At 66.6% G+C, this 83,320-nt stretch carries 71 protein-coding genes and 2 pseudogenes (1 of these 73 only partly in view); 51 read left to right on the top strand and 22 right to left on the bottom strand.

All coding sequences use genetic code 11. The features are described 5' to 3' along the window. The 3 genes from ggt to AUL28_RS15305 all read right to left on the bottom strand — a co-directional run. A protein-coding gene (gene ggt, locus AUL28_RS15295; protein WP_062234185.1) for a gamma-glutamyltransferase crosses the window boundary here: on the bottom strand, window positions 1–1,198 show its 5' portion. Its footprint begins 533 nt before the window's first position; the window shows 1,198 of its 1,731 coding nt (coding positions 1–1,198); the start codon lies at window positions 1,196–1,198; its stop codon lies off the left edge, out of view. Between the two features lie 97 nt (window positions 1,199–1,295). Further along, window positions 1,296–2,300: a M23 family metallopeptidase gene (locus tag AUL28_RS15300; protein ID WP_062234189.1), complete on the bottom strand. Its 1,005-nt coding sequence runs from the start codon at window positions 2,298–2,300 to the stop codon at window positions 1,296–1,298. A gap of 97 nt (window positions 2,301–2,397) precedes the next feature. Further along, the gene (locus AUL28_RS15305) at window positions 2,398–3,813 is read right to left on the bottom strand and encodes a nucleobase:cation symporter-2 family protein (protein WP_062234334.1); all 1,416 of its coding nucleotides are present in this window, start codon (window positions 3,811–3,813) and stop codon (window positions 2,398–2,400) included. A 190-nt stretch (window positions 3,814–4,003) separates the two neighbouring features. On the opposite strand from AUL28_RS15305, the gene pncB reads away from it, so the two are divergent. From pncB to AUL28_RS15350, 9 genes are all read left to right on the top strand, one after another. Then, entirely contained in the window at window positions 4,004–5,308 is a 1,305-nt protein-coding gene (gene pncB / locus AUL28_RS15310; RefSeq protein WP_058601352.1) for a nicotinate phosphoribosyltransferase, read from the top strand. 137 nt (window positions 5,309–5,445) lie between these two features. Next, complete coding sequence (locus AUL28_RS15315; RefSeq protein ID WP_058601351.1) at window positions 5,446–6,270, top strand: ferredoxin--NADP reductase; 825 nt, start codon at window positions 5,446–5,448, stop codon at window positions 6,268–6,270. 68 nt (window positions 6,271–6,338) lie between these two features. Continuing rightward, window positions 6,339–7,181: an alpha/beta hydrolase gene (locus AUL28_RS15320; RefSeq protein WP_062234191.1), complete on the top strand. Its 843-nt coding sequence runs from the start codon at window positions 6,339–6,341 to the stop codon at window positions 7,179–7,181. Between the two features lie 27 nt (window positions 7,182–7,208). After that, a complete protein-coding gene (locus tag AUL28_RS15325) occupies window positions 7,209–7,457 on the top strand; it encodes an Lrp/AsnC ligand binding domain-containing protein (RefSeq protein ID WP_058601349.1) in 249 nt (82 codons plus the stop codon). Continuing rightward, on the top strand, window positions 7,450–8,715 hold the full coding sequence (gene kynU, locus AUL28_RS15330) for a kynureninase (RefSeq protein ID WP_374701429.1): 1,266 nt from the start codon (window positions 7,450–7,452) through the stop codon (window positions 8,713–8,715). Before AUL28_RS15325 ends, kynU begins: the two co-directional genes overlap by 8 nt. Continuing rightward, window positions 8,712–9,614 (top strand): dihydroneopterin aldolase, encoded by a 903-nt coding sequence (locus tag AUL28_RS15335; protein WP_062234194.1) that lies wholly within the window; start codon window positions 8,712–8,714, stop codon window positions 9,612–9,614. The genes kynU and AUL28_RS15335 overlap by 4 nt, the downstream gene beginning before the upstream one ends. A 236-nt stretch (window positions 9,615–9,850) precedes the next feature. Beyond that, window positions 9,851–10,501, top strand: a complete 651-nt coding sequence (locus AUL28_RS15340) for an amino acid kinase family protein (RefSeq protein WP_062234197.1) — start codon at window positions 9,851–9,853, stop codon at window positions 10,499–10,501. A gap of 18 nt (window positions 10,502–10,519) precedes the next feature. Next, window positions 10,520–11,356, top strand: a complete 837-nt coding sequence (locus AUL28_RS15345; RefSeq protein WP_082640496.1) for an urease accessory protein UreD — start codon at window positions 10,520–10,522, stop codon at window positions 11,354–11,356. A 65-nt stretch (window positions 11,357–11,421) separates the two neighbouring features. After that, window positions 11,422–11,724 (top strand): urease subunit gamma, encoded by a 303-nt coding sequence (locus AUL28_RS15350; RefSeq protein WP_019998062.1) that lies wholly within the window; start codon window positions 11,422–11,424, stop codon window positions 11,722–11,724. Window positions 11,725–11,802: 78 nt separating this feature from the next. Here the strand turns inward: AUL28_RS15350 and AUL28_RS15355 are convergent, their stop codons facing one another. Further along, the gene (locus AUL28_RS15355; protein ID WP_062234198.1) at window positions 11,803–12,015 is read right to left on the bottom strand and encodes a hypothetical protein; all 213 of its coding nucleotides are present in this window, start codon (window positions 12,013–12,015) and stop codon (window positions 11,803–11,805) included. A 300-nt stretch (window positions 12,016–12,315) separates the two neighbouring features. Between AUL28_RS15355 and AUL28_RS15360 the strand changes: the two genes are divergently transcribed. After that, on the top strand, window positions 12,316–12,885 hold the full coding sequence (locus tag AUL28_RS15360; RefSeq protein WP_062234200.1) for a HupE/UreJ family protein: 570 nt from the start codon (window positions 12,316–12,318) through the stop codon (window positions 12,883–12,885). Between the two features lies 1 nt (window position 12,886). Further along, the gene (locus AUL28_RS15365; protein WP_062218497.1) at window positions 12,887–13,192 is read left to right on the top strand and encodes an urease subunit beta; all 306 of its coding nucleotides are present in this window, start codon (window positions 12,887–12,889) and stop codon (window positions 13,190–13,192) included. Between the two features lie 94 nt (window positions 13,193–13,286). On the opposite strand, the gene AUL28_RS15370 is transcribed toward AUL28_RS15365, so the two are convergent. The 3 genes from AUL28_RS15370 to AUL28_RS15380 all read right to left on the bottom strand — a co-directional run bounded on the left by AUL28_RS15370 (window position 13,287) and on the right by AUL28_RS15380 (window position 15,592). Beyond that, window positions 13,287–14,279 (bottom strand): GGDEF domain-containing protein, encoded by a 993-nt coding sequence (locus AUL28_RS15370; RefSeq protein ID WP_062234203.1) that lies wholly within the window; start codon window positions 14,277–14,279, stop codon window positions 13,287–13,289. Between the two features lie 220 nt (window positions 14,280–14,499). Next, window positions 14,500–14,967 (bottom strand): hypothetical protein, encoded by a 468-nt coding sequence (locus tag AUL28_RS22735; RefSeq protein WP_153003813.1) that lies wholly within the window; start codon window positions 14,965–14,967, stop codon window positions 14,500–14,502. A gap of 172 nt (window positions 14,968–15,139) precedes the next feature. Beyond that, window positions 15,140–15,592 (bottom strand): hypothetical protein, encoded by a 453-nt coding sequence (locus tag AUL28_RS15380; RefSeq protein ID WP_062234207.1) that lies wholly within the window; start codon window positions 15,590–15,592, stop codon window positions 15,140–15,142. 117 nt (window positions 15,593–15,709) lie between these two features. Between AUL28_RS15380 and ureC the strand changes: the two genes are divergently transcribed. The 8 genes from ureC to AUL28_RS15420 all read left to right on the top strand — a co-directional run bounded on the left by ureC (window position 15,710) and on the right by AUL28_RS15420 (window position 22,376). After that, window positions 15,710–17,422, top strand: coding sequence for an urease subunit alpha (gene ureC / locus AUL28_RS15385; protein WP_062234209.1), 1,713 nt, complete (start codon window positions 15,710–15,712; stop codon window positions 17,420–17,422). A 17-nt stretch (window positions 17,423–17,439) separates the two neighbouring features. Further along, complete coding sequence (locus AUL28_RS15390) at window positions 17,440–17,958, top strand: DUF29 domain-containing protein (RefSeq protein WP_244493536.1); 519 nt, start codon at window positions 17,440–17,442, stop codon at window positions 17,956–17,958. A 33-nt stretch (window positions 17,959–17,991) separates the two neighbouring features. Then, window positions 17,992–18,486, top strand: a complete 495-nt coding sequence (locus AUL28_RS15395) for an urease accessory protein UreE (protein ID WP_062218488.1) — start codon at window positions 17,992–17,994, stop codon at window positions 18,484–18,486. Beyond that, on the top strand, window positions 18,461–19,177 hold the full coding sequence (locus AUL28_RS15400) for an urease accessory protein UreF (RefSeq protein ID WP_244493537.1): 717 nt from the start codon (window positions 18,461–18,463) through the stop codon (window positions 19,175–19,177). The genes AUL28_RS15395 and AUL28_RS15400 overlap by 26 nt, the downstream gene beginning before the upstream one ends. Beyond that, window positions 19,174–19,839, top strand: coding sequence for an urease accessory protein UreG (ureG, locus tag AUL28_RS15405; RefSeq protein ID WP_062234216.1), 666 nt, complete (start codon window positions 19,174–19,176; stop codon window positions 19,837–19,839). Before AUL28_RS15400 ends, ureG begins: the two co-directional genes overlap by 4 nt. Then, a complete protein-coding gene (locus AUL28_RS15410) occupies window positions 19,836–21,173 on the top strand; it encodes an 8-oxoguanine deaminase (protein ID WP_062234217.1) in 1,338 nt (445 codons plus the stop codon). The genes ureG and AUL28_RS15410 overlap by 4 nt, the downstream gene beginning before the upstream one ends. Before the next feature lie 123 nt (window positions 21,174–21,296). Then, window positions 21,297–21,596 carry an alkylphosphonate utilization protein gene (locus tag AUL28_RS15415; protein ID WP_062234220.1) on the top strand — a complete coding sequence of 100 codons (300 nt, stop codon included), beginning with the start codon at window positions 21,297–21,299 and terminating at the stop codon, window positions 21,594–21,596. Window positions 21,597–21,695: 99 nt separating this feature from the next. Continuing rightward, on the top strand, window positions 21,696–22,376 hold the full coding sequence (locus AUL28_RS15420) for an HAD family hydrolase (RefSeq protein ID WP_082640499.1): 681 nt from the start codon (window positions 21,696–21,698) through the stop codon (window positions 22,374–22,376). 92 nt (window positions 22,377–22,468) lie between these two features. Here the strand turns inward: AUL28_RS15420 and AUL28_RS15425 are convergent, their stop codons facing one another. The 4 genes from AUL28_RS15425 to puuE form a co-directional block, all read right to left on the bottom strand. Beyond that, window positions 22,469–25,078: a membrane-bound PQQ-dependent dehydrogenase, glucose/quinate/shikimate family gene (locus AUL28_RS15425; protein ID WP_082640500.1), complete on the bottom strand. Its 2,610-nt coding sequence runs from the start codon at window positions 25,076–25,078 to the stop codon at window positions 22,469–22,471. 130 nt (window positions 25,079–25,208) lie between these two features. Then, window positions 25,209–26,138 (bottom strand): phosphatase PAP2 family protein, encoded by a 930-nt coding sequence (locus AUL28_RS15430; RefSeq protein ID WP_082640501.1) that lies wholly within the window; start codon window positions 26,136–26,138, stop codon window positions 25,209–25,211. Window positions 26,139–26,423: 285 nt separating this feature from the next. Next, on the bottom strand, window positions 26,424–26,918 hold the full coding sequence (locus AUL28_RS15435; RefSeq protein ID WP_058601331.1) for an ureidoglycolate lyase: 495 nt from the start codon (window positions 26,916–26,918) through the stop codon (window positions 26,424–26,426). A gap of 8 nt (window positions 26,919–26,926) precedes the next feature. Next, window positions 26,927–28,360 carry an allantoinase PuuE gene (gene puuE, locus AUL28_RS15440; protein WP_062234224.1) on the bottom strand — a complete coding sequence of 478 codons (1,434 nt, stop codon included), beginning with the start codon at window positions 28,358–28,360 and terminating at the stop codon, window positions 26,927–26,929. Between the two features lie 175 nt (window positions 28,361–28,535). Between puuE and uraH the strand changes: the two genes are divergently transcribed. The 14 genes from uraH (at window position 28,536) to glgB (ending at window position 48,383) form a co-directional block, all read left to right on the top strand. Beyond that, the gene (gene uraH, locus AUL28_RS15445) at window positions 28,536–28,907 is read left to right on the top strand and encodes a hydroxyisourate hydrolase (protein WP_058635148.1); all 372 of its coding nucleotides are present in this window, start codon (window positions 28,536–28,538) and stop codon (window positions 28,905–28,907) included. A 5-nt stretch (window positions 28,908–28,912) separates the two neighbouring features. Then, window positions 28,913–30,355: a xanthine dehydrogenase small subunit gene (gene xdhA / locus AUL28_RS15450; protein WP_062234227.1), complete on the top strand. Its 1,443-nt coding sequence runs from the start codon at window positions 28,913–28,915 to the stop codon at window positions 30,353–30,355. Next, window positions 30,355–32,757, top strand: a complete 2,403-nt coding sequence (xdhB, locus tag AUL28_RS15455; RefSeq protein ID WP_156420030.1) for a xanthine dehydrogenase molybdopterin binding subunit — start codon at window positions 30,355–30,357, stop codon at window positions 32,755–32,757. Before xdhA ends, xdhB begins: the two co-directional genes overlap by 1 nt. Next, entirely contained in the window at window positions 32,754–33,623 is an 870-nt protein-coding gene (xdhC, locus tag AUL28_RS15460; RefSeq protein WP_062234229.1) for a xanthine dehydrogenase accessory protein XdhC, read from the top strand. The genes xdhB and xdhC overlap by 4 nt, the downstream gene beginning before the upstream one ends. Before the next feature lie 13 nt (window positions 33,624–33,636). Continuing rightward, a complete protein-coding gene (locus AUL28_RS15465) occupies window positions 33,637–35,163 on the top strand; it encodes an ABC transporter ATP-binding protein (RefSeq protein WP_062234231.1) in 1,527 nt (508 codons plus the stop codon). Beyond that, window positions 35,163–36,314 carry an ABC transporter permease gene (locus tag AUL28_RS15470; protein WP_062234234.1) on the top strand — a complete coding sequence of 384 codons (1,152 nt, stop codon included), beginning with the start codon at window positions 35,163–35,165 and terminating at the stop codon, window positions 36,312–36,314. Before AUL28_RS15465 ends, AUL28_RS15470 begins: the two co-directional genes overlap by 1 nt. Further along, complete coding sequence (locus AUL28_RS15475) at window positions 36,311–37,234, top strand: ABC transporter permease (RefSeq protein WP_062234235.1); 924 nt, start codon at window positions 36,311–36,313, stop codon at window positions 37,232–37,234. Before AUL28_RS15470 ends, AUL28_RS15475 begins: the two co-directional genes overlap by 4 nt. A 26-nt stretch (window positions 37,235–37,260) precedes the next feature. Continuing rightward, window positions 37,261–38,346 carry a BMP family ABC transporter substrate-binding protein gene (locus AUL28_RS15480; protein WP_058601323.1) on the top strand — a complete coding sequence of 362 codons (1,086 nt, stop codon included), beginning with the start codon at window positions 37,261–37,263 and terminating at the stop codon, window positions 38,344–38,346. Window positions 38,347–38,650: 304 nt separating this feature from the next. Then, entirely contained in the window at window positions 38,651–39,913 is a 1,263-nt protein-coding gene (locus AUL28_RS15485; RefSeq protein WP_062234238.1) for a urate hydroxylase PuuD, read from the top strand. A gap of 39 nt (window positions 39,914–39,952) precedes the next feature. Continuing rightward, window positions 39,953–41,320: a guanine deaminase gene (gene guaD, locus AUL28_RS15490; protein WP_062234240.1), complete on the top strand. Its 1,368-nt coding sequence runs from the start codon at window positions 39,953–39,955 to the stop codon at window positions 41,318–41,320. Between the two features lie 107 nt (window positions 41,321–41,427). Beyond that, complete coding sequence (locus AUL28_RS15495; protein WP_062234243.1) at window positions 41,428–42,276, top strand: fumarylacetoacetate hydrolase family protein; 849 nt, start codon at window positions 41,428–41,430, stop codon at window positions 42,274–42,276. A 131-nt stretch (window positions 42,277–42,407) separates the two neighbouring features. Further along, complete coding sequence (locus tag AUL28_RS15500) at window positions 42,408–44,456, top strand: alpha-1,4-glucan--maltose-1-phosphate maltosyltransferase (RefSeq protein ID WP_082640502.1); 2,049 nt, start codon at window positions 42,408–42,410, stop codon at window positions 44,454–44,456. A 94-nt stretch (window positions 44,457–44,550) separates the two neighbouring features. After that, window positions 44,551–46,104: a maltokinase N-terminal cap-like domain-containing protein gene (locus tag AUL28_RS15505; RefSeq protein ID WP_062234245.1), complete on the top strand. Its 1,554-nt coding sequence runs from the start codon at window positions 44,551–44,553 to the stop codon at window positions 46,102–46,104. Beyond that, entirely contained in the window at window positions 46,104–48,383 is a 2,280-nt protein-coding gene (gene glgB / locus AUL28_RS15510; RefSeq protein WP_062234248.1) for a 1,4-alpha-glucan branching protein GlgB, read from the top strand. The genes AUL28_RS15505 and glgB overlap by 1 nt, the downstream gene beginning before the upstream one ends. Before the next feature lie 50 nt (window positions 48,384–48,433). Here the strand turns inward: glgB and AUL28_RS15515 are convergent, their stop codons facing one another. From AUL28_RS15515 to AUL28_RS15530, 4 genes are all read right to left on the bottom strand, one after another. Beyond that, window positions 48,434–49,615: a GGDEF domain-containing protein gene (locus tag AUL28_RS15515; protein WP_062234250.1), complete on the bottom strand. Its 1,182-nt coding sequence runs from the start codon at window positions 49,613–49,615 to the stop codon at window positions 48,434–48,436. A gap of 119 nt (window positions 49,616–49,734) precedes the next feature. Then, window positions 49,735–50,628 (bottom strand): transglutaminase family protein, encoded by an 894-nt coding sequence (locus tag AUL28_RS15520; RefSeq protein ID WP_058598896.1) that lies wholly within the window; start codon window positions 50,626–50,628, stop codon window positions 49,735–49,737. A 7-nt stretch (window positions 50,629–50,635) separates the two neighbouring features. Further along, entirely contained in the window at window positions 50,636–53,008 is a 2,373-nt protein-coding gene (locus tag AUL28_RS15525) for a circularly permuted type 2 ATP-grasp protein (RefSeq protein ID WP_244493538.1), read from the bottom strand. Continuing rightward, complete coding sequence (locus AUL28_RS15530; protein ID WP_062234253.1) at window positions 52,998–56,315, bottom strand: transglutaminase family protein; 3,318 nt, start codon at window positions 56,313–56,315, stop codon at window positions 52,998–53,000. The genes AUL28_RS15525 and AUL28_RS15530 overlap by 11 nt, the downstream gene beginning before the upstream one ends. A gap of 194 nt (window positions 56,316–56,509) precedes the next feature. On the opposite strand from AUL28_RS15530, the gene AUL28_RS15535 reads away from it, so the two are divergent. The 7 genes from AUL28_RS15535 (at window position 56,510) to AUL28_RS15565 (ending at window position 67,633) form a co-directional block, all read left to right on the top strand. Continuing rightward, window positions 56,510–57,697: a zinc-binding metallopeptidase family protein gene (locus tag AUL28_RS15535; RefSeq protein WP_062234255.1), complete on the top strand. Its 1,188-nt coding sequence runs from the start codon at window positions 56,510–56,512 to the stop codon at window positions 57,695–57,697. Between the two features lie 161 nt (window positions 57,698–57,858). Then, a complete protein-coding gene (treZ, locus tag AUL28_RS15540) occupies window positions 57,859–59,742 on the top strand; it encodes a malto-oligosyltrehalose trehalohydrolase (protein WP_058598893.1) in 1,884 nt (627 codons plus the stop codon). Then, window positions 59,735–61,591, top strand: coding sequence for a 4-alpha-glucanotransferase (gene malQ, locus AUL28_RS15545; RefSeq protein ID WP_062234258.1), 1,857 nt, complete (start codon window positions 59,735–59,737; stop codon window positions 61,589–61,591). Before treZ ends, malQ begins: the two co-directional genes overlap by 8 nt. Further along, on the top strand, window positions 61,588–64,311 hold the full coding sequence (treY, locus tag AUL28_RS15550; RefSeq protein ID WP_062234262.1) for a malto-oligosyltrehalose synthase: 2,724 nt from the start codon (window positions 61,588–61,590) through the stop codon (window positions 64,309–64,311). Before malQ ends, treY begins: the two co-directional genes overlap by 4 nt. 178 nt (window positions 64,312–64,489) lie before the next feature. Beyond that, window positions 64,490–65,275: a ThuA domain-containing protein gene (locus AUL28_RS15555; RefSeq protein ID WP_062234265.1), complete on the top strand. Its 786-nt coding sequence runs from the start codon at window positions 64,490–64,492 to the stop codon at window positions 65,273–65,275. Beyond that, window positions 65,272–66,330 (top strand): Gfo/Idh/MocA family protein, encoded by a 1,059-nt coding sequence (locus AUL28_RS15560; protein WP_062234269.1) that lies wholly within the window; start codon window positions 65,272–65,274, stop codon window positions 66,328–66,330. Before AUL28_RS15555 ends, AUL28_RS15560 begins: the two co-directional genes overlap by 4 nt. A 412-nt stretch (window positions 66,331–66,742) precedes the next feature. Beyond that, window positions 66,743–67,633, top strand: coding sequence for a DMT family transporter (locus AUL28_RS15565; protein WP_062234357.1), 891 nt, complete (start codon window positions 66,743–66,745; stop codon window positions 67,631–67,633). A 150-nt stretch (window positions 67,634–67,783) separates the two neighbouring features. Here the strand turns inward: AUL28_RS15565 and AUL28_RS15570 are convergent, their stop codons facing one another. Further along, window positions 67,784–68,695, bottom strand: coding sequence for a glycosyltransferase family 2 protein (locus tag AUL28_RS15570; protein ID WP_062218438.1), 912 nt, complete (start codon window positions 68,693–68,695; stop codon window positions 67,784–67,786). 311 nt (window positions 68,696–69,006) lie between these two features. On the opposite strand from AUL28_RS15570, the gene AUL28_RS15575 reads away from it, so the two are divergent. Both AUL28_RS15575 and AUL28_RS15580 read left to right on the top strand, forming a co-directional pair. After that, window positions 69,007–69,834, top strand: a complete 828-nt coding sequence (locus AUL28_RS15575; RefSeq protein WP_062234272.1) for a DeoR/GlpR family DNA-binding transcription regulator — start codon at window positions 69,007–69,009, stop codon at window positions 69,832–69,834. A gap of 129 nt (window positions 69,835–69,963) precedes the next feature. Next, window positions 69,964–71,184: an MFS transporter gene (locus AUL28_RS15580; RefSeq protein WP_244493539.1), complete on the top strand. Its 1,221-nt coding sequence runs from the start codon at window positions 69,964–69,966 to the stop codon at window positions 71,182–71,184. Between the two features lie 38 nt (window positions 71,185–71,222). Here the strand turns inward: AUL28_RS15580 and AUL28_RS22200 are convergent, their stop codons facing one another. Together AUL28_RS22200 and AUL28_RS22205 are read right to left on the bottom strand one after the other, a co-directional pair. Continuing rightward, on the bottom strand, window positions 71,223–71,381 hold the full coding sequence (locus AUL28_RS22200) for a DUF3309 family protein (RefSeq protein WP_082640506.1): 159 nt from the start codon (window positions 71,379–71,381) through the stop codon (window positions 71,223–71,225). A gap of 98 nt (window positions 71,382–71,479) precedes the next feature. Next, window positions 71,480–71,638, bottom strand: coding sequence for a DUF3309 family protein (locus AUL28_RS22205; RefSeq protein ID WP_192843472.1), 159 nt, complete (start codon window positions 71,636–71,638; stop codon window positions 71,480–71,482). A gap of 250 nt (window positions 71,639–71,888) precedes the next feature. Between AUL28_RS22205 and ispG the strand changes: the two genes are divergently transcribed. Genes ispG through AUL28_RS15595 form a run of 3 tightly spaced genes read left to right on the top strand, consistent with a single transcriptional unit; the run spans window position 71,889 to window position 74,599 of the window. After that, a complete protein-coding gene (gene ispG, locus AUL28_RS15585; protein ID WP_062234274.1) occupies window positions 71,889–73,157 on the top strand; it encodes a flavodoxin-dependent (E)-4-hydroxy-3-methylbut-2-enyl-diphosphate synthase in 1,269 nt (422 codons plus the stop codon). Next, window positions 73,154–74,017 carry a lytic transglycosylase domain-containing protein gene (locus AUL28_RS15590; RefSeq protein ID WP_062234278.1) on the top strand — a complete coding sequence of 288 codons (864 nt, stop codon included), beginning with the start codon at window positions 73,154–73,156 and terminating at the stop codon, window positions 74,015–74,017. Before ispG ends, AUL28_RS15590 begins: the two co-directional genes overlap by 4 nt. A gap of 3 nt (window positions 74,018–74,020) precedes the next feature. Next, on the top strand, window positions 74,021–74,599 hold the full coding sequence (locus AUL28_RS15595) for a histidine phosphatase family protein (RefSeq protein ID WP_062234281.1): 579 nt from the start codon (window positions 74,021–74,023) through the stop codon (window positions 74,597–74,599). 5 nt (window positions 74,600–74,604) lie between these two features. Here AUL28_RS15595 and AUL28_RS15600 read toward each other — a convergent pair whose 3' ends face one another. The 3 genes and pseudogenes from AUL28_RS15600 to AUL28_RS15610 all read right to left on the bottom strand — a co-directional run bounded on the left by AUL28_RS15600 (window position 74,605) and on the right by AUL28_RS15610 (window position 77,400). After that, complete coding sequence (locus AUL28_RS15600) at window positions 74,605–75,750, bottom strand: amidohydrolase (protein WP_062234284.1); 1,146 nt, start codon at window positions 75,748–75,750, stop codon at window positions 74,605–74,607. 11 nt (window positions 75,751–75,761) lie between these two features. Continuing rightward, window positions 75,762–76,466: pseudogene (locus AUL28_RS15605) on the bottom strand (helix-turn-helix transcriptional regulator). Between the two features lie 19 nt (window positions 76,467–76,485). Beyond that, complete coding sequence (locus AUL28_RS15610) at window positions 76,486–77,400, bottom strand: polyprenyl synthetase family protein (protein WP_062234287.1); 915 nt, start codon at window positions 77,398–77,400, stop codon at window positions 76,486–76,488. Window positions 77,401–77,726: 326 nt separating this feature from the next. Here AUL28_RS15610 and mtgA point away from each other — a divergent pair, with 326 nt between their 5' ends. Then, on the top strand, window positions 77,727–78,413 hold the full coding sequence (gene mtgA / locus AUL28_RS15615) for a monofunctional biosynthetic peptidoglycan transglycosylase (protein ID WP_062234363.1): 687 nt from the start codon (window positions 77,727–77,729) through the stop codon (window positions 78,411–78,413). Window positions 78,414–78,678: 265 nt separating this feature from the next. Next, window positions 78,679–78,864 carry a 50S ribosomal protein L32 gene (rpmF, locus tag AUL28_RS15620; protein ID WP_019998007.1) on the top strand — a complete coding sequence of 62 codons (186 nt, stop codon included), beginning with the start codon at window positions 78,679–78,681 and terminating at the stop codon, window positions 78,862–78,864. Between the two features lie 492 nt (window positions 78,865–79,356). On the opposite strand, the gene phaR is transcribed toward rpmF, so the two are convergent. Then, window positions 79,357–79,959: a polyhydroxyalkanoate synthesis repressor PhaR gene (gene phaR / locus AUL28_RS15625; protein ID WP_062234291.1), complete on the bottom strand. Its 603-nt coding sequence runs from the start codon at window positions 79,957–79,959 to the stop codon at window positions 79,357–79,359. A 267-nt stretch (window positions 79,960–80,226) separates the two neighbouring features. Here phaR and AUL28_RS15630 point away from each other — a divergent pair, with 267 nt between their 5' ends. The 4 genes and pseudogenes from AUL28_RS15630 to AUL28_RS15645 all read left to right on the top strand — a co-directional run. Beyond that, window positions 80,227–81,411, top strand: a complete 1,185-nt coding sequence (locus AUL28_RS15630) for an acetyl-CoA C-acetyltransferase (protein ID WP_062234294.1) — start codon at window positions 80,227–80,229, stop codon at window positions 81,409–81,411. Window positions 81,412–81,629: 218 nt separating this feature from the next. Beyond that, complete coding sequence (locus AUL28_RS15635; protein WP_058601261.1) at window positions 81,630–82,355, top strand: beta-ketoacyl-ACP reductase; 726 nt, start codon at window positions 81,630–81,632, stop codon at window positions 82,353–82,355. Window positions 82,356–82,480: 125 nt separating this feature from the next. After that, window positions 82,481–82,816 (top strand): PepSY domain-containing protein, encoded by a 336-nt coding sequence (locus tag AUL28_RS15640; protein WP_058601260.1) that lies wholly within the window; start codon window positions 82,481–82,483, stop codon window positions 82,814–82,816. Window positions 82,817–83,136: 320 nt separating this feature from the next. Further along, window positions 83,137–83,320: pseudogene (locus tag AUL28_RS15645) on the top strand (hypothetical protein); the annotation flags it as partial.

Consider the following 83,320-nt stretch of genomic DNA (forward strand, 5'->3'; position numbering starts at 1 on the left):
CGCGCGCGCCAAAGGCGCCGTTGAGCGTGTAGGTCACGGCGACGGCGTTTCCGTCCTTGTCGATGATGGAATAATGCGTCGTCTCGTGGCTTTCCGCTCCGACCGGCTTCATCGCGGCCGAGACACCGGCGCGGTTGGGATCGATGCGCGCGCGCACCTTGTCGGCATAGGCTTGCGACAGCAGCGTCTCGGTCGGGTTCTTCACGAAGTCCGGGTCGCCCAGCGCCGAATTGCGGTCCACAAAGGCCTGCCGCATGGCCTCCGCCATCAGATGCACCGTCTCGGCCGAGCCATAGCCGGTATAGCTCAGCGGATAGGCTTCCAGAATATTGAGGATTTCGCAGATCACCACGCCGCCGGAGCTGGGCGGCGGCGAGGAAATGATCTCATAGCCGCGATAGTCGCAGCGGACAGGATCGAGTTCACGAACCTTGTAAGCCTCGAAATCGCTCCGCTCCAGAATACCGCCATGCGCTGCGCTGGCCTGCGCGATGGCCTCGGCCGCCGCGCCCTTGTAGAACCCGTCGGGTCCGCGTTGGGCGATGGCCTCCAGCGTGCCGGCGAGGTCGCTCTGCACCAGCTTCTCGCCCGCGCCATAAGGCTCCGTGCCGTTCTTCAGGAAGATCGCCGCCGCCGCCGGGTCCTTGGCAAGATCGGCATTTCCCTCCGCGAAGCTCGCGACATCGCCGGGCGACAGCTCGAAGCCGTCGCGCGCGAGGCGGATCGCGGGGGCAAGCAGCGCCGCGCGGTCCTTGGTGCCGAAATGCTCGCGCGCATGTTCGAAGCCGGCGACCGAGCCGGGCACGCCGACCGCGAGATAGCCATCGGTCGAAAGGCCGGGAACCGGATCGCCCTTGGCATCCAGATACATGTCCTTGGTGGCCTTGCCCGGCGCGCGTTCGCGAAAGTCGATGAAGCGCGCGGTGCCGTCCTTCAGGCGCAGCGTCATGAAACCGCCGCCGCCGAGATTGCCGGCGGTCGGATAGACCACGGCGAGCGCATAGCCGACCGCCACCGCCGCATCCACGGCGTTGCCGCCCGAGCGCAAAACCTCGACGCCGATCTCGGACGCGATGCGCTGGGCGGTGACGACCATGCCATGCTCGGCGGCGACCGGGGCGGGGGAGGCGGCTCCCGCCGGAAAGACCGGTATAACCGTCAGGCACAGAAGAAGAGAAAGGCGGGTCCGACGAAACATGGCGCGTCTCCTGACCGAAAGCCGCGCGAGACCGGGCGGCGTCGGCGCACAGACTGCGTCAGCCCCGCGCGCTTGTCACGCGCGAAGCCGGGGCCCGTCAGCGGATTTCGATGCGCTGGGTTCGATGCAGAAGCGCGGTTCCGTCGCGCTCCACCGCGACCTCCAGAACCCATGTGCCCGGCGTGGGCGGGCGGCGCAGGCCCGCAAGGCCGGAATAAACGGCCTTGTTGCGGTCGAGCGGTTCGGTCAGCGTGTCCAGAACCTTGGTCCCGGCGGGGTCGGTCAGCCCAAAGCGCACGCGGTCTCCACCATGGAGATTGGCGAACCAGCCCCAGCCGACCGTCATCGGCGCATTCGCGCCCGCCGTCGGTGGCGGGCCGTCACTGGCGAGCTTATCGTAATCCAACACCTCGCCGGCCAGCCCCATGGCGAGAAGCTGCGTCGTCGGCCGCGCAAGAAGCTCCGCCGCCTCGGGTGTGAAGAGCGTGGTGCGCTCCGTATCGTCAGCGAGGCAGCCGCCGCCGACCGCGCGGCCGGAGATGGGGTCGATCTTGGCGCCGTTGCGGCGCACCGAAAGGTGGACGTGCGGAAACTCGGCGAGCCCCGACGAGCCGATCTCGCCGAGCACTTGGCCGGCCTCCACACGCTGGCCCGGCTTCACGCGAACGGAACCCCGCCGCATATGGCAATATTGCGTTTCCAAGCCTTGGCCGTAGGCGATCACGACGCCATTGCCGCATTCGACGGATTTCACGGCATCGCGCAGCTCTTTCGTATTGGCGAGCCGATCCGACATCCCGTCGCGCCCGCCCCGCACCGTGCCGCCAAGAGCGGCCACGACCGGCACGCCGCGCTCGATATCGCGCATGGACAGGACGCGAATGTCGATCCCGTCATGCCCGTCATAGGCCGCCGTTCCGCAGAACGGATCGGTGGCGCCGGGGCCGGGGTCCATGTCCGGCAATTGCTGGACGAAACAGTCCTGCCCGATGGCGCAGGCGACCGGCAGTTGCAGTCGCCTCGTATCGTCGGCCTCGGCCGGCGGGGCGGAAAGGGTCAGCCCGGTGAGAAGGCCGGCAAGCGCGAAGTGGCGAAGCGACATGGCGGGCGATCCTTGCCTAGGAGTTCGCCCGGCTTGTCGCATGGCGCAGGCGCACCCGTCGAGGCGCACCCGCCCGTGTCTTCGATCCATCGCCGGCTCAGACGTGCTCGGACGCCCCGGCCACGCCGGCGGACCGGGTGCGCGCCACATCCGCCCCGTCCAGCCGGTTGAAGAAGAGGTTGAGGAGGACCGAGGCGATGGCGGCGAGCAGGATGCCCGATTCCAGAAGCGGCTGGAGGGCGCGGGGCATGTGGTGGAAGAAGCCGGGCGCGACCAGCGGGATCATGCCGAAGCCGATCGACAGGGCGACGATGAAGAGATTGCTCCGGTTGGCGCGGAAGTCCACGGCGGAGAGAATGCGAACGCCCGTCGCGGCCACCATGCCGAACATCACGAGCCCCGCCCCGCCGAGCACGGTCACCGGCACGGCCTCCACCAACGCCGCCATTTTCGGGCTGAGGCCGAGACCAAGCAGGATGACGCCGCCCGCCGCCGTGACGAAGCGCGACTTGACGCCCGTGACGCCGACGAGACCGACATTCTGCGAGAAGGACGTATAGGGGAAGGTGTTGAAGATGCCGCCGATCAGCGTGCCGACGCCATCGGCGCGCAGGCCGCGTGTGATCGCCTTGCGGTCGAGCGTCCGCTCGGTCATCTCGCCGAGCGCCAGAAACATGCCGAGCGACTCGATCATCACCACGATCATGACGAGGCACATGGTCAGGATCGGCACGAGATGAAATTGCGGCCAGCCGAAATGAAAGGGCAGGACGAGGCCGAACCAGGGAGCCGCCGCCACCTTGTCGAAATGCATCGCGCCCAGCATCGTCGCCACCGCCGCGCCCGCCACGATGCCGGCGAGAACCGCGACATTGGCGATGAAGCCGCGCCCCCAGCGCAGGATGGCCAGAATCACGAGGAGCACGAAAGTTGCCATCAAGAGGCCTTCCGGCGCGCCATAGGCGGGATTGGCCACCTGCACGCGCTCCCCCGTTTCCAGCACCTTCGGCAGGGTCGGCAGGCCCCCGCCCGCCCAGTTGATGCCGACGCGCATCAGCGAAATGCCGATCACGAGAATGATCGAGCCGGTGACGACAGGGGGAAACAACGGCAACACGCGCCCGACGAGAGGCGCGACGAGAATGCCGAACAGGCCCGCTGCGATGACGGAGCCGTAGATGCCGAGCAGCCCGACCTCCGGCAGCGCGCCCATGGCGAGCATCGGGCCGACCGAGGCGAAGGTGACGCCCATCATCACCGGCAGGCGAATGCCCGTGCTCCAGAGGCCGAGGCTCTGGATCAGCGTGGCGATGCCGCAGGCGAAGAGATCGGCCGAGATCAGGAAGGCGACATCCTCGGGCGGCAGTTGCAGGGCGCGCCCGACGATCAGCGGCACGGCCACCGCGCCGGCATACATGACGAGCACATGCTGCACGGCGAGCGGCGCAAGCCGCCCGGCGGGCAGGCGCTCATCGACCGGATGAGGGGAAGAGGGCGGCGGGGTTCGAGCCATGCGAGGGCGCTCCATGCGGTTCACGGCCGGAGTAGATCACGACTTTCGCCAGGATTGTGCAAGTTATTTGACCATGAGTATGAAGTGGGCAATGCAGCATAGATAAGCCTGCCGCAGGGTCGGGCTGTCATCGCTCGTTTCGATCGGCTAAGCATCGAAGCCGAAACGAGCGTCATCGGAAAGGGCGGTCATGGTCGCCACGGATATTGCAACGCGGGTGTGGAACCACACGTTCAAGCTCGACCCGATCGTGCGCTCGCTGCTCGATACGGATTTCTACAAGCTTCTGATGCTGCAGATGGTCTGGGGCCTGCATCCCAACACGCAGGTCACCTTCCGCCTCATCAACCGCACCAAGACCGTGCGCATCGCCGACGAGATCGACGAGGCGGAGCTGCGCGCCCAGCTCGACTATGCCCGCTCCGTACGCTTTTCCAAGCGCGAGATGATCTGGCTGGCGGGTAACTCCTTCTATGGCGAGCGGCAGATCTTCCTGCCGGCCTTCCTGGAATGGCTGCGCGATTTCCAGCTCCCGCCCTATGAACTCGCCAAGCGGGACGGGCAGTACGAGCTGATGTTCCACGGCCCCTGGACCCACACGATGATGTGGGAAATCCCGGCGCTCGCCATCATCAACGAGCTTCGCTCGCGCGCCGCGATGAAGGATTACGGCCGCTTCGAGCTGGACGTTCTCTATGCCCGCGCCAAGGCCAAGATGTGGGAGAAGGTCGAGCGGCTGGACAAGCTGCCGGCCATCCGCATGTCGGATTTCGGAACGCGCCGCCGCCATTCCTTCCTGTGGCAGCGCTGGTGCGTCGAAGCGCTGAAGGAAAAGCTCGGCGATCGCTTCATCGGCTCGTCCAACGTCTTGCTCGCCATGGAGACCGATCTCGAAGCGATCGGCACCAACGCGCACGAACTGCCCATGGTCTATGCCGCCATGGCCCGCTCCGACGCCGAGCTTCGCGATGCGCCCTACGAGGTGCTGAAGGCGTGGCAGAGCTGGTATGGCGGCAATCTCTTGGTGGTGCTGCCCGACACGTTCGGCACGGCCTCGTTTCTGGAGCGCGCGCCCGGCTGGGTCGCGAACTGGACGGGGTTCCGCCCCGACTCGGCCCCGCCGATCGAGGGCGGCGAGGCGATCATGGCCTGGTGGCGCTCGAAGGGTGTCGATCCGCGCGACAAGCTCCTCGTCTTCTCGGACGGGATGGACGTCGATTCCATCGAGGAGACCTATCGCCATTTCGACGGGCGCGTGCGCATGAGCTTCGGCTGGGGCACCAACCTCACCAACGACTTTCGCGGCGTCGCGCCGGAGGACACGCCCGGCCTCCATCCGATCTCGCTGGTCTGCAAGGTCATGGACGCGGACGGGCGTCCGGCGGTCAAGCTGTCGGACAATCCGGCCAAGGCCACGGGCACGCCCGAGTCCATCGAGCGCTATCGCCGCATCTTCGGCACGAAGGCGGAAATTTCGCGCGACGTGCTGGTTTGAGAATAAACGACCTTTTTTTTGGGCCCGGGATGGGTCAGGAGAAGGGGAATTTCGTTTGCGGCGCGGTTTCGTGCCGCGATGCCGGTTTGGCTTGAGGTCAGCCGTGCCCCGTTTTGCTTGCTGCCGAAGGGCCCCCGATGAACGCCCCCGTCCAGACTCCGCTCGCGTCTGAAACCGCCGCCTTCCCGATCCCGGCCAATGTCTTCGCCGAGACCGTGACCGAGGTGAAGCACTATACCGACCGTCTCTTCAAGTTCCGCATGACCCGGCCCGCGAGCTTCCGCTTCCGCACCGGCGAGTTCGCGATGATCGGCCTGCCCAATGCCGAGAAGCCGGTCTTCCGCGCCTATTCGATCGCCAGCCCCTCCTGGGACGAAGAGCTGGAATTCTTCTCCATCAAGGTGCCGGGCGGCCCGCTGACCGAGCATCTCCAGAAGATTCAGCCGGGCGACACGGTGCTGATGCGCAAGAAGCCGACCGGCACGCTGGTGCTCGACGCGCTCCTGCCGGGCAACCGGCTGTATCTCTTCTCCACCGGCACGGGCATTGCGCCCTTCGCCGGCGTGATCCGCGATCCCGAAACCTACGAGAAGTTCGATCAGGTCATCCTGACGCATACGACGCGCGAGCTGGCCGAGCTGCGCTACGGGCAGGAACTGGTCGAGACGATCAAGACCGACGAAATCCTGTCGGAAATCGTCGGTGACAAGCTGCTCTATCACGGCTCCGCCACGCGCGAGGGCGAGCACAAGGGCGAGCGCGTCACCACACTGCTGGAAACCGGCAAGCTCTTCACCGATCTCGGCGTGCCGCCGATGGACCCCGCGACCGACCGTGCCATGATCTGCGGCTCCATGGAAATGCTGAAGGAAACGGCCGCCCTGTGCGAGCGCTTCGGCCTCGAAGAAGGCGCCAATTCCAAGCCCGGCACCTATGTCGTGGAGCGCTCCTTCGTCGATTGATGGAGCGCGGGGCGTGACGCGGCCGGTGTCGCGCCCTATTCCTTCCCGAATGCGGGGAGGAGCGCAGCATGACCCATTGGATCCCGGTCGCCGATTTCGACGCGGCCTATGACAATTCGGGCGCCGTCCAGCGCTCCGACACGTTCGTGCCCCGCTGGCAGCGCGAAGCCTCCGCCTTCCGCGATGTGATGGAAGGGCGGCGACGCAGCGAGATCGACCTCGCCTATGGCGCACATGAGCGCCAGAAGCTCGACCTGTTCCATCCCGAAGGCCCCGCGCGCGGCCTCGTCGTTTTCGTTCATGGCGGATATTGGAAGGCGCTCGAGAAATCCGTCTGGTCGCATCTGGCGCGCGGAGCGGTGGAATCGGGCTTCGCGGTCGCCATGCCGAGCTACCGCCTCGCGCCCGAAGCGCGCCTCACCGAAATCGCGGAGGATGTGGGGCAGGCGATAACGCTGGCCGCGCGCCGCGTCGAGGGCGGCATCCGGCTCGTCGGCCATTCTGCGGGCGGCCATCTCGTGGCGCGCATGGTCGCCGCCGGCTCGCCTTTGCCCGGCCCCGTCCTGGCGCGGGTCGATCGCGTCGTGCCGATCAGCGGCCTGCACGATCTCAGGCCGATCCGTCGCACCCGCATGAACGATACGCTGCGCATCGACGCGGCTGAAGCGCTGGCGCAAAGCCCGGCGCTGCTTGAGCCTCTTCATATCTGCCCCATCCATGCCGTGGTCGGCGCGGCGGAACTGCCCGAGCTTCGCCGCCAGACGCATTTTCTGGCCTCCGCATGGTCCGGGCTGGGCGTCCCGGTGGAAGCGGCGGACATTCCCGATCGGCACCATTTCGATGTGATCGAAGACTTGGCTCTGTCGGGCTCGCAGATCACGAGAGTTTTGACCTCAGGCGCTTCTCTCTGATAGCTCAAGCGCTCTGGAGACACCGTGATGCAAGCGATTTTTGTTCAGTTCAAATGTCGGCCCGGTACGGCTTATACCGTTGCCGACGATCTGGTTGAGAGCGTCGAGGAGATTTCGGAAATCTACTCGACATCGGGCCAATACGATCTTCTCGCCAAGTTCTATCTGGAAGCCGGGCGCGACATCGGGCACTTCGTGACCGAGAAGCTGCAAACGGTGGATGGCGTGGTGGATACGTTCACCACCGTCGCGTTCAAGGCGTTCGGCCGTGGCTGATGTGATTCCCGCTCTCTCCGATCTCTGGACCGAGCGCGCCGAGGCCGCCGACCACGCCGACAGGCTGCGCCCCTTGCGCGCCCTGTTCCATCTGCCGGAAGGCATGACCTATCTCGACGGCAACTCGCTCGGCTGCCTGACCTATGGCGCGCGAGCCCGGTTGCGCGATGTCGTCGACCGCGAATGGGGCACGGGGCTGATCGCCTCCTGGAACCAGGCCGGTTGGGTCGACCTGCCCGCGCGCGTCGGCGCGCGCATCGCCCGCATCGTCGGGGCGGAGGAGGGGGCGCTCGTTGCCTGCGATTCGACCTCGGTCAATCTCTTCAAGGTTCTGGCGAGCGCCCTGGCGCTGCGGCCGGGCCGTCGCGTCATCGTGTCGGAGCGCTCCAACTTTCCGACCGATCTCTATATGGCGGAAGGCCTCGCCAGCCTTCTGAACCAAGGGCACGAGCTGCGTCTCGCCGATCATGCCGACGAGATTCCGGCCCTTGTCACGGACGAGACCGCCGTTCTGATGCTGACGCAGGTGAACTATCGCACCGGCGCGCTGCACGACATGGCCGCCCTGTCGCGTCTGGCGCATGAGCGCGGCGCGCTGGCGCTGTGGGATCTCGCGCATTCGGCCGGGGCTCTGCCGGTGGATCTCGCAGGCGACGGGGCGGATTTCGCGATCGGCTGCGGCTACAAATATCTGAATGGCGGCCCCGGCGCGCCGGCCTTTCTCTATGTCGCGCCGCGTCATCAGGCAGCCGCCCGCCAGCCGCTGTCGGGCTGGTTCGGCCATGCCGCACCCTTCGCCTTCGAGGCGGGCTACCAGCCGGCGTCGGGCGTCACACGCTTCCTGACCGGCACGCCCTCGGTGCTGGCGCTTTCCGCGCTGGACGCCGCGCTGGATGCGTTCGACGGCGTGGACATGGCCGCGTTGCGCGAGAAGTCCGTGGCGCTGACGCGCTTCTTCATCGCGGCCGTGGAGGCGCTCTGTGCCGGGCACGGGCTGCAACTCGTCACCCCGCGCGAGCCAGCGCGGCGCGGCAGTCAGGTGTCCTTCACGCATCCGGCGGCCTATGCCCTGTGTCAGGCGCTGATCGACGAGGGTGTCGTCGGAGACTTCCGCGCGCCCGACATTCTGCGCTTTGGCTTCGCGCCTCTTTACAACAGCTTCGCCGACGCGCTTAACGCAGCGATAACCATCGCCGAACTGCTCGCTTCGAAACGCTACGAGGACGAGCGCTTCCAGCGCCGGAACACCGTGACATGACGCTTTCCAAGCCCTGCCGCCTCGCCATCGCCGTCCGCTCGCCCGAGGAAGCGCGCCGCGCGCTCGAAGCGGGCGCGGATTATGTGCTGGCGCCGGCCCGGCGGGACAGGGTGCCCGGCCAGATCATCGAGCGGCGGGTCGAGGGCCAGCCCGAGCTGTACTTCGCCATGGCCGGCGACGTCACGCTCCCGGCCGACCCTTTGCGCGTCGCCCGGCTGGAAGCGCCGGACGAGTTCGTTGCTGTGATGCGCGGCGGCTATTCGGTGATTCTGCTTGATCCGGACCGGGCGCTCTTGCGCGCCTTCTCGCTGGAAACGCTGGCCGAGTTCCAGCGCGCGTGCCGCGAGGCGGGGATGGAATGCTGGTTCGGCGGCCGCCTGGAGCTTCCCGACATTCCGCGCCTTCTGGTGCTCGGGCCCGAAGCGCTGGTGTTCGAGGAGGCCGATGCCGAAACGCTGGCGCTCGGCCGGCGCATGCTGGACGCCCCGCCCGCCGCTTTCGCGCCGGAGCGCGGTGCACCGCCGGAGCGCAGCGCGGCGGAGACCGATCGCATCTTCGTACGCGGTTTCACACTGCCCTTCCGCGTCGGGGCCTATCGCTTCGAGCGCGACCGCACGCAGCGGCTCCGCTTCACCGTCGAGGCGGAAATCCGCCGCCCGAGCCGCGTCCCGCGCGAGGTCAGCGAAGTCTATTCCTACGACATCGTGACGGACGCGATCCGCCGCCTGGCCGACCAGGGGCATACCGATCTGGTGGAAGCGCTGGCCGAAGACCTGGCCGCCGACCTTTTGCGCGATGCCCGATTGTTGTCGGTCGAGATCCAGGTGGAAAAGCTCGATCTCGGCCCGGAGGCCGTCGGTGTCGCGATCCGTCGCCACCGCGACGAACGCACGATCTAATCTCCCGCAGGCAGGCTGCTCAAGATCCGGCCTCGCCGAAGTGGCCGGACGCGATGCAACTGCGATGCCCGGGCGAGGCGGAGCCATCATGCCCGCTATGCGTTGGACGGGATGCAGCTATTTGCATTTTATGTGACAGGGAATCACGAAACTTTGCAAGACTGCTAAAACGTGTTCAAGCTGCGCATGAATGAGGCTCTTTTGAGCCACACTCAGAAAATCGAGGGAGAGAGGCGATGACGAAGCCCATGCTGATCGTGAAGTTCGGCGGAAGTTCGATTGCCACGCCCGATCTGCGCAAGTGGGTCCAGTCCATCGAAAAGACCGGACGCCCGCTGGTCATCGTGCCGGGCGGCGGACCCTTCGCCAACACCGTGCGCCAGTTTCAGACCCGCATCGGCTATGACGCGGAAGCGGCCTACCGCATGACGCTGCTGGCCATGGAACAGTTCGGCCATGCGCTCGTGGCGCTTGGCGAAAAGCTGGTGCCGGCCCGCACGCTGGAAGCCATCGAATCCGCGCAGGCCCGTGGCCTCGTGCCGGTCTGGATGCCCTCCGACATGATCCTGTCGGGCCGCAACGCCGACGACACCTGGAGCGTCACGTCGGACAGCGTGGCCGCCTGGCTGGCCGCGCAGGTTCCCGGCTCGCCGCTCTGTCTCATCAAGCAGATCGATGTTCCCGCTGGCTCCAGCCTCCAGGCGATTTCGGCGGCCGGCGTGGTGGATGGCTGCTTCGTCGCTCTTCTTCACGGCTCGACTCGGGTCTATGTCGCTGGCCCGTCCGACCTTGCCATGTCTGGCCGCCGCTTCGCCGAAGGCGTTCTGCCCGGTCGCGAAGTCTCCTCCGAACAGCCGCACGGCGCGTTCGCGGAAGCCGCGCAGTAAATCTCGTCTTCCTTTTCCATGCTGATCGATCTCCCACGCGAAGCCGGCGACGTGCCGCCTATGCGCGCCCAACGCGCCCATGGTGAGGCACGCGCCACGTTCGGCCCCACGGGCCCGCGCAGCGAAACGCGGTTGCGGCACCTGCATCAGGCCGGCGCGCTCAAGCTGCGCTTTCCTCGCGTGGCTAAGGCCGAGGCGGTGCTGATCAATACGGCCGGTGGCCTGACGGGCGGTGACGCGCTGCGGCAGAGCTTCGAAGTGGAGCCAAGCGCCGCGCTGCGCGTGACGACGCAGGCCTGCGAGCGCATCTATCGCTCCACCGGGCCCGACGCCCGTGTCACGACGCGCCTGACCGTCGCGCCGAATGCGGCGCTGAGCTATCTCCCGCAGGAAACGATCCTGTTCGACGGCGGCCGGCTCAGCCGCAGTCTCGATGTAGACGCCGCCTTCAGCAGCCGGCTCCTTTTGTGCGAAAGCGTCGTTCTGGGGCGCCAGGCCATGGGCGAGAGCGTGACGACGGGCGCTTTGCGGGATCGCTGGCGTGTGCGCCGCGAGGGGCAACTCATCCTGGCCGACGATCTCAAGCTGGGTAGCGACATCGCCGAACTCACCGGCCGAAACGCTTCGCTCGGCGCGGCCCGCGCCTTTGCGACCGTGTTCTGGCAGGACGAGCGCGGAGAGGGCGTGCTGCCCGCCTTGCGCGAGGTGCTGGGGCCGGAGGGCGGCGCCAGTCATCTCGACGGGTTCGGCATGGCCCGCCTTGTCGCGCCCAGCTATTATGCGCTGCGAAAGCGGCTCGTGCCGGCGCTGGCGCTGCTTTCGCAGGTTGGCCTTCCCCGCGTATGGTCGCTCTGACGAACCGCTCGCCTCCGATTCGGCTGGAACAGAGTGCTCGGGACCATGGATAGGAGATCGCGTCGATGAACCTTACCCCTCGCGAAAAGGACAAGCTTCTGATCGCCATGGCCGCCATCGTGGCGCGCAAGCGTTTGGAGCGAGGCGTGAAGCTCAATCACCCCGAGGCCATCGCGCTGATCACGGATTTCGTGGTGGAAGGCGCGCGCGACGGGCGCTCGGTGGCCGATCTCATGGAAGCGGGCGCCCATGTCATCACTCGCGATCAGGTCATGGAAGGCATTGCCGAGATGATCCATGACGTGCAGGTCGAGGCGACCTTTCCCGACGGCACCAAGCTGGTAACGGTGCACGAGCCGATCCGCTAAGCGGTTCGAAGGTGCAGCGTTCGCTGGCTGGATAGGTTCAGATCGGGCGACGCGCCGCAGTGCCTGACGCGTTCATGGTCAGGGCGCTCTCAAAGCCGCCATCTGGCTGCCCGACGCTTGGGGAAGGAAGCGGAACGTGCCGGCGGCGCGGGAATAATAGGCCGGACCGCTGATGCCGTTCATCGTCACGGTGCGCACGCGGAATGGCTCCGATACGCCGGCCGGCGAGGCGAAGCCGAGGCCAGCGGTCAAAACCGTCACGATCATGGAAAGGGCTGCGATCCGCTTCATCGGGTTTCGAGGTCCTGTCTCGGGCGCGGCTCTCAGTCCTTCCGCTCCCTTTGCGCTGATCCTAGCGTGGGAGGATTTCTCTTCGGTGACGGCGCTCCATCGCATTTGAAACACTTGCCTGGATGGTCAATTGTCCGTTTTCGAGGCAAGGGCATCGCCTGCCTTTGACATTGGCGCGGCGCGCTTTCATGCTGTTCTCCAGACCGAAGCATCGCGTTCTTGCGGGGATGGAGCGTCCATGCGAAGGGCGATGCGGCGCGACCGAAACCGGGCGCCTGTCGACCAAACGAGGGACAAGACATGTTGAGACTGATCCTGCTGACCGCCGCCGCGCTCGGCACCGCCACGGCCCCCGCCTTCGCCCATCTGGACCCGGCCGCGCACGGCTCGTTCATGGCGGGCGTCAGCCATCCCTTGTTCGGGGCCGATCACATCCTCGCCATGGTGGCGGTGGGTCTCTGGGCCGCGCTGATCGGCGGCCGCGCTCGATGGCTGGTGCCTACGGCCTTTGTCGGCACCATGCTCGTCGGCTTCGCGCTTGCGCTCTCGGGCGTCTCGCTGCCCATGGTCGAACCCGCCATTCTCGCTTCCGTCGTGGCGCTGGGGCTCCTGGTCGCGCTCGCGGTGCGCCTGCCCGTGGCGCTGTCGGCCGTTGTGGTCGGCCTCTTCGCGCTGTTCCATGGCTATGCCCATGGCGGCGAACTGGGCGGCGCGGGTGCTGCGAGCTTCGCGATCGGCTTTGCGCTTTCCACCGCCGCGCTGCATGGCGCGGGTCTTCTTCTCGGCCGCGCGCTGGGTGGCGCGGGTCTCCTGCCGCGTCTTCTGGGCGGCGCCACGGCCCTCGGTGGCCTCGTTCTCATGGTGGGCTGATATGATCCCCGGCGAAATCATCGTAGCCGATGGCGACATCGTTCTGAATGCAGGGCGCGAGGCGATCGAGCTTCACGTCGCCAATACGGGCGACCGGCCGATCCAGGTCGGCTCGCACTATCATTTCGCCGAGACCAACGGCGCTCTGCGCTTCGACCGGGAAGCCGCGCGCGGCTACCGGCTCGACATCGCGGCCGGAACGGCCGTGCGCTTCGAGCCCGGCCAGTCGCGCGACGTGCGCCTCGTGCCGCTTTCGGGCGAGCGCCGCGTCTTTGGCTTCAATGGCCGGGTGCAGGGCGCGCTTTGAAGCGGACGACCTCAGCTCCAGAAACAGGAAAGGCGCCGCGAGGCGCCTTTTTCATGATGCCCTATCTCCGCCAGTCGCGGCCGGGACAGAGATGTCAGGCGGCGACCTCGTCGTAAAAGGCGCGTTTGGAGCGGTACATGCGCCGGTCCGCACGGGCCAGCAAACTTTCCATGGTCTCGCCCGGCATCCGCCAGGCCGCGCCGATGGAGAAGTTCAAGGGGGCAACGCCGCCGCTCGCATTCTCCGCTTCGACGCCGCGTGTGAGGGCGTCCAGAAGCTGGCCCCATTGCCCTTTCCCCGCACCCTGCACCAGAACCACGAACTCGTCCCCGCCCATGCGCGCCGAGCGGCAGCAGGCGGGCAGGCTGGTGGACAGAACGCGCCCCATCTTGCGGATGAGATCGTCGCCGGCCTTGTGGCCGAAATGGTCGTTCGCGTCCTTGAGGCCGTTCAGATCGATCACCGCGATCGCGACCGGCTCAGCACATGTTTCCAGCCGCTCCATTTCATCGGTCAGAAAGGTTCGGTTGAAGAGACCACTCAGCGGATCGTGGGTGCGGGCGAACTCCAGCTGCCGCCGCGCCTGCTCGCGGTCGGACACGTCCTCGACTGAGATCAGATACCGGCCCCAGCCGGTTTCATGGCCGGGAAGAAGACGCCCGTTATAGCTGACGTCGAAGGGCAGGCCCTTCACCGTGTAATTCCTGGTGACCAAGCTCGCGCGCAAGGCCCCGTCCCAAAGCTGGCAGATCACCTCGACGAAGGAGGCGATCTGATCCGGGCCGAAGATGACGCGGATATGGGCGAAGAGGTCCGCCTCGTCGGCGGCATCATAAAGGCGCAGCGTCTCGGCGTTGACGCTCACGATTCGAACGAGGGGAACGAGTTCCTCGACCCGCGCGGCATCCAGTGCCAGAAGGGCACGCAGATCGCGAATGCCGCCCGCGCGCCATTGATCGAGCCGCGCCTTCAGAAGGCTGAGATCCTGAACCCAAAGGGATGTCGGGGCGCAGTCGAAGATCGCCAGAATGTCGTCGGGGCTGAGACCGGGCGCTGGCGCAAGGGGAGGGGCTGCATCCTTCGTCATGATCCCCCTGCTACGTCCCGCTTTCTCGAACCCGTTTCGACATGGAGCGTGGCTCAACCTCCGGTCGGAGGCGAGATGCGCTTTAAGGGGATCATACACTCGAACGTATACCCGTTCGAGTGGATTCGATGCGCGCATAGATAGAGGGTTGGCGAAAGATGAAAAGGGCGCTGCCCAAGGCGGGGGCTGGCCGGTCGGGTGGCCAGCCCTCGTTCTTCGGTCAGTTGCCGTAGCGATCCGGCGTGGCGTTCGGGCCTTGGCGCAGCGCGCTGCGGATCGAGGGCAGATCGACGTTCACCTTGGGGATCGGGATGTTGTAGAGCGCGGCGGGACCAGTTCCGGCCGTGCTCTGGAACGTGCCGCCGCCCAGCGCCGAGCCGGTCGAATTGCCGATCGTGGAGGCCGCGCCGAGATTACCCGAACGCGCGGCGGCGTCCGCGTTGACGGAGTTGATCGTGGCCGAGCCGGCGGTCGCGCGCTGCTGGGTGGAGGTGCTGCTGGAGCCGACGCCGCCCGACGAGCCGAGCGAATTGGTGGCCCCGCCGAGGCTGGGCGTCGAGCTGCCGCCGCCGGCACTCGCTCCGGAGCTTCCTCCGATGCCGCCGCCTCCGATGCTCTGGGCATGGGCGGGAAGGGCGAAGGACAGACCGGCCGCAAGGGCGATCAGGGACCAGGAAAAAGAACGCATCGCGTGGCCTCGTTCGAAAGGTCGGGCAAAGCCCGGCGCGAAAAAGCGAATCGGACAATCCGATCCTTTGTCGAACAACAGCAAAGCCGCTTTCGCGTTCCCGCTCCAGCGCGGCAGCCCTCGCACTCTCGAGAAATGTCAAGTCTGGTAAACGCTTCCGCTCCTTCGTGACCTATCGGGGAGCCTTGCTGTTGGGCACGATGCGCGCCCGGCGCGGCGGCGAGATGGGCCGTGTCACCCCGCTCTTGTTGATCACCGAGCCGTCCGAGCGCGCGAAATCGCCGGCGCGGCTGGAATCCAGAGCGGGGCGCCCTTCGCCGGCGCGCAGGCGCGTCGAGCTGCCGTCCGCGTCCGGCTGTGGAATGCGCGGTGTCAGATAGGAATTGTCGTAGTCGCGCCCATAGGCGCGTTCCTCTACCGTATCCCCGAAGACGCGGGCGTTCGGGATGGCGAGCGGCGCGCGGGTTTTCGGCGCGCCGCCGATTCGCGCGCCCGACATAGAGGAGCCGACCGGCGTGCCCGGCGGGCCGGGGTCGAAGGGCTGCGCGAAAGCGCCTGAAGCGCTCAGAAGCGAGGCACACAGGGCGAGAACCGGAAGCGGTGCGGGGCGCGGAAAACGTGTCATGCTTCCAGAACGCGCAAATTGGCGAAAAGCTCAAGTTTCCCGCAGCCGGTGGCAGACAATCCGCCGCGATCCGCTTAATCTGCCGCAACGCGAAAGACGCCTCAGGAGTCCCGACCCATGCCCGCATCCATCAGTCGCTCCACCTATGCCGCGATGTACGGGCCGACCGTCGGCGACAAGGTGCGGCTGGCCGATACGGACCTTTTCATCGAGGTGGAGCGCGATCTCACCACCTATGGCGAAGAGGTGAAGTTCGGCGGCGGCAAGGTGATCCGCGACGGCATGGGCCAAAGCCAAGCGAGCCGAGCCGAAGGCGCGGTCGATACCGTCATCACCAATGCGCTGATCGTCGATCACTCCGGCATCTATAAGGCCGATGTGGGCCTTCGGGGCGGGCGCATCTACGCCATCGGCAAGGCCGGCAATCCGGACACGCAGCCGGGTGTCACGATCGTCGTCGGCCCCGGTACGGAGGCGATCGCGGGCGAAGGCAAGATCCTGACCGCCGGGGCCATCGACAGCCATATCCATTTCATCTGCCCGCAGCAGATCGAGGACGCCCTGTTCTCGGGCGTCACCTGCATGGTCGGCGGCGGCACGGGGCCGGCGCACGGCACGCTCGCCACCACCTGCACGCCCGGCCCCTGGCATCTGGCGCGCATGATCCAGTCGCTCGACGCTTTCCCCATGAACTTCGCGCTGGCCGGCAAGGGCAATGCCTCGCAGCCGGGTGCGCTGGTCGAGATGATCAAGGCCGGCGCGGCAGCGCTGAAGCTGCACGAGGACTGGGGCACGACCCCGGCCGCGATCGACTGCTGCCTGACGGTGGCCGACGAGCACGACGTGCAGGTGATGATCCACACCGACACGCTCAACGAGTCGGGCTTCGTGGAAGACACGGTCGGCGCCTTCCGGGGCCGCACGATCCACGCCTTCCACACGGAAGGGGCGGGCGGCGGCCACGCGCCCGACATCATCAAGGTCTGCGGCCTGCCGAACGTCCTGCCGGGCTCCACCAATCCGACCCGGCCTTACACGATCAACACGCTGGAAGAGCATCTGGACATGCTCATGGTGTGCCACCATCTCGACCCGTCCATCCCCGAGGATATCGCCTTCGCGGAATCGCGCATCCGCAAGGAGACGATCGCGGCCGAGGACATTCTCCACGATATCGGCGCCTTCTCGATCATCTCGTCGGACAGTCAGGCCATGGGCCGTGTCGGCGAGGTGATCATTCGCACCTTCCAGACCGCCGACAAGATGAAGAAGCAGCGCGGCCGCCTCTCCGGCGAGACCGGCGACAACGATAACCTGCGCGTGCGCCGCTATATCGCGAAGGTCACGATCAACCCGGCTCTGGCGCAGGGCATGGGCCGAGAGATCGGCTCAGTGGAAGTCGGCAAGCGCGCCGATCTCGTGCTCTGGGACACGGCTTTCTTCGGCGTGAAGCCCGCCATGGTGCTGCTCGGCGGCGCGATCGTCGCAGCCCCCATGGGCGATCCCAACGCCTCCATCCCGACGCCGCAGCCCGTGCATTATCGCCCGATGTTCGGTGCCTATGGCAAGGCGGTCGGCGCGTCCGGCGTCACCTTCGTATCAAGCGCCGCTATGGCGGACGGATTGCGCGAGAAGCTCGGCTGCGAGAAGACCTTCCTGCCCGTCGAGAACACGCGGGGCGGGCTGACCAAGGCCTCCATGATCCTCAACGATCTGACGCCCCATATCGAGGTCGATCCCGAGACCTACGAGGTGCGCGCCGATGGCGAGCTTCTGACCTGCGAACCCGCCAAGGTGCTGCCCATGGCGCAGCGCTACTTCCTGTTCTAACTCTTGGGGGGCCTGCCATGGCGCAGCCGAAGGAGAAGCAGGACATGGGGCCGGTGTTTCAGACAGGCGGAACGAGCCGGTCGCGTGCTGGCCGGCCGACGCTCTACGATCGCGATTTCTTTCTTTGGACGCGCCAGCAAGCTCAGCTCCTGCGAGAGCGGAGCGCGGATGCCTCCGGTCTCGACACAACAAGACTCGCCGAGGAAATCGAGGATTTGGGCTCGTCACAGCAAAGCGAGATCGAGAACCGGCTGTGCGTTCTCCTGGCTCATCTTCTGAAATGGCAGTTTCAGCCCTCGAAGCGCTCCAATAGCTGGCGGGCGACCATCGCCGAACAGCGGATGCGGATCGCGCGCCGTCTGCGCCAAAGTCCGAGTCTGCGATCCTATCCGGCCGAGGTTCTGGACGAGGAATATGCTCTGGCCCGTTTGAACGCGGTCGCAGAGACGAACATGGCTTTGGAGACCTTTCCGCTTTCCTGTCCGTTCGGGATCGACGACATTCTCGATCCGGACTTTTTCCCTGGGGTCGATTGACCTTTCGCCGTCAAAAGTAGCGAGTTCATCTGCGTGATCGAGGCCAATAGCATCATCGAACGCGGCGCCTTTATCGGGGAGGCCGCCGACACCATCACGCTGGACGAGGCGCAGCGTCATCGCCGCCGCATGGCGATGGTCAGCGACCATGGCATCGCCTTCCTGCTCGACCTCGCCGAAGCGCGCCTTCTGCGCGAGGGCGACGCCATCACCCTGTCGGACGGGCGTTATGTCGTGGTGCGGGCCAAGCCGGAGGAGCTTTACGCGATCGAGGGGCGCGACGCCGTGCATCTCCTGACGCTCGCCTGGCAGCTCGGGAACCGGCATCTGCCCTGCCAGATCGAGGCCAAACGCATCCTGGTGCGGCGCGACCATGTGATCCGCGACATGCTCCTGGAACTCGGCGCGCATATCCATGAGGTCGAAGCGGCCTTCGATCCGGTCGGCGGCGCCTATGCGACGCCGGGCGCAACGCCCCATTCGCATGGGCATACACACGGCCATGACCATACCCACTCCCATGGCTGAGGGTGACGGGCGAGGTGGGTCGGGCGAGGGCTCGGAAGGGCTCGCCGCGCTGGCGCGCCTCCTCACCTGGACTTCGCCGGCCTTCCCGATCGGGGCCTTCGCCTATTCGCATGGGCTGGAAGCCGCCATCGCGCACGGACAGGTGCGGGATGGCGACGCGCTCTTCACTTGGGTCGAGACGCTGCTGCTCCATGGCAGCGGCTGGAATGATCTCGTGTTTCTAGCTGGAGCGCACCGCTTGCGCGGACCGAATGCGGGCACCGACTGGACCGATTTAACCGAACTCGCCCGCGCCTCCGCCGGCTCGGCCGAGCGCCGCCGCGAAACGCTCGACCTTGGCCGCGCCTTCGCGGAAGCCGCCGCGCCTTGGGGGGCGGAGCCGGAAGGGGAGGCAACTGCCTATCCCGTGGTGTTCGGCGCGCTGGCCGCGCGCGAGGGCGTCTCGCTGCGCCCGGCGCTTCTAGCCTTCGCCCATGCCTTCGCCGCCAATCTCGTCGGCGTCGCCGTCCGCCTCGTGCCCCTCGGCCAGCGCGAAGGCGTGCGCGTCATGCGGCGGCTGGAACCCGTGTTCGAGCTGGCCACGCAGAAGGCGGCTATTTCGACCCTGGACGATCTCGGCTCGGCCACGATCCTCTCCGACATCGCGGCGCTGCGCCACGAAACCCTGCAACCGAGACTGTTCCTGACATGAGCGATCTGACCCCGACCCCCGGCCTCGCCCCCCGCCGCCGCAACGGCCCGCTTCGCGTCGGCATCGGCGGCCCGGTCGGCTCCGGCAAGACGACGCTCTGCGAAAAGATTTGCCTGGCCGCGCGCGACCAATGGTCGATCGCCGTCGTCACCAACGACATATACACGACCGAGGATGCCGAGGCGCTGGTGCGTCGGCAGGCGCTGTCGGCCGATCGCATCCTGGGCGTCGAGACGGGCGGTTGCCCGCACACGGCCATCCGCGAGGACGCCTCGCTGAACCTTCGCGCCATCGCGACGCTGAACGCACGCCATCCGGACCTCGATCTCATCCTCGTGGAATCGGGCGGCGACAATCTTGCCGCGACCTTCTCGCCCGATCTGGTCGATCTCTCGATCTACGTGATTTCCGTCTGCCAGGGCGACGATATTCCGCGCAAGGGCGGGCCGGCGATCACGCGCTCCGACCTTCTCGTCGTCAACAAGACCGATCTCGCCCCTCATGTCGGGGCCGATCTGGAGCGCATGAAGGTGGACGCCGCCAAGGGGCGCGGCGCGCTGCCTTTCGTCTTTGCCGACCTCTCGCGCCGCGAGGGCCTCGCCGCCATTCTGGACTTCCTCGCCCGCACCGGCGGCCTCCAGCCGCTGCGTGAGGCCGCATGAGCCGGCTTTTCCTGAAAGACCCGCTCGCCGTTCTGGAGCCGGCCGCCGCCGGCGGCATCGTGGTGGAAGACGGGCGCATCGCCGAACTCGTGCCCTCGGGCGGCGCGCCCGCCGCCCCGGTGGACGAGGTGTTCGACTGTTCGCGCCACGTCGTCCTGCCCGGCCTTGTCAACACGCACCATCATTTCTACCAGACGCTGACGCGCGCTCACCCAGAGGCGATCGACAAGGAACTCTTCCCCTGGCTCCAGGCGCTCTACCCGATCTGGGCGCGGCTCGATGAAGACAGCTTTCGCCAGTCCGTCCGTCTCGCGCTGACCGAGCTTTTGCTGTCGGGCTGCACCACGGCCGCCGATCACCATTACCTCTTCCCCAAAGGGCTGGAGCGGGCGATCGATATCGAGGCCGAAGAGGCCCGCACGCTGGGCATCCGCGTGACGCTGACGCGCGGCTCGATGAACCTCAGCCAGAAAGACGGCGGTCTGCCGCCCGATAGCGTGGTGCAGGACGAGGACGACATCCTCGCCGATTCCGAGCGCTTGTTGAATGGGCTGCATGATCGCTCGGACGGCGCCATGGTGCAGATCGCGCTCGCGCCCTGCTCGCCCTTTTCCGTCACCAAGAGCCTGATGCAGCAAAGCGCCGCGCTGGCCGAGCGCTTCGACTGCCGGCTTCACACGCATCTCGGCGAAACCGAAGACGAGAACCGCTTCTGCGAAGCCCGCTTTCAGTGCCGCCCGGTGGATTACTTGGAAGAGGTCGGCTGGATGGGGCCGCGCACCTGGCTGGCGCATGGCATCCATTTCACCTCGGAGGAATGCCGGCGGCTCGGCGCGCACAAGGTCGGCGTCTGCCATTGCCCGACCTCCAACGCCGTGCTCGCCTCGGGCTTTTGCCTCGTCTCCGAACTGGAAGCGGCGGGCAGCCCGGTCGGGCTCGGCGTCGACGGCTCGGCCTCCAACGATGGCTCCAATCTGATGGAAGGCGTGCGCCACGCCCTCATGCTCGGTCGGTTGCGCACCGGCTCGGCCTCGGCGGTCACGGCGCGCGACGCCTTGCGCTATGCGACATCGGGCTCGGCCGCCTGCCTCGGGCGTGCCGATATCGGCCGCATCGCGCCGGGGCTCCAGGCCGATCTGGCGCTCTTTACGCTGGACGATCTGCGCTTTTCCGGCGCGCATGATCCGATCGCGGCGCTGGTTCTCTGCGGCGCGACGCGGGCGGATCGGGTCATGGTGGCGGGGCGCTGGCGCGTTCTCGACGGGCAGCCGGTCGGCGTCGATATCGCCAAGCTGCGCGCGGAGCACGGCGCGGCGGCGCGCCGCTTCGCCTGACGCGGTATTGGACAGAATGTCGCAGGTCGTCTAATCGCTGGATCATCCGCCGCAATCGGATGGTCTCGTCAGTTGCGAGCCTATCGGCTTGCGGCGGCCTGCCAACCACAAGCGAGGCGCGCGATGAGCGACGACGATTACATCCATGACGAGGCGACGGGCGAATGGCGCCCGGCCTCCGAAATGGCGACCACGGCCAGCGCCCGAACGCAAGTGCGGGACGCGGCCGGCAATGTCCTGGCCGATGGCGACAGCGTGTCGCTGATCAAGGATCTGAAGGTAAAGGGCGCGGGTCAGACCCTGAAACAGGGCACGGTGATCCGCTCGATCCGCCTGACCGACAACCCCGAAGAGATCGACTGCCGCCACGAGAGCATCAAGGGCCTCGTCCTGCGCACCGAGTTCGTGCGCAAGCGCGGCTGATCGGGCAGCGGCGGCGCTTGCGAGAGCGCCGTCCCTCTCTTGCAAAAGCGCGTGCACCCTGAAAAGGGAAGCCCTTCCAGAGCCGGAAGGAACGCGCCTTTGACCCAGAACGAAGCGACCCCGAACGCCGCCTCCATCAGGCCGGCCGCCGTCATCTTCGACATGGACGGGCTCCTGTTCGACAGCGAGGTCCTCAGCCGCGACGCCTTTCTGGCGGCTTCGTCCGAGATCGGCCATGTTGCCACGCATGACGACTTCCTCGTCATGGTCGGCCGCCCCTGGACGATCAACCGGGTCTATCTGCAAGACGTCTTCGGTAAGGCGCAGGACATCGAAGCCTTCGGCTCGGTCTGGCGGCGGTATTACGTGGCCTTGAAGGCGGGTCTGGCGCTGAAGGCTGGCGTCGTGGAACTCCTCGACCACCTCGACGCGCTGAAGATCCCGCGCGCCATCTGCACATCGTCCCCGCATGAGGACGTCACCTTCAATCTGGCGCTGCATGGTCTGGCATCGCGCTTCGATGCGGTGATCGCGAGCGGCGACTATGCCAAGGGCAAGCCCGCGCCCGATCCGTTCCTGCGCGCGGCGGAAGTCCTGGGCGTCGATCCCGCCGCGTGTCTGGCGCTGGAGGATTCGCATAATGGCGTCCGCGCGGCGGCGGCTGCCGGGATGCGCACGGTGATGATCCCCGACCTGCTGCCCGCGACCGACGAAATCCGCGCACTCTGCCGGATGGTGGCAGTCGATCTGCACGAGGTCCGCGCGCACTTGGCGGCTTGAGACCTCGAGAGACGGCTCGTGTGATCTCTCGAAAACAAAAGGCGGCGCGCGAGACCATCGCGTGCCGCCTTTTTCATGCCCCGTCGAGCGACCTATTGTTTCGGCAGCGCGTAGGCGATCACCGAATCGCCCCGCTTGGTGCCGAGTGAGCCGTGGCCGCCGGCGATGACCAGCAGATACTGCCGCCCGTCCGCGCCGCGATAGGTCATGGGCGTCGACTGGCCGCCGGCCGGCAGGCGCGAGCGCCAGAGTTCCTTGCCTGATGTCACGTCGTAGCCGCGCACGTAATAGTCCAGCGTACCCGACAGGAAGGCGACGCCGCCCGCCGTCATGATCGGCCCGCCGAGATTGGGCACGCCCATCTCGAAGGGGATCATCGGGAAGGGCGCGGCATCGCGCACCGTGCCGTTCTTGTGCATCCAGACCGTCTCGCCCGTGGTCAGATCGACGCCCGCGACATTGCCCCAGGGCGGGGCCTGACAGGGCAGGCCGAGCACGGAGGTGAAGGGGCGCAGGTTGATCGCATAGGGCGCGCCGAAATTCTCGTTTAGCGCCGGCAGCGCGCCTTCGGGCTTTTGCTGGTTCACCACCAGCGTTTCGTCCTTGGGGCGCGGAACGAGCGTGGACAGGAAGGCGAGATGCGCGGGTGTTCCGAACAGGACGGCGCGCTGCGGATCGACTGCCACCGAGCCCCAGTTGAAGACGCCGAAATTGCCCGGATAGATGATCGATCCCTGAAGCGAAGGCGGGGTGAAGCGGCCGTCATAGCGATAGGAATGGAAGGCGATGCGGCACAGGAGCTGATCGAACATGGTCGCGCCCCACATGTCCTTTTCGCGCAGCGCCTTCGGATCGAAGCTCGCCTGCGAGACCGGCTGCGTCGGCGCCGTATGGTCGGGCGCGACCGCGCCGCCCGGCGCGCGCTTCTCGGTGACGGGCAGAACCGGCTGGCCCGTGCGCCGATCGAGCACGAAGAGTTCGCCCTGCTTGGTCGGCTGGACCAGCGCGGGGATTGTCTCGCCATTGATCGGCAGATCGATCAGGCTCGCCTGCGCCGGCACGTCATAATCCCAGAGATCGTGATGCACGGTCTGGAAGTGCCAGCGGGCCTGACCGGTGCGGATGTCGAGCGCAACCACGGCGGAGGAATAGCGCTCCACGTTTTCCGAGCGATTGGCGCCCCACTGGTCCGGCGGCTGGTTGCCGAGCGGCACATAGACGAGGCCGAGCTGCGGGTCGGCGCTCATGATCGACCAGGAATTGGGCGAGTTCGGCGTATAGGTCTGCCCTTCCGGCAGGGGCGCCGTCTCGTTCGGATTGCCCGAATCCCAGTTCCAGACGAGCTGGCCGGTCGAAATGTCGAAGGCGCGGATGACGCCCGAGGCTTCGGCGGTCGAGACGTTGTCCAGCACCGTGCCGCCGACCACCACGAGATTGTCCATCACGATGGGCGGCGAGGTGGAGTAGTAGGAGCCCGGATTGACGTTGGGCATGCTGGTCCAGAGATCGATCTGACCGTCGCCGCCGCCGAAATTCGAGCAGACATGGCCGGTTTCCGGATCAAGCGCGATGAGGCGCGCGTCAGCCGTCGGCATGAAGAGCTTGGCGTCGCAGACCGCCGTCTCGGCGCTGGCGGTGGCCACCGGCAGGCCTGGGTCGGCCGCGCCGCCCTCCTGACGCGCGGGCGCGCCCTCTGTCGGCGCGCCGGACTGTCCACGCTCCTGCGGCGCGGTGAGGCCGCCTTGGGCGGACAGCTCGGAGGCTGTGCCAGCCGGCGCGTTCGGGTTCTCGGCCGTGGCCTGTGTTGGGGCGGGCTGCGCGTCGGCGGCGGGCGCGGCGCCCGGCGGCTGATAGGCGAGGCCCCGGCAGGTCAGATGCTGGAGCGCGAGTTCGCCTTGAATGCGCGGATCGTAGCGCCAGACCTCTTCGCCGGTCGTCGCGTTCAGCGCGATGACGCTTTGATGCGGCGTGCAGAGATAGAGCCGCTCGCCGATCTTGAGCGGCGTCACCTCGAACGTGGTTTCCTTCGGGTCGCCCGGCTGGGGCTTGTCGCCCGTGTGGAATTGCCAGGCTTCTTCCAGATCGGAGACATTGGCGGGCGTGATATCGGCAAGCGGCGACCATCGCTGCCCGCCTTGCGTGCGCCCATAGGCCTGCCATTCGCCGGCCGGAATGCCCTGCGCATCGCCCGCGACGCGGGTGCGCACGCCCGGCAACTCGCCTTCCGTCCGGTGCAGATCGACGAACCAGGAGGTGGCCGCGACCGCGACGGCCACGACGAGCGAACCCGACAGCATCGCGCCTGTGCCGCGTAGGGCAGAGGGTGCGGTGGGATGGCGGCCATCCAGCGCGTCCGCCACCGAGCGTCGGCCAAGCTCGCGCGTCACGACGGGCAGGAGCAGGAGCGCGCCCAGAATAAACACGACGTCACCGCGCGCCGCCAGCGGCCACCAATCGAAGCCGACTTCGTAAAGCGCCCAGATCAGCGTGCCGACGACGAGCGCGGCATAGACCGCGAGGGCCTCCGGCTTGCGCCGGTAGAGAAGAAGCGCGGTGACGAGGAAGAGAACGGAGGCGATGACGTAATAGGCCGACCCGCCATGCGTCAGCAGCCAGACGCCGCCAGCAAGCAGCGCCGCACCGCAAAGGGCGAGGATGATGGCCATGGCCAGAATGAAGGGGGGAGGCGTGCGGCCGGGCATGGCGGTTCCTTCGCGGCGACGATGCGAGCCAAATGTCGCGCCGCGAGGGGCCTTCAAGGCGAAAACACAGGAGAGATGACGATAAGAGCGTTAATTGTTCGGCCCCTTACCTCGACGCGCTCGGTCGCATTCAAACGACCGCGATGCGTGTGCCGCCAAACTCGCTGTGCTGGTGCTGAAGGCAAAGCTTGTTGACGATGGCAATCGTTGCCGCTGCGATGCCAATGCCGGCGATAATGTCGGCGAGGTAATGGCCGGCATGTGAAACGGCCGAAACCGTCATGAGAATGTTGAGCAGAAGGAAGGGATAGCGCAGCGGACGGATGGGCCACATGGCCCATGCGCAAAGCATCGCTACGGCGGCATGCACCGATGGAAACGTCAGGATGCCCATCATCCGCGCCATTGAGAAGACGAAGGCTGGGTCGTTACGAACCGCGTGAAACTGCTCCAGGAAGGCGAACCCGAAATGCGCATTGATGTGCGTGAGGGATTCCGCTGTGCTGCCGTAAGACGTGTAAGTTCCCAGGGCTGGATACCAGACGGAGATCAGGCTGGAGGCGAAGCACAAAACGCCATAGCTGGTCACCATCGCATAAGCCCGTGCCGGTTGCGAGAAAACGGCGAGCAGAACCGGCACGAGAACCAATTGCAAGGCGAAGCTTTGGTAGGCTTGTAAAAGAGCCTCCGCCAGAAGCCAGCGAGCATCGACGAAACGGATGAGGCCGTTCCAGTCGAAGCCGAGGGTCGCGTCCATGCGGGCCAGCGCCTCGTCCGCGAGGAGATGGTCGGCGCCCATCGCGATATAGGTCGAGATGCCGACCGGCACCGTCAGAAGAAGACCGCACATCACGCAATCCAGAGCGACGCGCAGCATCTCCATCCGCTGACGGATCGCGTAGAGGACGACACCGCAGGCAAGCGGGAGTCCGATCCCGTAAACTTCGGCCAGTTCCCTGTAATCGACCGCAAGGCCACAAAGCCAGGCGAGGGGAAAGACGATGAGATGCGAGAGAGCCGTCAGTCCATAAAGCAATCGACGGGGACTTGTCGTAGCCATGCCAACACCGAATCGAACGCGCCAGGATTGTGGTTACGTTCGCATGCGGCTGTGAAGAAGGCCTCAACACAAGATATTGAAAAGATAAGCTATTGTCGGCTTTTGGGTGCGGGTTGGACCTGATTATCCGCGATCCTGATGATATGGATCGGGAGTCATAACACTCAAGGCGGGTGCGAAATGCCGGATGTTGGAAAGGCGCGATGGCCATCGCATCCGGCCTCAGGTCTGATCGAAACCTGTCGCCTGTTCCGGTCAGTCCCGCCGGGTTCGAGAGCCCGTGATCTATTCTGCCTCGATGCGCACGGGCTCGGGCAGGAAGAACTCCACGAGATTGCTGCCCGTGCCGCCCCGGTCCACCACGAGGAAGTCGGACATGTCCTCCAGCGAGATCAGCGGATGGTGCCAGGTGCCCTTGGCATAGGAGACGCCCTGCTTGCCGCTCGCCAGAAAGGCCACCGGCTCGCCCGGCTGGCCGCCCTCGTCGGGCGCGACTACCACGAGATAGGGGCGGGCGTCGAGGGGCATGAAGGCCTGGCTGCCGAGCGGGTGGCGCTCCAGCATGGAAATGTCCAGCGGCAGCGCGAAGGGCTTGCCCCGGAAGATCGAGATCAAGGCATGGCCGCCGCCCGACGCCACGTCCACCGGCGCGATGTCGTGGAAGCGGGTCGTCGTGCCATTGTTGATGAGGCGGATTTCGGTCGCATTGTCGGGCTCGATCACCTCGCCGAAGGGGCGGAAGCTGTCGGCGTCGAGCGGGCGGGGCGTCAGGCGCTTCATGAAAAGACTTACTCTCCAAGGATCGCGGTGATGCGCAGGCGGGCGATCTTCTCGACCTCGCGGCAGGCGGTGGCCAATTCCGTGGCCGGGTCGTTCTCCACCCGCGCCTCGAAGGCGCGAAGGATCGCGTGTTTGTCGAGGCCCCGGACGGCGATGATGAAGGGGAAGCCGAAGCGACCGACATAGCGCGCGTTCAGCTCGGTGAAGCGCGTGAGTTCGTCCGGCGTCAGCTGGTCGAGCCCGGCCGAGGCCTGCTCGGCCGAGGATTCGGCCGTGAGACCGCCGGCGAGCGCCAGGCGGCCGGCCAGATCGGGATGGGCGCGCAGAACCGTGAGCCGCTCGGCTTCGCTGGCGCGCCGGAAGGCGACCGCGAAGGCGGCCGAGAGTCCCTGCGCCGTGTCATGCGCCTGACCGATGCCGCGCTCCAGCACGCGCTCGGCCAGATAGGGCGAATGCTCGAACACGCCGCCGAACATGCGCAGGAAAATGTCGCGCTCCAGCCGGCTCGGCTGGATGGAGGGCTTGTAGGGGAAATGCTCGCGCCAGTGCTTGGCGATGTCGGCGCGCGTGGCGACCCAGACATCGGGCTTCGAGCCGATATAGTCGAGGAAGCGGGCCAGCGCCTGCGCCCGGCCCGGGCGGCCGACGAGCCGGCAATGCAGGCCGATGTTCAGCATCTTGGCCTGACCCTTCTCCCCTTCCTCGTAGAGGCAGTCGAAGGCGTCCTTCAGATAGGTGTAGAACTGCTCGCCCGTGTTGAAGCCCTGGGGCGTGGCAAAGCGCATGTCATTGGAATCGAGCGTATAGGGCAGGATGAGCAGCGGTTTGGTGCGCGTTTCCTGCCAATAGGGCAGATCGTCCGCATAGGCGTCGGAGGCGTAGAGGAAGTCGCGCTCGGCGGCGAGTTCCAGCGTGTGCTGCGAGGAGCGGCCGGTGTACCAGCCGAGGGGCTTTTCGCCCGTCACCGCCTCATGAAGCTCAAGCGCCTCGTCCATATCGGCGCGCTCGGCCTCGATCGTGTGGTCGCGGTAGTCGATCCATTTCAACCCGTGCGAGGCGATCTCCCAGCCGGCTTCCTGCATGGCGGCCACCTGCTCGGGGCTGCGCTCCAGGGCGCTCGCGACGCCATAGACCGTGACGGGAAGGCTGCGCTCGGTGAACATGCGCCAGAGCCGCCAGAAGCCCGCCCTCGCGCCATATTCGTAGATCGATTCCATGTTCATGTGGCGAAGGCCCGGCCAGGGGGCCGCGCCGACGATCTCCGACAGAAAGGCTTCGGAGGCCTTGTCGCCATGGATGATCGCGTTCTCGCCACCTTCCTCGTAGTTCACCACGAACTGCACGCAGATCTTGGCCGAGCCCGCGCCGCTGGGGTTGGGCCAGCGCGGATCGGGCGCCCGGCGGCCATATCCAAGCATGTCGCGGGGATAGGAAGTCGTCATGGCGCTTGGTCTCCGGGAACATGAGGTCGCTTCTGCGATACGACGATCGCACGGCAATTTCCATGCCGCCGTTTTTTCGGCTTCTTACATTGGAGGCGTTCGAAGGCTGGACGAGCATGGGCGAACCGGTGCAGACTACCTGACCGGATGGTCAAAACCAAAGGTTCCTCGATTCATGGCAGCCAATGACGCGCCGGCCGGCCGGCTGACGACGCATGTCCTCGATACGGCGCGCGGTGTGCCCGCAAGCGGGCTCGAGCTCGTTCTCCACCGGGTGGAAGGCGATCGGCGCGAGCTGGTGGTGGAAACCCGCACCAATGCGGACGGGCGCTGCGACAAGCCGCTGCTGGAGGGCGAGACCTGCCGCTTCGGCGTCTATGAGCTGACCTTCTTCTGCGGCCCGTATTTCGACCGCTCCGGGCTTCAGCTGACGGAGCCGAAATTCCTGGACGACGTGGTGATCCGCTTCGGCGTGGCGGAGGCCAAGCACTATCATGTGCCTCTGCTGATCTCGCCCTTTGGCTATTCCACCTATCGCGGGAGCTGAACCAGATGGGCGAGGCGATCCGCTTTCTCTTGAACGGCGAAGAGCGCATGGTGGAAGGTCTCCCGCCGACCACCACCGTTCTCGAATATTTGCGCGGGGCCCGCGAGCGGCTGACCGGCACCAAGGAAGGCTGCGCGGAAGGGGATTGTGGCGCCTGCACCGTGCTTCTCGAAGAGCCTGACGGCGAAGGGGGTCTCCAGCGCCGCGCCGTCAACGCCTGCATCCTGTTTCTGCCGGCGCTGCATGGGCGCTCGGTCGTCACGATCGAGCATCTCGGCCGGGACGGGCTGCATCCGATTCAGGAGGCGATGGTCGAGCGCCACGCCAGCCAATGCGGCTTCTGCACGCCCGGCTTCGTGATGCAGCTTTATTCCGGCTGGCGCACCGGCGCCCTCAGCGACCGGCAGTCGGTCAAGGACGTCATCTCGGGCAATCTCTGCCGCTGCACCGGCTATGGGCCGATCGTGGAGGCCGGGCTCGACCTCGCGCGCCAGCCGCTGCCGGACACGTCCGCCGAGGATGCCGCGACGGCCGAAGCTCTGCGCGCGGCGCGCGGCCAGGGCGTCTTCCGCTACGAGGCGGACGGGCGGCTCTGGCTCTCCCCCGGCGATGTGGACGATCTCGCCGACACCTACGCCGCGCACCCCGACGCCACGCTGGTGGCCGGCGCGACGGATGTCGGGCTCTGGGTCACGAAGCAGCATCGCGATTTTCCCGTCATGATCGACGTCTCGCGCGTGGAGGATCTCCGCCATGTCGAGGAGGGGCCGCATTCGCTCTTCTTCGGCGCGGGTGTCACGCATCGCGAAGCGCGGGCGCGGCTTGCCGACATCCACCCCGATCTCGACGAGGTCATGCGCCGCTTCGCCGGCTATCAGATCCGCAACACGGGCACGGTCGGCGGTAATATCGCCAATGGCTCGCCGATCGGCGACCTGCCGCCCATGCTGATCGCGCTCGGCGCCAATCTTTTCCTGCGCCGGGGCGAGACGATGCGGAACCTGCCGCTGGAGGATTTCTTCATCCAGTACGGCCGTCAGGACCGCGCACCGGGCGAGTTTGTCGTGGCCGTGGAGGTGCCGCTTCTGGAAGTGAACGAGCGCTTTGCGGCCTACAAGATTTCCAAACGCCTGGACTCGGACATTTCGGCCGTGCTCGCGGCCTTCAAGCTGACGCTGGAGAGCGGCGTGGTCGCACAGGCGCGCCTTGCCTTTGGCGGCATGGCGGGTACGCCCAAGCGCGCGGCGGCGGCGGAAGCGGCGCTGATCGGCCGGCCCTTCGATGCGGACAGCGTGGCGCGGGCGGCCGAGGCTTTGCGAGAGGATTTCCAGCCGCTGGACGATCTGCGCGCCAGCGCGGACTATCGCCTGCAAGCCGCCGCCGGATGCCTGGAGCGTTTCCGGCTGCAACTGGACGGCGTTCCCTCGCGGATCGAGGAGGTGGCCTGATGGACGAGACCCGCGTTCAGGACCGGGGCGAGGCCGGCACGGTCGGCATCGAGGCGCTGGACGAAGCGCCTGCTCTGCCGCAAACCCGGCTGAAGGGCGGCGTCGGCCAGCCGATCCGCCACGACAGTGGAGCCAAGCACGTCTCGGGCGAGGCGCGCTATCTGGACGACGATCCCGAGCTTCCCGGCACGTTGCAGGTCTATCTCGCCATGAGCCCCAAGGCCCATGCGCGCATCCGCGCAATGGACCTTGCCCCCGTGCGCTCTGGCGAGGGCGTCGTCTGCGTGCTCTCGGCCGAGGATGTGCCGGGCATCAACGATTATTCGCCCGTCTTCGGCGATGATCCGATCTTCGCGGACGGCATCGTGCAATTCGTCGGCCAGCCGCTTTTTGCCGTCGCCGCACCCAGCCTGAAACAGGCGCGGGCGGCCGCGAAGCTTGCCGTGGTGGACTACGAAGATCTGCCTGCCGCCGTGACGATGGACGAGGGCGTCGCCTTTGCCGATGCGGCCGGCGAGGACCTTCTGACCCCGCACGAGATGCGGCTCGGCGATGCGGCCTCGGCGCTGGCGGGAGCGCCGCATATCGTGGAAGGCCGGGTCGAGACGGGCGGGCAGGATCATTTCTATCTGGAAGGCCAGATCGCCTATGCCTGGCCGCAGGAGGATGGCGACGTCGTCGTGCGCTCCTCCACACAGCATCCGTCCGAAGTGCAGCACAATGTGGCGAAAGCCATCGGGCGCGCCGACCATGCGGTGACGATCGAGGTCCGGCGCATGGGCGGCGGCTTCGGCGGCAAGGAATCGCAGCCCGCGCTGTTTGCCTCCGTCGCGGCGCTCGTCGCGCTTAAGACGGGCCGCCCGGCCAAATGCCGGCTCGACCGCGACGACGACATGGAGATGACCGGCAAGCGGCACGAGTGCCGGACGGACTACCGCGTCGGCCATGACGGCGAGGGGCGGCTGGTGGGTGCCGAGTTCCACCAGTTCATCCGCTGCGGCTATTCCAAGGACCTGTCGGGCGCGATCGCCGACCGCGCCATGTTCCATGCCGACAATGCCTATGACCTGAAGGCCGCCCATATCCACTCGCGCCGCCTGAAGACGCACACCGTCTCCAACACCGCCTTTCGCGGCTTCGGCGGGCCGCAGGGCATGGTCGCGATCGAGCGGGCGATGGACCGGATCGGCTTCGATCTCGGCCTCGATCCGCTGGATGTGCGAAAGCGCAATTTCTACGCCGCGATGGGCACAGGCGAGCCGGGCCTGACGCCTTATCATCAGAAGGTGGAGGATAGCGTCATCGCGGAGATGGTGGAGGAACTCGAAGCCTCCTCCGACTATCGCGCGCGGCGCGAGGCCGTGCGGGCCTTCAACGCCAAAAGCCCGATCCTCAAGAAGGGGCTCGCGCTGACGCCGGTGAAGTTCGGCATCTCCTTTACCACCTCGCATCTCAACCAGGCCGGGGCTCTGGTGCATGTCTACAAGGACGGCTCGGTTCATCTGAACCATGGCGGCACGGAGATGGGGCAGGGCCTCTTCACCAAGGTCGCGCAGGTGGTGGCCGAGGAGTTCCAGATCGACGTGGAACGGGTGAAGATCACCGCGACCACGACGGCCAAGGTACCCAACACCTCGGCGACGGCGGCGTCTTCGGGCTCGGACCTCAACGGCATGGCCGCCCAGGCCGCCGCGCGCACGATCAAGGAGCGGCTCATCGCCTTTGCTGCCGAGCGCTACCGCGTCGCGCCCGATGCCATCGAGTTCCTGCCGAACCGGGTGCGGATCGGCGCGGTGGAAAAGCGCTTCTCCGATCTCGTCGGCGAAGCCTATCTTGGCCGCGTCTCGCTGTCCTCCACCGGCTTCTACGCCACACCCGGCATCCGCTACGACCGCGAAACGGCGAGCGGCAAGCCGTTCTATTACTACGCCTATGGCGCGGCCTGCGCGGAGGTCGTGATCGACACGCTGACGGGCGAGAACCGCTTGTTGCGTGCCGATATCCTCCACGATGTCGGCCAGTCCTTGAACCCGGCGCTCGATCTCGGCCAGATCGAAGGCGGCTTCATTCAGGGCATGGGCTGGCTGACGACGGAAGAGCTTGTCTGGGACAAGGCCGGACGGCTGCGCACCCACGCACCCTCCACCTACAAGATCCCGACCGCCAACGACCGGCCGGACGATCTGCGCGTGAAGCTCTGGGACAAGGGGCGCAACCCGGCCGCCACGATCTTCCGCTCCAAGGCGGTGGGCGAGCCGCCCTTCATGCTGGCGCTCTCGGTCTTTTCGGCGCTGACGGATGCCGTGATCGCGGCGGGCGAAGGGCGGCGCTTCCCCGCGCTCGACGCCCCGGCGACGCCCGAGCGCATTCTCTCGGCCGTGCGCGCGGTGCGCGCCGCATGAGCGCGCTGCCCGCCCTTCGCGCCGCATCGGCCGAGGGGCGGCCGGCGGTCTTCGTGCGGGTCGAGGAAGCGCGCGGCTCCACCCCGCGCGAGGTCGGCGCTTTCATGCTGGTGACGGCAGAGGCTTGCGAAGGCACGGTCGGCGGCGGCGCGCTGGAGATGGAAGGCATCGTGGAGGCCCGGCGGCTGCTGGCCTCCGGCGAGAGTGAAAGCCGCCTCGCGATCCCGCTCGGCCCCGCCATCGGCCAATGCTGCGGCGGCCATGTGACCCTCGGGTTTCGTCGTCTCGACGCTGCGCTTCTGTCGGACATGGAAGCCTTGGAAGCGCGCGAGCGCGCGGCCTATCCTCATGTCTATGTGTTCGGGGCCGGCCATACAGGGCAGGCGCTGGCGCGCGCGCTTCTGCCGCTGCCGCTTCAGGTCGTGGTGATCGACACACGCGCCGACCGGCTGGCGACGCTGCCAGACGGCGTCGAGCGCCGCTTGCGCGCCGTGCCCGAGGCCGAGGTGCCGGGCGCGCCCGCAGGCTCGGCTTTCGTCGTCTTGACGCACGATCATGCGCTGGACTTCCTGATCGCGGCCGAAGCGCTGCGCCGATCGGACGCCGCCTATGTCGGCATGATCGGCTCGCGGACCAAGCGGGAAACCTTCCGCCGCCGCCTGGACGAGGCGCGGGAGGGGGCTCTGGCCGAGCGTCTCGTCCTGCCGATCGGCGGTGCTCGGGTGCGCGACAAACGCCCGGCCGTGATCGCCGCTTTGGCGGCTGCCGAAATCTTGACCGCCCTCGCATCCTCCTGTGAGGAAAACCACTGCTCAGGCTTTGCGCTTGTGCAAAACGAGTGCAATAACATCTCGGTTGAACCGTAGCGGACCTTTGCCCATGGCGCCTCGTCTTGAGCTTCAGTCGATTTCGAAGCGTTTTCCAGGCGTCGTGGCCAACGATGACATTTCCTTTTCCGTCGCGCCCGGCGCCATCCATGCCCTGCTCGGGGAAAACGGGGCCGGCAAGTCCACGCTGGTGAAGATCATCTATGGCGTGCAGCAGGCCGACGAGGGCACGATGCTCTTCGACGGACAGGCCGTGCGCATCCAGTCACCCCGCGAGGCGCGTCGGCTCGGCATCGGCATGGTGTTCCAGCATTTCTGCCTGTTCGAGGCGATGACGGTGCTGGAGAATATCGCGCTCGGCATGGACGATCCGCCGCCCCGGCGCGAGCTGGAGGCGCGCGTGCGCGAGGTCATGAGCGCCTACGGGTTGGGGCTCGACCCGCATCGCGAAGTCCACACGCTTTCGGTCGGCGAGCGCCAGCGCATCGAGATCGTGCGCGCGCTCCTGGGCAAGCCGAAGCTTCTGATCATGGACGAGCCGACATCCGTTCTGACGCCGCAGGAGGTGGACGCGCTGTTCGGCGTTCTCAGGCAGTTGCAGGGCGAGGGCTGCTCGATCCTCTATATCTCGCACAAGCTGGACGAGATCCGCACCCTCTGCTCGACGGCGACGATTCTGCGCGGCGGTCGGGTGGTGGGCACTTGCGATCCGCGGCAGGAAACCGCGCGCTCCATGGCCGAACTGATGATCGGCGGCTCGCTCAAGGCTCTGTCGGAAAAGCCGGCTTCCAGCCTCGGCCGGGAGCGTTTTTCCGTCTCCGGCCTCTCGGCGCCCGGCCTGCCGCCCTTCGGCACGAGCCTCAGGGCCATTTCCTTCTCCGTGCGCTCGGGCGAGATTCTGGGCATCGCGGGCGTCGCCGGCAACGGGCAGAACGAGCTTCTGGAAGTGCTCTCCGGCGAGCGCACGGCGGGCGTTTCGGGCAACGTGCGCATCGACGGGCAGGATTTGGCACGCCTCGGCGTCTCCGCGCGCCGCCGCGCCGGGCTCGCCACCGTGCCGGAAGAGCGCAACGGCCATGCCGCCGTGCCGGATATGACGCTTTATGAAAACGCCATTCTCTCGGCCCGCGCGCGCAAGGGGCTGGCCTCGGGCGGCTTGCTGCGCATGGGCGCGGCCAAGAGCTTTGCGGAAAGCGTCATCAAGGGCTTCGGCGTCAAGGCGACGGGGCCGCGCGCCGCTGCGCGCTCGCTGTCGGGCGGCAATTTGCAGAAATTCATCATGGGTCGCGAGATCGGGCAGGAGCCCACGGTTCTCGTCGTCTCGCAGCCGACCTGGGGCGTCGATGCCGGCGCGGCCGGCTTCATCCGGCAGGCCATGTTGGATTTGGCCGCGAAGGGCACGGCCATCGTCGTCGTCAGCCAGGATCTGGACGAGCTTCTCGAACTCTGCGACCGGCTCGCCGTCATCAACGAAGGGCGTCTGTCGCCGGCCATGGACGTGAAGGGCATTTCGATCGAGCGCGTCGGCCTTCTCATGGGCGGCATCCATGGCGAGACTCATGCGGAGGTGGCGGCCTGATGGCTCTTCGCTTCGTTCCCCGGCGCGAGCCGAGCCGCGCCATGCTGTTTGCGACGCCGGTTCTGGCTGTCGTGCTGACGCTGCTCGTCGGCGCGATCGTCTTCACTCTGCTGGGCTATGACGGGCTCGGCGCGGTGCGCGAGATTTTCGTCACGCCCCTCTTCGATCCCTATCGCTGGCAAGACCTTCTCGTGAAGGCCGCGCCGCTCGCCATGATCGCCGTCGGCTTGTCGGTCGGCTTCCGCGCCAATGTCTGGAACATCGGCGCGGAGGGGCAATATGTCATGGGCGGCCTCGCCGGCACGGGCGTCGCGCTCATGACGCTCGACATGACCGGGCCGTGGATTCTGCCGCTCATGGTCGTCGCGGGCATCATCGGCGGCATGGTCTGGGCCGCTATTCCCGCCTTCCTGCGCACGGCGCTGGGCGTCTCGGAAATCCTGTCCAGCCTGATGCTGAACTATGTCGCCATCCAGATTCTCTATTATCTGATGCGCGGCCCTTGGAAGGACCCGATGGGGTTCAACTTCCCGCAGACGGCCATGTTCTCGCCCGACCAGACGCTGCCCTTCGTCGTGCCGGGCACGCTGATCCATCTCGGCATTCCGGTGGCGCTCGCGCTGGCGCTCGCGCTCTGGTTCGTGGTGTCGCGCACGGTCGTGGGCTTTCAGGTGCGCGTCGTCGGTCTCAGCCCGCAGGCCGCCCGCTATGGCGGCTTCCGCGAAACGCGCGTCGTCTGGATGACCATGGCGCTCGGCGGCGCGCTGGCCGGTCTCGCGGGTATCTTCGAGGCCGCCGGCCCGTTCGGGCAGATGGTCCCGGCCTTTCCGGTCGGCTACGGCTTCACCGCCATCATCGTCGCCTTTCTCGGTCGCCTCCATCCGCTCGGCATCGTGTTTGCCGCGCTCGTTCTGGCGCTGACCTATGTCGGGGGCGAAAGCGCGCAGACGGCCATCGGCCTGCCGGCCGCCGCGATCGGCGTGTTCCAGGCCATGATGCTCTTCTTCCTGCTGGCGGTGGACATTCTCGTGCGCTACCGCCTGACCACATCCGGCGGCGGCAGCGGTGCGCCGGTCGGCCTGCCGGCCCAAAGCGGACCTGCCATCGCGCCGGTTGCCGAGACCAAGACCGGAAGCGGAGTGCCGGCATGAACGAGGCCCTGATCGTCGCCATCATCGTCGCGGTCGTCACATCGGCCACGCCCATCCTGATCGCCGCGCTCGGCGAGCTGGTGGTGGAGAAGTCGGGCGTTCTCAATCTCGGCGTCGAAGGCATGATGCTGATCGGGGCCGTCACCGGCTTCATCGTCTCGGTGTCGACAGGCGTTCCGGCGCTCGGCGCGCTGGGCGGCATGGCGGCGGCCGCCGCCGCCTCACTGATCTTCGCCTATCTGACGCTGACGCTCACCGCCAATCAGGTGGCGACGGGTCTGGCGCTGACGATCTTCGGCACGGGCGTTTCGGCGCTGGCGGGCGCATCTTTCGTCGGGATCACCACGCCGGTCTTCGGCTCGGTCTTTCCCGCAAGCTTGAGCGACGATCCGATCTGGCGCGTCCTGTTCGGCTATTCGCCCATCGTCTATGCGTCCTTCGCGCTGACCTTCGCCGTCTGGTGGTTTCTCAAGCACAGCAGAGCCGGCCTCGTGCTGCGGGCGGTCGGCGAAAGCGATTCCTCGGCCCATTCGATCGGCTATCCCGTGTTGAAGGTGCGCTATTTCGCGGTGCTCTTCGGCGGGGCCATGGCGGGGCTGGCGGGGGCTTACTATTCGCTGGTGCTGACGCCCATGTGGGCCGAGCGGCTGACCGCCGGGCGCGGCTGGATCGCCATCGCGCTCGTCGTGTTCGCCTCCTGGCGGCCGGGGCGGCTCCTGCTCGGGGCCTATCTCTTCGGCGCGGTCATCACGCTGGAGCTTCAGGCCAAGGCGGCCGGTTGGTCGCTGCTGGCACCCGAGTTCCTGACCAGCCTTCCTTATCTGGCGACGATCCTCGTCCTCGCTGTTATCTCGGGGCGGTCGCGCACGCGCAGCGCGGCGCCGGCCTGCCTCGGCAAACCCTTCCGGGCTTCGGCCTGATATCCGATCATCTCAAGGAGTTCTCGATGATCCTTCTCAATCGCCGTCAGGTTCTTCTGGGAGGCGCCGCCCTCGCCGCCACGCTCGCGATCGGCGCTCCGGCCTTCGCGCAGGTGAAGGATCGCCCGGTGAAGGCCGCCTTCGTCTATGTCGGCCCGGTCGGCGATTTCGGCTATTCCTTCGCCCATGACCAGGGTCGCAAATATCTGGCCGAGAAGCTGGGTGATAAGGTGCAGACGACCTTCGTCGAGAACGTCGCCGAAGGGCCGGACGCCGAGCGCGTCATCCGCAAGCTCGCGCAGGACGGCAACGACATCATCTTCTCGACCTCCTTCGGCTTCATGAATCCGACTCTGAAGGTCGCCAAGCAGTTCCCGAAGGTGAAGTTCGAGCACGCGACGGGCTACCAGACCGCGCCGAACATGGCGGCCTACAATTCCAAATTCTACCAGGGCCGCGCCGTGCTCGGCACCATCGCCGGCATGATGTCGAAAACCGGCAAGGCCGGCTATGTCGCCTCCTTCCCGATCCCGGAAGTCGTGATGGGCATCAACGCCTTCACGCTGGCGGCGCGCAAGGTGAACCCAAATTTCGAGACGCAGGTCGTCTGGGTGAACTCCTGGTACGACCCGGCCAAGGAAGCGCAAGCCGCCGGCGCGCTGCTCGACCAAGGCGCCGACGTCATTACCCAGCACACCGACTCGCCCGGCCCCTTGCAGGAAGCCGAGAAGCGCGGCGCCATCGCCTTCGGCCAGGCTTGGGACATGACCAAGTTCGCGCCGAACGCGCACATGACCGCGATCGTCGACAATTGGGGCCCCTATTATGTCAGCCGCGTCAACGCGGTGGCCGATGGCACCTGGAAGACGCAGGACGTCTGGCTCGGCATGAAGGAAGGCGAGGTCGAGATGGCCCCCTTCAACCCCAAGATGCCTGATAACGTGAAGGCCGCCGCGCAGAAGATCGTGGACGAGACCAAGGCCGGCACCTACGAGGTCTTCACCGGCCCGATCAAGGACCAGTCGGGCGCCGACAAGATCCCGGCGGGTCAGGTCATCCCGGATGCGGACTTGCTCAAGATGGACTGGTATGTCCAAGGCGTGCGTAACTAAGACGGCTCGCGCTGGCGGTCATCCAGCGCGGTTCGCTGCGCTTCCGATGCTCATGGACACCAAGTCCGCTCAGCTTCGGGTCTCGCGACTCCACGCTGACTGACTCACTATCACGACCCTCTGGTCGGCGTTCTATGAGGGATGCTGACCGGGCGGCCGACGAGTTCCGAAAGGGCGCCCCGCGCCCTTTCCCTAACGCCTGGCTCCTCCCACCGTCTCCTGAACGGCGAGGAGCCCGCAAAGGCACATCGGATTCATTTTGAGGCGTTCCGCGACAAGGGGGCGGCGTCTCGGGGGTCATCCCATGTGGACTTATCTTTCCGAATGGCTGCAATTTGGCGTGCGCTGGGTGCACGTCGTCACCGCGATCGCCTGGATCGGATCGTCCTTCTATTTCATCGCGCTCGATCTGGGCCTTCGAAAGCCGCATGGCGCGCCCATGGTGGGCGTCGGCGGCGAGGCCTGGCAGGTCCATGGCGGCGGCTTCTACCATATCCAGAAATACATGGTCGCCCCGCCGCACATGCCGGAGGACCTGACCTGGTTCAAATGGGAGAGCTACGCGACTTGGCTGTCGGGCGCGGCGCTGCTCTTCCTCGTCTATTATCTCGGCGCCGATCTTTATCTGATCGATCCCGCCAAGGCCGATCTTCCGGCCTGGGCCGCCGTTCTGATCGGCGTGGCGGGGCTGGCGCTCGGCTGGGTCGTCTATGACCGGATCTGCAAGTCGCCGCTCGGCAAGAACGACTCGGTGCTGCTCGGCATCGTGTTCGTCTATGTCGTCGCGGCAAGCTTCGTGTTCAGCCAGCTCTTCTCGGGGCGCGGGGCCATGCTGCACACCGGCGCCATGATCGCGACGATCATGACCGCCAATGTCGCCATGCTCATCATCCCCAACCAGAAGATCGTGGTGGCGGACCTCAAGGCCGGGCGTTCGCCGGACCCGCGCCTGGGTGCGGCCGCCAAGCAGCGCTCGCTCCACAACAACTACCTGACCCTGCCGGTCATTTTCCTGATGCTGTCCAACCATTATCCGCTCGCCTTCGCGACGGAATGGAACTGGGCCATCGCGGGGCTGGTGCTTCTGATCGGCGCTGTCGTGCGCCACTTCTTCAACACCAAGCACAAGACCGGGCAGCATCTCTGGTGGTGCTGGGCTGTGGCGGGCGTGCTCTTCGTTCTTGTCATGGCCCTGTCGGGCGCGCCGGGCTGGCGCGCCTCACCCACGGGCGAGGCGTCCTCCACCTCGAATGCCAATCTCGACTTCCCGGCCGATCCGCAACTCGCGCTCGCGCGCTCGCCGCTGTTTCAGGAGGCCGAGGGCATCGTCCAGTCGCGCTGCTCCATGTGCCATGCGCGCAAGCCGCTCTGGCCGGGCATGGGCCACGCGCCCAAGGGCGTGCTTCTGGAAAACGGCCGCGACATCGTTCTGAACGCCTCCTTGATCGAGCGTCAGGCCGTGCGCTCCCACGCCATGCCCCCCGGCAATATCACCGGCATGGAGCCCTCCGAGCGCCTGGCGCTGGCCCGCTGGCTGGAAACCGGCAGCGGCCTTTATCGGCCTTGAGCCTATCTCGGCGCACTCACAGAGTTTAGACTCCCAGATATGACCGACATCACGATTTCAGCGGGCGGTACGCTCGCCCTTCGCGCGCGCGTTCTGTCCTATGACGTGCAGCATCTTCAGCCGGGCGAGACGCCGGTGGCGCGCTTCATCGAAGACGGGCTCGTCGTCATTCGCGACGGCCTCATCCAGGCCGTGGGCGAGGCGAGCGAGCTTCTCGACGGGCTCGGCCCCGACCAGCCCGTGACGGACTATCGCCCGTTTCTGCTGACCGCCGGCTTCATCGACCCGCATCTCCACATGCCGCAGACGCAGGTCATCGCCTCCTACGGCACGGAGCTGATGGAATGGCTCGCCAAGTACACGTTCCCCGAGGAGTCGCGCTATGGCGACCCAGCGGTGGCGGACGCGGCGGCGCAGTTCCTGCTGCGCGAACTCCTGCGCAACGGGACGACCACGGCGGTCGCCTTCTGCACCTCGCATCCGCAATCGGCGGAGAGCTTCTTTTCCGAGAGCGCGCGGCTGGGCCTGCGCATGATCGGCGGCAAGGTCATGATGGACCGCAACGCGCCGCCCGAACTCACCGACACGCCCGAGCGCGCCCATGACGAGACGTTGGCGCTCGTCCAGCGCTGGCACGGCGCGGGGCGGCTGGAAGTCGCCATCACGCCGCGCTTCGCGCCGACCTCCACCGAGGCGCAGCTGGAGGTGGCCGGCGCGCTGGCGAAGGACCATCCCGATCTTGCGATCCAGACGCATCTCTCCGAGAATCTTGGCGAGATCGATTTCGTGCGCGAGCTTTTCCCTTGGGCCGAGGACTATACGGCGGTCTACGAGCGCTACGGCCTCGTGCGCCGCCGCGCCCTGTTCGGCCATTGCATCCACCTGTCGGAGCGCGAGCGCAGGGCGCTGGCCGAGCATCAGGCGACGGCCGTGTTCTGCCCGACCTCGAACCTGTTTCTGGGCTCCGGCCTGTTCGATCGCGACGGCGCGCTGGCTGCAAACCTGCGCATGGGGCTCGCCACCGATATCGGCGGCGGCACGTCCTATTCCATGCTCCAGACGGCGGGCGAGGGCTACAAGGTTCTGGCCTTGCGCGGCCAGCGTCTGCCCGGCCATGCCGCCTTCTATATGATGACGGCGGGCAATGCCGATGCGATCGGCTTCGGCGACCGCATCGGGCAGGTCGCGCCGGGCTTCGAGGCGGATCTGACGATCCTCGACGCGCGCGCCACGGCCGCGTTGCGCCAGCGCATGGAGCGGGTGGAGACGCTGGAAGAAGAACTCTTCGCTCTGACGGTGCTCGGAGACGAGCGTGCTGTGGTCGCGACCTATGCGGCCGGCCGCCGGCTTCATGCGCGCGGCCTAGCCGAGCCGCCGCCGCTGGCCCATGGCGGGTTGGCTGCTTAAACCCTGGCGCGGCTGCGCTAGATAGCGCCTGCGGCGCTTTGCCTTGAGCGGGCGCCGCTATCAGAACGAGCCGGCCGGAGAAACCGGCGCGGGGCAGGAGGACGGGCATGAGACTGGTGCGTTTCGGAGAGCCAGGGGCCGAGAAGCCGGGGCTGATCGACGAGGAAAATCGCATTCGCGACCTGTCGGGCGAGATCGACGATATCGGCGGCGCGGTTCTCTCCCGGCACGGGCTGGAGAAGCTGCGCGCGCTGGACCCCAAAAGCCTGCCCAAGGCTGATCCGAGCCATCGCCTCGGCCCGCCCGTCGCCGGCATCCGAAACTTCATCGCCGTCGGCCGCAACTATGCCGAACACGCCGCCGAGACCGGCTCGGAGACACCGAGCGAGCCGCTTCTGTTCAACAAGGCGGTCTCCTGCATCGCCGGCCCGCGCGACGGTTTCGCCATTCCGAACGGCGCCACCAAGGTCGATTGGGAGGTCGAGGTCGCCATCGTCATCGGCGAGCGCTGCTATCAGGTCTCCAAGGACGAGGCGATGAATTACGTCGCCGGCTTCTGCCTGTGCAACGATGTGTCCGAGCGCACTTGGCAAAAGGAGCGCGGCGGCCAGTGGCTGAAGGGCAAGAGCGCGCCCGGCTTCGGCCCGCTCGGCCCTTGGCTGGTGACGCGGGACGAGATCGAGAACCCCACCGCGCTGGAACTCTGGCTCGACGTGAACGGCCAGCGGATGCAGACCGGCACCACGGCCGACATGATCTTCGACTTCGCCACCATCGTCTCCTACACGTCGGAATTCCTGGCGCTGGAGCCGGGCGACGTCATCACCACGGGCACCCCGGCGGGCGTCGGCGCGGGCATGAAGCCGCCGGTCTTCCTCAAGGCCGGCGATATCGTCACGCTCGGCAATGCGTATCTGGGCGAACAGCGTCAGGTCGTTTCCAGCCCAGACGAATAAGTCCGGCAGCGGGAGAGAAACCCCGCCGCCTCTCTGGATGAATCGGGTTTGGCCCCTATTCCTTTGGCAGGAAGCGGGGCCAACCTCCCGCACTGGCTTCCCCGCCCTGCAACGGCAAAGAAGGTTCGTCCATGGCTCTCCCGGAACCCGTCGCGGCCAAGCCCAAGAAGCGCTCCGCATCCTCCGTCGCCAGCCGCGAGGCTTCGATCGCGCTCTTGAAGGATCTGGCCGCCAGCCGCGTCGTGATCGAGGGTGTCGAGCCCCTGATCGATGGCGGCCGCTTCGCCGTGAAGCGGATGGAAAACGAGCCGCTGACCGTGACGGCCGACATCTTCTCAGACGGGCACGAGATCATCGCCGCCGCGCTGGTGACGCATGGCGGTGAGGTGGAAGGGCTGGAGACGCCCTTCGTCTTCATCGGCAACGACCGCTGGGGCGCGACGGTGCGCTTTGCGACCCCCGGCCCCTATCGCTATTCGATCATCGCCTGGCGCGACGTGTTCGGCACCTGGGCGAGCGACACCAAGAAGAAGCGGGACGCTGGCGTCGATATCGCGCTGGAGCTGCGCGAGGGCGAGGCGATCCTCGAACAGGCCGCCGAATCCGGCCGTGGCTCGCGTGAAGATGCCAAGGCGCTGAAGGCCCTGCGCGCCCGCGTCGAGAAGTTCCGCAAGCTGAAGGACGAGGCGGCGCTCTACGCCGTCTTCACGGAAGTCGAGACGATCGAGCTTCTGCGCCGCTGCGGCGTGCGCGCCAATCTCTCGCGCTATCCCGTCCAAGTGCCCGTCTGGGTGGACCGCGAAGCCGCCGGTTTCTCGGCGTGGTACGAGCTGATGCCGCGCTCCCAGTCCGGCGATCCCAAGCGCCACGGCACGTTCGACGACGTGATCGCGCGCTTGCCCGATATCCGGGAGATGGGCTTCGACGTCCTTTACTTCCCGCCGATCCACCCGATCGGCAAGTCGAACCGCAAGGGCAAGAACAACAGCGTTACGGCCAAAGAAGGCGAGCCGGGCAGTCCCTATGCGATCGGTTCGCATGAGGGTGGCCACAAGGACATCCATCCGGAGCTCGGCTCCTTCGCCGATTTCCAGCGCCTCGTGACCCGCGCGGCCGATCATGGGCTGGAGCTCGCGCTCGACTTCGCCATCCAATGCTCGCCCGACCATCCCTGGATCAAGCAGCACAAGGGCTGGTTCGACTGGCGGCCCGATGGCTCGATCAAATATGCGGAGAATCCGCCCAAGAAATATCAGGACATCGTCAATGTCGACTTCTACGGGCCGGACGCGATCCCTTCGCTCTGGGTCGAACTGCGCGACATCGTCTTGTTCTGGCTGGACAAGGGCGTTCGCATCTTCCGCGTCGACAATCCGCACACCAAGCCTTTCCCCTTCTGGGAATGGATGATCGCGGAGGTGCGCGCGGTGGACCCCGGCGTGATCTTCCTGGCGGAAGCCTTCACCCGGCCCAAGCTCATGAAGCGTCTCGCCAAGGTCGGCTATAACCAGAGCTATTCCTATTTCACATGGCGCAACCTGAAATGGGAGCTGCGCGAGTATCTGACCGAACTGACGAAGGAAGAATGCGCCGAATACATGCGGCCGAACTTCTTCGTGAACACGCCCGATATCAACCCGCTCTTCCTGCATACGAGCGGGCGGCCGGGCTTTCGCATCCGCGCCGCGCTGGCCGCGACGCTGGCGGGCAATTACGGCGTCTATTCCGGCTTCGAGCTGTGCGAATACGAGCCTCTCGTCACCGGTAAGGAAGAGTACAAGGACTCGGAGAAATACGAGATCCGCGCCTTCGACTGGAAGCGTGAGGGCCATATTCGGGACGATCTCGCGCTTCTCAACCGGCTGCGCCAGTCCGAGCCGGCGCTGCGGGATTTCCGCAATCTGGAATTCTACCAGTTCTGGAACGACAACGTCCTTTACTATGGCAAGCGGACGGCCGATCTCTCCTCCTTCATTCTCGTCATGGTGACGCTCGACCCGCATCAGCCGCAGGGCGGCCATTTCGAAGTGCCGCTCTGGGAATTCGGTCTGCCCGACAATGGCACGGTCAAGGTCGAGGACCTCGTGAACGACCGCCAGTTCGTCTGGTCCGGCAAGGTTCAGCATTGGTGGTTCGAGCCGGCGGAACTTCCCTACGCCATTTTCCGTCTATCCGTCTGACGGGAGAGAGGGCGGGCTTCGAGCCCGCCTCGCTTCTCCTGTCTTGTTTCTTCCACGGTCCGGCCCGGCCGACCGCAGACGACGATGGATGCGCATGACCGACACCGCCTCTCCCAAGGCTGGGGACATTTCGCCCGACGCTCTTCCGGCCTTCGCCGACGCTTCGCTGCCCGATCTCGCGTCCGGCCCTGAGCTCAGCTCGGCGCTCGCGCGCTTTCTGGGGCACCAGCGCTGGTTCGCCGCCAAGTCCGAACGATTGAGCGGCACTCGCTTCGTCCCGGCCGGCGCGGTCGAGGGCGCGGACGGAGCCTTGGCTGGCGAGGCCGTGATCCAGACCGGCGAAGGCGAGCAGCATTACTTCCTGCCGCTGGCGCTGCGCCCGCGCGGCGAGGGCATCGAGCCCAAGCTGATCGGCACGCTCGCGGGCGACCGGCAATTGATCGACGCGACGCGCGACCCCGCCTTCTGCCGCGCCATCGTCAGTCTGATCGCGCAGGGCGGGCGGATCGAGGCAGGCGGCACGGCGCTTCTCGCCAAGGCATCCAGCGTCAAGGCCGACCGTCTGGAAGCGGCCGCTGCCGTCGAAGCCGCCGAGATCAAGCCTCTGTCGGGCGAGCAGTCCAACACGTCGATCGGCATCGGCCGCGTCGCGATCCTGAAATTCTACCGTCTCCTGCGCGATGGCGAACAGCCTGAACTGGAGGTGACGGAGTTCCTGACCGAGAACACCGGCTTTCCCGCCGCGCCCGCGCTGCTCGGCTCGCTGGAACTGGCGCGGCCCGATGGCAGCCACGCCGCCGTCGCGGCCCTGTTCGAGCGTATCACCGAGGCCGAAGACGCCTGGGCCAGCGTCACCGGCGCTCTGGCCGAGCGCTTGCGGGCCGGGGAGGGGACGAAGGCCGGCGCTCACACGTTCGACCCCGGCCGCACGATCGGCCGGCGTACGGGCGAGATGCACGCGGCGCTGGGCACTGAAACCGGCCAATCCGCCTTCGACCCCGAGCCGCTCGACCGCGTCTCGCTGGCGCGCATCGTGGATGAGGCCAAACACGAGGCGTCGGGCGCGATCGCCGTTCTGCGCGGCGTTCAAGGCGGCGCGGATGTCAGCGCCGACATCGCGGCGCTCAGCGCGCGCGAAGCCGAGATTTCGGCCTGGTTCGAGAGCTTCAAGCAGCTGGAGCCCGCCGGACGGCGCACGCGCATTCACGGCGATTATCATCTCGGCCAGCTGCTGGTGCGGGGCGAGGATATCGTGATCCTCGATTTCGAGGGCGAGCCGGGCCGCACCTTGCCCGAGCGCCGCGCCAAAACCTCGCCCTTGCGCGATGTCGCGGGGATGCTGCGCTCCTACGACTATGCCGCCTTCGCCGCGCTGGACGCGATCCGCACCGACGATCCGGCGCTGGCCGAGCGCGCCAAGGCGGAAGCCGAGCGCTGGCGCGACGAGACGTCGGCGGCGTTTCTGAGCGCTTGGGAAGAGGCGAGCGGCGTCGATCTCTCCGACGAGGGGAACGCCAGGCTTCTCGATCTCTTCCTTCTGCAGAAAGCCTTCTACGAACTGCGCTACGAGGCGGCGATGCGCCCCGCCTGGCTTTCGATTCCGCTGCGCGGGATCGTCTCCCTTCTCCAGAAACGACAGGTCCTTTGATGAGCGAGTCTCTTTCCGCCAGTTCCGGCATCGATCACGGCCTGCATGGGGACGAGGCACGCGCGCTGGCGCAGGGCCGTCACGAAAACCCCTTCGCCGTTCTCGGCCCCCATCGCACGGGCGATGGCAGCGCCGTGGTGCGGGTCTTCCGCCCCGGGGCCGAGCGCGCCGCGGTCATCGACCGCCAGGGCCAGGTTCTGGCCGAACTGGAGCGCGGTGAGGTGGACGGCCTGTTCTCCGGCCTCGTGTCACAGGCGTTCGACGACCATCTCTTCCGCTTCTGGCATGGCGACAGCTCGTGGGAGGAAGAGGACACCTATCGTTTCGGCCCGATCCTCGGTGATCTCGATACCTATCTGATGCGCGAGGGGCGCCATTATCGCCTTTATGAAAAGCTCGGCGCGCACCCGACCGAGATGGACGGGGTGAAGGGCGTGGCCTTCGCGGTCTGGGCGCCCGATGCGCGCCGCGTGTCGGTGGTCGGCAATTTCAACGCCTGGGACGGGCGGCGCCATGTCATGCGCAAGCGCGTCGATGCGGGCGTGTTCGAAATCTTCGTTCCCGGCCTTGGGCGGGGCGAGGTCTACAAATACGAGCTGATCGGCGGGCATGGCGAGGTTCTGCCGCTGAAAGCCGATCCGGTCGGCTTCCGCCAGGAACTCGCGCCCTCCACCGCCTCCGTCGTGGATGGGCTGGTGGAGCACGAATGGAAGGACGACGCCTTCCGCTCCAAATGGAGCGACTGGCAGTCCGCCGACAAGCCCGTCTCGATCTACGAGGTGCATCTGGGTTCGTGGAAGCGCGGCGACCACAATTCCTTCCTCGACTACGACGCGCTGGCGCGCGAGCTGGTTACCTATGTCAAGGATATGGGCTTCACCCATGTCGAGTTCCTGCCCGTGTCCGAGCACCCGTTCTACGGTTCCTGGGGCTATCAGCCGATCGGCCTCTATGCGCCGACCGCCCGATATGGCGACCCGGCCGGCTTCGCGCGGCTGGTGGACGCCTTCCATCAGGCCGATATCGGCGTTCTGCTCGACTGGGTGCCCGGCCATTTTCCGACCGACATTCACGGGCTCGGCCGCTTCGACGGCACCGCGCTTTATGAACACGCCGATCCGCGCCGTGGCTTTCACAAGGACTGGAACACGCTGATCTACGACTACGGTCGGACGGAGGTGAAGAACTATCTCGTCTCCAACGGGCTCTACTGGCTCGACCGGTTCCATATCGACGGGCTACGCGTCGATGCCGTCGCCTCCATGCTCTATCTCGACTATTCGCGCAGCCATGGCGAATGGGAGCCCAATATCTATGGCGGGCGCGAGAACCTGGAGGCCATGGCCTTCCTGAAGGAGACGAACGAGCAGGTCGGTGGGCAATTCCCGAACGCCACGACCCATGCGGAGGAATCCACCTCCTTCCCCAATGTGTCGCGCCCGACCTATGCCGGCGGCCTCGGCTTCCATTTCAAGTGGAACATGGGCTGGATGCACGACACGCTGCATTTCATGCAGGAAGACCCGATCAACCGCAAATACCACATGCACCATATGACCTTCGGAATGGTCTATGCCTATTCCGAGAACTTCGTGCTGCCGCTCAGCCATGATGAAGTGGTCTATGGAAAGGGCTCCATTCTCGGGAAGATGCCTGGCGACTGGTGGCAGAAATTCGCCAATCTGCGCGCCTATTACGGGTTCATGTGGACCCATCCCGGCAAGAAGCTGCTCTTCATGGGCGGTGAGTTCGGCCAGTCGGCGGAATGGAACCACGACCAGTCGCTCGACTGGCATCTTCTGGACCATGCCGAGCACCGGGGCGTGCTGCGCCTCGTGCGCGACCTCAACACGCTTTATCGCGGCTTGCCGGCGCTGCATGAGAACGACTGCGACCCGCACGGTTTCGAGTGGGTGGACACGTCCAATGTCGAGCAGTCGGTTCTGGCTTTTCTGCGCAAGGACCGCGAAGGCCGCCCGGCGCTGGTGGTCTGCAACTTCACGCCCAATGTCCACCATGGCTACCGCGTCGGCGTGCCCCATGGCGGCTTCTGGGAAGAGGTGATGAACACCGACGCCGAGATATATGGCGGCTCGAATGTCGGCAATATGGGCGGGAGCGAGGCCGAGGAGGTCCATTGCAACGGCCGGCCCTTCTCGCTGTCGCTCAGCCTGCCGCCGCTCTCCACCATCGTGCTCGCGCCCCCGCGCGCCCGTCAGGAGGCTGACGCTCGGGTGGAAAGCGAAGGCCTGGCGAGCAGCGATCTCGCCAAGGCCTGAACCTGACGCACCGGATCGCTCTCCACGGGCGGTCCGGTCTCCCTTCAAGATCAGGCGACGGCGGCCAGCCCCGGCGCCTGCTCGACGCGGTTTCGGCCGAGCGCCTTGGCGCGGTAGAGCGCCGCGTCCGCTTCGGCCAGAAGCGTCTCGAAGCTGCGGTCGGCATCAACGCAATGCACCAGCCCCACGCTGACCGTCGCGTTGATGGCCAACCCATCGAAACGCGCGGCTTCGACGGCGAAGGCACGCGCAATGCGCTGGGCGAGTTCGCGCGTTTCCTCGCGCGTCTGTCCGGTCAGAAGAACCACGAATTCCTCGCCGCCGAACCGGGCCGCCAGATCGCTGGAGCGCAGCTCGCGGTCCAGAATGCGGGCAAAAAGCTTCAGCACGTCGTCCCCGGTCTGATGGCCATGCGTGTCGTTGATCAGTTTGAAATGGTCGAGATCGAACACCATGACGGAGACGCTTGCTCCATCCGAGCGCGCTTCCTGAATGCGGCGCACGGAGCGATCGAACAGCGCGCGTCGGTTGGGCAGGCCGGTGAGATAGTCGGTGTTCGATGCTTCGAGAATGCGTGCCTCGCCCTCCTCGCGCACCAGCGACAAAAGCAGCATGGGAGCGGCGATGGCAAAAAGCACGCCCTCGAACATGGTGATCTTGGCAAGCGCGATGAAGAATTCGGGAAAGGATGCCAGGCTTTCGCCCATCAGCCCGCTGGCGAGGAAGAGCGTGACCCGCGCGGCGTAGAAGATGGCATGAAAGCCGAACACCAGAACGGCGGGCTTGCGCGAGCGAAGTGCGGCGAACGAGCAACCGCGCAGCAGCGTGACGGTCGCTGCCCCGCAGATGGGAGCGATCGCGGCCGAGCAGAGCAGGCTCCAGGTCTCGTAGCTCAAATGGGGGAACAGCGCGAAGCAGAAGCCTGCAAAGGGCAGGCTGGCCCAGCGCAGGCGGAGCGGCAAAGCCCCCCCGTTCAAACGCAGAACGCCATCGAGCAGCGCCACATAACCGAACAGATTGAGCAGGAAAGCCGGAGCCCGTTGATAGGGGGTCGGGATGATCACGAAGATCAGAAGGGCACAACCGAGGGTGAAGGCGGCATAGGCCAGTGCCCATTCCGCCAGAACGTCCTTGCGCAGCGGATGAAACCGACGCTCCCAGAAGGTCAGAGCGCCCGACACGGCGAGCGAGGCGAACATGAACGCGTAGATGGTGGACAGGTCGATATACATGTGTCCCACATCTCTCCTTCGGTGCCTGAGATTAGGCGTCTGCCTGGAAAGGATACCTTACAAGAATCAGAAGATTTAAACGAGATGTGTGGCTGGGTCTGGAAAATTCGGCGAATGACCTAGTTTCGCACCGCTTCACCGATCGGGATCATGTCCACCGCATGATGGTGGCGCTGCGGCCCGGACGTGATCAACACGCCGTCGATCGGCGCAACATCGGAATAGTCGCGCCCGCGCGCCACGAGCACGTGATCCTCGCCTGCAAAACACCCATTGGTCGGATCGAAGCCGATCCAGCCCATTTGCGGCCCGGCCCAGACCTCTACCCAGGCGTGCATGGCGTCCGCCCCTTCGAGGCGCGGCTGGCCCGGCGGCGGCTCGGTGCGCAGGAAGCCGCTGGCATAGGCCGCCGGAAGGCCGAGCCCACGCAGGCCCGCGATCATCAGATGCGAGAAATCTTGGCAGACGCCGCGCCGGGCGGTGAGCGTTTCCTCGACGCCCGTGGAAATCGTGGTGACACCCGCCTCGAAGCGAAACTCGCTCCGAATGCGCCGCGCCAGCGCCAGCATGGCCTCGCCGATCGGCTGATCGGGCTCCAACCCCTCGGCGCAATAGGCGGCGACCGCCGGCGAGGGAGCGACGAGCCGACCCGCGCCCAGGAAATGCAGCGGGCTTTCACCCTCGCTGTCGCGCGAGGCTCGGGCCAGCGCGCGGATCGTCTCGACATGCAGGGTTTGCCCCAGCGCTGGAAGCGGGCGATCGACACGAACCCGCGCGCGCATTTCGACCGAGAGTGTCTCGTGCGGTTCGTCGATCAGGACATGATCGGTCCGATTGCCGAAAAAATCGCGCTCGGATGCCGTTTCGCGCGGGGTCGGCTTGATGTCGAGCGTGAAGCGCTCGACACGCTGCCCGCTCGCTTTCAGCGGCGCGATGCGCAGGATATGCCGGGCGTCGCGGACGAAGCCGGGATAGGTGTAGCCGATCGAAAGGCGGATGTCGTAGCGGCTCATGCCCGGTCTATTCCGTGTCCTGACGCTCGATCGCGCCGCGCGGCGCCAAGGCGAAGTAGCGCTGCGAGAGAAGGTCGGAAATCTCGAAGCCGTCCCGCGCGACGCGGCTCAGAAAGGCGGGCGTGACCTCGCGCGGCTCGGCGGTGCGCAGGCGCACGAGCAGTCGCGCCAGCCGGCGCGAGGCGGGGTCGAGGCTTTCGCCTGCGTGATTGCCCGGCAGATCGGCCATCACGGTTTCGAGCGTGCGCGCCTGAAAGGTCAGCGAGCGCGGGTTGAGCGGGTCGAGCAGGGCGAGGTCGAGCACCGTGTCCGGCCCGAGCTCCACCGAGAAGCGCCGGCGATAGGTCATGCGGCTATCGGTGAATTCCAGAAGCGCTTCGAACACGCCGTCGCCGCCCGCGGCCAGAAAGGCGCTCGCCGCCCCCGCCGTCTGCGACAGGCGCTCCAGCCGCCGACCGCATTCGAGGAAGCGCCAGCCGATGAATTGGTACATGTTTTCGTGGACGAGGCCGGCAAAGCCGGCGAGCCGCGTCAGCACCCGCCCGGCCAGGAGCGTGTCGTCGCGCTCGTCCGAGGGCTGGCGCAGCGCCTCGCCCGTCAGATCGGCGATCTCGGCGAGGGCGCGCCAGGCGTCGGGGGAGAAGCGGTCGCGAATGCGCGAGGCCAGCTGGAAGGCGCTGTCGGCATGGTCTCTCAAGCCATGGATCGGATCGGCGCCGCCGAAGCCGACGCCCGAAATCCGCAGGAGCGAGATGCGCGCCTCATCCACGGGCGCCGGGTCTTCGCCTGCCTCCGCGCGCGCGATCGCGGCGCGCCAATGGCGAAAGGCGACCTCCAGCCGCTCGACATAGCGGCCGAGCCAGAAGAGATTGTCGGCCGCGCGGGCGGGAAGCGAGCCCGGCAGGCGGCGTTGATAGCTCTCGCCCCGCGCGCCGAGCAGCGTCACGGGCCGCTCGTCCGGGTCGCCCGCCACCCAGACATCGAGCGACCGCCCGCCCGACGCGATCGCCAGCGCGCTGCCGTCTTCCTCATGCGCGGCGCGTGCGAAGCCACCGGGCATGACGTCCCACCCGTCCTCGCCGCGCGCCAGAAAGACACGCAGCGTGATCGGCCGGCTTTCCAGCCCCGCGTCTCCGAACACGGGCGCGGTGGACAGCGGCAGGGAGCGGGTCGCCACGATATCCGCATCGCCGCCGCGAGCGCGCTCAACCAGCGTGGACTCATCAAGCGACTTGTGCGGGCCGGACGGCGCGGGCAGGGCTTCGGCCAGCCGCCAGCCGGAGGGCAGGTCCTGAGCGAAATCCTTCCACAAGGGATCGCCCAGCCAGCGGGTTTCGACGGAGGGAAGCTGCAGCCGCTCGCCGATCAGCGCCTCGGCCATGGCGTTTTCGAAGGGCGCGAAGGCCGGCGTTTCCAGAAGTCCGGAGCCGAGCGCGTTGACGAGGTCCAGCTTGCCCGCGCGGATGGCGCGGACCAGGCCGGGCGTGCCGATGCGCGACTGGGCGTGAAGCTCCAGCGGATCGGCATAGTCGGCGTCGAGGCGGCGCCAGAGAACACGCACCGAGCGAAGCCCATCGACGGTGCGGATCTTGGCTTCGTCGCCGCGCACCACGAGATCGCCGCCTTCCAGAAGGTGAAAGCCGAGATAGCGGGCGAGGTAGGAATGCTCGAAATAGGTCTCGTTGAGGGGACCGGGCGTCAGGAGGCCGACCCGCGCGCCTTCCGTGCCGTTGAGATCGTTCAACGTTTCGCGAAAGCGCCCGAAGAAGCCGGCGAGGCGGCGCACATGCAGCGCGCGCGCCAGATCGGGAAAGGCGCGGGAGGTGGCGACGCGGTTTTCCAGCGCGAAGCCCGAGCCCGAAGGAGCCTGCGTGCGGTCCTTGATCACATGCCATCGCCCGTTGGGCGCGCGGCCGAGATCGATGGCGATGAAGCGGATGAGCGGCCGACCGGCGCGGCCCTGATCGGCCAGCGGGCGCAGGAACTCGGGATTGCTGGCCAGCAAAACGCCCGGCAGATGGCCCTCGCGCACCATGCGCCGCTCGCCGTAGAGATCGGCCAGGAGCGTTTCGAGATAGAGCGCGCGCTGGCGCAGGCCCGCTTCCAGCCGCCGCCATTCCTCCGCCTCGATCACGACGGGCGGAAAGGCGATCGGCCACAAGCGCTCGCGGCTTTCCGCGCCGACGCGATAGAAGACGCCGGCCTCGCTCAGATATTGGCGCGCGGTGCGAAATCGCCCCTCGCGCTCGGCCTCGCTCAGACCGTCGAGCGCGTTCAGGAGGGCGCGGTAATGTGGGCGCACCGAGCCGTCCTCCGCGCGCATTTCGTCGTAGCGGCGCAGAACGCTGGCCGGCTTGGGCTTGGCAAGGTCAGACAGCAAGGAAGGCCGGTCGTCTGAGATCGAGCGTATGGGGGAAGCTCGGATCGGGGATTTCCTGAGGCGGCTGGAAGGCCCCCGGCGTGTGGCCAATGGCTTCGAACCGCGCGAGGCGGCGCGACTCCGCTTCGTTGGCGTTGATGGGGAACGTGTCGTAGGAGCGCCCACCGGGATGGGCGACATGATAGACGCAGCCGCCGAGCGAGCGGCCCGACCAGCGATCGTAAATGTCGAAGGTCAGCGGCGCATGGACGGGGATGGTCGGGTGCAGGCCGGACGCCGGCTGCCACGCCTTGAAGCGCACGCCGCCGACGAACTGGCCGACCGTCTGCGTCGGCCCGAGCGGCACGGGCCGGCCGTTGCAGGTGACGATATGGCGGGCGGGATCGTAGCCCTCGACCTGGACCTGAAGCCGCTCCACCGAGGAATCCACGAAGCGCACCGTGCCGCCGATGGCGCCCGTTTCGCCCATGACATGCCAGGGCTCCAGCGCCTGACGCAGTTCCAGCCGCACGCCCTCGTGGCGGACCTCGCCGCAGAAGGGGAAGCGGAACTCCCATTGCGCCTCGAACCATTCCGGCCGGACGGGATAGCCCGAGCGGTCGAGATCGGCGAGAACCGAGAGGAAATCCTCCCAGATCAGGGCCGGCAGCATGAAGCGGTCGTGAAGCTGCGTGCCCCAGCGAGCAAAGCGCCCGGACTGCGGCTCGCGCCAGAACTTGGCGATCAGCGCGCGGATCAGAAGCTGCTGGGCCAGACTCATGCGCGCGTCTGGCGGCATCTCGAAGCCGCGGAACTCCACGAGGCCGAGGCGGCCCGTCGGCCCATCGGGCGAATAAAGCTTGTCGATGCAGATTTCCGAGCGATGCGTGTTGCCCGTCACGTCCACGAGGAGGTTGCGGAACAGGCGATCCACCAGCCAAGGCGGCGGGGCCAGCCCTTCGCCGGGCGAGGGCACCTGCGCCATCGCGATTTCCAGTTCGTAGAGCCCGTCATGGCGCGCCTCGTCGATGCGCGGGGCCTGGCTGGTCGGTCCGACGAAGAGGCCGGAGAAGAGGTAGGACAGCGAAGGATGGCGCTGCCAGTAGAGCACCAGCGACTTCAGAAGGTCGGGCCGGCGCAGGAAGGGGCTGTCGAGCGGCGTCGCCCCGCCGATCACCACATGGTTGCCACCGCCCGTGCCGGCATGACGCCCGTCCACCATGAACTTGTCGGTGCCGAGCCGCGATTGGCGCGCGTCCTCGTAGACGCCTTGCGTGATCGCGACGGCCTCGCCCCAGGAGGCGGCTGGATGCACGTTCACCTCGATCACGCCGGGGTCCGGCGCGACGCGCATGACGTTCAGGCGCGGGTCGAAGGGCGGGGCATAGCCCTCGATGCGCACGAAGAGGCCGAGCGCCTCCGCCTCGTCCTCCACGGCGGCGAGAAGATCGAGATAGGCCTCGGCCGATTCCAGCGGCGGCATGAAGACATGCAGAATGCCGTCGCGCGGCTCGATGGCGAGCGCTGTTCGCACATAGCCGCCGATCTCGGCCTCGGGGCCGGGCTCGGGGGGCGACCAGGCGGGAGCCGGGTCGGCCTGCGAAATGCGCTTCTGCACCTGACCCAGGATTTCGCGCTCGGGCAGTTCGGGCAGGCGCTGCATCGGGTCGGCCGGATGCGTGTAGGGATAGCGGGCGGGCGAGAGATAGGGGAGGGAGGCGAGCGGCAGGCGATAGCCGAGCGCGGAGTCGCCTGGCACGAGGAAGAGCTTGCCGCGCCGGGTCGACCAGCGCTCCGACATCCAGCGCGCGGGCAGCGCCTGCCACGCCTGAACCGGCATGACATAGCCGACCGGGTTGTTCAGCCCCCGGTCGAAGACGCGGGCAAGGCGCGCGCGCTCTTCCGGGTTTTCGAGCTTGGAATTGTCCGGCGAGACGTTCTCGGGCAGCTGCGCCTCGCGCACCAGCCAGTAGGACGGGTCCTCATAGGCGGGCAAAGCGTTGCCGGGCTCGACACCCAGCCGCGCGGCGACGCCCTCCAGAAGCGCGCGTGCATCGTCGGCCACGGCCGGTGGCGCCCCCTCTTCCGGCGCGAAAAGGGCGGGGTTGCGCCAGATCGGCTGGCCGTCCTTGCGCCAATAGAGGGAATAGGTCCAGCGCGGCAGGGATTCGCCGGGATACCACTTGCCCTGCCCATGGTGCAGGAAGCCGCCTTGCGCAAAGCGCGTCTGGAGCCGGCGCAGGAGCCCGTCGGCGAGGCCCCGCTTGCGGGGGCCGGTCGCGTCGGCGTTCCACTCCGCGCCTTCGAAATCGTCGATCGAGACGAAGGTCGGCTCGCCGCCCATGGTGAGGCGCACGTCCATCGCCTGAAGATCGCCATCGACTTTCAGGCCCAGGGCGTCCAGCGCCTCCCAGCTTTCGTCCGAGAAGGGCTTGGACACGCGCGGCGCTTCGGAAACGCGCGTCACTTCCATGGCGAAGTCGAATTCGGTCTCTGCGAAATCCACCCCGCCGGCGATCGGCGCGGCGGAACGATAATGGGGGGTGGCCGCCAGCGGCACGTGGCTCTCGCCGGTCATCAGGCCCGAGGTCGGGTCGAAGCCGATCCAGCCCGCGCCCGGCACATAGACCTCGACCCAGGCATGGAGATCGCAGAAATCGACCGCCGTGCCGGCCGGCCCGTCGATGGCCACGCGATCGGGCTTCAGCTGAATCAGGTAGCCCGACACGAAGCGCGCGGCGAGGCCGAGATGGCGCAGCGTGTTGACCAGCAGCCAAGAGGAGTCTCGGCAGGAGCCCGAGGCCTTTTCCAGCGTTTCCTCGGGCGTCTGCACACCCGGCTCCATGCGGATGAGATAATCGACGCGCTGCTCGACCAGCCGGTTCAGATCGACGAGGAAATCCACCGTGCGGCGCGGCGTGCGATCCACCGTTTCGAGGAAGCTCTGAAGCTTCGGCCCGGCCGGTTCGAGCGCCAGATAGGGCTTCAGATCGACGGCGAGATCGTCGCCATAGGCAAAGGGGAATTCCTCCGCCCAGGGCTCGATGAAGAAGTCGAACGGATTATACACCGTCATGTCGGCGAGGAGATCGACCTCGATGCGGAACTCGCGCACCTTCTCGGGGAAGACGACACGTGCCAGCCAGTTGCCGAACGGGTCCTGCTGCCAATTGACGAAATGGTTCGCGGGTTCGATGCGCAGCGCATAGGCCGGGGTGCGCGTGCGCGAATGAGGCGCGGGGCGCAGCCGGATACTCTGAGGACCCAGAGTGACCGGGCGATCATAGCGGTAATGCGTCAGGTGGCGGAGGGCAGCGAGGATTGGCATCTGATCCCTTACGCATGAACGGTCGACGCGCCAGCATAGGCATTCCCGGGGCCTGCTGGAAACCTTCGCGGCGCACAAAGCGCGGCGTTTGATGGAAATTGTGTTCGAAATCGGGTGCGCTGCGGAACCGGAGTCACACACTGGAGTTGAGCCGGCGAATCCGCGCCCCTCCCGGCCGCCCAGGAACGCTCCTCATGAAGCTCTTTTCTTGCCCGTCCTGCGATCAGGTCGTCTTCTTCAACAATGTGGTTTGCGAGCGCTGCGGTCATGCGCTCGGCTACGAGCCACGCTCCAACCGCGTCCTGGCGCTGGAAGCGGCCGATGACGGCTGGCTTTCGGTCGGTCGCGGCAGCGACGGCTCGCACTGGCGCTACTGCGACAATTACCAATACGGCGTCTGCAACTGGCTCGTGCCGGCCGACTCCGGCGAGCGGATGTGCGTGGCCGACCGGCACAATCTCATGGTCCCCGATCTCTCGAACCCCGACAATCAGGCGCTCTGGGCCAAGATGGAAGCGGCCAAGCACCGCCTCTTCTACACCCTGCTGCGTCTGAACCTGCCGCTCTATACCCGCGACGAGCATCCCGAGGGTCTCGGCTTCAAGTTCCTGGCCGACGATCCAGCGACGGGACAGAAGGTGATGACCGGGCATGACGAGGGCATCATCACGGTGGCGCTGGCCGAGGCGGACGATGCCGAGCGCGAGCAGCGCCGCACCGCCATGGGCGAGCCCTACCGTACCCTGCTCGGCCATTTCCGCCACGAAGTCGGCCATTGGTACTGGGACATTCTCGTGCGCGACGGGAATCTTCTGGACGAGTGCCGCGCCGTGTTCGGCGACGACCGCGAGGATTACGGGCAGGCGCTTCAGAACCACTACAACAACGGGCCGAAGCTCAACTGGCAGGACGAGTACGTCTCGGCCTATGCCGGCTCCCACGCCTGGGAGGACTTCGCGGAAACCTGGGCGCACTATCTCCACATCATCGACACGCTGGAGGTCGGCGGCTCCTACGGCATCGCCATCCAGCCCCGGCTCGACCGCGACGGCATCCTGACGACGGACCTCAACGTGAAGGTCTACGATCCGAACACGACCATGGAGGAGATCGCCGACGCCTGGCTGGCGCTCAGCCAGGCGCTGAACTCCATGAACCGCGCCATGGGCCTGCCAGACCTCTACCCCTTCGTCCTGTCGCCGACCGTCGTCGGCAAACTCGGCTTCATCCATGATCTCGTGCATGGGCGGGTCGGTCAGAACAGCTCGGCGAGCGAGACAAACGGTCTGTCGGAGGCGGCCGAGGCCATGGGTCGCCAGTCCAACGCCGCCAACGAGCCGCAGGCCGCCCCCGAGCCGCAGGCCCTCGCTGCGGCCGGCTGATCCGGTCCCGACGGGAAAGGGCTGGGGCGACCGGAAAAATTCCTCGCCTCGGTCCTGCCCTTGTCCCCGTGCGCCCCAGTTAGGTCAGGCGCGATCCGCGGCCCCTCGCATCTGCGAGACGGGCCGCATCTCATGACATGTTGCGAAATGGCGGAGCCCTCATGGACGCTGGCACGACTTTCTCTTTCGACCTGAGTTGGGGCGCACATTACGAGGACGGCAAGGCGCGCTTCCGCATCTGGGCGCCCAGCGCGAAAAGCGTCGAGGTCGCCAGCGCCGAGTCCGACGACTTCCAGTGCGAAAGCTTCGAGCCCATGGCGCGCGGCGAGGGCGGCTGGTGGGAACTCGTGACCGACACGGTGCAGCCGGGGGATGGCTACGGCTTCCGCTTCGACGGCGGCAAGGTGCGGCCCGACCCGGCAGCCCGCGCCCAGGGGGGCGACGTCCACTGGCTCTCGCGCCTCGTCGATCCCAAGGCGCATGAATGGCGCACCGGCGACTGGAAGGGCCGCCCCTGGCAGGAATGCGTCTTCTACGAGCTGCATGTCGGCACGTTCACGCCCGAAGGCACGTTCGAGGCCATCATTCCCAAGCTGGAGCACCTGCGCGAGACCGGCATCACCGCGATCGAGCTTCTGCCCGTCGCCCAGTTCGGCGGCCAGCGCGGCTGGGGTTATGACGGCGTTCTTCTTTATGCGCCGCATCAGGCCTATGGCGGCCCGGAAGGGCTCAAGAAGCTCGTGGACGCCGCGCATGAGCGCGGGATCATGGTCTTCCTCGATGTCGTCTACAATCACTTCGGCCCGGACGGGAACTATCTCCCGGAATACCTGCCCGAGTTCTTCCATCAGGAAATCTCGACGCCCTGGGGCGCGGCCATCGCCTATGACGAAGCGCCGGTGCGCGACTTCATGATCGAGAATGCGCTCTATTGGCTGAGGGAGTTCCAGATCGACGGGCTGCGGCTCGACGCGATCGACTCCATCAAGGACACGACAGACACGCCCTTCGTCAAGGAACTGGCGATGCGGGTGCGCGAGACGGTCACGGATCGCCACGTCCACATCACCACCGAGGACGATCGCAACATCAAATGGCATATCGAGCGCGGCGAGGACGGCTCGGTGCCGCTCGTCTCGGGTGAGTGGAACGACGACTTCCATCACACGGCCCACGTGATCGCGACCAACGATCAGGAAGGCTATTACCGGGACTACGACCCGAACTCGGCCGAGCAGATGGCGACCGCGCTCGCCACCGGCTTCGTGTTTCAGGGGCAGGAGTCCGAGCATCGCGAGCGGCGCGTCGGCACCGATTCCTCCGAACTACCGCCCACCGCCTTCGTCAACTTCCTCCAGAACCACGACCAGATCGGCAACCGCGCCTTCGGCGACCGGATGCGCTCGCTCACCTCGGGCCGTGTCTATGACTGCCTTCAGGCGATTCTTCTGCTCTCGCCGCAGATCCCGCTGATGTTCCAGGGCGACGAGTTCGGCGACACCAACTCCTTCTGCTTCTTCACCGATTTCGACGGCGAACTTGCCAATGCCGTGTCCAAGGGGCGCAAGAAGGAGTTCAAGAGCTTCGCCGCTTTCGAAGACCCGGAAGCGGCCGACATCTTCCCCGACCCCAATGACGAGCGCACCTTCGAGGTCTCGCGCCTCGACTGGACGCGCCTTGCCCAGCCCATCCACAAGCGCCGCCTTCAGGTGACGCGTAAGCTGCTCGGCATCCGCGCCAAGACCCTGGTTCCGCTTCTGGACAAGGTGCAGGGCGGCACGGGCATGGCGATGGTGGAAGGGCTCGGCTTCGTGGTCGCCTGGGAGCTGCAACCCGGCCGCTTCTGGCATCTCGTGGTCAATCTGGCCGACGAAGCCTGGGATGTGGAAGGTGCGTTCCACCAAGGCGCGCTGGAAGGCGCGGAATGCGTCTACACCAACCACAAGAACGCCTTCGAGTCACTCTCGCAAGGTACGATGTGCGCGACCTGCGTGATCGCCATCCTGGCCGACACGCTCCTGATCGCGGAGCCTGACGATGAATGAGCGCCTCGAAACCCTGGCCGAAAGCCACGGCATTCAAATCCGATATGTCTCGGAAATGGGCGAGCCCAAGGCGATCGACGCGGCCGCGCAGTCCGGCCTCCTGAGCGCGCTTCAGGTCGATCTAGAAGGGGGCGAGGAAGGGGGCTTTGCCCGCGAGGAGCAGAAGCCCAGTCTTGCCTGCGCCCTGCCGGAGGGGCTGGCGTCGAGCCGTTCCTGGGGTGTGACCTGCCAGCTTTACAGCCTGCGCTCGGAGCGCAATCTCGGCATCGGCGATTTCGAGGATCTGGCACGGTTGGCCGAGGTCGCGGCGCAGACCGGCGCGTCCTTCGTGGGCGTCAATCCGCTTCATGCGCTCTTCCTGGCCGATGCCGGGCGCTACAGCCCCTATTCCCCCTCGACGCGCCGCTTCATCAATCCGTTCTATCTCGCGATCGACACGATCGAAGGCGGGGAGGCGGCCATCGCGGCCCTGCGCGCCGAGAAGCCCGACCTCTTCGAAGGGCTGGATGGCGAGCTGGTGGACTATCCCGCTGTCTCGGCCGTGAAGGTGCCGCTGCTGCGCGAGGTCTATGCGAGCGCCAAGGATGGGCTCACATCCGACGAAAGCTTCCGCGCCTTCACCGAGAAGGGCGGCGACGCGCTGCGCGGCTTCGCCCTGTTCGAGGCGATCTCGGAGGCCATGCGCGCGGAGGGCGGCAGCGCCGGCTGGCACAATTGGCCGGAGGAACTGCGCGACCGCACGGGCGAAGCGGTGACCTCCTTCGAGGCGGGCCATGAAGACGCGATCCGCTTCCACATCTGGCTGCAATATCTCTGCGACCGGCAATTGGGCGAGGCGCAGCGCCGCGCCAAGGCGGCCGGAATGCGCATCGGCCTTTATCTCGACTTCGCCGTCGGCGTCTCGCCCGATGGCGCGGAGACCTGGGCCGATCCGGCGCTGACGGTGCGCGCGGCGCGTGTCGGCTCGCCGCCCGACATGTTCAATTCGGACGGGCAGGACTGGGGTCTGGCACCGCTTTCGCCCAAGGCTCTCGCCGAGCGCCATTACGCGCCGCTCGCCGCCGCCTATGCCGGTCTCATGGAACATGCGGGCGCGATCCGCATCGACCATGCGATGGGCCTCGCGCGACTCTGGTGGATTCCCGAAGGCACGAATTCGGGAGGCGGCGGCTATGTCCGCTATCCTCTCGGCGCCATGGTGGATGCCTTGGCCCGCGTCTCGCAGGACACGAACTGCCTCGTGATCGGCGAGGATCTGGGCACCGTGCCGGAAGGCTTCCGCGAGGCCATGGCCGACAGCCATATCCTCTCCTACAAGGTTCTCTATTTCGAGCGTTGGAAGGACGGATTGTTCAAGGCGACAGGCGAATATCCCGAGGCCTCGCTCGCCTGTATCTCGACCCACGACCTCGCCACGCTGTCGGGCTGGTGGCATGGCTCCGACGTTCGGCTGCGCTCCGAAACCGGCCGGCAGAACGCCGCCGCCACCGAGCGCGATCTGGCCGAGCGCGACCGCGACCGGCGCACGCTTCTGGCCGCGCTGCAATACGAGCGGCTCCTGCCGCCCGACTATCACGCGGCGAACGAAGGCGCGAACCTGCCGGAGCGCCTGCCTTTTGAGCTAGCGATCGCGATCCATCGCTTCGGCGCGCGCACGCGCTCCATGCTTTTTGCGGTGCAGGTGGAGGACATGATCGCCTCCGAGAAGCAGCCCAACCTGCCGGGCACGACCGACGAATACCCCAATTGGCGCGTTCGCTCCGACATCCGTCTGGATGATCTGGCCGCCGACGAACGCTTCCAAGCCATGGCTCGCGCGATGCGCGACGAGAGACCGGAGACCCCATGAGCCGTCCGCTGATCGCGACCTATCGCCTGCAGTTCCGCGAGGGGACCGGCTTTTCAGAAGCCGAGGGGCTCGTGCCCTATCTCAAGACGCTGGGGGCGAGCCATCTCTACGCCTCGCCCGTCTTCGCGGCCTCACCCGGTTCCACCCACGGCTATGATGTCGTGGACTATAACCGCTTCGAGGAAGAACTGGGCGGCGATGCGGGGCTGGGCTCCTTGAGCGATCAGCTGATGAAGGCCGATCTCGGCCTGATTCTCGACTTCGTGCCGAACCATATGGGCGTCTCGCAGGAGAACCGCTGGTGGGAGGATGTCCTGCGCTGGGGCCGCGAAAGCCGCTATGCGCAGACCTTCGACATTTCCTGGGACGAGGAGAAAATCCTCATCCCGACCCTCGGTACGCCCTATGGCGAGGCGCTGCGGGGCGGCGCGCTGGAGGTCGTCTACGACGAGGATCGGGGCGAGGTCCGCTTCTCCGCCAATGGCTATGGCCTGCCGGTGGACCCGCGCACGCTGAGCCACGTCTTCTCCTTCGTGGATCACCCCGAGCGCGACAGTCTGGTGCGTCGCTTCTCCGCCGCCGTGCCGGCCGATGGCGAGGAACTGGGCGAGCGTTTTGCCGAGCATGTCGCCGACCCCGCCTTCCTCTCCGCGCTGAAGGCCGGCATCGAGGCGCTGAACGCCGACCGCCACGCGCTGCATGTCTTCCACGAGGCGCAGGCCTGGCGCCTCGCCTGGTGGCGTCTGGCGCGTGAGAAGCTCTCCTATCGCCGCTTCTTCGAGATCGCCGATCTGATCGGCGTGCGCCAGGAAATGCGCCGCGTCTTCCGCGACTCGCACCGCACGATCTACCAGCTCGCGCGCGAGCGCCGGTTGGACGGCATCCGCATCGACCATGTGGACGGCGTGGCTGACCCCAAGGGCTATCTGGCGGAACTCGCTGCCGGCTTCGAGGCGCTGCGCCGCGACGTCGCGATCCATGTCGAGAAGATCCTGACCGGGCCGGAGCGCCTGCGCAAAAGCTGGAACATCGCTGGCACCACAGGCTACGAGTTCATCACCGCCGTTTCGGGCCTCTATGTCGATGGCGCGCGGGAAGAGGCCATGACACGCGCCTATGCCGAGTTCGTCGGCGGCGACGAAGACCTGCGGGCGATGATCGCGGACCAGAAGCGCGCGATCTTCACGCATAATCTCGCCGGCGAGCTTCAGGTTCTGACTGAAACCGCCATGCAGGTCGCGGCGAGCGATCTCGAAACGCGCGATTTCGGCCGCGACGACATGAGCCGGTCGATCGTCGAGGTGGCGACCGCCCTGCCGGTCTATCGCACCTATTGCGGCGTGGCGGGCGTGCCGGAGGACGACATCATCGTCATCGACGAGACGGTGGAGCGCGCCAAGGGAACCCGGAAGGTCGAGGCCGACGAGCCGATCGACTTCGTCGGACGCCTGCTCAAGCTGAATTTCGAGGATGGGCGCGATGTCACGGGCGCGCTGAACTTCACCCGCCGCTTTCAGCAGACGACCGGCGCGGTCATGGCCAAGGCCGTGGAGGACACGGTCTTCTATCGCTACAACCGTCTGATCGCGCTCAACGAAGTCGGCGGCGAGCCGGATCATTACGGCAGTTCGCCCGAGCGCTTCCACGAGGACATGGCGATCCGGCTGGAGGACCAGCCCGAAGGGCTCATGGCCTCCTCCACCCACGACACCAAGCGCGGCGAGGACGCGCGCGCGCGCCTCTACACGTTGAGCGAAGCGCCCGAGCGCTGGGCCGCGCTGGTCAAGAACATGGCCGAGGCCATGCAGCCCTGGCGCAAGAGCATGGGCGACCCCGCCATGGGCGAAAGCCATGTCTCGCCCGACCCCGCGACGGAATGGGGCTTCTACCAGTCGCTGCTCGGCGTCATCCCCGCCGACTTCGACCCGGCGGACGCCAAGCTGCGTGAGGAACTGGAAAGCCGGCTTCTGGCCTTCGCCGAAAAGGCGGTGCGCGAGGCCAAGCGTTATACGAGCTGGACCGCGCCCAACGAGGCCTATGAAAGCGCGCTGAAAGGCTTCGTTTCGGCCATTCTCTCGCAGAAGGAGACGGGCGATCTTCTGGCTCGCTTCTGGAAGCAGTCGCAGCCCTTTGTGGTGGCCGGCGCGCTGAATTCGCTGTCGCAGACCTTGATCAAGCTCACAGCGCCGGGCGTTCCCGATATCTATCAGGGCACCGAGTTCTACGATCTCAGCCTCGTGGACCCGGACAATCGCCGCAAGATCGACTTCGCCGCCCGTCAGCGCGCGATGGAAGACGGCGAGACGATCGCGGCCAGCCTGCCGCATTGGCGCGACGGGCGCGTGAAGGCCAAGCTCACCGCTGCCGCACTGAAGGCCCGCATCCGCGCGCCCGAGCTGTTCACCAAGGGACGCTATATCCCGCTGGAGGTGACGGGCGCAAAGGCGGACCATGTGGTCGCCTTCGCGCGCACCGACAACGAGGGCCATGTCGCGGTGACGATCGCGCCGCGTCTCGCCTTGCAGCTTCTGGGTGAGGGCGCCGAAATCCCGATGCTGGAGGCGGCCGACTGGGGCGATACGGCGGTTCGTTTGCCGTCTCACCTGGCGGGGGCGCGCTTCGAGGACATCTTGGCGAGCAGGGAGGTCGGCAGCGGGGCCAGCTTCAAACTCGCCGACATCTTGTCCGAACTGCCCGTGGCGCTGCTTCTGGCCGACTGACGCATTCGGGTGGTCGGGTCCATGCTCCGGCCACCCTGTGATGCGACACGAGCAGGGGACTGAAGCGGTCGCAATGAGGTCCGATTCATCGCGAAGGTTTCAGTCCCGAAGGCCGTTCATATCAGGCTGAGAACGACGCGGACCATCCCGCGACGGGCCGAGGAGGAGGGAAGCCAGGATGCCGATCCGTGTGACCGTGTGGAACGAATATCTGCACGAAAAGGAAAACGAGACCGTCCGATCGATCTACCCGGACGGGATTCATCGCACCATCGCGGACGGGCTGGCCGAGGATGGCGAGCTGACCCTTTCCACCGCGACCCTGGAAGAGCCCGAACATGGGCTGACCCAGGAGAAGCTCGATGCCACAAACGTTCTCGTCTGGTGGGGGCACAAGGCGCATGGCCGGGTCGAGGACGCGATCGTCGAGCGTGTGGCGCAGCGCGTTCATGAAGGCATGGGCCTTCTCGTCCTCCATTCGGGCCATTTCTCCAAGATCTTCAAACGTCTGATGGGCACGCCCTGTTCGCTGCGCTGGCGCGAGGCGGGCGAGCGCGAGCGGCTTTGGGTGATCAATCCGAGCCACCCGATCACGCAAGGCATCGACAAGGCGATCGAACTGCCGAACTCGGAAATGTATGGCGAGCCCTTCCTCGTCCCCGAGCCGCTGGAGACCGTCTTCGTCTCCTGGTTCGAGGGCGGCGAGGTGTTCCGCTCCGGCCTCACCTACCAGCGCGGGGCGGGACGCATCTTCTATTTCGAGCCCGGCCACGAGACCTATCCGATCTATCACGATCCCAACATTCGCCGCGTTCTGCGCAATGCCGTCCATTGGGCCTACAATCCCGCCAAGCCCTGGCGCGAGGTGGCCGAGGCACCCAACGTGCCGATCGATCAGGCGCGTGAAAAGATCGAGAAGAAGGGCGGCTCGCTCCACAAGGCCGGCGAGGCCGGCTATCGATGAGCGAGGAACGGCGCATCCTCATCCTCGGCACGGGCGGCATCGCCGCCCGCCATGCCGAGCATTTCTCCTCCACCCCCGGCATGACGGTGGTCGCGGCGGTCGATACGAATATCGAGCGCGCCCGTCTCTTCGCGCTCGAGCATTCCATCCCGCAGACCTTCGGCTCGCTGGCCGACGCCATCAGCTGGGGTGAGTTCGACGCGGCCGTGAACTCGACGCCCGACGGCGTTCACAAGCCGACGACGCTGCAACTTCTCGCCGCCGGAAAGCCGGTCTTCTGCGAGAAACCCCTGGCGGTGAACTTTCCCGACGCGATGGCGATGACCGAGGCTGCAGAGGCGGCGGGGCTCATCAACATGGTGAACCTCACCTATCGCAATGCTCATGCGATCCAGATGGCGCGGCGCATGGTGGATGACGGGCGCATCGGCACGATCCGGCATCTGGAGGCGAGCTATCTCCAGAGCTGGCTGACTGCGGGCCACTGGGGCGATTGGCGCACGGACGAACGCTGGCTGTGGCGCCTGTCGTCCGAGCATGGCTCGAAGGGCGTACTCGGCGATATCGGCATTCATATTCTGGACTTCGTGAGCTTCGGCACCGGGCTCGACTTCGCGGCGCTTCAGGCGCGCATGAAAACCTATGACAAGGCCGAGGGCGGGGCGATCGGCGCCTACAAGCTGGATGTCAACGACAGTGTCGCCATGACGGTCGAGATGTCGAACGGCGCGCTCGGCGTCGTGCACATGTCGCGCTATGCCACGGGCAATCTGAACGACCTGAACCTCGCCATCTACGGAGAGCGGGGCGCGCTACGCATCTGGGCCAACCATCAGGACTCGCGCCTCGAAGCCTGCCTCGGGGCCGATATGGAAACGCAGACCTGGGTTCGCGTGGACTGCCCGGTGACGCCGCGCAACGAGCACCGCTTCGCCATGGCGCTTCTGTCGGGCGAGAATGGCCAGCCGAACTTCCGCCATGCCGCCGGCATCCAGAAGCTTCTCGACCTCTGCTTCGTGTCGGATGCGGAAGGGCGGATGCTGGCCGTCGATTGAGTGCCGACATCCCATGGCATCTTTGAGGGCGGGTGCGGTGACGCATCCGCCCTTTTTGCAGGTGCGAAGTCGAGTGGAGGTTCGTAACTTTTGCGTCTGTCGGAAGGGGTGACGGGCGCGGGCGCGCTGTCCTAGCATCATCTCCGATTTCTTATTTCCGCCACGCGCTTTTCCTTGGTTTTGCCGCAGTTTGACGGGGCGCACTGTGTCATCACGCCGCGCGTGACAGCGTAAGATTATATGATCGCTACGTGTGGCGAAGGGGCGTTGCGGCGCGGCGAGGAAAAGGATTTATCAAGGCCCAGGTGCCATGATGTGCCTGCCGACCTCCCCGTCCCGAATGCGCGCCCGCAAGGGCAAACGATCGTCCGCTCGCGATGCCGGCCTTTCCTTTTTTGCAAAGTCGCATCCGATGCAGTCCGGCATTCTCCTCGCGTTCCTCGCGTATTTTTCCTATTCCTGTTCCGACGCGGCCGGAAAGCTGCTCGGCAGCCAGCTTCCCGTGTTCGAGATCGGCTTCTTCGTCTCGCTGATCGCGCTTGGGCCCGCGCTTCTGTCCAAGCGCGCCGATGAGAGCTGGCGCTCGATCCTGCGCCCGCATCGCCCCTGGATGGTTCTGGCGCGCATGACGACCGGCACGGTCGGCGGCATGTCGGCGATCTACGCCTTCACCCATCTGCCGATGGCGGAAGCCTACTCGCTGATCTTCCTGCTTCCGGTCTTCGTCGCCATTCTCTCCATGCTGCTCCTGAAGGAGACGGTCGGCCCCTCGCGCTGGCTGGCGCTGCTCGGCGGCCTCGCGGGCGTCATGCTGGTCGTGCGCCCCGGCTTCAACGCGCTGACGCTCGGCCATCTCGCGGCCATCGTGTGCGCCTTCAGCGGCGCGCTCAGCGCCATTCTCCTGCGCTCGCTCGGGCAGACGGAAAAGCGCCTGACGCTGGTGGGCGGCGTGCTGACGGCGGCAACGCTGACCAACGGCCTCCTGATGATCCCGCATTTCGTGATGCCGTCCGTGCAGCATTGGCCGATCCTGGTCGTGGGCGGCCTGTGCGCGGGCATCGGCAATATCACGATGGTGGTCGCGGCCCGCCTGACGCCTGCCAGCCGCATCGCGCCGACGCAGTACAGCCAGATCGTCTGGGCCGCGCTTCTGGGCGCCGTGCTCTTCGGCGAGTTCCCCGATCCGCTGGCCGTCGCCGGCATGGCGTTGGTCGGCTTCTGCGGAATGATGACGCTCAGCGGCGGCGACGACCGGCGCGTGGTGCCCGCTCTGCCCAAGCCCGCCGGTTCGCTCGGCGCCTGATCGCCCCTTCGCTCGAAACGCAAAGGCCGCGCTTCCTCCCAGATGGGAACGGAAGCGCGGCCTTTTTTGTGAGAGGGCGAAGCGGCGCGCTGCTTTGGGGAGCGTGACTGACGCGCAGCATCGAGGGTCCGAGAGCGCGCTGCGCCTGACCTATCGCTTGGCGTATCGGGACGTGTTGCCGCCGACCATGCCGACAAGGCGGCCGGCGTGATGGGCGACCGACAGGAGGTTCTTGGCGATCGGATCCTTGCGCAGCCGTGGCAGCGACAGGGCGAGACGGGCGAGCGAACCGACACTGCCCTTCACGGCCAAGCGCCAGGCCGCACCCGCGCCGTCATAGCTCTGGTCGATCTTCGCCATGTAGATGCCGGTCGTGTAGTAGCGCTCCAGCACCTTGGCCGTGCGCAGTAGCGGGGTCGGCGTCGGCTCGTAGACCACGGCCTCCTCGCACCAGACGATCTCACCACCCGCCGCGCGCACCCGGCGGAAGAAGTCGTAATCCTCTCCGCCGGAGGATTTATAGGCGTTGCGGAAAAGGGGGCGTTCCACGAGGTCGAGCAGGCGGCGCGAGATCAGAAGGTTCTGCGCGCCGCGCAGGAGCTTGGTCGGCCCCGTTCTGGTGCCGCGCCGGCTGGCATAGATGCTGTTGCGCGCGAAAAGCCCGGCATCGGACGGGAGCAGACCCTCGACCGGGCCGCCCAGAAGATGCGGCTCGTAGGCATCGGCGCAGCCGAGCAGGGTCGCCAGCCAGCCTTCCGCCACATGCCCGTCATCGTCCAGCATGATGAGCCGCCGCCAGTCCGGCGCCTCGCGCAAGGCCGCGTCCACGAGGCTGTTGCGAACCGGAGACAGACCGCGTTCGGAGACGGGTACATAGACGAAGCGCTGCCCGCCTTCGCGCGGAAAGGCGGCGACGAGCGCCTCGATCGCGGGATCGCAATCATTGTCGGCGACGAGAACCGTCACCATACGCCCGGCGATCTCCGGCCGGAGACTTTCGAGCAGCTTGGTCAGAAGGGCGGGGCGCCGAAAGGTTGGTATCCCGATGACAAGGTCCGTCATGCCAAAAGCGATCCGATCTACGTCCCATCGGCTCCTAGCGATGCGGATTGGCCTTCGAAAGCCCATCCCAAATCACGAAGCACGCCTGTCTGTTCCTCATACTTCATTCTTTAAAGGATGGGTGAAGTTTCTTGGTGGCAGGCCGACACGTCACACGAGGCTCTCCTTACCTTAAACGACCCTTCATGCCGCGCCGATGGGGCAGGATAGGGAGAAGTCGAATGATGCCGAATTCGGCATTATTTGACCTTAGGATTGACTGATCGGGCACCATCGTGCATCTCCCGATACGAAGAGCGAGAGATAACCAGATGAACATGATGCCGATGACGCCCGAACGGCACGGGCGCATTCGCGAGCGGCTGTCGCTCGAAGGTCGCGTGCTGGCGTCGGAGCTCGCCCGAGACTTCGGCGTCTCGGAGGACACGATCCGGCGGGACTTGCGCGAGCTCGCCTCGGCCGGGCTCTGCCGCCGCGTCTATGGCGGCGCGCTGCCGCCCGCGCCGGCCGTCGTGCCTCTCAACCTTCGCCGGGCGGAGGCGAGCGGGCGCAAGAGGGCACTGGCGCAAGCCCTGGGCGAGCGCATCGCCGATATGTCCGGGCTGGACGCGACGCTCTTCATCGACGCCGGCTCGACCAATATCCTCGTGGCCGAGGCACTGCCGACCGATCGCGCCCTGACCGTCGTGACCCATTCCCCCGCCATCGCCTGCGCTTTGGAGGATCGGCCACAGGTCGAAGTCATCCTGCTCGGCGGACGGGTCAACCCGCGCGCGGGCGCGTGTCTTGGCGCCGCCAGCTTGCGCGCCGCCGAAGGGCTGCGCGCGAGCCTTCTGGTTCTCGGCGTCTGCGCGGTCGATGCCGAAATCGGCATCACCGCGCAAGACTACGAGGACGCCGAGTTCAAGCGCGTTCTGAGCGCTCAAGCCGGGGCGGTCGTGGCGGCCGTGGTCAACGAGAGACTGGCCAGCGTCGCGCCCTTCCATGTCCTGCCCACGGCGGGATTGGACACGCTCGTCGTGGAGCATGATGCGCCGGAGGCGAGCGTTGCGGCGCTGGAAGCGGCCGGTCTTCGTATTCTCCGCGCCCGGCCGCCTGTGGGAGAGGGCGGCGTGCCGCGAGCGAAGTCACGAGCCTGATGGCGCGCGGCCCCGCAATCCCGAACGGCCGTTGCTCCGCCGCTTCCGCGGCTTGCGGCTCCCAAGGCTCGACCTCGCGCGCTTTTGATTCATAACGAACTGAGGCTCGCGCCCGTCTCAATGAAGGAAATGATTTTGTCCCACGCTTCGGACCTCGAGCGCCCTCGCATGGCCGCCTGGCCCGCGCGCCGGATCGCGGTGTCGCTGGCCTTTCTGGTGAACGGGTTCGTGCTCGGCAACTGGACGCCGCAGGTGCCGCTTCTGGCCGAGCGGCTGGGCCTGAGCGAAAGCCGGCTGGGCCTTTTGATTCTCGTCTTCGGCCTCGGCGCCATCGCGGCCATGCCGTTGGTCGGCGCGGCGACGGCGCGCTTCGGCTCGCGCAAGCCGACCCTCGTGCTTCAGGCGCTTCTGGCCTTTGCGCTGCTTCTTCTGGTGCTCGCGCCGAGCCCGCTCTGGGCGGCCGCCGCGATTCTCTTTTTCGGCATGACGATGGGCGGCATGGATGTCGCGATGAACGCAAATGCGGTAGCGACCGAGCGCACGCTGCATCGGGCCATGATGTCATCGTGCCATGGGTTCTGGTCGGTCGGCGGGGTTCTGGGCGCGGCTGTGGGCGGCCCTCTCATCGGGACGGTCGGTTCGGTGGGGCAGGCGAGCGTGGTCGCCCTCGTCATGCTGGCCGCGCTCTGGCCGATCAGCCGGTCGCTGATGGAGGATCGAACGTCACCCTATGACGCGCCGGCCGCGGCCGAGACGGACGGGCAAAGCGCTCCCGTGACGTCCAGCCGTGGGCGTCTGATCGCGGTGGCGCTCGGCGTCTGCGCGCTCTTCTCCATGATTCCGGAAGGAGCGACGATCGACTGGAGCGCCATCTATCTCGTGCGCGAACTCGGCATCGACATCGAAATGTCCGGCCTCGCCTTCGCGGCCTTCTCGGCCACCATGGCGCTGTTTCGCTTTCTGGGAGACGGGCTGCGGGACCGGCTCGGCGCTGTTCGCACGATCCGCCTGTCGATCGGCTTCGCGGTGGCGGGGCTGGTTCTGGTGAGCTTTGCCGGGGGCCTCACCGTCGCGCTGATCGGCTTTGCGATCCTCGGGATCGGGCTTTCCAATCTCGTGCCGATCGCCTTTTCGGCGGCGGGCAATATCGAGGGGTTGAAGCCGGGCGTCGCCATCTCGATCGCGACCTCGATCGGCTATAGCGGCATTCTCGTCGCGCCGTCGGCCATCGGCTATTTCGCCCAGCATTTCGGCTTCTCGCCGGTGTTCCTCGGGCTTTGCGTCTGCCTGCTCGTGATCCTCGTCCTGTCCGGGCTGATGCACGGTGCCGACCGGCGCGGTGGGCACTAGATAAAAATGGGGCCGCCGAAACGGCGGCCCCGAAACTCTTATATGCGTCCCATCAGGAGCAGGACGATCACGACCACGAGCAGGAAGCCCAGAAGGCCGCTCGGCCCGTAGCCCCAGCCGCGCGAGTAGCCCCAGCCGGGAAAGGCGCCGATCAGGAGCAGGATCAGGACGATCAGAAGAATGGTGCCGATGGACATGGGGAACTCCGTAGAAAACACGATGCCCTCAGAACTCACGCGGACGTGTTCGGTTCCACAAAATCGTCACAATTGACTTGCGATCGCCGCATCGGCCTTCAAACGAGGATGGTGACCCAGACCATGATCGCGAAGGTGAAGATCACCCCGAGCAGGATGGCCGGCCGGAAGCTCCAGCCGCGCGACCACGGCCAGATCGGCAGGAAACCGACCAGCATGAGAAGGCAGAACAGGGCAAGGGCGGCGCCGGGCGTCATGGGCTCTCCTGTTGAAGGCGGTGGGCGGCCACTGGGCATCCCCGGCCGGGAGGCGTGCTCCGCCCGCGACAGGTGCCAGTCCGGCCTTCGACACGCAAGCCGCCGAAGCTGGCCCGTGTCATGCTCGCGACACGAAGTCTCTGCAAGAACGCCCTCTCTTCATTTGACAGATATGCGCGGCGATATAGACCAAAGCGGCACTCGGCCTTGTGCCGGGAGCCATCGCCCTTTTCGCTGGAAAGCCGACCCGATGACGTCAGCCACGCCGATCGAACCCGTTCTCGCCGACCCGTTGCCCCGCCGCCGCACGGTGGGCGTGAATGTCGGCGGCGTTCTCGTCGGCGGACCGGCTCCGGTGGTCGTTCAGTCCATGACCAATACGGACACGGCGGATGTGGATTCCACCGTCGCACAGGTCGCCCAGCTGGCGCGCGCGGGCTCGGAGATCGTGCGCATCACCGTGGACCGGCCGGAATCGGCCGCCGCCGTGCCGCGCATTCGCGAGCGGCTGGACCGGCTGGGTCTCTCCGTGCCGCTGGTCGGCGACTTTCACTATATCGGCCATAAGCTGCTGGCCGATTATCCCGACTGCGCGGCAGCCCTCGCGAAGTACCGCATCAATCCCGGCAATGTCGGCTTCAAGGACAAGAAAGACCGGCAGTTCGTCGACATCATCGAAATGGCCATCCGGCACGACAAGCCGGTGCGCATCGGCGTCAACTGGGGCTCGCTCGACCAGGAACTCCTGACCCGGCTGATGGACGAGAACTCGGCCCTCGCGCAGCCGCTTTCGGCGCGCGCGGTCATGCGGGAATCGATCATCCAGTCCGCGCTTCATTCCGCCGCGCTGGCGGAGGAAACGGGCCTCGCGCGCGAGAAGATCATTCTGTCCGCCAAGGTCTCCAACGTTCAGGATCTCATCGCCGTCTATCGCGACCTGTCGCGGCGCACCGACCATGCGATCCATCTTGGCCTGACGGAAGCGGGCATGGGCTCGAAGGGCATCGTCGCCTCGTCAGCCGCCATGGGCATTCTCCTGCAGGAAGGCATCGGCGACACGATCCGCGTGTCGCTGACGCCCGAGCCCGGCGGCGACCGTACCAAGGAAGTGCAGGTCGCGCAGGAACTTCTCCAGACCATGGGCTTCCGGCAGTTCATCCCGATCGTCGCGGCCTGCCCCGGCTGCGGGCGCACGACCTCGACCTTGTTTCAAGAGTTGGCCGAGACCATCCAGAACGATATCCGTCGCAACATGCCCGAATGGCGCGAGCGCTATCCCGGCGTCGAGGCGCTGTCGGTCGCCGTCATGGGCTGCATCGTCAACGGGCCGGGCGAGTCCAAACATGCCGATATCGGCATCTCGCTGCCCGGCACCGCCGAGGTGCCCTCCGCCCCCGTCTACATGGACGGGGTGAAGGTCGCCACCTTACGCGGGGCGGGCATCGCGCAGGAGTTCCACGAGATGGTGCTCGCCTATATCGAGCGCCGCTTCGGGGGCGGGCGCGCCGCCGCCGAATGACAGGACGTCGTCTTTCTCTCGCCGCCGTTGCCTTGGCGCTCGCCCTCACGCCAAGCGCCAGGGCCGAGGACAAGACGGGCGAGAAGAACAATCCGCGCGTGGCCGAAATCTGCGATCTCATCGCCGAGAACGCCAAATCCGTCGGCATGGCGCCGGAATTCTTCGCGCGCCTGATCTGGAAGGAATCGCGCTTCGACGAATCGGCGCAGTCCCCCGTCGGCGCGCAGGGCATCGCCCAGTTCATGCCTTTCACGGCCAAGGAGCGCGGCCTGTCGGACCCGTTCGACAAGCGCGAGGCGCTGCGCCATTCCGCGACCTATCTGCGCGATCTGCGCTCGGAACTCGGCTCCTGGGGGCTGGCGGCGGCGGCCTATAATGGCGGCATCAACCGCGTGAAGCGCTGGATGCAGAGCGGGGGGCGGCTGCCCTACGAGACCGAGGATTATGTCCTCTCCATCACCGCGCAGCCGGCGTCCTGGTTTCGCGAGGAAAAGCGCGAGGCGGCCGTGGAGCCGCTGGTGAAGGATCTGGACTTCGCGCTCGCCTGCCGCCGGCTGCCCATTCTACCGACGCGCGCCGTGTTCGCGGCGGCCGAGAGCGCGCCCATGCGCCCCTGGGGCGCGCAGGTCGCCGGCCATCCCAACGAGGCCATCGCCGTTCGCCTCTATCGCAAGCTTCAGGATCGCTATCCCGGCATTCTCGGCGGGATCGAGCCGATCGTGATGCGCACGCGGCCGCTCTCCGGCCCGCGCCGCATCACCGCCATTCGCATCGGCGCCAACACGCGCGGCGCGGCCGACGCCTTCTGCAACAAATATCGCAATGTCGGCGGCTCCTGCGTCGTCATCAAGAACCGCTGAGCCATGGCCACACTCTTCTTCATCAGCCATCCCGAGGTCGTGGTCGATCCGCTGGTGCCGGTCGAGCGCTGGCACCTCGCACCCGCTGGCATCGAGCGCATGCGCCGTTTCGCCGGGCAACCTGCACTAAGCGGCCTCCGCCAGGTCTGGGCGAGCACGGAGACCAAGGCCATCGAGGCCGCCGACATCCTGGCCGGGCGATGGGGGCTCGGCGTCGAGGTCCTGGCGGAACTCGGCGAGAACGACCGCAGCGCGACGGGCTTCCTGCCGCCGGCGGAGTTCGAGACCGTGGCCGATGCCTTCTTTGCCGAGCCGCAGACGAGCGTGCGCGGCTGGGAGCGCGCGGTGGATGCGCAGACCCGTATCACCGATGCGGTGCGTGGCATCGTCCGGCAGCATGAAGGGGGAGGCGATCTCGCCATCGTCGCTCATGGCGCGGTCGGCACGCTGCTCTTCTGCGCGCTGGCGGGGCGCGCCATCTCGCGCGTCGAAGACCAGCCGTTTCAGGGCCATGTCTGGAGCGCGACCCTGCCGGATCTCACGATCCGCCATGGCTGGGAGCCCATCGCGCCAAGGGCGTGAGCCCGCTAGCCCAAGGCCTCGCGCACCGCTCTCAGAAACACGCGCGCGCCGACGGCGATGAGATCGTCGGGGAAGTCGTAGTCGGGATTGTGGAGGCGCGGATGGTCGAGGCCTGCGCCCAGAAAGAACATGGCCGAGCGCGAGACGGAGGCGAAGCGGCCGAAATCTTCTGAGGGGTACATTGGCTCGCCCGGCCGATGCGCGATGCCTTCCGCGTCCAGCGCGCTGCGCAGGAGCGCGACGGCTGCGGGGTGGTTCTCGCAATGGGTGAAGATGTCCTCGTAGGCCAAGGCATGGCCGAGGCCCGATGCGTCGGCTTCGCTGATGACGAGCCGCTCGGCTTCCTCCACCAGCGCCGCCATGGCCTCGTCGCGGAGCGTGCGCAGGGTCGCCCAGATTTCGCCCGTTCCAGGCGCGATGCCGAAGGCAGGCTCGCCGAGGCGCGCATGGGTGATCGTGACCAGACGAAAACTTTCGTCCAACGCGCCGCCCGGCCCGAGTGCCGCGAGCGCGGGCATGAGGCGGGTCATGGCGGCCATGGGCGAGAGCCCGTCCTGCGGCATGGAGGCATGGGCCGTCTTGCCCGAGAGTGTGATCCGCAGGCCGCGCGAGGCGCAATTGACCGGCCCTTCGCGCAAGGTCGCTTCGCCCAAGGGTAGGCCGGGCAGATTGTGCAGCGACAGCGCCATGTCGGGCCGGATCGCGGCGAAGGCGGGGTCGGCCAGAACGGCCGCCGCGCCTGCGCCGGTTTCCTCCGCCGGCTGGAACAGGAGGATGACGCGTCCGCGCGCCGGGCGATGTTGGGAGAGTGCGGAGGCGACCAGCGTCAGAATGGCCGAATGCCCGTCATGGCCGCAGAGATGACCCTTGCCGGGAATGCGTGAGCGATGCGGCGCATCGCTGATTTCGTGGATCGGCAGCGCGTCGAGTTCGCAGCGCAGAAGCAGACTCGGCCCCGGGTCTACGCCTTCGAAGATGCAGGCAACGCCGTGGCCGCCGAGGCCGGTGAGGAGCCTGTCGGGGGCAAAATCTCGTAGCCGCGCCGCCACCGTCTCGGCCGTGCGCGCTTCCTCGCCGGACAATTCCGGCGCTTGATGCAGCGCGCGGCGAAAGGCGATGGCCTGGCTCAAGGCCTGCCGATCGAACTCCATCCGATTCCCTTTCATGCGCCGATCTCGCGACCGGCCTTGATACCCTCAGCAACCCGCCATTCCTTGAGAAGGAGGGGCGGACGCTTGGGGCTTCGCTCCGTCAAAAGCTCGGCCGAGACGATACGATCGGTGCGGAAGTTGCGGAAGCTTTCTCTCAACTCGCACCAGCCGAGCAGTAGTCGCACCCCCTCGAAGAAGGCCAGCGCGAAGGGCCAGATGACCCGCTCGGACGCCACGTCCGAGGCATCGCGATAGGACAGCCGCAGCTTGCGCCCGCCCCGGATCGCCTGTCACAGCAGCGCCGTGTTCACGCTATCAGTCACGAATCCCTTGGGCGGGCCGAGAAGAAGGGCGGAAGCGTCGAGATCGGCCTTGAGGTCGGCCGGCAAGATGGCGGAGATGCGCGACAGAGCGCTCAGCGCGGCCTCGCTCAAATCCGCATCCGCCCTGTCCGCCACCCAGCGCGCACCGAGCGCGAGAGCCTGCAACTCGTCCGGACGAAACATGAGGGGTGGCAGATGGAAGCCCGGCTTCAGGACATAGCCGAGCCCGGCCTCGCCCTCGATCTCGGCCCTCATGGCCTGAAGACTGGCGACGTCGCGGTAGAGCGTGCGCAGACTGACGCCGAGCTCTTCCGCCAGCGCCCGCCCGCTCACCGGCTTGCGATGGCGGCGCAGGAGCTGGAGGAGATCGAGCAGGCGTTCGGAGCGCGACATGGCCGGGGCGGTGCGCGGCCTACCGGGTGCGGAAGGCGACGAAACGCGCGGTCTGGCGCAGCGTCTCGGCCCGCTCGCCATAGGGGGCGAGGAGGGATTCGGCTTCGGCCACGAGCCGGGAGAGTTCGCCGCGCGTCCAGTCCTGGCCGCGCAGGGCGGGCAGGGTCTTCTTGCCGCGCGCCTGATCCTTGCCGACCGCCTTGCCGAGCGTCGCGGCATCGGCCGTCTCGTCCAGAAGATCGTCCGCCAGCTGGAAGGCGAGGCCGATGATCTCGCCATAGCGGCGCAAGACTTTGCGATCGGCCTCCGGCGCGCCGGCCAGAATCGGCCCGGCCTCGGCCGCGAAAGCTAGAAGCGCGCCGGTCTTCATCGCCTGCATCCGCGCGATCTCGGCTTCCGAGAGCGTCTGTGTTTCGGCCGCCAGATCCAGCGCCTGTCCACCCGCCATGCCGGCTGCCCCGGCTTCGCGCGAGAGAAGTTGGACGAGCGACAGACGGGCCTCGGCGGGCAGGGCACTGGCCTCGGCGGCCAAGCCGAAGGCGAGCGTCAGCAGCGCGTCGCCGGCCAGAATCGCCGTCGCCTCGTCGAAGGCGCGGTGAACGGTCGGGCGACCCCGGCGCAAGTCGTCGTCGTCCATGGCCGGTAGGTCGTCATGGACCAGCGAATAGCAGTGGATGCATTCGAGCGCGGCGGCGACGGGCGCTGCGGCCTGCGCCGAGGCGCCGAACAGCGCGGCACTCTCTTCGACCAGAAACGGGCGCAGGCGCTTGCCGCCGCCGAGCGCGCCGTGGCGCATGGCCTCCAGCAAGCGCTCGGGCGCGCCCGAAAGCAACGCCGTGTCGCTGGCGAGGGCCTGTTGGAGCACCTCTTCCATGCGCGCGGCGGATTGGCCGAGTTGCGTTTCGAAGGCGGGCCGCGCGGCGCTGTCGGACATGGAAGCTCGCAAGCAGGAGGAGATGTGAGGCGATCAGGCGCCTTCTGTGCCTTTCGCCGCGCCCTGCCGCAAGTCGTGTTCGGCGGAGCGATTGCCTCGCTTTCCAAGAGCTTGCTATGACGGACCGTAACAATCGGCCGTGCGGCGCGGGGAGATCATGGGCGAGATGCGTGGCCGACCGGCTTGAACGAGGCGCTGGCGACGGCGCTTTCCATCGGGAGACTGCTGGCTTTGCGGACGAGGTCGAGCGCCATGACGGCTATGCTTCGGGCGGCTTCGGCGAAGAGCACGAGGCTCCGCCCGCTCGCCGCCATGCGCAGGTGCCGATGATCCGGCGGCTGGTCTATGCCGCGCTGTTCGCCGTGGTCGGCCTTGCCGCGATTCCGGCGGTGCTCGTGCCGATCTATGCGATTCCCGCCGTGCATCCGGTCTCGACGCTGATGCTGGCCGAGCATTTCTCCTTCCAGCCCTATGAGCGGGAATGGACGCCGATCGAGCAGATCGCGCCCGTCATGATCGCCTCCGTGATGATGTCGGAGGACGGGCAATATTGCTTCCATGGCGGCGTGGACTGGGATGCGCTCGGAACCGTGGTGGATCAGGCCGTGAACGAGGGGGAGGCGGGGCGCGGGGCGTCCACCATTCCCATGCAGACGGCCAAGAACCTGTTTCTGTGGAACGGCCGCTCCTTCCTGCGCAAGGCGCTGGAACTGCCGCTCGCGACCTATGCCGACTTCGTCTGGTCCAAGCGCCGCACGATGGAAATCTATCTCAACATCGCCGAGTGGGGCGACGGCATCTACGGGATCGGCGCGGCCTCGCGCTTCTATTTCAACAAGCCGGCCTCGCAGCTGACGGCGCGCCAGGCCGCGCTTCTGGCCGTCGCGTTGCCCTCGCCCCTGACGCGCGATCCGGCCCGGCCCTCGGCCGGCCTGCGACGTCTGGCGAGCGTCGTGGAGGCGCGGGCGCGCGCGTCCGGCGATTATACCGGCTGCGTGTTGCGGGCGCGCTAAGGCCTTTGCGGGCCGGGCGGCGAGGGAGCGGGTCGATAAAAACCCGCTCGCCCCTTTCCAAGCGGGGGCATCTTTGCTAAGGGCAGGGCCGAATTCCCGTCAATTCGATAGGGCCGAATTCGAACCCTCTGGGCTTCGTCGGTCTGTCGTTGGGTCGGGATCGGCTTTCGCAGCGCTCGCGCGCCGGCCAAAGCTCAAACAACAACCATTCGACGCGGTTCGTCCTCGACGGAACTCAGCGCCGCCGACGTGAACGGAGAAACCGATGGCCGTCCCTAAACGCAAAACCTCCCCCTCCAAGCGTGGCATGCGCCGTTCGGCCGACGCGCTCAAGGCCCCGACCTATGTCGAGGACAAGAACTCGGGCGAACTGCGCCGTCCGCACCACATCGACCTGAAGTCGGGCATGTATCGCGGCCGCCAGATCCTCGCGGTCAAGCAGGACGCCTGATTCCACGATCGGCTTTCGGGCCATCGATATTGCGAAAGCCGGATGCGCCAGCGTCCGGCTTTTTTGTTGTTGGCGTTGAGCCGTATCGCCGGGAAGCTGGCCCAGCAGGGGGCGATGCGCAGACGCTAGGAGGCGGGGTATCTCTTAGGAGAGCCGCAAGCCAACTGACGTGAGACAGCTGTCGAGTTGGGGAGCGCGCGGTGAAATGGACGGCCTCTTCGACTGTGCACTCTCGAACGACAGTCCGCGATGGCGGCGAATGCGTTCCGAGCCTTGAATGTCGGTGGCCCTTAGCCGCCTTGAATTCAGGCGGGGCTGTCCGGCCGCTCTTGTGAAGCCGGCCTTGCGCGAACCGGCGCGCGCCCTTGCCAATCGAGCGTTCGGAAATCTAGAGCGCGCCAATTTCCCAAAGCCTGAAGGGCCGGACAAATCCGGCCCTCGCGCAAATATCGAAGCGTTGCGGGGTAGGCCGACAGGCCGACGCTGCGGGCCTCAGTTGCCCTTCTTGTCCATTTCCTCCAGCCGGCGCTGCATGGCGGCGAGTTGATCGCGCATCGTGGCGAAATCGTCCGCCGTCGGCCCTGCCGCGGCGGCGGCGTCGGGCGCGCGCTCGGGCGGGCGGGTGCTCGGCTTCTCCGGCATGCCCATGGCGCTGGCGAGGAAGGGGTTGAACATGCCCATCGCCTCGCGGAACATCTCCGTGTTGCGACGCACCTGCGTTTCCATCATCTGGAGCGGGTTGCTGTTGCCGGCTCCACGATAGGATTCCTGCTCGCGCGAGAAGGCGGCCATGGATTGTTCGAGATAGGCGGGAATGACCATCTGCATCTGGTCGCCGTAGAAGCGGATGAGCTGGCGCAGGAAGGCGATGGGCATGAGGTTCTGCCCGCCCTTGTTTTCCTGCTCGAAAATGATCTGGGTCAGGACGGAATGGGTGATGTCCTCACCGGTTTTGGCGTCCTGCACCACGAAGTCCTCGTTGCCCTTCACCATGGCCGCGAGGTTCTCCAGCGTCACGTACATGCTGGTGCCGGTGTTGTAGAGACGGCGGTTGGCGTATTTCTTGATAATGGTGGTTTCGTTATGGCGTGCCATCCGCTCTCTCCCAAGGCGATCGAATCCGGGCCGTCTTTCGCTGCCCCTGCGAAAGGATAGCCTTGTTTTTGTCCTCTTTCCAAACGGTTCCGACTGTTTTTCTTGGGAAAATTCGCTTCGGGTTTCTCGCAGCCGCACCATGGCTGGGGACGAGATCCTGAAATCTGTCGTTGTGTTTGACAGGTTCCTAACCACTCTGCGAAGGTCTGACCGAATGCCGCCGCGCGCAAGCCAAAAGGCGGCAGGATCGGGAGAAAAGGGCAGGGCATGAGCGCATCTCAGCGAATCGTCATTGTCGGGGCGGCGCGCACGCCGGTCGGCTCGTTCAACGGAGCCTTCGCCTCCGTTCCCGCTCATCATCTCGGCGCGGCCGCCGTCACCGAGGCGCTGCGGCGCGCCGGGGTCGAAGCCGGCGATGTGGACGAAGTGATTCTCGGTCAGGTCCTTCAGGCGGCCGAGGGGCAGAACCCCGCCCGTCAGGCCGCGATGAAGGCGGGCGTTCCCAAGGAAGCCAGCGCCTGGGGCCTCAACCAGCTCTGTGGCTCGGGCCTTCGCGCCGTGGCGCTCGGCGCGCAGCAGATCATGACGGGCGATGCGCGCATCGTCGTGGCGGGCGGCCAGGAATCCATGTCCATGGCTCCTCATGCCGCGCATCTGCGCGCCGGCCAGAAGATGGGCGATCTGAAATTCATCGACACGATGTTGAAGGACGGCCTGATCGACGCCTTCCAGGGCTATCATATGGGCAACACGGCCGAGAACGTGGCGCGCCAGTGGCAGATCACGCGCGAGGAGCAGGACGAGTTCGCCGTTCGCTCGCAGAACAAGGCGGAAGCCGCGCAGAAGGCCGGTCGCTTCAAGGACGAAATCGTTCCCTTCACCGTGGCCAGCCGCAAGGGCGACGTGGTGGTGGAAGAAGACGAGTACATCAAGGCCGGCACGACGCTGGACAAGGTGCAGAAGCTCAAGCCCGCCTTCGACAAGGAGGGCACGGTGACGGCCGGCAATGCCTCGGGCATCAATGACGGCGCGGCCGCTCTGGTGCTGATGACGGAAGAGGAGGCCGCGCGCCGTGGTCTTTCGCCGCTGGCGCGCATTGCCTCCTTCGCGACGGTCGGCGTCGACCCGGCCGTGATGGGCTCGGGCCCGATCCCCGCGTCGCGCCGCGCGCTGGAACGCGCCGGCTGGCGCATCGAGGATCTCGACCTCGTGGAGGCCAACGAGGCCTTCGCCGCGCAGGCCTGTGCGGTGAACAAGGATCTCGGCTGGAACCCGGATATCGTCAATGTCAATGGCGGCGCCATCGCGATCGGCCATCCGATCGGCGCGTCGGGCGCGCGCTGCCTCAACACGCTCCTGTTCGAGATGGGGCGCCGCGAGGCCAAGCGCGGCCTCGTTACACTCTGCGTCGGCGGCGGCATGGGCGTCGCCATGTGCCTCGAGCGCTTCTAGCCGCTCGCGCCACGCATCCGGGCGATGAGACGCCCGGTTGCTCCAGCCGCAGAATGCGGCGGAGGGCTTGATCGGCGGCAGGAGATGCGGGGTCTGACCTCCAGCGCTCCGCCGCCCGTTCTTCGATGATCCCGAAGGTTTCGCTTTTCGGCTCGCGGCCTCGCATGGCTGCGGCCCGTTTTGCGTCATCCCTGCACCCATAAAAATGGAGGAAGCAAATGAGTCGAGTGGCGATCGTAACGGGTGGAACGCGCGGCATCGGCGCGGCCGTGTCCAAGGCGCTGAAAGACGCCGGCTACACCGTGGCGGCCAATTATGCCGGCAACGACGCGGCGGCAGAGGCCTTCCGCGAGGAAACCGGCATTGCCGTCTACAAGTGGGACGTCAGTTCCTATGAGGCTTGCGCCGAGGGCATCGCCAAGGTTGAGGCCGATCTCGGCCCGCTCCGGGTCCTCGTCAACAATGCCGGTATCACGCGCGATGCCATGTTCCACAAGATGACGCCCGAGCAGTGGAGCGCGGTGATCAACACCAATCTCAACAGCCTCTTCAACATGACGCGCCCGGCCTGGGATGGGATGCGCGAGCGCAAGTTCGGCCGTGTGATCAACATTTCCTCGATCAACGGCCAGAAGGGGCAGGCCGGGCAGGTGAACTATTCCTCCGCCAAGGCGGGCGATATCGGCTTCACCAAGGCCCTGGCGCAGGAAGGCGCGCGCGTCGGCATCACGGTCAATGCGATCTGCCCCGGCTATATCGGGACGGAGATGGTGCGCGCGATCGACGAAAAGGTGCTGAACGAGCGCATCCTGCCGCAGATCCCGGTCGGCCGCCTCGGCGAACCCGAGGAAATCGCCCGCACGGTTCTGTTCCTCGCCTCCGACGAGGCGGGCTTCATCACCGGCTCGACCCTGTCGATCAACGGCGGTCAGCACTTCGCCTGAACGAGTCCCGCATTGCGCTGCGGCGAAATGGGTCGCCGCAGCAAAGGGAACCGATCCTCCAACGGGGCATTTTGCCGGCGACATGCAACGGATGACCGTTGCGACCCCGTTTGAGGATTGACATCATGATCCGCAGAAACATCACCCTCGCGCTCGCTGCCGTCGCCCTGCTCGGCACCGCCGCCCCGACCCTGGCGCAGGGAATCGAGATCGGCCGCGACGGCGTGCGTCTGGTGGACCCGAACCAGCAGCAGCAGCGCGACATGCGCCGCGACGATCGCCGTGGTCGTGAGATCGGCGAGCGCGACGCCGTCCGTATCGCCCGTTCGGAAGGCGTGCGCGAGGTGGACGATGTGACCCGTATGCGCAACAGCTTCCGCGTCATGGGCACGGATCGTTCGGGCGACGACATCCAGGTCGATATCGACCGCCGCACCGGCGAAGTTCTCTCGGTTCGCTAAGGCGAGGCTCTGAGGGGTAAGGCCGCTCCGGTCCGGGCCAGATGGCATCGGCACGGAGCAGTGCCCCGAACGGGCAGGATGCTGACTCCCAGCAAGCAACGCTTCAACGGGATCAGCCGAAATGTTTTCCAGTTCGGGAAAAGGTGGCGCCTTGGCGCCGCCTTTTTTGCGTTGCCAGCCTATGCCAGGTCGTGACCATCGACTATCTCGGTTCGACATGTATGCGATTCGTTGGACAGCCAAATTCCGGCGAAGCGCGCGATGGTCCTGCCCGCCTTTTCGTGCGCGCGCCCCAAGTGGGGTGTGGGGGAGTTGAACATATGGTGAAATCTGTCTGGCGCACGGGCCTCCTCGTCGCCTTGACCCTCGTCACGGCCGCTCCGGCCATGGCGCAAGCCTTGCAGATCGGGCCGAACGGCCTTCAGATCGTGCCGGGTGACGATGATCGTCGCGGCCCGCCGCCGCCCCCGCCGCCGCCCTATGGCGGCCCGCCGCGCGACTGGC

Origin of the sequence: Aureimonas sp. N4, assembly GCF_001463925.1 — a bacterium.
GTDB lineage: Bacteria > Pseudomonadota > Alphaproteobacteria > Rhizobiales > Rhizobiaceae > Aureimonas > Aureimonas ureilytica_A.

Bases quoted from the DNA above. Each gene is read 5' to 3' on its own strand.
- AUL28_RS15350 (WP_019998062.1), top strand. From the start codon at position 11,422: ATGAACCTTACCCCTCGCGAAAAGGACAAGCTTCTGATCGCCATGGCC.
- AUL28_RS15355 (WP_062234198.1), bottom strand. From the start codon at position 12,015: ATGAAGCGGATCGCAGCCCTTTCCATGATCGTGACGGTTTTGACCGCT.
- AUL28_RS15365 (WP_062218497.1), top strand. From the start codon at position 12,887: ATGATCCCCGGCGAAATCATCGTAGCCGATGGCGACATCGTTCTGAAT.
- pncB (WP_058601352.1), top strand. From the start codon at position 4,004: ATGGTCGCCACGGATATTGCAACGCGGGTGTGGAACCACACGTTCAAG.
- AUL28_RS15430 (WP_082640501.1), bottom strand. From the start codon at position 26,138: ATGGCTACGACAAGTCCCCGTCGATTGCTTTATGGACTGACGGCTCTC.
- AUL28_RS15530 (WP_062234253.1), bottom strand. From the start codon at position 56,315: ATGCCAATCCTCGCTGCCCTCCGCCACCTGACGCATTACCGCTATGAT.
- AUL28_RS15600 (WP_062234284.1), bottom strand. From the start codon at position 75,750: ATGGAGTTCGATCGGCAGGCCTTGAGCCAGGCCATCGCCTTTCGCCGC.
- AUL28_RS15500 (WP_082640502.1), top strand. From the start codon at position 42,408: ATGGCTCTCCCGGAACCCGTCGCGGCCAAGCCCAAGAAGCGCTCCGCA.
- AUL28_RS15425 (WP_082640500.1), bottom strand. From the start codon at position 25,078: ATGCCCGGCCGCACGCCTCCCCCCTTCATTCTGGCCATGGCCATCATC.
- AUL28_RS15320 (WP_062234191.1), top strand. From the start codon at position 6,339: ATGACCCATTGGATCCCGGTCGCCGATTTCGACGCGGCCTATGACAAT.
- AUL28_RS15495 (WP_062234243.1), top strand. From the start codon at position 41,428: ATGAGACTGGTGCGTTTCGGAGAGCCAGGGGCCGAGAAGCCGGGGCTG.
- malQ (WP_062234258.1), top strand. From the start codon at position 59,735: ATGAATGAGCGCCTCGAAACCCTGGCCGAAAGCCACGGCATTCAAATC.
- AUL28_RS15345 (WP_082640496.1), top strand. From the start codon at position 10,520: ATGCTGATCGATCTCCCACGCGAAGCCGGCGACGTGCCGCCTATGCGC.
- AUL28_RS15480 (WP_058601323.1), top strand. From the start codon at position 37,261: ATGATCCTTCTCAATCGCCGTCAGGTTCTTCTGGGAGGCGCCGCCCTC.
- AUL28_RS15470 (WP_062234234.1), top strand. From the start codon at position 35,163: ATGGCTCTTCGCTTCGTTCCCCGGCGCGAGCCGAGCCGCGCCATGCTG.
- AUL28_RS15535 (WP_062234255.1), top strand. From the start codon at position 56,510: ATGAAGCTCTTTTCTTGCCCGTCCTGCGATCAGGTCGTCTTCTTCAAC.
- AUL28_RS15465 (WP_062234231.1), top strand. From the start codon at position 33,637: ATGGCGCCTCGTCTTGAGCTTCAGTCGATTTCGAAGCGTTTTCCAGGC.
- AUL28_RS15475 (WP_062234235.1), top strand. From the start codon at position 36,311: ATGAACGAGGCCCTGATCGTCGCCATCATCGTCGCGGTCGTCACATCG.
- AUL28_RS15415 (WP_062234220.1), top strand. From the start codon at position 21,297: ATGAGCGACGACGATTACATCCATGACGAGGCGACGGGCGAATGGCGC.
- AUL28_RS15360 (WP_062234200.1), top strand. From the start codon at position 12,316: ATGTTGAGACTGATCCTGCTGACCGCCGCCGCGCTCGGCACCGCCACG.
- AUL28_RS15370 (WP_062234203.1), bottom strand. From the start codon at position 14,279: ATGACGAAGGATGCAGCCCCTCCCCTTGCGCCAGCGCCCGGTCTCAGC.
- AUL28_RS15595 (WP_062234281.1), top strand. From the start codon at position 74,021: ATGGCCACACTCTTCTTCATCAGCCATCCCGAGGTCGTGGTCGATCCG.
- AUL28_RS15390 (WP_244493536.1), top strand. From the start codon at position 17,440: ATGGCGCAGCCGAAGGAGAAGCAGGACATGGGGCCGGTGTTTCAGACA.
- phaR (WP_062234291.1), bottom strand. From the start codon at position 79,959: ATGGCACGCCATAACGAAACCACCATTATCAAGAAATACGCCAACCGC.
- AUL28_RS15555 (WP_062234265.1), top strand. From the start codon at position 64,490: ATGCCGATCCGTGTGACCGTGTGGAACGAATATCTGCACGAAAAGGAA.
- treZ (WP_058598893.1), top strand. From the start codon at position 57,859: ATGGACGCTGGCACGACTTTCTCTTTCGACCTGAGTTGGGGCGCACAT.
- AUL28_RS15400 (WP_244493537.1), top strand. From the start codon at position 18,461: ATGACCATACCCACTCCCATGGCTGAGGGTGACGGGCGAGGTGGGTCG.
- AUL28_RS15435 (WP_058601331.1), bottom strand. From the start codon at position 26,918: ATGAAGCGCCTGACGCCCCGCCCGCTCGACGCCGACAGCTTCCGCCCC.
- AUL28_RS15325 (WP_058601349.1), top strand. From the start codon at position 7,209: ATGCAAGCGATTTTTGTTCAGTTCAAATGTCGGCCCGGTACGGCTTAT.
- AUL28_RS15485 (WP_062234238.1), top strand. From the start codon at position 38,651: ATGTGGACTTATCTTTCCGAATGGCTGCAATTTGGCGTGCGCTGGGTG.
- xdhA (WP_062234227.1), top strand. From the start codon at position 28,913: ATGGGCGAGGCGATCCGCTTTCTCTTGAACGGCGAAGAGCGCATGGTG.
- AUL28_RS15560 (WP_062234269.1), top strand. From the start codon at position 65,272: ATGAGCGAGGAACGGCGCATCCTCATCCTCGGCACGGGCGGCATCGCC.
- AUL28_RS15570 (WP_062218438.1), bottom strand. From the start codon at position 68,695: ATGACGGACCTTGTCATCGGGATACCAACCTTTCGGCGCCCCGCCCTT.
- AUL28_RS15505 (WP_062234245.1), top strand. From the start codon at position 44,551: ATGACCGACACCGCCTCTCCCAAGGCTGGGGACATTTCGCCCGACGCT.
- AUL28_RS15300 (WP_062234189.1), bottom strand. From the start codon at position 2,300: ATGTCGCTTCGCCACTTCGCGCTTGCCGGCCTTCTCACCGGGCTGACC.
- rpmF (WP_019998007.1), top strand. From the start codon at position 78,679: ATGGCCGTCCCTAAACGCAAAACCTCCCCCTCCAAGCGTGGCATGCGC.
- AUL28_RS15520 (WP_058598896.1), bottom strand. From the start codon at position 50,628: ATGAGCCGCTACGACATCCGCCTTTCGATCGGCTACACCTATCCCGGC.
- AUL28_RS22205 (WP_192843472.1), bottom strand. From the start codon at position 71,638: ATGACGCCCGGCGCCGCCCTTGCCCTGTTCTGCCTTCTCATGCTGGTC.
- AUL28_RS15590 (WP_062234278.1), top strand. From the start codon at position 73,154: ATGACAGGACGTCGTCTTTCTCTCGCCGCCGTTGCCTTGGCGCTCGCC.
- glgB (WP_062234248.1), top strand. From the start codon at position 46,104: ATGAGCGAGTCTCTTTCCGCCAGTTCCGGCATCGATCACGGCCTGCAT.
- treY (WP_062234262.1), top strand. From the start codon at position 61,588: ATGAGCCGTCCGCTGATCGCGACCTATCGCCTGCAGTTCCGCGAGGGG.
- AUL28_RS15610 (WP_062234287.1), bottom strand. From the start codon at position 77,400: ATGTCCGACAGCGCCGCGCGGCCCGCCTTCGAAACGCAACTCGGCCAA.
- AUL28_RS15410 (WP_062234217.1), top strand. From the start codon at position 19,836: ATGAGCCGGCTTTTCCTGAAAGACCCGCTCGCCGTTCTGGAGCCGGCC.
- AUL28_RS15565 (WP_062234357.1), top strand. From the start codon at position 66,743: ATGCAGTCCGGCATTCTCCTCGCGTTCCTCGCGTATTTTTCCTATTCC.
- AUL28_RS15315 (WP_058601351.1), top strand. From the start codon at position 5,446: ATGAACGCCCCCGTCCAGACTCCGCTCGCGTCTGAAACCGCCGCCTTC.
- xdhC (WP_062234229.1), top strand. From the start codon at position 32,754: ATGAGCGCGCTGCCCGCCCTTCGCGCCGCATCGGCCGAGGGGCGGCCG.
- guaD (WP_062234240.1), top strand. From the start codon at position 39,953: ATGACCGACATCACGATTTCAGCGGGCGGTACGCTCGCCCTTCGCGCG.
- ispG (WP_062234274.1), top strand. From the start codon at position 71,889: ATGACGTCAGCCACGCCGATCGAACCCGTTCTCGCCGACCCGTTGCCC.
- AUL28_RS15380 (WP_062234207.1), bottom strand. From the start codon at position 15,592: ATGACACGTTTTCCGCGCCCCGCACCGCTTCCGGTTCTCGCCCTGTGT.
- AUL28_RS15305 (WP_062234334.1), bottom strand. From the start codon at position 3,813: ATGGCTCGAACCCCGCCGCCCTCTTCCCCTCATCCGGTCGATGAGCGC.
- ureC (WP_062234209.1), top strand. From the start codon at position 15,710: ATGCCCGCATCCATCAGTCGCTCCACCTATGCCGCGATGTACGGGCCG.
- AUL28_RS15335 (WP_062234194.1), top strand. From the start codon at position 8,712: ATGACGCTTTCCAAGCCCTGCCGCCTCGCCATCGCCGTCCGCTCGCCC.
- ureG (WP_062234216.1), top strand. From the start codon at position 19,174: ATGAGCGATCTGACCCCGACCCCCGGCCTCGCCCCCCGCCGCCGCAAC.
- AUL28_RS15580 (WP_244493539.1), top strand. From the start codon at position 69,964: ATGATTTTGTCCCACGCTTCGGACCTCGAGCGCCCTCGCATGGCCGCC.
- AUL28_RS15575 (WP_062234272.1), top strand. From the start codon at position 69,007: ATGAACATGATGCCGATGACGCCCGAACGGCACGGGCGCATTCGCGAG.
- AUL28_RS22200 (WP_082640506.1), bottom strand. From the start codon at position 71,381: ATGTCCATCGGCACCATTCTTCTGATCGTCCTGATCCTGCTCCTGATC.
- xdhB (WP_156420030.1), top strand. From the start codon at position 30,355: ATGGACGAGACCCGCGTTCAGGACCGGGGCGAGGCCGGCACGGTCGGC.
- AUL28_RS15340 (WP_062234197.1), top strand. From the start codon at position 9,851: ATGACGAAGCCCATGCTGATCGTGAAGTTCGGCGGAAGTTCGATTGCC.
- AUL28_RS15635 (WP_058601261.1), top strand. From the start codon at position 81,630: ATGAGTCGAGTGGCGATCGTAACGGGTGGAACGCGCGGCATCGGCGCG.
- uraH (WP_058635148.1), top strand. From the start codon at position 28,536: ATGGCAGCCAATGACGCGCCGGCCGGCCGGCTGACGACGCATGTCCTC.
- AUL28_RS15515 (WP_062234250.1), bottom strand. From the start codon at position 49,615: ATGTATATCGACCTGTCCACCATCTACGCGTTCATGTTCGCCTCGCTC.
- AUL28_RS22735 (WP_153003813.1), bottom strand. From the start codon at position 14,967: ATGCGTTCTTTTTCCTGGTCCCTGATCGCCCTTGCGGCCGGTCTGTCC.
- AUL28_RS15640 (WP_058601260.1), top strand. From the start codon at position 82,481: ATGATCCGCAGAAACATCACCCTCGCGCTCGCTGCCGTCGCCCTGCTC.
- mtgA (WP_062234363.1), top strand. From the start codon at position 77,727: ATGATCCGGCGGCTGGTCTATGCCGCGCTGTTCGCCGTGGTCGGCCTT.
- puuE (WP_062234224.1), bottom strand. From the start codon at position 28,360: ATGACGACTTCCTATCCCCGCGACATGCTTGGATATGGCCGCCGGGCG.
- AUL28_RS15630 (WP_062234294.1), top strand. From the start codon at position 80,227: ATGAGCGCATCTCAGCGAATCGTCATTGTCGGGGCGGCGCGCACGCCG.